Origin of the sequence: Yoonia sp. F2084L (assembly GCF_023015625.1) — a bacterium.
Lineage (GTDB): Bacteria > Pseudomonadota > Alphaproteobacteria > Rhodobacterales > Rhodobacteraceae > Yoonia.
Map to the genome: position 1 here is coordinate 394307 of NZ_JALKAH010000002.1, position 112377 is coordinate 506683.

General features: G+C 57.3%; 109 protein-coding genes and 2 tRNA genes (1 of these 111 running past the window's edge). 59 read left to right on the plus strand and 52 right to left on the minus strand.

Annotation, left to right across the window (positions count from 1 at the left end):
• Window positions 1-148, minus strand: partial view of a DUF6280 family protein gene (locus MWU60_RS07495; protein WP_008230719.1) — the start only. Its footprint begins 176 nt before the window's first position; the window shows 148 of its 324 coding nt (coding positions 1-148); the start codon lies at window positions 146-148; its stop codon lies off the left edge, out of view.
• 227 nt (window positions 149-375) lie between these two features.
• On the opposite strand from MWU60_RS07495, the gene efp reads away from it, so the two are divergent.
• Window positions 376-939 (plus strand): elongation factor P, encoded by a 564-nt coding sequence (gene efp / locus MWU60_RS07500; RefSeq protein WP_008230718.1) that lies wholly within the window; start codon window positions 376-378, stop codon window positions 937-939.
• Window positions 940-941: 2 nt separating this feature from the next.
• Here the strand turns inward: efp and MWU60_RS07505 are convergent, their stop codons facing one another.
• Together MWU60_RS07505 and MWU60_RS07510 are read right to left on the minus strand one after the other, a co-directional pair.
• The gene (locus MWU60_RS07505) at window positions 942-1676 is read right to left on the minus strand and encodes a folate-binding protein (RefSeq protein WP_247226625.1); all 735 of its coding nucleotides are present in this window, start codon (window positions 1674-1676) and stop codon (window positions 942-944) included.
• A complete protein-coding gene (locus MWU60_RS07510) occupies window positions 1669-3459 on the minus strand; it encodes an ABC transporter ATP-binding protein (protein ID WP_247226626.1) in 1791 nt (596 codons plus the stop codon). Before MWU60_RS07510 ends, MWU60_RS07505 begins: the two co-directional genes overlap by 8 nt.
• Window positions 3460-3595: 136 nt before the next feature.
• On the opposite strand from MWU60_RS07510, the gene MWU60_RS07515 reads away from it, so the two are divergent.
• Window positions 3596-4774, plus strand: a complete 1179-nt coding sequence (locus MWU60_RS07515; protein ID WP_247226627.1) for an aminotransferase class V-fold PLP-dependent enzyme — start codon at window positions 3596-3598, stop codon at window positions 4772-4774.
• Here MWU60_RS07515 and MWU60_RS07520 read toward each other — a convergent pair.
• Window positions 4771-4953: a hypothetical protein gene (locus MWU60_RS07520; RefSeq protein ID WP_247226628.1), complete on the minus strand. Its 183-nt coding sequence runs from the start codon at window positions 4951-4953 to the stop codon at window positions 4771-4773. The genes MWU60_RS07515 and MWU60_RS07520 overlap by 4 nt on opposite strands.
• Window positions 4954-5001: 48 nt before the next feature.
• On the minus strand, window positions 5002-6117 hold the full coding sequence (locus tag MWU60_RS07525; protein ID WP_247226629.1) for a pyridoxal phosphate-dependent aminotransferase: 1116 nt from the start codon (window positions 6115-6117) through the stop codon (window positions 5002-5004).
• Window positions 6118-6194: 77 nt separating this feature from the next.
• On the opposite strand from MWU60_RS07525, the gene MWU60_RS07530 reads away from it, so the two are divergent.
• Window positions 6195-6356, plus strand: coding sequence for a Tat pathway signal protein (locus MWU60_RS07530; protein ID WP_247226630.1), 162 nt, complete (start codon window positions 6195-6197; stop codon window positions 6354-6356).
• A 70-nt stretch (window positions 6357-6426) separates the two neighbouring features.
• Here the strand turns inward: MWU60_RS07530 and MWU60_RS07535 are convergent, their stop codons facing one another.
• Entirely contained in the window at window positions 6427-9492 is a 3066-nt protein-coding gene (locus MWU60_RS07535) for a valine--tRNA ligase (protein WP_247226631.1), read from the minus strand.
• A 116-nt stretch (window positions 9493-9608) separates the two neighbouring features.
• Here MWU60_RS07535 and MWU60_RS07540 point away from each other — a divergent pair, with 116 nt between their 5' ends.
• Complete coding sequence (locus MWU60_RS07540; protein ID WP_247226632.1) at window positions 9609-10370, plus strand: DUF3592 domain-containing protein; 762 nt, start codon at window positions 9609-9611, stop codon at window positions 10368-10370.
• Window positions 10371-10443: 73 nt separating this feature from the next.
• Here MWU60_RS07540 and MWU60_RS07545 read toward each other — a convergent pair whose 3' ends face one another.
• Window positions 10444-10821, minus strand: a complete 378-nt coding sequence (locus tag MWU60_RS07545) for a hypothetical protein (protein WP_247226633.1) — start codon at window positions 10819-10821, stop codon at window positions 10444-10446.
• A 263-nt stretch (window positions 10822-11084) separates the two neighbouring features.
• On the opposite strand from MWU60_RS07545, the gene MWU60_RS07550 reads away from it, so the two are divergent.
• Both MWU60_RS07550 and MWU60_RS07555 read left to right on the plus strand, forming a co-directional pair.
• Window positions 11085-13385, plus strand: coding sequence for a xanthine dehydrogenase family protein molybdopterin-binding subunit (locus MWU60_RS07550; protein WP_247226634.1), 2301 nt, complete (start codon window positions 11085-11087; stop codon window positions 13383-13385).
• Window positions 13372-14439, plus strand: a complete 1068-nt coding sequence (locus MWU60_RS07555) for a DUF2235 domain-containing protein (protein WP_247226635.1) — start codon at window positions 13372-13374, stop codon at window positions 14437-14439. The genes MWU60_RS07550 and MWU60_RS07555 overlap by 14 nt, the downstream gene beginning before the upstream one ends.
• On the opposite strand, the gene MWU60_RS07560 is transcribed toward MWU60_RS07555, so the two are convergent.
• The gene (locus MWU60_RS07560) at window positions 14401-14886 is read right to left on the minus strand and encodes a PaaI family thioesterase (RefSeq protein ID WP_247226636.1); all 486 of its coding nucleotides are present in this window, start codon (window positions 14884-14886) and stop codon (window positions 14401-14403) included. The genes MWU60_RS07555 and MWU60_RS07560 overlap by 39 nt on opposite strands.
• Window positions 14887-14921: 35 nt before the next feature.
• A complete protein-coding gene (metF, locus tag MWU60_RS07565) occupies window positions 14922-15788 on the minus strand; it encodes a methylenetetrahydrofolate reductase [NAD(P)H] (protein ID WP_247226637.1) in 867 nt (288 codons plus the stop codon).
• A gap of 93 nt (window positions 15789-15881) precedes the next feature.
• Between metF and MWU60_RS07570 the strand changes: the two genes are divergently transcribed.
• Window positions 15882-16802 carry a LysR family transcriptional regulator gene (locus tag MWU60_RS07570; RefSeq protein WP_247226638.1) on the plus strand — a complete coding sequence of 307 codons (921 nt, stop codon included), beginning with the start codon at window positions 15882-15884 and terminating at the stop codon, window positions 16800-16802.
• Here MWU60_RS07570 and MWU60_RS07575 read toward each other — a convergent pair.
• A complete protein-coding gene (locus MWU60_RS07575) occupies window positions 16768-18738 on the minus strand; it encodes an EAL domain-containing protein (RefSeq protein WP_247226639.1) in 1971 nt (656 codons plus the stop codon). The two genes, MWU60_RS07570 and MWU60_RS07575, sit on opposite strands and share 35 nt — an antisense overlap.
• Window positions 18739-18896: 158 nt before the next feature.
• Between MWU60_RS07575 and MWU60_RS07580 the strand changes: the two genes are divergently transcribed.
• Complete coding sequence (locus tag MWU60_RS07580; RefSeq protein ID WP_247226640.1) at window positions 18897-19685, plus strand: inositol monophosphatase family protein; 789 nt, start codon at window positions 18897-18899, stop codon at window positions 19683-19685.
• Here the strand turns inward: MWU60_RS07580 and MWU60_RS07585 are convergent.
• Window positions 19682-20416, minus strand: a complete 735-nt coding sequence (locus MWU60_RS07585; RefSeq protein WP_247226641.1) for a rhomboid family intramembrane serine protease — start codon at window positions 20414-20416, stop codon at window positions 19682-19684. The two genes, MWU60_RS07580 and MWU60_RS07585, sit on opposite strands and share 4 nt — an antisense overlap.
• 31 nt (window positions 20417-20447) lie before the next feature.
• Window positions 20448-23921 (minus strand): bifunctional proline dehydrogenase/L-glutamate gamma-semialdehyde dehydrogenase PutA, encoded by a 3474-nt coding sequence (gene putA, locus MWU60_RS07590; protein WP_247226642.1) that lies wholly within the window; start codon window positions 23919-23921, stop codon window positions 20448-20450.
• Between the two features lie 105 nt (window positions 23922-24026).
• Between putA and MWU60_RS07595 the strand changes: the two genes are divergently transcribed.
• From MWU60_RS07595 to MWU60_RS07610, 4 genes are all read left to right on the plus strand, one after another.
• A complete protein-coding gene (locus tag MWU60_RS07595) occupies window positions 24027-24518 on the plus strand; it encodes an Lrp/AsnC family transcriptional regulator (RefSeq protein ID WP_247226871.1) in 492 nt (163 codons plus the stop codon).
• A gap of 37 nt (window positions 24519-24555) precedes the next feature.
• On the plus strand, window positions 24556-25095 hold the full coding sequence (locus MWU60_RS07600) for a tetratricopeptide repeat protein (protein ID WP_247226643.1): 540 nt from the start codon (window positions 24556-24558) through the stop codon (window positions 25093-25095).
• Window positions 25096-25140: 45 nt separating this feature from the next.
• Window positions 25141-25226, plus strand: a tRNA-Leu gene (locus MWU60_RS07605).
• A 396-nt stretch (window positions 25227-25622) separates the two neighbouring features.
• Window positions 25623-25949: a hypothetical protein gene (locus MWU60_RS07610; protein WP_247226644.1), complete on the plus strand. Its 327-nt coding sequence runs from the start codon at window positions 25623-25625 to the stop codon at window positions 25947-25949.
• A gap of 138 nt (window positions 25950-26087) precedes the next feature.
• Here MWU60_RS07610 and MWU60_RS07615 read toward each other — a convergent pair whose 3' ends face one another.
• Window positions 26088-26999 (minus strand): LysR substrate-binding domain-containing protein, encoded by a 912-nt coding sequence (locus MWU60_RS07615; RefSeq protein ID WP_247226645.1) that lies wholly within the window; start codon window positions 26997-26999, stop codon window positions 26088-26090.
• Window positions 27000-27357: 358 nt separating this feature from the next.
• Here MWU60_RS07615 and MWU60_RS07620 point away from each other — a divergent pair, with 358 nt between their 5' ends.
• The 5 genes from MWU60_RS07620 to MWU60_RS07640 all read left to right on the plus strand — a co-directional run bounded on the left by MWU60_RS07620 (window position 27358) and on the right by MWU60_RS07640 (window position 33168).
• Window positions 27358-28407 (plus strand): TRAP transporter substrate-binding protein, encoded by a 1050-nt coding sequence (locus tag MWU60_RS07620; protein WP_247226646.1) that lies wholly within the window; start codon window positions 27358-27360, stop codon window positions 28405-28407.
• Between the two features lie 90 nt (window positions 28408-28497).
• On the plus strand, window positions 28498-29301 hold the full coding sequence (locus tag MWU60_RS07625) for a TRAP transporter small permease subunit (RefSeq protein WP_247226647.1): 804 nt from the start codon (window positions 28498-28500) through the stop codon (window positions 29299-29301).
• 3 nt (window positions 29302-29304) lie between these two features.
• On the plus strand, window positions 29305-30753 hold the full coding sequence (locus tag MWU60_RS07630) for a TRAP transporter large permease subunit (RefSeq protein ID WP_247226648.1): 1449 nt from the start codon (window positions 29305-29307) through the stop codon (window positions 30751-30753).
• 9 nt (window positions 30754-30762) lie between these two features.
• Window positions 30763-32217 carry an aldehyde dehydrogenase family protein gene (locus tag MWU60_RS07635; RefSeq protein ID WP_247226649.1) on the plus strand — a complete coding sequence of 485 codons (1455 nt, stop codon included), beginning with the start codon at window positions 30763-30765 and terminating at the stop codon, window positions 32215-32217.
• Between the two features lie 468 nt (window positions 32218-32685).
• Window positions 32686-33168 (plus strand): hypothetical protein, encoded by a 483-nt coding sequence (locus MWU60_RS07640; RefSeq protein ID WP_247226650.1) that lies wholly within the window; start codon window positions 32686-32688, stop codon window positions 33166-33168.
• Between the two features lie 684 nt (window positions 33169-33852).
• On the opposite strand, the gene MWU60_RS07645 is transcribed toward MWU60_RS07640, so the two are convergent.
• A tRNA-Ser gene (locus tag MWU60_RS07645) sits at window positions 33853-33942 on the minus strand.
• A gap of 174 nt (window positions 33943-34116) precedes the next feature.
• Between MWU60_RS07645 and MWU60_RS07650 the strand changes: the two genes are divergently transcribed.
• The 3 genes from MWU60_RS07650 to MWU60_RS07660 all read left to right on the plus strand — a co-directional run bounded on the left by MWU60_RS07650 (window position 34117) and on the right by MWU60_RS07660 (window position 39616).
• Window positions 34117-34794 (plus strand): hypothetical protein, encoded by a 678-nt coding sequence (locus MWU60_RS07650; RefSeq protein ID WP_247226651.1) that lies wholly within the window; start codon window positions 34117-34119, stop codon window positions 34792-34794.
• A complete protein-coding gene (locus MWU60_RS07655; protein WP_247226872.1) occupies window positions 34763-36229 on the plus strand; it encodes a DNA polymerase Y family protein in 1467 nt (488 codons plus the stop codon). The genes MWU60_RS07650 and MWU60_RS07655 overlap by 32 nt, the downstream gene beginning before the upstream one ends.
• A gap of 81 nt (window positions 36230-36310) precedes the next feature.
• On the plus strand, window positions 36311-39616 hold the full coding sequence (locus MWU60_RS07660) for an error-prone DNA polymerase (protein WP_247226652.1): 3306 nt from the start codon (window positions 36311-36313) through the stop codon (window positions 39614-39616).
• A 10-nt stretch (window positions 39617-39626) separates the two neighbouring features.
• On the opposite strand, the gene MWU60_RS07665 is transcribed toward MWU60_RS07660, so the two are convergent.
• Together MWU60_RS07665 and MWU60_RS07670 are read right to left on the minus strand one after the other, a co-directional pair.
• Window positions 39627-40073, minus strand: coding sequence for a MarR family transcriptional regulator (locus tag MWU60_RS07665; RefSeq protein WP_247226653.1), 447 nt, complete (start codon window positions 40071-40073; stop codon window positions 39627-39629).
• An 8-nt stretch (window positions 40074-40081) separates the two neighbouring features.
• On the minus strand, window positions 40082-41221 hold the full coding sequence (locus tag MWU60_RS07670) for a twin-arginine translocation pathway signal protein (protein ID WP_247226654.1): 1140 nt from the start codon (window positions 41219-41221) through the stop codon (window positions 40082-40084).
• Window positions 41222-41379: 158 nt separating this feature from the next.
• Here MWU60_RS07670 and MWU60_RS07675 point away from each other — a divergent pair, with 158 nt between their 5' ends.
• From MWU60_RS07675 to MWU60_RS07700, 6 genes are all read left to right on the plus strand, one after another.
• A complete protein-coding gene (locus MWU60_RS07675; RefSeq protein WP_247226655.1) occupies window positions 41380-42276 on the plus strand; it encodes a LysR family transcriptional regulator in 897 nt (298 codons plus the stop codon).
• Between the two features lie 79 nt (window positions 42277-42355).
• Window positions 42356-44431 carry a hydantoinase/oxoprolinase family protein gene (locus MWU60_RS07680; RefSeq protein ID WP_247226656.1) on the plus strand — a complete coding sequence of 692 codons (2076 nt, stop codon included), beginning with the start codon at window positions 42356-42358 and terminating at the stop codon, window positions 44429-44431.
• Window positions 44428-46113, plus strand: coding sequence for a hydantoinase B/oxoprolinase family protein (locus MWU60_RS07685; RefSeq protein WP_247226657.1), 1686 nt, complete (start codon window positions 44428-44430; stop codon window positions 46111-46113). The genes MWU60_RS07680 and MWU60_RS07685 overlap by 4 nt, the downstream gene beginning before the upstream one ends.
• Window positions 46110-47315: an FAD-binding oxidoreductase gene (locus tag MWU60_RS07690; protein WP_247226658.1), complete on the plus strand. Its 1206-nt coding sequence runs from the start codon at window positions 46110-46112 to the stop codon at window positions 47313-47315. The genes MWU60_RS07685 and MWU60_RS07690 overlap by 4 nt, the downstream gene beginning before the upstream one ends.
• Window positions 47312-48097 carry an aldolase/citrate lyase family protein gene (locus MWU60_RS07695; protein ID WP_247226659.1) on the plus strand — a complete coding sequence of 262 codons (786 nt, stop codon included), beginning with the start codon at window positions 47312-47314 and terminating at the stop codon, window positions 48095-48097. Before MWU60_RS07690 ends, MWU60_RS07695 begins: the two co-directional genes overlap by 4 nt.
• Window positions 48094-48930, plus strand: a complete 837-nt coding sequence (locus MWU60_RS07700; protein WP_247226660.1) for an NAD(P)-dependent oxidoreductase — start codon at window positions 48094-48096, stop codon at window positions 48928-48930. The genes MWU60_RS07695 and MWU60_RS07700 overlap by 4 nt, the downstream gene beginning before the upstream one ends.
• Here the strand turns inward: MWU60_RS07700 and MWU60_RS07705 are convergent.
• From MWU60_RS07705 to MWU60_RS07715, 3 genes are read right to left on the minus strand one after another with little or no spacing between them, the layout of a single operon-like run.
• A complete protein-coding gene (locus MWU60_RS07705) occupies window positions 48927-49358 on the minus strand; it encodes a DMT family transporter (protein ID WP_247226661.1) in 432 nt (143 codons plus the stop codon). The two genes, MWU60_RS07700 and MWU60_RS07705, sit on opposite strands and share 4 nt — an antisense overlap.
• Complete coding sequence (locus tag MWU60_RS07710; RefSeq protein ID WP_247226662.1) at window positions 49355-49822, minus strand: DMT family transporter; 468 nt, start codon at window positions 49820-49822, stop codon at window positions 49355-49357. Before MWU60_RS07710 ends, MWU60_RS07705 begins: the two co-directional genes overlap by 4 nt.
• Before the next feature lie 12 nt (window positions 49823-49834).
• Window positions 49835-50200, minus strand: coding sequence for a hypothetical protein (locus tag MWU60_RS07715; RefSeq protein WP_247226663.1), 366 nt, complete (start codon window positions 50198-50200; stop codon window positions 49835-49837).
• Window positions 50201-50535: 335 nt separating this feature from the next.
• On the opposite strand from MWU60_RS07715, the gene rpsD reads away from it, so the two are divergent.
• Window positions 50536-51156 (plus strand): 30S ribosomal protein S4, encoded by a 621-nt coding sequence (gene rpsD, locus MWU60_RS07720; protein ID WP_247226664.1) that lies wholly within the window; start codon window positions 50536-50538, stop codon window positions 51154-51156.
• Between the two features lie 51 nt (window positions 51157-51207).
• On the opposite strand, the gene MWU60_RS07725 is transcribed toward rpsD, so the two are convergent.
• The 3 genes from MWU60_RS07725 to MWU60_RS07735 are packed head-to-tail and all read right to left on the minus strand — an operon-like array spanning window position 51208 to window position 52886.
• Window positions 51208-51957 carry a helix-turn-helix transcriptional regulator gene (locus MWU60_RS07725; protein WP_247226665.1) on the minus strand — a complete coding sequence of 250 codons (750 nt, stop codon included), beginning with the start codon at window positions 51955-51957 and terminating at the stop codon, window positions 51208-51210.
• Between the two features lie 9 nt (window positions 51958-51966).
• Complete coding sequence (locus MWU60_RS07730) at window positions 51967-52260, minus strand: antibiotic biosynthesis monooxygenase family protein (protein ID WP_247226666.1); 294 nt, start codon at window positions 52258-52260, stop codon at window positions 51967-51969.
• Complete coding sequence (locus MWU60_RS07735; protein WP_247226667.1) at window positions 52257-52886, minus strand: class I SAM-dependent methyltransferase; 630 nt, start codon at window positions 52884-52886, stop codon at window positions 52257-52259. Before MWU60_RS07735 ends, MWU60_RS07730 begins: the two co-directional genes overlap by 4 nt.
• Window positions 52887-53035: 149 nt before the next feature.
• On the opposite strand from MWU60_RS07735, the gene hisC reads away from it, so the two are divergent.
• The 3 genes from hisC to MWU60_RS07750 are packed head-to-tail and all read left to right on the plus strand — an operon-like array spanning window position 53036 to window position 55925.
• Complete coding sequence (gene hisC / locus MWU60_RS07740) at window positions 53036-54121, plus strand: histidinol-phosphate transaminase (protein ID WP_247226668.1); 1086 nt, start codon at window positions 53036-53038, stop codon at window positions 54119-54121.
• Complete coding sequence (locus MWU60_RS07745; protein WP_247226669.1) at window positions 54121-55044, plus strand: prephenate/arogenate dehydrogenase family protein; 924 nt, start codon at window positions 54121-54123, stop codon at window positions 55042-55044. The genes hisC and MWU60_RS07745 overlap by 1 nt, the downstream gene beginning before the upstream one ends.
• Window positions 55041-55925, plus strand: a complete 885-nt coding sequence (locus tag MWU60_RS07750; RefSeq protein WP_247226670.1) for an extensin family protein — start codon at window positions 55041-55043, stop codon at window positions 55923-55925. Before MWU60_RS07745 ends, MWU60_RS07750 begins: the two co-directional genes overlap by 4 nt.
• Here MWU60_RS07750 and MWU60_RS07755 read toward each other — a convergent pair.
• Window positions 55922-57103 (minus strand): NAD(P)/FAD-dependent oxidoreductase, encoded by a 1182-nt coding sequence (locus MWU60_RS07755; RefSeq protein WP_247226671.1) that lies wholly within the window; start codon window positions 57101-57103, stop codon window positions 55922-55924. The two genes, MWU60_RS07750 and MWU60_RS07755, sit on opposite strands and share 4 nt — an antisense overlap.
• A gap of 126 nt (window positions 57104-57229) precedes the next feature.
• Here MWU60_RS07755 and MWU60_RS07760 point away from each other — a divergent pair, with 126 nt between their 5' ends.
• From MWU60_RS07760 to MWU60_RS07775, 4 genes are all read left to right on the plus strand, one after another.
• Window positions 57230-58852, plus strand: coding sequence for a cyclic nucleotide-binding domain-containing thioredoxin-disulfide reductase (locus MWU60_RS07760; RefSeq protein WP_247226672.1), 1623 nt, complete (start codon window positions 57230-57232; stop codon window positions 58850-58852).
• Between the two features lie 184 nt (window positions 58853-59036).
• Window positions 59037-61934 (plus strand): isoleucine--tRNA ligase, encoded by a 2898-nt coding sequence (gene ileS, locus MWU60_RS07765; RefSeq protein WP_247226673.1) that lies wholly within the window; start codon window positions 59037-59039, stop codon window positions 61932-61934.
• Window positions 61934-62371 (plus strand): PaaI family thioesterase, encoded by a 438-nt coding sequence (locus MWU60_RS07770; RefSeq protein WP_247226674.1) that lies wholly within the window; start codon window positions 61934-61936, stop codon window positions 62369-62371. The genes ileS and MWU60_RS07770 overlap by 1 nt, the downstream gene beginning before the upstream one ends.
• Window positions 62368-62817, plus strand: coding sequence for a methylated-DNA--[protein]-cysteine S-methyltransferase (locus tag MWU60_RS07775; RefSeq protein ID WP_247226675.1), 450 nt, complete (start codon window positions 62368-62370; stop codon window positions 62815-62817). The genes MWU60_RS07770 and MWU60_RS07775 overlap by 4 nt, the downstream gene beginning before the upstream one ends.
• Here MWU60_RS07775 and MWU60_RS07780 read toward each other — a convergent pair.
• Genes MWU60_RS07780 through MWU60_RS07790 form a run of 3 tightly spaced genes read right to left on the minus strand, consistent with a single transcriptional unit; the run spans window position 62814 to window position 65163 of the window.
• Window positions 62814-63512, minus strand: coding sequence for a CDP-alcohol phosphatidyltransferase family protein (locus tag MWU60_RS07780; RefSeq protein ID WP_247226676.1), 699 nt, complete (start codon window positions 63510-63512; stop codon window positions 62814-62816). The genes MWU60_RS07775 and MWU60_RS07780 overlap by 4 nt on opposite strands.
• Before the next feature lie 42 nt (window positions 63513-63554).
• Window positions 63555-64469, minus strand: coding sequence for a tyrosine recombinase XerC (locus MWU60_RS07785; protein WP_247226677.1), 915 nt, complete (start codon window positions 64467-64469; stop codon window positions 63555-63557).
• 1 nt (window position 64470) lies between these two features.
• Entirely contained in the window at window positions 64471-65163 is a 693-nt protein-coding gene (locus tag MWU60_RS07790) for a DUF484 family protein (protein WP_247226678.1), read from the minus strand.
• A gap of 189 nt (window positions 65164-65352) precedes the next feature.
• Between MWU60_RS07790 and MWU60_RS07795 the strand changes: the two genes are divergently transcribed.
• Entirely contained in the window at window positions 65353-65949 is a 597-nt protein-coding gene (locus MWU60_RS07795; RefSeq protein ID WP_247226679.1) for a LysE family translocator, read from the plus strand.
• Here the strand turns inward: MWU60_RS07795 and fsa are convergent.
• The gene (gene fsa / locus MWU60_RS07800; protein ID WP_247226680.1) at window positions 65946-66599 is read right to left on the minus strand and encodes a fructose-6-phosphate aldolase; all 654 of its coding nucleotides are present in this window, start codon (window positions 66597-66599) and stop codon (window positions 65946-65948) included. The two genes, MWU60_RS07795 and fsa, sit on opposite strands and share 4 nt — an antisense overlap.
• Window positions 66600-66682: 83 nt before the next feature.
• Between fsa and MWU60_RS07805 the strand changes: the two genes are divergently transcribed.
• Entirely contained in the window at window positions 66683-68875 is a 2193-nt protein-coding gene (locus MWU60_RS07805) for a primosomal protein N' (RefSeq protein WP_247226681.1), read from the plus strand.
• A gap of 47 nt (window positions 68876-68922) precedes the next feature.
• On the opposite strand, the gene MWU60_RS07810 is transcribed toward MWU60_RS07805, so the two are convergent.
• Window positions 68923-69522: a thymidine kinase gene (locus MWU60_RS07810; RefSeq protein ID WP_247226682.1), complete on the minus strand. Its 600-nt coding sequence runs from the start codon at window positions 69520-69522 to the stop codon at window positions 68923-68925.
• Window positions 69523-69788: 266 nt separating this feature from the next.
• On the opposite strand from MWU60_RS07810, the gene MWU60_RS07815 reads away from it, so the two are divergent.
• Window positions 69789-70241 carry a phage regulatory CII family protein gene (locus MWU60_RS07815; protein ID WP_247226683.1) on the plus strand — a complete coding sequence of 151 codons (453 nt, stop codon included), beginning with the start codon at window positions 69789-69791 and terminating at the stop codon, window positions 70239-70241.
• Window positions 70238-70951 (plus strand): arsenical resistance protein ArsH, encoded by a 714-nt coding sequence (gene arsH / locus MWU60_RS07820; protein ID WP_247226684.1) that lies wholly within the window; start codon window positions 70238-70240, stop codon window positions 70949-70951. The genes MWU60_RS07815 and arsH overlap by 4 nt, the downstream gene beginning before the upstream one ends.
• Window positions 70952-71035: 84 nt before the next feature.
• Here arsH and MWU60_RS07825 read toward each other — a convergent pair whose 3' ends face one another.
• Window positions 71036-72154, minus strand: a complete 1119-nt coding sequence (locus MWU60_RS07825; RefSeq protein ID WP_247226685.1) for a beta-ketoacyl-ACP synthase III — start codon at window positions 72152-72154, stop codon at window positions 71036-71038.
• A 198-nt stretch (window positions 72155-72352) separates the two neighbouring features.
• Between MWU60_RS07825 and MWU60_RS07830 the strand changes: the two genes are divergently transcribed.
• Together MWU60_RS07830 and MWU60_RS07835 are read left to right on the plus strand one after the other, a co-directional pair.
• Complete coding sequence (locus MWU60_RS07830) at window positions 72353-72790, plus strand: BrnA antitoxin family protein (RefSeq protein WP_247226686.1); 438 nt, start codon at window positions 72353-72355, stop codon at window positions 72788-72790.
• Window positions 72791-73432: 642 nt separating this feature from the next.
• Window positions 73433-74164, plus strand: coding sequence for a hypothetical protein (locus tag MWU60_RS07835; RefSeq protein ID WP_247226687.1), 732 nt, complete (start codon window positions 73433-73435; stop codon window positions 74162-74164).
• Between the two features lie 2 nt (window positions 74165-74166).
• On the opposite strand, the gene carB is transcribed toward MWU60_RS07835, so the two are convergent.
• Window positions 74167-77496 carry a carbamoyl-phosphate synthase large subunit gene (gene carB / locus MWU60_RS07840; protein WP_247226688.1) on the minus strand — a complete coding sequence of 1110 codons (3330 nt, stop codon included), beginning with the start codon at window positions 77494-77496 and terminating at the stop codon, window positions 74167-74169.
• Between the two features lie 171 nt (window positions 77497-77667).
• On the opposite strand from carB, the gene bchE reads away from it, so the two are divergent.
• From bchE to aspS, 3 genes are all read left to right on the plus strand, one after another.
• Entirely contained in the window at window positions 77668-79332 is a 1665-nt protein-coding gene (gene bchE, locus MWU60_RS07845; protein WP_247226689.1) for a magnesium-protoporphyrin IX monomethyl ester anaerobic oxidative cyclase, read from the plus strand.
• Window positions 79325-79924 carry a bacteriochlorophyll 4-vinyl reductase gene (gene bchJ / locus MWU60_RS07850; RefSeq protein ID WP_247226690.1) on the plus strand — a complete coding sequence of 200 codons (600 nt, stop codon included), beginning with the start codon at window positions 79325-79327 and terminating at the stop codon, window positions 79922-79924. Before bchE ends, bchJ begins: the two co-directional genes overlap by 8 nt.
• Window positions 79925-80033: 109 nt before the next feature.
• A complete protein-coding gene (gene aspS, locus MWU60_RS07855) occupies window positions 80034-81887 on the plus strand; it encodes an aspartate--tRNA ligase (RefSeq protein ID WP_247226691.1) in 1854 nt (617 codons plus the stop codon).
• On the opposite strand, the gene MWU60_RS07860 is transcribed toward aspS, so the two are convergent.
• Window positions 81884-82600 (minus strand): response regulator, encoded by a 717-nt coding sequence (locus tag MWU60_RS07860; protein WP_247226692.1) that lies wholly within the window; start codon window positions 82598-82600, stop codon window positions 81884-81886. The genes aspS and MWU60_RS07860 overlap by 4 nt on opposite strands.
• A gap of 125 nt (window positions 82601-82725) precedes the next feature.
• Between MWU60_RS07860 and mce the strand changes: the two genes are divergently transcribed.
• Both mce and MWU60_RS07870 read left to right on the plus strand, forming a co-directional pair.
• On the plus strand, window positions 82726-83130 hold the full coding sequence (mce, locus tag MWU60_RS07865) for a methylmalonyl-CoA epimerase (protein WP_247226693.1): 405 nt from the start codon (window positions 82726-82728) through the stop codon (window positions 83128-83130).
• A 65-nt stretch (window positions 83131-83195) separates the two neighbouring features.
• The gene (locus MWU60_RS07870) at window positions 83196-83483 is read left to right on the plus strand and encodes a DUF1467 family protein (RefSeq protein ID WP_247226694.1); all 288 of its coding nucleotides are present in this window, start codon (window positions 83196-83198) and stop codon (window positions 83481-83483) included.
• On the opposite strand, the gene MWU60_RS07875 is transcribed toward MWU60_RS07870, so the two are convergent.
• The 6 genes from MWU60_RS07875 to MWU60_RS07900 all read right to left on the minus strand — a co-directional run bounded on the left by MWU60_RS07875 (window position 83470) and on the right by MWU60_RS07900 (window position 87627).
• On the minus strand, window positions 83470-84159 hold the full coding sequence (locus MWU60_RS07875) for an EI24 domain-containing protein (protein WP_247226695.1): 690 nt from the start codon (window positions 84157-84159) through the stop codon (window positions 83470-83472). The genes MWU60_RS07870 and MWU60_RS07875 overlap by 14 nt on opposite strands.
• Window positions 84156-84734 (minus strand): nitroreductase, encoded by a 579-nt coding sequence (locus MWU60_RS07880; protein ID WP_247226696.1) that lies wholly within the window; start codon window positions 84732-84734, stop codon window positions 84156-84158. Before MWU60_RS07880 ends, MWU60_RS07875 begins: the two co-directional genes overlap by 4 nt.
• A gap of 64 nt (window positions 84735-84798) precedes the next feature.
• Window positions 84799-85458, minus strand: a complete 660-nt coding sequence (locus MWU60_RS07885) for a glutathione S-transferase family protein (protein WP_247226697.1) — start codon at window positions 85456-85458, stop codon at window positions 84799-84801.
• Window positions 85458-86555, minus strand: a complete 1098-nt coding sequence (locus MWU60_RS07890) for a class II histone deacetylase (RefSeq protein WP_247226698.1) — start codon at window positions 86553-86555, stop codon at window positions 85458-85460. The genes MWU60_RS07885 and MWU60_RS07890 overlap by 1 nt, the downstream gene beginning before the upstream one ends.
• The gene (locus tag MWU60_RS07895; RefSeq protein ID WP_247226699.1) at window positions 86552-87391 is read right to left on the minus strand and encodes an alpha/beta hydrolase; all 840 of its coding nucleotides are present in this window, start codon (window positions 87389-87391) and stop codon (window positions 86552-86554) included. The genes MWU60_RS07890 and MWU60_RS07895 overlap by 4 nt, the downstream gene beginning before the upstream one ends.
• A 2-nt stretch (window positions 87392-87393) precedes the next feature.
• Window positions 87394-87627 carry a hypothetical protein gene (locus MWU60_RS07900; RefSeq protein WP_247226700.1) on the minus strand — a complete coding sequence of 78 codons (234 nt, stop codon included), beginning with the start codon at window positions 87625-87627 and terminating at the stop codon, window positions 87394-87396.
• Window positions 87628-87731: 104 nt separating this feature from the next.
• Between MWU60_RS07900 and MWU60_RS07905 the strand changes: the two genes are divergently transcribed.
• Window positions 87732-88442: a M48 family metallopeptidase gene (locus MWU60_RS07905; protein ID WP_247226701.1), complete on the plus strand. Its 711-nt coding sequence runs from the start codon at window positions 87732-87734 to the stop codon at window positions 88440-88442.
• Here MWU60_RS07905 and MWU60_RS07910 read toward each other — a convergent pair.
• Window positions 88439-88732 carry a hypothetical protein gene (locus MWU60_RS07910; RefSeq protein WP_247226702.1) on the minus strand — a complete coding sequence of 98 codons (294 nt, stop codon included), beginning with the start codon at window positions 88730-88732 and terminating at the stop codon, window positions 88439-88441. The two genes, MWU60_RS07905 and MWU60_RS07910, sit on opposite strands and share 4 nt — an antisense overlap.
• Before the next feature lie 149 nt (window positions 88733-88881).
• Here MWU60_RS07910 and MWU60_RS07915 point away from each other — a divergent pair, with 149 nt between their 5' ends.
• On the plus strand, window positions 88882-89235 hold the full coding sequence (locus MWU60_RS07915) for a GFA family protein (RefSeq protein WP_247226703.1): 354 nt from the start codon (window positions 88882-88884) through the stop codon (window positions 89233-89235).
• Here the strand turns inward: MWU60_RS07915 and MWU60_RS07920 are convergent.
• On the minus strand, window positions 89232-89870 hold the full coding sequence (locus MWU60_RS07920) for a hemolysin III family protein (RefSeq protein WP_247226704.1): 639 nt from the start codon (window positions 89868-89870) through the stop codon (window positions 89232-89234). The two genes, MWU60_RS07915 and MWU60_RS07920, sit on opposite strands and share 4 nt — an antisense overlap.
• A gap of 134 nt (window positions 89871-90004) precedes the next feature.
• Between MWU60_RS07920 and MWU60_RS07925 the strand changes: the two genes are divergently transcribed.
• The gene (locus tag MWU60_RS07925) at window positions 90005-90364 is read left to right on the plus strand and encodes a diacylglycerol kinase (protein WP_247226705.1); all 360 of its coding nucleotides are present in this window, start codon (window positions 90005-90007) and stop codon (window positions 90362-90364) included.
• A gap of 64 nt (window positions 90365-90428) precedes the next feature.
• Here the strand turns inward: MWU60_RS07925 and MWU60_RS07930 are convergent, their stop codons facing one another.
• A complete protein-coding gene (locus MWU60_RS07930) occupies window positions 90429-90647 on the minus strand; it encodes a DUF6500 family protein (RefSeq protein WP_247226706.1) in 219 nt (72 codons plus the stop codon).
• A gap of 195 nt (window positions 90648-90842) precedes the next feature.
• On the opposite strand from MWU60_RS07930, the gene MWU60_RS07935 reads away from it, so the two are divergent.
• A complete protein-coding gene (locus MWU60_RS07935; protein ID WP_247226707.1) occupies window positions 90843-91373 on the plus strand; it encodes a tetratricopeptide repeat protein in 531 nt (176 codons plus the stop codon).
• A 72-nt stretch (window positions 91374-91445) separates the two neighbouring features.
• Window positions 91446-91700, plus strand: coding sequence for a DUF6455 family protein (locus tag MWU60_RS07940; RefSeq protein ID WP_247226708.1), 255 nt, complete (start codon window positions 91446-91448; stop codon window positions 91698-91700).
• Between the two features lie 36 nt (window positions 91701-91736).
• Here the strand turns inward: MWU60_RS07940 and MWU60_RS07945 are convergent, their stop codons facing one another.
• Together MWU60_RS07945 and ppk2 are read right to left on the minus strand one after the other, a co-directional pair.
• Window positions 91737-92969: an MFS transporter gene (locus tag MWU60_RS07945; RefSeq protein WP_247226709.1), complete on the minus strand. Its 1233-nt coding sequence runs from the start codon at window positions 92967-92969 to the stop codon at window positions 91737-91739.
• A 96-nt stretch (window positions 92970-93065) separates the two neighbouring features.
• Entirely contained in the window at window positions 93066-93935 is an 870-nt protein-coding gene (gene ppk2 / locus MWU60_RS07950) for a polyphosphate kinase 2 (protein ID WP_247226710.1), read from the minus strand.
• Between the two features lie 147 nt (window positions 93936-94082).
• Here ppk2 and MWU60_RS07955 point away from each other — a divergent pair, with 147 nt between their 5' ends.
• On the plus strand, window positions 94083-94316 hold the full coding sequence (locus tag MWU60_RS07955; protein ID WP_247226711.1) for a hypothetical protein: 234 nt from the start codon (window positions 94083-94085) through the stop codon (window positions 94314-94316).
• A 15-nt stretch (window positions 94317-94331) separates the two neighbouring features.
• Entirely contained in the window at window positions 94332-94679 is a 348-nt protein-coding gene (locus MWU60_RS07960; RefSeq protein ID WP_247226873.1) for a YigZ family protein, read from the plus strand.
• A 221-nt stretch (window positions 94680-94900) separates the two neighbouring features.
• Here the strand turns inward: MWU60_RS07960 and MWU60_RS07965 are convergent, their stop codons facing one another.
• On the minus strand, window positions 94901-95701 hold the full coding sequence (locus MWU60_RS07965; protein WP_247226712.1) for a hypothetical protein: 801 nt from the start codon (window positions 95699-95701) through the stop codon (window positions 94901-94903).
• An 8-nt stretch (window positions 95702-95709) separates the two neighbouring features.
• Window positions 95710-97107, minus strand: a complete 1398-nt coding sequence (rimO, locus tag MWU60_RS07970; RefSeq protein ID WP_247226713.1) for a 30S ribosomal protein S12 methylthiotransferase RimO — start codon at window positions 97105-97107, stop codon at window positions 95710-95712.
• A gap of 273 nt (window positions 97108-97380) precedes the next feature.
• Here rimO and MWU60_RS07975 point away from each other — a divergent pair, with 273 nt between their 5' ends.
• Both MWU60_RS07975 and MWU60_RS07980 read left to right on the plus strand, forming a co-directional pair.
• Complete coding sequence (locus tag MWU60_RS07975; protein ID WP_247226714.1) at window positions 97381-98040, plus strand: VPLPA-CTERM sorting domain-containing protein; 660 nt, start codon at window positions 97381-97383, stop codon at window positions 98038-98040.
• Window positions 98041-98182: 142 nt separating this feature from the next.
• Window positions 98183-100114, plus strand: a complete 1932-nt coding sequence (locus tag MWU60_RS07980) for an outer membrane beta-barrel protein (protein ID WP_247226715.1) — start codon at window positions 98183-98185, stop codon at window positions 100112-100114.
• A 97-nt stretch (window positions 100115-100211) separates the two neighbouring features.
• Here MWU60_RS07980 and MWU60_RS07985 read toward each other — a convergent pair whose 3' ends face one another.
• Both MWU60_RS07985 and MWU60_RS07990 read right to left on the minus strand, forming a co-directional pair.
• Window positions 100212-100802 carry a GcrA family cell cycle regulator gene (locus MWU60_RS07985; RefSeq protein WP_247226716.1) on the minus strand — a complete coding sequence of 197 codons (591 nt, stop codon included), beginning with the start codon at window positions 100800-100802 and terminating at the stop codon, window positions 100212-100214.
• Window positions 100803-100956: 154 nt separating this feature from the next.
• Window positions 100957-101568: a hypothetical protein gene (locus MWU60_RS07990; protein WP_247226717.1), complete on the minus strand. Its 612-nt coding sequence runs from the start codon at window positions 101566-101568 to the stop codon at window positions 100957-100959.
• A gap of 107 nt (window positions 101569-101675) precedes the next feature.
• Here MWU60_RS07990 and MWU60_RS07995 point away from each other — a divergent pair, with 107 nt between their 5' ends.
• Entirely contained in the window at window positions 101676-102479 is an 804-nt protein-coding gene (locus tag MWU60_RS07995; protein WP_247226874.1) for an ABC transporter permease, read from the plus strand.
• On the opposite strand, the gene MWU60_RS08000 is transcribed toward MWU60_RS07995, so the two are convergent.
• The 3 genes from MWU60_RS08000 to MWU60_RS08010 all read right to left on the minus strand — a co-directional run bounded on the left by MWU60_RS08000 (window position 102476) and on the right by MWU60_RS08010 (window position 105055).
• Window positions 102476-102889 (minus strand): hypothetical protein, encoded by a 414-nt coding sequence (locus MWU60_RS08000; RefSeq protein ID WP_247226718.1) that lies wholly within the window; start codon window positions 102887-102889, stop codon window positions 102476-102478. The genes MWU60_RS07995 and MWU60_RS08000 overlap by 4 nt on opposite strands.
• Window positions 102890-102959: 70 nt before the next feature.
• Complete coding sequence (locus tag MWU60_RS08005) at window positions 102960-103838, minus strand: DMT family transporter (protein ID WP_247226719.1); 879 nt, start codon at window positions 103836-103838, stop codon at window positions 102960-102962.
• A 29-nt stretch (window positions 103839-103867) separates the two neighbouring features.
• A complete protein-coding gene (locus MWU60_RS08010) occupies window positions 103868-105055 on the minus strand; it encodes a sialidase family protein (protein WP_247226720.1) in 1188 nt (395 codons plus the stop codon).
• A 267-nt stretch (window positions 105056-105322) separates the two neighbouring features.
• Between MWU60_RS08010 and MWU60_RS08015 the strand changes: the two genes are divergently transcribed.
• From MWU60_RS08015 to MWU60_RS08030, 4 genes are all read left to right on the plus strand, one after another.
• Complete coding sequence (locus MWU60_RS08015) at window positions 105323-106504, plus strand: aspartate aminotransferase family protein (RefSeq protein ID WP_247226721.1); 1182 nt, start codon at window positions 105323-105325, stop codon at window positions 106502-106504.
• On the plus strand, window positions 106497-106979 hold the full coding sequence (locus MWU60_RS08020; RefSeq protein ID WP_247226722.1) for a GNAT family N-acetyltransferase: 483 nt from the start codon (window positions 106497-106499) through the stop codon (window positions 106977-106979). The genes MWU60_RS08015 and MWU60_RS08020 overlap by 8 nt, the downstream gene beginning before the upstream one ends.
• A gap of 37 nt (window positions 106980-107016) precedes the next feature.
• The gene (argF, locus tag MWU60_RS08025) at window positions 107017-107922 is read left to right on the plus strand and encodes an ornithine carbamoyltransferase (RefSeq protein WP_247226723.1); all 906 of its coding nucleotides are present in this window, start codon (window positions 107017-107019) and stop codon (window positions 107920-107922) included.
• A 97-nt stretch (window positions 107923-108019) separates the two neighbouring features.
• Window positions 108020-108619 (plus strand): short chain dehydrogenase, encoded by a 600-nt coding sequence (locus MWU60_RS08030; RefSeq protein ID WP_247226724.1) that lies wholly within the window; start codon window positions 108020-108022, stop codon window positions 108617-108619.
• Between the two features lie 302 nt (window positions 108620-108921).
• Here MWU60_RS08030 and MWU60_RS08035 read toward each other — a convergent pair whose 3' ends face one another.
• The 3 genes from MWU60_RS08035 to rpmB form a co-directional block, all read right to left on the minus strand.
• On the minus strand, window positions 108922-109380 hold the full coding sequence (locus tag MWU60_RS08035) for an NUDIX hydrolase (protein WP_247226725.1): 459 nt from the start codon (window positions 109378-109380) through the stop codon (window positions 108922-108924).
• A gap of 67 nt (window positions 109381-109447) precedes the next feature.
• Entirely contained in the window at window positions 109448-111853 is a 2406-nt protein-coding gene (gene hrpB / locus MWU60_RS08040) for an ATP-dependent helicase HrpB (protein ID WP_247226726.1), read from the minus strand.
• A gap of 142 nt (window positions 111854-111995) precedes the next feature.
• Window positions 111996-112280, minus strand: coding sequence for a 50S ribosomal protein L28 (gene rpmB / locus MWU60_RS08045; protein WP_247226727.1), 285 nt, complete (start codon window positions 112278-112280; stop codon window positions 111996-111998).
• Window positions 112281-112377: the final 97 nt, after the last annotated feature.

Sequence of the window (112377 nt, forward strand, 5' to 3'; positions counted from 1 at the left end):
AGCGTGCAATCTGCTCTGGGCCGTTGCCATATTTCTTGTCATCCGCAATTGCGTCATCCAATGCAGCCAGGACGACTGCTGCGAAAAGCTTGCGGGCACGGTTACCTTGCTCGTTGTTGAAGGCTGTACCGTCGACGAAATCTCTCATCATGCTTCCCTTTGTTTTTGGTCTTGTAGTTCCCGCGTGCGGGCCTTTATGCCTGTTCTGATCCGATTCGGGGGCTCTCTTTTGGAATGGCAGCCATGCATTTTGCGCATAGCTCGCGCGGACCGAATTGTTGCTCTCTCGATGATCTTGTCAGACTCCCACCACGCAGATATAGGCTGCGGTGCAAACCATTCAACCTTTCTTAATAAATCAAGGTGCTGCGACCCATGCCCAAAATCAACGGTAACGAAATTCGCCCCGGTAACACGTTGGAGCATGAAGGCGGCCTTTGGGCTGCTGTGAAGGTTGATCACGTCAAGCCTGGCAAGGGTGGTGCATTTGCGCAGGTCGAGCTGAAAAACCTGCGTGACGGCCGCAAGTTGAACGAACGGTTCCGCTCTGCCGATAAGGTTGAGCGCGTGCGTCTGGATCAAAAGGATCAGCAGTTCCTGTTTGAGGACGGCGATATGCTGACTTTTATGGATAGCGAAACCTATGAACAGATTGCATTGCCCGCTGACATCCTTGGCGACCGCCGCCCGTTCTTGCAGGATGGCATGACCGTCAAGATCGAATACTACGGCGAAGAGGCTTTGAACGTCAGCTTACCGCAAAAGGTGACATGCAAAGTCGTTGAGACAGAGCCTGTCGTGAAAGGCCAGACCGCCGCGAACAGCTTTAAGCCCGCAACGCTTGATAACGGCGTTCGTGTGATGATCCCGCCGTTTGTGGGTCAGGACGAAGACATCGTGGTGAATACGGAAACGTTTGAATACGCTGAACGCGCCTAAAGCTACTTCAGGCGTGTGAGCGTAGCGTTGCCCGCCTGCATGTCACCATCAGCCCGGTCGAAACGCAGAAAGGCCAGCGCCTTGTCGCCTGACACCGTGTGCAGTGTCCCGGCAGGCTTTCCATTTGCCGTAATCGCATCGCCGGGACTGGCCTCGCCCAAGATGGAAACCTGTGCCAGCCCTTTCTTGAGTGTCGTCTTGTGTTTCATCCGCGCGACGATCTCTTGCCCAACAAAACAGCCTTTTTTGAAATCCACACCGTTCAGCGCCTCAAAACCGGCTTCCAGCACGTAAGTATCGTCACCCAATTCGATGCCGGTCTTTGGGATCATATGCGCGACGCGGAGCGCATCCCAATCGGTGTCGTCGCTGATGTCCGCATCGCCATAAGCGCGCCATCCCATTTCCGGGTGGCGCGGATCTGCGAAGGCACCGTCCGGTATTGCGCCAGTGCCGCGGGATACGATCAGATCGGTTTGTTCAATAGTTATAGCCGCTCGCAGGCGATACATCATCAGCCGTTGGCCAAGCGTCGGCGCATGCGAGGTGGCAACGTCGATCAGCAGGCGATCATCCTCGCCAACGACAAAGAAATCCGCGATGAATTTTCCCTGTGGCGTCAGAAGGGCGGTGTAGATGATCCCGCCATCTGCCTTGGTTACATTATTCGTAACCAGCCCCTGCAAAAACGACACGCGGTCTTCGCCACCAATCGACAGAACGGTCCGGTCAGCCATCATCTTCGCTTTCAGATTGTGAAAATTGCAGGCGGTGCAGATCAGCGTAAATGCCACCGCGCGCCATCAGTGTATCATGGTCACCTTGATCGACCACTCGACCCTGATCCATCACGACGATTGAATCCGCATTGCGGATCGTCGACAGCCGGTGCGCGATCACCAGCGTCGTGCGTCCGGCTGATAGCTTTTCAAGTGCTGTTTGCACAATGGCCTCTGACTTGGTGTCCAGCGCGCTCGTCGCCTCGTCCAGCAGCAGGATCGGCGTGTCGCGCAGCAAAGCGCGTGCAATAGCGACGCGTTGGCGTTGGCCGCCAGACAGGTTTGACCCGCGCGGACCTGCGGGGCTATCAAGACCGTCGGAGAGTGAGGGCAGAAAATCACTGACATGGGCTGCGTCAAGGATCGCTTTCAGGTGAGCCTCATCAACATCATCGCGTCCCAGCAGGATGTTGTCGCGCAGTGTCTCGTCGAAGAGTGCCGCATCTTGGGTCACGACGGAAAAAAGGCCCCGTAGTTCCCCTAGGTCGTAGTCGGTTATGGGGGTGTTGCCAACAATGACTGTTCCATCATTGGGTTCGACCAAACGGGTCAAAACGTTGAATACCGTGCTTTTACCTGCACCCGATGCACCTACAAGAGCCGTTGTTTTGCCTGCCTCAGCCACAAAACTGGCCCCGCGCAGAACCGGCAGTTCACCATAGTTCATATGCACATTGTCAAGCACCACAACTGGAGAGTCCCGTGGAATGCGCTTGGCCTGCGCCGGCGATAAGATCGTGGGGTGCAGGTTCAATACGTATTGTAAGCGCTCGACACTGGCCGCCGCCATCTGCCACTGACCGCTCATCGCGCCAAGGCGGCGCAGCGGATCAAATGCCAGCGACATGGCTGTAAAGAACGCCATGAACTCGCCATTAGTCTTTTCACCAGAGATAATCTCGGATCCGCCATAAAGCATGACGCCCAGAAACCCGATGCCCGTCATGATATCAATCATTGCCGGCACGGCGGCTTGCCCCACAGACGTGCGCATAGAGGCATGTACGCCTTCCTTGATCAGCCTGTCATACCGCTTGGCCTGATAGGTTTCGAGCGCGTTCAACTTGATCGGGTTGATACCATGAAACACCTCATCCAGACGGGTCGAGACGCGGCCTGCAATCTCGCGGGTGTCGCGCGAGCGGCGCCGGATATAGGCCTGTACCATTAGTGACGGCAGGATGAGCAGCGGAACGCCGACAATGGCAATCAGCGTCCAGCGCCAATCGATCCAAAGAGCAACGGCCAGAAGACCGATGAGCGACACCAGATCGCGGGCTACGGCTGTTAGCAGGCTGCTCCAGACGCCGTTGATCACGCCGACATCACCCTGAACACGCTCAATCAGCTGGCCGGGTGGGTGGATTTGGAAAAATCCGCTATCAAGCGTCATGAGGTGACGCAGCATGTGTTTGCGCATACCCGCTGCCGCCAATTGTTTGATCAGCGCCATCAGAATGCGTTGTCCCGATGATGTAACGGCCCGGACAAAGAAAATGCCCATGATTGCAAAGCCCACAAAATAAAGGGCGTCGCGGTCACCTTCGGCGAAGACATCGTCAAACATCGGCTGAATCATGCGGCTGATCAAAGCCAGCATTGATCCTTCGATGGCCATCAAGATGACGGCGGCGATCAACAACAGCTTGTGCTGGCGCAGATAATCCCGCCATAGCCAAGCAAATAGCTTAAAGGCTGACTGTTGTTTTTCAGAACCGGATTCTGGCGTGGGAGGGGGCATCAATGGCCTTTTGCGATATGTGCTTAAGCACCGTCTACGCGTAAATGGGGTGGCCGTGCAAGTTGGGCAAGGTTGACCTTGCATTGCCCGGCGTTAGTGTCCGTTTCAAACCACACATCCATGAAAGCCCACTTACATGTCATTGTCCCAAGGTCGCCCTTATCTGGCCATCCCCGGTCCCTCGGTCATGCCGGATGCCGTTTTGCAATCCATGCACCGGGCGTCGCCGAACATTTATGAAGGTGAGTTGCATGATTTGACTGACAGTCTTGTTCCCGACCTGAAGCACGTTGCGATGACAGATAGCAATGTCGCGATCTATATCGGCAATGGGCACGCCGCTTGGGAGGCCGCTTTGGCCAACGTACTTAGCGCGGGTGATACGGTTCTGGTCCTTGCCACGGGGCGGTTCTGCATCGGTTGGGGCGAAATGGCGGAAGGTTTGGGCGCAAAGGTCGAAACGATTGACTATGGCGCACAATCGTCCATCGCCTTGGCCCAAGTCGAAGAGGTTTTGGCGAGCGACAAGGAGGGTCGGATCAAGGCCGTCTTGGCCGTGCATGTTGATACATCAACCAGCGTCAAAAATGACATTGCGGGCCTGCGCGACGTAATGGACCGCACAGGCCATTCCGCATTGCTGATGGCCGATTGCATAGCCTCATTGGGCTGTGACCGGTTTGAAATGGACGCTTGGGGCGTGGATGTCATGGTGTCCGGCTGTCAGAAGGGGCTGATGACACCGGCGGGTGTGAGCTTTGTCTGGTACAACGCCAAGGCGGATGCCGCACGGGGCGACCGGGTGACGGCCTATTGGGATTGGCGGCCGCGGGTGAACCCGGACTACTACTTCAAATACTTTGATGGCACAGCACCTACCCATCATTTGTATGGACTGCGTACAGCGCTTGATCTGATCAAAGCCGAAGGGCTCGATCAGGTCTTTGCACGACATGAAAAGCTGGCGCAGATCATCTGGGCCGCGTTTGATCAGTGGTCAACCACAGGGCCGATGCATTTGAATATCGCAGATCCGGCACATCGCTCGCATGCGGTGACTTCGGTTGCAATTGGATCACCCAATGGTGATGCCTTGCGCAAATGGTGCGAGCAAAACTGTGGGCTGACGCTTGGCATCGGGCTGGGCCGCGAACCCGCAGATGGGTTTTTTCGGATTGGTCACATGGGGCATGTGAATGCGCATATGATCATGGGGGTGCTGGGGACGATTGATGCAGGGCTGAAGGCGCTGAACATCGCGCATGGTGACGGGGCGTTGGCCGCTGCGGCGTCCGCTTTGGCCGCAAGAGCCTAGCTGTTTTTGACCCTACCGATCCATTTGAAGAACATATTCAGGCCATAGGCCGTCACGGCGACCCAAATGTATCCAACGGCAGCGGCGATGACCCAGAAGCCCATAAAGAGAAAAATAAACAGCGTGCCAAGAAACGCATCGGTATAGTCTTCTACGGCTTGGATCGGTTGTTGTGACATCGCGCTTCCTTGGATTTATCACATAAATTAGCCAGAACCGCGTGAAAATCACCCTAATTTTTCGTGCGCCTGCGTGAGCGCGCGGGGAAGTGCCGTCTCAAACGCATCAATCTGAGCCTCTGTGCCGCAACTGACCCGGATGCAGCGGTCTTGTGGCGCGACGAAGGGCATCCGGACAAAGATGCCGTCGGCGACAAGGGCCGCGAGCACTGCGCGTGCGAAGTTGCCGTCGCGTCCGCAGTCAATCGTGACGAAGTTGGTGGCTGAGGGCAGTGGGGCGAGATCATTGTGTTTTGCGATGGCCGCAATCCTCTGCCGCGCCTTTTCCACCTCGTTTTGGATGTGTTCCAGCCAAGCAATGTCCCGCAACGCCGCCAAAGCACCGGCCTGACTGATCCGGGACATGCCGAAGTGGTTGCGGACCTTGTTGAAGCCGTTGATGACGTCTGGCGCACCAATGGCATAGCCCACACGTGCCCCTGCCATGCCGTGCGCCTTGGAAAAGGTGCGCATACGGATGACATTCTCTGCTTGCGGATCAAGGGCGGGCACGGTGCCCGAGGGTGCAAGATCCACATAGGCTTCGTCCAAAACCAACATGCACCCCGCAGGCAAGCGGGCGATCATGTTTTGCATGACGTCTGCGGTGTGCCAACTGCCCATGGGGTTATCGGGGTTGGCGATATAGATCAGCTTGGCTGAAACCTCACCCGCTTTGGCGATCAGCGCATCGGGGTCTTCATGGTCGCCCTTGTAGGGGACCGTGTGCAGCGCGCCGCCAAACCCGGCCACATGGTAATTGAAGGTCGGATATGCGCCTGCGGAGGTTACGACTGCGTCGCCCGCGCCGACATAGAGCCGGACTAGAAGCCCCAGAAGCGCATCAATGCCTTCGCCGACCATGATGTTCTCTGGTGTGATACCGTAATGCGCGGCAAGAGCTTGGCGCAAATCGTGGCTTTCTGGGTCACCATACATCCATGCTTCGCCCGCAGCCTTTTGCATCGCGGCAATGGCTTCGGGCGACGGGCCAAAGGCGCTTTCGTTGGCGCCAAGCCGCGCTGTGAAGGGGCGGCCCATTTGCCGTTCCTGTGCCTCTGGTCCCACGAAAGGGACGGAGGCAGGCAGGCTTTGGGCGAGGGGGGTGAGGGATGGTTTTGTCATGGCGCCAGATAACCGGGTGCTTGAATTCTGCGCAACCGTTCATATATGAGAATCGTTCGCAACAAGGAGCGACCCCGATGAAGATGAGTAGACGCGGATTTTTGGCCAGTTCCGGGGCCGCCTTTGCGGTGCGCTCGGTTCCACAGGTGGCTGGAAAGACCGGCGGACGACGGATTTTGACGCTGGTCTATGATAAGGCGTTGGGAATGATGCGCGCGGTTGAGCGTGTGGTGCCCTGAGGATGCCTCCGGCGGAAGTTTGATTGGACGAAGAAAGTCAGGGGGCAGTTGGTGACCGCCCCCTTTGTTCTTAACCGATCTCTTGCAGACGCGCGATTGCGGCCTTGAGTTGGGCTTCCTCGTTTTCGCGTAAGGCTAGGTTGGCTTTCGCTTCGGCCACAACCTCATCCGGGGCGGAGGCCACGAATTTGGGGTTGTTGAGGCGGCCACGCAGACCGCCGAGTTCTTTGCCCAGCTTCTGCATCGTCTTTTCAAGTCGTGCGACTTCTTCGCCCACGTCGATCAGATCAGCCAGCGGAATGCCAAAGGTGCCGCCCGCCATTGGGATCGTGACGCAGCCTTTGGGGAAGTCATCGACATGGCTTAGGCTCTCGATGCGGGCGAGGCGCTGGATCAGCACATGGTTGTTGTCCCATGCGGATTGGCCCTTGGCGTCCAACCCCGTCACCAGCAACGGCACCTTTGCCCCCGCAGGCACATGCACCTGCGCGCGGGCGGAGCGGACGTTGTCGATCAGAGAGGTCACCCAGTTCATTTCCCGGTCTGCATCGGCATCCACCAGTTCAGCGGCGGTGTAGGTCGGCCAGTCGGCATGCACCAGCATTTTGGCGCGGCTGTCGGCCTGCTGCCATAGCTCTTCTGTGATGAACGGCATGATCGGGTGCAGCAGGATCAGGCATTGGTCCAGCACCCAGCGCAGGGTTTGTTCGGTCTCTGCCTTGGCACTCGCATCATCGCCTTGCAGGATGGGTTTGGAGAATTCCAGATACCAGTCGCAGACCTTGCCCCATGTGAAGGCATAAAGCGCATCGGCGGCGTCGTTGAAACGGTATGCCTCCATCGCCGCGTCGACCGTTTCGCGCACCTTGCCGGTTTCGCCGATGATCCATTTGTTCAGCGTCTGAGTCGCCGCAGGCCGCGCCGCATCGCCGGGATAGGCGATTTGATAGTGTTCGGCAAAGCTGAAGGCGTTCCACAGTTTGGTGCCAAAGTTGCGGTAGCCTTTGATCCGGTCCTCGCTGATTTTCAGCACGCCCCCCAAGGCCGCCATCTGCGCGTTGGAAAAGCGCAGGGCGTCGGCACCGTAAGCGTCGATCATGTCGAGCGGGTCGATCACGTTGCCCTTGGTCTTGGACATCTTTTCGCCTTTGGCGTCGCGGACCAGCTGGTGCAGATAGACCGTGTGGAACGGTTCCTGGCCCATGATCGCCTCGGACATCATCATCATGCGGGCGACCCAGAAGAACAGGATGTCCTGGCCTGTGACAAGGACGTCGCCGGGGAAGTATTTCATCGCCTCGTCTTCCGCAGGCCAGCCGAGGGTGCCGAAGGGCCAAAGGCCGGAGGAGAACCATGTGTCGAGGACGTCGGGGTCGCGGTAGACAGCTATCTTGCCCCGATTGTCTGGATCATTCTGGTGTTTTCGCATTTCCTCAAGATCGGTGAGTTCAACGACTTCTTCGCCGTAGTATTCAAAGGCCATCGCTTTTGCTTCTTCAAAGGAAGTTGCACAAAATTCACATACACCGTGTTTATTGTTCGGAAATGGTCCTCCAGGACGCCGATACAGCTTGTCCATTTCGCGTTGCCGCTCGGTGTAAGCAGGACGCGAAGTTACCGGCAGCCCATACCAAACCGGGATCTGATGTCCCCACCACAGTTGGCGCGAGATGCACCAAGGTTCGATGTTCTCAAGCCAATGATAATAAACCTTCTCGCCGCTTTCCGGCATGATCTTGGTGCGGCCTTCGCGGACTGCATCCAGCGCCGGACCGACGATTTGGGCGGTATCCACGAACCATTGGTCGGTCAACATCGGTTCGATGACCGTGCCGCCGCGCTCGGCCTGCGGCTGCATGATCTTTTTGGCTTCGACGTAAGGCACGGTTATTTCAACCTCTTCGCCGTCGTCGTTCTTGATGATCTGTGTGGTCATGACCGCGTTGCCTTCGGCGGTGATGTCGGCCACCACGCGCTCGCGTGCTTCAAACCGGTCCAACCCACGGTATTCTTCGGGCACCATGTTCATCGCGGCGATCATCGCCTCGTCGAACTCTTGGTCGCCGTTTGCAATCGCTTGGGCCGTCGCAGCCTCTTCAACATATGGCTTTCCATCGGCGCGCATCGCGCCCTTGGTGTCCATCAGGTTGTACATCGGGATACCGCCGCGCTTGGCGACTTCATAGTCGTTGAAATCGTGCGCGCCGGTGATTTTCACCGCACCTGACCCGAAGTTCATATCAGGGTAGGGATCTGTGATGATCGGGATCAGGCGGCGTTGTTCTTTTGGCCCAACCGGAATTTCGCACAGCTTGCCGACGATGGGCGCATAGCGTTCATCGTCCTTGTGCACGGCCACGGCACCATCGCCGAGCATCGTTTCGGGGCGGGTCGTGGCGATGGAAATGTAATCCCGCGTTTCGCGCAGGGTCACGTTGCCGTCTTCGTCTTTTTCGACGTATTCATAGGTCTCGCCGCCCGCCAGCGGGTATTTGAAGTGCCACATGTGGCCGTCGACCTCGATGTTCTCGACTTCGAGGTCAGAGATCGCGGTTTCAAAATGCGGGTCCCAGTTGACCAACCGCTTGCCGCGATAGATCAGGCCTTTGTTGTACATCTCGACAAAGACCTTGAGCACGGCATCATGGAAGTTGCCGGGTTTTTCAGTCGCAGGGGCGCTTTCGGCACCCGACATGGTAAAGGCCGAACGGGACCAATCCATGCTGTCGCCCAAACGGCGGGCCTGTTGTTCGATCATACCGCCGTTGGCGGCTTTCCATTCCCAGACCTTCTCAAGAAACTTCTCGCGGCCCAACTCAACCCGCTTGGGCTGCTGGGTTTCGGCAAGGTCTTTTTCCACCATCAACTGCGTTGCAATACCCGCGTGATCCAGTCCTGGCTGCCAGAGGGTGTCATAGCCCTGCATCCGTTTCCAACGGGTCAGCATATCCATGATCGTGTGGTTGAATGCGTGGCCGACGTGCAAGTGCCCCGTCACATTGGGGGGGGGCAACATGATGCAAAAGGTCTCGTCCCGGCTGGCGTTCGCGCCCGCTTTGAAGGCGCCTGCCTGTTCCCACATCTCGTAGATGCGGGGTTCAGCCTCGGCGGCGTTGAATGTCTTTTCCATCGGCATATCTGCAACTCTCCTGCGCTTGAATGTGCAGATAGCGGAGGGGGGCAAGAAGGAAAAGGGTTTGCGGCGTCTTCTGTCATGCTTATGCATTAAGAATATCGTTTGGATCTGCTGGGTTGAAAGAAGTACCGCCGAAACATGACCTGACCGAGCCACGCGCGTGGTTCTCCGTGTTTCGTGGGCACGGTGGGTGGATTCCAATTGTCGCGGCGGTGATCTGCATCGCCGTCACGTTCGGGAGTGTTGTAGGGTATCAGTCCGCCGCCCGGTATGAACGGGTTGGTGTCGAAACGCAGGCTGAAGCAGTCAGCCGTCGCATCAGACGCGATAGTGAGGGATCCGACGACTATTACGTCACTTATCGCTTCACAGTCGATCAACAGACGGTGCAGCGCGAACGCAAAGTGTCTCGCGCCCAACACAGAAGCGCGCCTGCAGGATCATCCCACACCATCCGCTACCTTCCGGACAATCCCCGAAAGTTCGAGACCTATGTTGGTCAAGCCCATGATGGTGCGGTTATCATGCAATGGATTGCGGGTTTTGCCGGTGTCGGCAGCCTGATCGCGCTGTGGCGGGTCGGCGGGCGTGCCAACCGCTCTGTCCTGACCCGGCGCTTTGGGTATCGTGCAGTTGCCAAGATAGAGCGGATCGTTGAAACTCGGAACTCCGGTCGTCCCTCCGGCAAGGGCTATCTGATTTGGAGAACCCCCGACGATACGCGCGGCGAAAGCATGATGCATCCGATTCACAAGCTGAATGCCATCGGCACCGGGGCTGAGATCAACATCTATGTCCGTAAAGGCCACAGCGTGTGGGAAGGCGATGTCGGTCCGCAGGAAACCGATGACAGCCGCATACCAAAGGTGCGGCGCTAAAGGGCGCAGCAAAAAGGCCTGCCCCGGGGAAGCGGGACAGGCCGATACTCACTAAACCAAGGGGAACCTGTTATCAGGGGCGGGCGAGGTGCCAGTTGCCGCCAACGCCGTCGCCGGTTGTGTCGCCGGGCCGACGGTCATTGACCCACAGATAGAGTGGCTGGCCGTCATAGGCCCACTGCTTGCTGCCGTCCTGGCGTGTGATTGCGGTTAACTTGCCGGCCTCATCGGCATCCGCAGGTGCGGCAAGTGGTGGCCAGTTGACAGCGCAGCCGCCGTTGCAGGCCGATGAGGTCGCGGTGTCAGGGTCGAACGTGTAAAGGCTCATGCCGTTTGCATCGACAAGGATACCGTTGGTCTGGGCAACCGGGGCTGTTGCGTGTCCTGCGGCGTATGCGTCACATGCGGACAGGCCGACAACGAGGGAAAGTGCGATCATTGGGAGTTTCATGGGTTTATTCCTTTGGTCTGATGGACGAGAGTTTTTCAATATCGGTTCGTGTTCATGTGCGGATTGTTCATCCGCCTCTGTGAAGGTTACGCGCCACCTGTGTCGTCTATTCTTGGATTGGTCGATTATTTTTGCAGAAATCGCACAACAATCTGATAAATATAGAAAATAAACCTGAAATAACGGTTCCCGCTGCCCAGTTGCGCTGGACATAGGGCCTGCGACCGCTAGGGTCTGATGTGAAAAATCGTGCGAGGGCCACCATGGAAAAATTCGGCAAAAGCCAGTCGGTGACGCGGGTTGAGGATGTGCGTTTTCTGACCGGTCAGGGCCGCTACGTCGATGACATTGCGCCCGTCGGCGCGCTTCACGCCTACTTCCTGCGGGCCACCGTCGCGCATGGCGAAATCACAGCCCTTGATTTGGACGATGCGCGCGCGATGCCCGACGTGCATTTGATCGTCTCGGCGGATGATCTTGTTGCGGCGGGGGTTGAACTGGGGCTGGCCGGATCAACGGTGAAGAACCGCGATGGGTCGCGCAGTGCTGCCCCGTTACGCCCTTTGCTGGCACAGGGCCGTGTGCGCCATGTGGGAGAAGCGATTGCGATGATTGTGGCGGACACGATGGTTGCTGCGAAAGATGCAGCCGAAGCGATCGGGCTAGAGATTGATGATCTGCCAGTGCATGTCGATTTGGCCATCGGTGGTGATACGATCCACCCAGAGGCGCCCCGCAACCTTGCGTTTGACTGGGGCATGGGGGATGAGACGGCGGTGCAGGCCGCCATCGCAAAGGCTGCCCATGTCGTTACCGTTGATGTAGGCGATAACCGCATCATCTGTAATTCGATGGAGCCGCGTGGGTGCTACGCCGAGGTTGTCGATGGCCGCTTGCATGTAGCAACGAACGGCCAAGGTGTTTGGGTGCCGAAGGGCGACCTTGTGCGCCACTTCGGGCTTGATCCTGATGAGGTCCGTGTGACCAACCCGGATACGGGTGGCGGTTTCGGGATGAAGGCGATGCGCTATCCTGAACCCTTCTGTGCTGCTCATGCTGCCCGCGTCTTGGGCCGTCCGGTTCGCTGGATGTCAGACCGGACCGAGGCGATGTTATCGGATAATGCGGGTCGCGACCTGACCACAACAGCAACACTTGCCTTTGATGCTAACTATCAGATCACAGCGTACCACGTTGATACGATTGCGAATATGGGTGCCTATAACTCGCAGTTTGCCCAAGGCATTCAGACTGACCTGTTCTCAAAGGTACTGATGGGCACCTATGATGTGCAGACTGCCTATATGCGGACCCGCGGGATCTATACCAACACAACGCCTGTGGATGCCTATCGCGGTGCCGGACGGCCAGAGGCGATTTTTGTGTTGGAGCGCGCGATAGACGAGGCCGCGCGCCAGTTGGGTGTTGATCCTTGGGCGTTGCGGGAAAAGAACTTTATCGTCCCTGCTAAGTTTCCTTACACAACCGCAACCGGCGTAACTTACGACGTTGGCGATTTCGCTATGGTGCTGGCCAGTGCCGGGCGCGAAGCCGACCGGGATGGGTTTGCCGCGCGCAAGGCGGCATCAGTAGCCAAGGGCAAACTGCGCGGGCAGGGGCTTTGCTACTATATCGAAAGCATTCTCGGTAATCCGGCCGAAACGACCGCCGTTGAATTCACCACCGATGGAGCCACCATCTTTGTCGGCACCCAGTCAAACGGGCAGGGACACGAAACGGTCTATGCCCAATACCTGTCCGATCAAACCGGTATTCCGGCAGGTCAGATCACCGTGGTACAAGGCGACAGCGACCAGATCGCCACAGGTGGAGGCACGGGCGGGTCGCGGTCTGTCACGGTGCAGAACACGGCCACATTGGCCGCTGTTGATGTGATGCTTGAGGCTTTCACGGCGTTTCTGGCGGATGCCGAAGGCGTCGATGCCAGTGCCGTCAGCTTTGATGATGAACGGTTCCGCATCGCAGGATCGAACCTGACCCCAACCATGCTAGAGGTTGCCGATATGGCCCGCGATGCCGGGCGCGATGATCTTTTGCGCCACTCCGCCAGCATCAAACTCGACAATCGCAGCTTTCCGAACGGGGCGCATGTTACAGAGGTTGAGATTGATCCAGACACCGGCGTGGTCACCGTGGATCGCTATACCGTTGTTGATGATTTCGGTAATCTTATCAATCCTATGCTTGCCGAAGGGCAAGTGCACGGCGGTGTTGCCCAAGGTGTCGGGCAGGCCCTGACCGAACATGTTGTGTTTGACGAAGAGGGCCAATTGCTCACGGCGAGTTTTATGGACTATGGGATGCCGCGTGCAGATGATCTGCCCATGATCAAGTTCAGAACGGAATGCGTTCCATCAACGTACAACCCATTGGGCATGAAGGGGTGTGGCGAAGCTGGCACTGTTGGTGCCCTCGCCGCCGTGACCAACGCCGTGCTTGACGCACTATGGGATGTTGGGGTGCGCGAGGTCGAGATGCCTTTCACCCCGCACCGTGTCTGGCAAATGATCAAGAAAGCGAAGGGCGACAGTGCCGCTGCGTGATTGGTTCTTTGGCCTTTTCGGGCGACGGGCGCGCACGGAAGAGGGCGGGATACGCAGGCGCGGGCCCGCGACCCATGTGGTCATTCTGGATGGGACGATGTCATCGCTGGAGCCCGGATGCGAAACGAACGCAGGGCTGACCTTCAAGCTTTTGAAAGAGGTCAGCCGGACCGCGAACCTGACCGTCTATTACGAGGCCGGTATCCAATGGCGCGACTGGCGGGGCACCTGGGATGTGATGACGGGAAAAGGCATTAACCGACAAATCAAACGGGCCTACGGTGTGGTGGCTTCACGCTACCGCGAGGGCGATCAGATCATTTTGGTGGGGTACTCGCGTGGTGCCTTTGCCGCCCGGTCACTCGCCGGGGTGATCGACATGGTGGGGCTGGTAAAATCAGACTGCGCGACGGTCAGGATGATCCGCCAAGCCTATCGGCACTACAGAATTGGAGCCAGCAGCCCGGCAGCACAAGCGTTTCGGGATCATTACTGCCATCCCAATGTTGAGGTGGAGGCGGTGGCCGTCTGGGACACGGTAAAGGCACTGGGATTGCGCCTGCCGATTGTTTGGCGGTGGTCAACGCCGCAGCATGAGTTTCACAATCACGCCTTGGGCAATCACATCCGCAATGGCTTTCATGCTCTGGCCATGGACGAACGACGGCGGGCCTATACGCCTGTGATCTGGCACTGTCCAACCGACTGGACCGGTCACATGGAACAGGTTTGGTTTCGGGGCAATCATGGCGATGTTGGCGGGCAGGTTTGGCAGCACCCGGAAGCGCGGCCATTGGCAAACATCCCGCTCGTCTGGATGTTGGAACGGTTATCCGCCTGCGGCGTGCCGTTGCCGGATGGCTGGCAAGGCCGCTTTCCCCAAGACATCACAGCGCCATCGACCGGCAACTGGCGCGGATGGGCCAAGATTTTCTTGTCTCGCCGCAAGAGGGTGATCGGCAAAGACGTATCAGAGCGCATTCATGAAAGTGTCGGCGGTGACGAACCAGAAGTGTCAGCTGTCCCGGAGCTTCATAATCAAACAAGTGGCTGAACCCGTCGCATAAAGCTTGCCCGAGGCAGCGTCGCGAATTTCACCGCGCGCCACCCCCGTGGATCGGCCCGCATGTTCAATCATACCCGTGGCCAGAATTTCGCAGCCCACAGGGATCGCGCCCACAAGGCTGACCTTATATTCCAGCGTGGTATAGACCGACCCTTTAGGTGTCTTGGTCATCACCGCGCAGGACATGCAACTGTCCAGCAAAGTCCCATACCAACCACCATGTACGCCACCGGCGGGGTTGGTGTGTTCGAATGTCGGGGTACCGCGAAACACCACTTTGCCTGCGGTGACCTCGTCCAGCGTGTAATTCATTAGCGCCGATATTGGCGGACGCGACAGGGTCCCGTCGCGCATGGCTTGCATGAATTCCAACCCTGACATGGACAGCGTCGTATCGAGGTCAGGCATTTGGTCTTGGGTGGTCGCTGTGAACATGGGCGCTCCGGGGTTGTCTGCCCAAAGCTGGCGGCTCAGGCCACGTTTTGCAACCGGACTTTTGGCGTCACGCCAAGAGCATGGCAGATGTCGCGGGTTAGTTCTGGCCGGTTCAGCGTGTAGAAATGCAAATGGTCAACGCCGCCTTGCAGCAGCTCATCGCACAACTCTGTTGCGACAGCGGTCGCCAGCAGTTCCGTGGTGCCGTCACGCGTTGCGTTTTGAAAGGCATCATGGACAACCTGAGGAATTTGCGTTCCGCATTGATGGGCAAAGCGTTGTGTCCCGTTCCAGTTTTCGATGGGCAAGATACCTGGGATGATTGGCGCGTTAATCCCAGCTTTCACGCAGGCATCCCGGAAGCGGAAAAACGTGTCTGCCTCAAAAAAGAACTGTGTAATGGCGGATGTGGCACCTGCGTCGACTTTGCGCTTGAGGAAAGCAATATCGGCGGCTTGATCAACGGCATCGGGGTGCTTTTCGGGGTAGGCACCGACGCGGATGTTGAAATCACCGGTATCTGCAAGGGCTTCGATTAATGCGACAGAGCTTTCAAACCCCTGCGGATGTGGCGCAAAGCCAGCGGTTCCTTTGGGTGCATCTCCGCGCAAGGCCACGACATCGCGCACGCCCGCGTCTGCATAGCCGCGTGCGATCTCCATCGTTTCGGCCTTTGTTGCATCCACGCAGGTCAAGTGTGCCGCCACATTCAACCCGCTGGTTTTGTGGATCGTCGTGACGGCCTCATGCGTCAATTTGCGGGTTGTGCCACCCGCGCCGTAGGTCACGGAAACAAAAGACGGATCAAGCGGCGAGAGCGTGCTCACGCAGTCCCAAAGGCGAAATGAACCTTCGAGCGATTTCGGCGGGAAGAATTCGAATGAGACTGACGGAATGGACATGGACACACCTCTTGCTTGCTTCCTGCTTGTCCCACCTTTATGAACTTGAAGCAATTTCATAAACCTCACCAAGGTAATGAGGATGGCTCACATATGCATATCGAGTTTCGGCATCTGCGCACGATCAAGGCGATCCACGATACCGGCGGTCTGGCGCGCGCGGCTGACCAGTTGAACATCACGCAATCGGCATTGTCACATCAGATCAAAGGGATTGAGGATCAAGCCGGGGTTGAGCTGTTCGTCAGGCGGTCCAAGCCGCTGAAACTGTCTGCGGCAGGCATGAAAATGCTGGCAGCGGCCGAACGGATTTTGCCACAGGTCGCTGCCCTTGAAGCAGAATTTTCAGGGCTCATCGCGGGCAGTGCAGGGCGGCTGCACATCGCTATCGAATGCCATGCGTGCTTTGAATGGCTCTTTCCGGTGTTGGAACAATTCCGCAAGGCATGGCCAGAGGTTGACGTCGATATCCGGCCCGGGTTGGCCTTTGATGCGCTGCCTGCATTGCGCAAGGAAGAGGTTGATCTGGTTGTGTCCTCTGATCCAGAGGAACTGCCGGAGACAGATTTTACACCGCTCTTTGACTACGAGCCAGTGTTCGTGGCTGCGGCCAATCATCCACTGGCGCAAAAGGATGTGATTGAGGCTGAAGATTTTCGCGGCGAAACTCTGATCACCTATCCTGTTGATCGCGCGCGCCTCGATGTCTTTTCCCAACTTCTGACGCCGGCCAAGGTTGCACCGGCGGCGGTGCGTCAGGTCGAGTTGACAGCTGTCATACTGCTTTTGGTGGCGTCAAACAGGGGTGTCGCAGTGCTGCCGGATTGGGTGGTTCGGCAGGTCAGTTACAATTCCGATTATGTGACGCGACCCCTGACGAAAAATGGAATTACCCGGCGGCTCTATGCGGCGACCCGGGAAGAAGACACCAGCAGGCCCTATATGGCGCATCTTATCAGGCTTGCCCGGCAAGAGGCGGTCAAACTGCAGCGCGCTGATCCTGTGGCTGGCTAAAATCATCGATGCCGGACAAGCGGCGCCCTTCCGCAGTGAGTCTCAGATAAGCCTCTTCAAACGGTACGGCACCGCCGTAATAGTAACCCTGCACATGTAAGCAGCCCATGTCCCTGAGCATGTCACGTTGTTTCAGGTTTTCGACGCCTTCTGCGATCAAGTCGACATTCAGCCCTTTGCTGATCGTCACCAGACCTTCGATCAGAACCTTTGCTGTTGGATCAATGCCCAAATCACGCACAAACCCTGTGTCGAGCTTAAGCTCATCAAACTCCAGCTCTTTGAGGTGTTGAAGCGATGCATAACCGGTTCCGAAATCGTCAAGCGAAATACGCACGCCTGCCTGCCGAAACAGCGCAATGGAACGGCGAATAACATCGCTGGAGCGAGCGATAAAAATGTCTTCGGTGATCTCAAATGTAAGATAGCGGCGCAACGCTGGATACCTTTCAATCACCGCAAACAGTTCCTTACGGCCGACCAGCGTCGCGAGCGTCACCTCTGACATGTTGATCGACACCTGTCCGGGATCGAGCCCATCATCAACCATTTGGGCAAGGTCATCCATGACATGTCTGGCCGTATGGGTCATGAACGCGCCTTGCAGCGCCAATTCATTAATCATCGGCAGAAATTGCGAAGGCGGCAGGATGCCACGGGTCGGGTGATGCCAGCGCGACAATGCCTCAAACCCGACAAGCTGCCCGGTGTCGATCCGGACTTTCGGCTGATAATGCGGGACGATCTGTCCGGTTTCCATCGCGCGGATCAGCATCTCGCGATCCTTCAGCGTTGGACGTACCGGGAACGCATTCTTGTCATAGATTTTGACATGCACATCGGGGTCCTGTTTGGCCAGATACATCGCCTGATCCGCACCCGACAACAGTTCTGGTGGCGTGTTGGCGTCCGGTCCCTGCCGGGCGATGCCGATGCTGATGCCCACATCCAGCTGTTTTTGTTCGAACGGGACTGCAGCGCTGAGTGTTGCGATGATTTGTTCGGCCAACTTTTGCGCTGCTTTCACCGACGTAATGCTGCTGGACAAAACTGCAAATTCATCACCGCCCACGCGGGCGACCCGATCGCCACGATCGGTGAGTTTTTCAAGGCGTTCCGCGATAGCGCAAAGCACCGCGTCACCTGCCACATGTCCGTAGCTGTCGTTGATCGGTTTGAACCCGTCAAGGTCGATCAGGAACACGGTAACGCCTTGTTTGTTGGCGTGTTGGTGCATCATGCTTTGCACAACTTCATCAAAGGCGCGCCGGTTCATCAGGCCCGTCAAGCTATCGCTGCGCGACAGGCGCTCAAGATCCGCAAGGCGCGCATTGGCTTCCTGACGCGCCCGTTCAAGCGCCTGATGCGTGTCCTTTTGCAGGTTCATCGTGTCGAAAGTGTTGACGATGTAGACCGCCGTCAGAATTGCTGTGAGCATCCAATAGTGTGATTGACCCTCAAACGCCGGGTTTTGCGACACATTCCATAGCATCAAGAAGATCGTGCCGAAGGCGACGGTCATTTGGCTCCAGTTATAAACCGGGAGTAGGCCGAAGGTGTTGCTGACATGGACGTAGATACCGAAAGCCCACAGGTAAGATATTAGCACGAAGGGGACCGTATCGCTGTACGACAAAACAACAGCGAAACCCAAAAACGGAAACATTGCGGCCCAATTCACCCCAAACACCGCAATTGCCATTGGCAAGCTCAGCCGTTTTTTGAACTGCGATGCGCGGGCATTCAGCGGGTACGCAATGATTTCCAGCACAATCACGCAAAAGCCTAGAATCACACCCTCCAGCCCAAAGCCTGCGATGTGACAAATCCCCACCATCAGCAAGGCAGATGCCACACGTTTGGGCACATCACGGCCCGAGATATGGCCCGCAATCTGTGTCTGGTGCAGAAAATGGTCGATCTGGGTTTGCCGCATGCCGTCCTTCGCCTCTGCCCCCACATATGGGTGAAGTCCGCAAACAACCCGTTAAGCGCCATCAGAATTTGGGTTCTTGGTTAAGGTGGCGTTGCCTCTTGTTCCGCGCATCGCTTGAGCCTATACGCCGCGCTGAACCCCAACCAAGGACCCGCAATATGGCCGGCAGCGCAAATCTGAACGTGATGATGAAAACCGCCCGCAAGGCAGGCCGTGGTTTGCTGAAGGACTTTGGAGAAGTCGAAAACCTGCAGGTCAGCACCAAGGGCCCGGGCGATTTTGTCAGTCGCGCGGACAAGGCAGCCGAGGCGATGATCAAAGAAGAATTGATGCATGCGCGTCCGACCTATGGTTTTCTTGGCGAAGAGGGCAAAGAGATCGAAGGCGATGATCCAACCCGCCGTTGGATCGTCGACCCGCTGGATGGCACGACAAATTTTCTGCATGGTTTGCCGCATTGGGCTGTTTCAATCGCATTGGAACATAAAGGCCAGATCGTTGCTGGAGTGATCTATGACCCCGTGAAAGATGAGATGTTCTATGCTGAAAAAGGCAGTGGTGCATGGATGAACGAAAGCCGCATGCGCGTGTCGGGCCGGCACCGCTTGATCGAAAGTATTTTTGCGACTGGCCTGCCTTTTGCTGGTCGCGCTGAACTACCTGAAACACTGCAAACGCTTGCGCGACTGCTACCGGCCTGTGCAGGGGTCCGTCGGTTTGGGGCCGCGGCGCTTGATTTGGCCTATGTCGCCGCTGGCCGCTATGACGGTTTTTGGGAACGCGGGCTGCATGCCTGGGATATCGCCGCCGGCATTCTGATCGTCCGCGAGGCGGGCGGGATCATCGAGCCGCTGGATAGGGATGGCGATATCCTGAACGATGGTGCGTTGATCTGCGCCAATGAGCCGATTTTTGAGACCTTCGCTAAGGTTATCCGCCCGAGTTAACGCCGCACGGTTGGGACACTGCTGCGTCCGTATGTGGCCTCGGGATGTGGGGGGTGTCCATGTGTCTGGCGCCAAAAAAGCCCCGCGCCCAATTTGAACCAAAGCGGCAAGGTCAGGATCAACCCGATCACAAAGCCCCCGGCATGCGCCCAATAGGCCACGCCGCCGCCTGAAGTATCGATGCTGAACCCGTTGAACAGTTGCAGCGCAAACCAAAGCCCCAGCATGATCCATGCGGGGATCGGGAAGATGCGGAAAAACACAATGAAGAAGATAAAGATGTCGACCCGCGCCTTGGGATAAAGCAGCAGATAGCCCCCCATCACCCCGGCAATGGCACCTGATGCGCCGACCGTTGGGATTGACGACAGTGGCTCGGCTGCGAATTGTGCCAATGATGCGCCTATCCCGCACGCCAGATAGAAGATCAGAAAAGGGATATGTCCCATTTCATCTTCAAGGTTGTCGCCAAAGATCCACAAAAACAGCATGTTGCCTGCCAGATGCATGAAGCCGCCATGTAGGAAGGTTGAGGTCACCAAAGCCGCGTAGTTTTCACCATTCGAGATACGGATCGGGAGCAACGCGTAGTCATAGTAAAGCTGCGACAGGGCACGCTGGTCCGAAAACAGGACCAACCCCGCGAGGAAGATCGCCACGTTGATGGCGATCAGGCTTAGCGTGACGTAAGGCGTGCGTTCAGACGGGTTGTGGTCGCGAATAGGAAACATGGCGCGACCGTCCCTGAACCCGTTGCCGGGGTCAAGTCAAAGCTGGCCCGGCGACTTCTGCCAGAAGTGCGGCGTTGCCACCTGCTGCTGTCGTGTCAATGCAGACATGGCGTTCATGCAGTACATGAGCTGTGTCCGGCATACCTGTGACTAGCGCGGTGATGGGGCCTTTGCGTTCACTCAAAGCCACCTCGATCGCACGGCCCGTGTCGGTGTCGCCCCACCAGATGACACCACCCAATGGTGCGATGTCCCGTAGCGCGGTGACAGGCAGATCACCTTCCGTGCTGATGCCAATCCCGCCTAAAGCGCTGACAGCCGCGACCTGATCTTGGGCCGCCTTCGCACCTGGTCCCATGCACAGGATCGGCCCGCGCGGGTGTGTGCTGTGACGGTTGGACTCGCCAGTTGGTCCGGGCAGCTCTGTTGGCGTTGTCAAAGCAGGTTGGGACGCTTGTTCCATACGCCTTTGCAATGCTTTCATATCTGCTGCACCCGCCCAAAAGCCTGTTTCCTGCGGAGCGGCGTTGGCGGTAAACCGTGGTAGATAGTGCGGCCCACCCGCCTTTGGCCCTGTCCCGGATAACCCTTCACCGCCGAAAGGCTGACTGCCCACAACCGCACCGATCTGGTCGCGGTTGACGTAGATATTGCCAGCCTGAACCTTTTCCACAATCGTTTGAACCCGGTCATCAATCCGGGTGTGCAAGCCGAAGGTCAGGCCAAACCCGGTCGCGTTGATCGCATCAATGACGGCGTTCAGTTCAGACGCCTTGAAGGTGGCAACATGCAACACGGGGCCGAAAATCTCTTTCGTCATATCCGCGATGCCCGTCACCCGAATGGCTGTCGGGGCGATGAAATGCCCGGTTTTTGGAGCGTCTACCTGATGAATGATCCGGCCTTCTTGTTGGGCCTGAGCGATGTGATCAGCGATACTATTATGGGCCATGGTATCAATCACCGGACCTACATCCGTGGACAGATGCCACGGGTCGCCGACATGCAATTCGTCCATTGCGCCTTTGAGCATCGTCAGCAGATTGTCAGCGATGTCCTCTTGCACATAAAGACAGCGCAAGGCCGAGCAGCGTTGGCCTGCGGATTGAAACGCCCCGTTGATGATGTCGCGCACCGCATGTTCAGGCAAGGCGGTGCTGTCCACGATCATCGCGTTCAATCCGCCGGTTTCGGCAATCAAAGGAGTTCCGGGCGTGCAGTTCGCTGTCATATTGCTGCGGATTTTGAGTGCTGTCGCGGTAGATCCGGTGAAAGCCACGCCGTTGATCCTTGTATCTGCGGTGAGCGCTGCACCCACGTCGCCGCCACCCGGCAGCAGTTGCAATGCGTGGCGTGGCACGCCTGCTTCATGCAGCAGCGCGATAGCCCGTGTGGCGATCAGTGGCGTTTGTTCTGCGGGTTTTGCCAGCACTGCGTTGCCAGCGGCCAATGCGGCGGCAATCTGACCGGTAAAGATCGCCAGCGGGAAATTCCACGGGCTGATACAGGTCCAAATGCCGCGGGCCTGCTGGCCTTCCTGCGCCTGTGCGGCGTAGTAGCGCAAGAAATCCACGGCTTCGCGGAGTTCAGCAACCGCGTCAGGCAAGGCTTTGCCAGCCTCACGACACAGGATCGCGAAAATCTCATCTGCATGAGCCTCATAGGCATCGGCAGCGGCATTCAGCGCCTGCGCGCGTGCTTTCACGTCAACCGCCCAAGGTGCGGCGTGTTCAAGTGCGCTGGCAATGTCTTCAGCGTCCGCGTTTTGCACGTGTCCAACAGTATCACCCGGTTTTGCCGGGTTGGTGATTGGGGTCCGATCTTGAAGCCTCCGGCCGGAGTTTTCGGGGCAAGATGATAGTGCGGGTGTGGCATCCCATTGCGCGGTTTGATGGGGTCCGCGCCCTTTTGATACCTCTTCGAGCGTGGGGGCATGTGTCAGATCCCAGCCTTGGGAGTTTACGCGTTCTGGCTGGTAGAGGTTCGGTCCGGTTCGCAGGTCGGGGCCATGCCCGATGCTATCGAACGGGCAGGCGGCGACAACCTGCGGTGGGACATCCTCATCAACGATCTGGTTCACAAAGCTTGAGTTTGCGCCATTTTCCAGCAGCCTGCGCACCAGATAGGCCAACAAATCCTCATGTGCGCCAACGGGCGCATAAATGCGGCAGCGCGTTTTTTCTGCTTGTAAGACGATGGTATGCAATGTCTCGCCCATGCCATGCAGGCGCTGGAATTCATAATCATCGCTGTTGCGTCCCAATTGCTGCGCGATATCCAGAACGGCGGCAACTGTGTGGGCGTTATGTGTGGCGAATTGCGGGTAAATCCGGTCCGTCATTTCCAGCAGCTTGCGGGCGTTGCTGATATAGCTGATGTCCGTGTGCTGCTTTGCTGTGAAGACAGGAAAGCCGTCGATCCCTTCGACTTGCGCACGTTTGATCTCGGCGTCCCAATATGCGCCTTTCACAAGGCGGATCATGATCTTGCGATCCATGCGCGTTGCCATGTCATGCAGGCAGTCGATGACCAATGGCGCGCGCTGGCCGTAGGCTTGTACGACAATGCCAAAACCGTTCCAACCGGCTAACGCCGGCTCCGACAGAACGGCCGCGATCACATCAAGCGACAGGGAAAGTCGGTCCGCTTCTTCAGCGTCGATATTGAACCCCATGCCCGCCGATTTGGCGAGCATGGCCAGTGCACGCACGCGCGGTACCAGCTCTTCCATTACGCGGGCTTCTTGCGCAACTTCGTAGCGGGGGTGCAATGCAGAGAGTTTAACGGAAATACCGGGGTTTTCAGCCACGCTATCATGCGTGCAATGTTCTGCAATCGCGCTGATCGCGCGGGAGTAGGCGAGGTGATAGCCTTTTGCATCGGCGTCGGTGCGGGCCGCTTCGCCAAGCATATCATAGCTGTATGTAAAGCCCTTGGCTTGCATACCTTCGGCACGCTTCATGGCTTTGCTGATGTCTTCGCCCAGCACAAACTGGCGACCCATCTCGCGCATGGCGCGGGCGACAGCGGTGCGAATTACAGGCTCGCCCAGACGTTTGACTGCGCTGCGCAGATGCCGGGTCAGTCCGGGTTGTTCATCATCAAGGACGCGGCCCGTCAACATCAGAGCCCAGGTGGACGCGTTGACCAGCGATGACGCGGAATGGCCCAGATGCTTGCCCCAGTCAGAAGGTGCAATTTTGTCTTCGATCAGCTCGTCCATCGTTTCGGCGTCCGGGACGCGCAAAAGCGCCTCGGCCAGACACATCAATGCGATTCCTTCATCGGTTGATAACCCGTATTCGGCCAAAAACACTTCCATCAGGCCGGGGTCGGCGCTGGTGCGGATTTGTGTGACCAGATCAGCGGCGCGATGTGAAATCCGGGCGCGGTCCGCATCAGACAGGTTTGCTGACGCCACAAGGGCCGCAACGGTGGCTTCTTCATCCTTATACATGGACAGATCAATCTGGTGGCGCAAATCGGTGCTGTGATCGCGAGGCATGGCAGGCTCCTGAATGGGTTAGCCTATTATAGGTGATTCAGAATAGCCAATCTGCCTGCAATATGTCAGATTGGCAGGTAACCTGACTTATTGAGGGGCTATATTGTGGCCGAAAAGCTTTCTGATCTCGACGTCTTTGATCGTAAGATTCTTGATATCCTCACCGTCGAAGGGCGCATCAGCGTGACCGAGCTTGCCCGCCGTATCGGGTTGTCAAAATCACCCACGCAGGCACGGTTGAAACGGCTGGAGGATCAAGGCGTCATTCGCGGATACCGCGCGATCTATGACCCCATTCGGTTGAATCGCGACCACGTTGCTTTTGTTGAGGTCAAGCTGTCAGATACGCGAGAAACCGCGCTGGCTGCGTTCAATAATGCGGTGCTGCTGGTGCCTGAAGTTGAACAGTGTCACTTGATCGCAGGGGCGTTTGACTATCTGTTGAAGGTGCGCACGGCGGGCATGACGGGTTATCGCGCTGTCCTGGCTGAGAAAATATCAACCTTGCCGCATGTGGCGAACACCTCAACCTATGTCGCAATGCAGGCCGTGAAAGAAGAAGGGTTGTCCCCGTTGGCGCCGGGAACAGGGACGTGACTTGACGGCATGAGGCTGCGGCGCAAATACTCAAGTCATGAAATGGATATTCTCGCTCTGCCTGATGGCATCGCCCGCTTTTGCCCAAACATGCCCAGCTGTGACGGATCACAGCCAGAGGCTTGCTGAGATTGTGGAAGAGTTGGGCGCTTCGCGCGGCGAGGGCGACGCACGGGTGCTGACCCAAGAACTGTGGTCGCTTTGGACGGATGCGCCAGATGAACTTGCGCAGGCGATGCTGGACGAAGGTATGTCGCGGCGGTCCAGCTTCGATTTTCTAGGTGCACGCGACGTGTTGGGCCGTTTGATTGAGTACTGTCCTGACTATGCCGAAGGCTACAATCAGCGCGCTTTTGCAAGTTACCTTGCGCAAGACTTTGATGCAGCTCTAACTGATCTTGACCGCGCGCTTGAGATCACGCCCAACCATATCGCAGCACTGTCTGGCAAAGGGCTGACGTTGATGGGGTTGGGACGCAATGATGAGGCGCAAGACGTTCTGCGGTCTGCTGTCGAAATGAACCCTTGGCTGCAAGAACGGGTCCTGCTGGTCGAACCAATCGGCCGCGACCTCTGATCACTGCTTGCTCACGCTGGCGGGTGCGCATAGGAATAGCACCGTGCCCGCGTGGTGGAATGGTAGACACTGGAGACTTAAAATCTCTTGGCCGTAAGGCCGTGCCGGTTCGAGTCCGGCCGCGGGCACCACCTATCAAATACGACTGATATGATCAGCGCCATTTGCCGCCACGCGATAGCATGTCGTCGTCGCCAAAAATGGGGCTGGCTTGCCACATTTTGTCGGATCACCGCAGGTTTGCTGCGCTGTTGACGGTCCGGCGCGCACGCGGAGGAGGTGTGCATCCCTTACGATTGCTGCATAACGTGTCGCGGAATGGCGGCGGACGTATCAAATCAGGCGAATGCCGAGAACAATGCCTCCAATCTCTGGCGCTTTGTTTGGAAACTGCGATCAGTCATGAATTGAACGATCCCTTGCCCCATTGTTCCCGCAAATCTGAATCAAGGATTACGCATTGATCGTGCGATGCGGCCCCCCGTGCGTCGGCCCGATCAAGTGATTTAATTGGTAAGGAGATAACAATGATCAAGCCCATCACATTCGCCGCAGCTGCAGCCATCTGTGCAGTCAGCACCGCAGCAACCGCGGGTAGCGAAAACCAGCAGCCCGCTTATGTCAACGACATGCCTTTTCCGGCTGAAATGGCGACTTACACGCCGCGCGTCATCTTTGGTGATCTGCCGTTTCAGGACCTATCAAACGGCTTTCAGATCGCCGTGTTTGACGACATGCCATTTCCTACAGACATGAAAGCCTATGTGCCCATCCGCAACTACGCCGACATGCCGACACGCGCGGATGTCCTTGCCAACAACTCTGATCAGGCAATGCTGCTCATCAGCAATTAAGCAGATTCCAGACCGATAGCTTATCGGATTGAAATCAGCGGACATATGTAGGGCTGGCAGTCAAATGCCGGCCCTTCGTTTATTCAGGTGCAAGAAGCTCGCGGTAACTGCGTCGTCCGATTTACGCTAGGTCCATAGTCATAAGGCCTTTGCGACCGGCATTTCGGCAAAAGCTGCACGGATCAAGCGCATAAGCTGTTCAGAATAATTATGCTGCACATACCCTTTTTCTGCAATGATCCCGATTGATCGCGCGGCTTCCGGTTCGGCAAAAGGGACGACACGAAAACCGTCGAATGTGGCCATTTCGATGGCAATGGACGGCAGTAAGGCAATCCCGAGCCCTGCGTTGGCTAAGCTAAGGGCTGTGAACGCATTTTGTAGCTCGTAGGCGATATTCAGCGTCAGGTCCTTGCGGTACAGGATGTCATCGATCAGTGCTCGGATGGCGGTTGATTGATCCAACACGATAATGGGTACGTCCAAGAGGTCGTGAAAACTGATCACGGCCTTCCCGTTATCGTACTCGGGCGGGACGCAGGCCAAAAGCGGTTCAGTGGCCAGCTTTTCAAAGGTGAATGTTTTCAGGTCCGACACGGTGGGCCCCACATAAAACTCTGCGACTTGCCGTTCCAGAATTTCCAATGCGGTCGCAGGTGGTGCTTCGATCAAGCGTACGCTGCTGTCGGGAAAACGCCTGCGAAACATGGTCAGCACGCTGCCAACCCGTTTGGGTGCCAGAGTGGCTGCGCATGCGATGGTGACGGTTGATTGTCGCATCGCTGCGATATCTGACAACGACCGGAACCCATCGTCAATATCCCGCATGGCCCGTTCCGTTTTTTCAAACAGCATCTGTCCGTTGGGTGTCAGTGTTACGTTCTTTGACCGGCGCACGAAAAGCCGCATACCAACCTGATCTTCAAGTTCCTTGATCTGCATGCTGATGGCCGCGCTTGAACGGCGGGCAGCTTCGGCCGCACGCCGAAAGCTTCCCAGCTTGGCGACTAACAGGAACGACTGGAGCAACTTGAGGTTGATATCGGACATTGTCTTCTTCGCTTTTGGTTCGGAATAGTATCATCCTTTGTATTTTCTTAAGGAGCAATAAGATTTTCTGAACGAAATGATGTGAAATCGGGCTTACAGAATGAAAAAAGTCGTCAATAGTGGTGGTCCATAACGTGAGGGGAGAGCGTTCGCAGGTTTGAAGGGCGACGATGTTGGGAGGCACGTCAGCGCTTTTGTGCAAACCTTTGATGCAGATCAAGAAATTGCTGTCCTGTTTCACATAGCCAGAGGTTCAGTACCTTGGGCAAAGATAAGTCGGCGTAGTGGTCATACGCCGATGATTGTAAAAATTGACCAAAAGGTCCCATTGAAGGGACGATATTCTGGGAGGAATACGATGAAGACTAAAGTAATCGCAGCTGGCGTTGCCGCCGTTATGGCAACAGGCGGTACCGCACAGGCGCAAGAAGTGTTAGAAATGACATCTGCGTTCTCGCGCAATTTGCCGATCCTCGGCACGGCTGGTGTCGACTTTGTCGAAAAGATCAACAGCATCTCGACCGAAGTTGAGTTTGAGCATTTTGATCCTGGCGAACTGGTACCAACACTAGAAGCGCTTGATGCGGTTTCTAGCGGTTCTGTGGATGCGGCCTACACGACATCTGGTTACTGGCAGGGTAAGATCACGTCCGCGTCGCTCTTTGCTGCTGTGCCATTTGGTCCCGAAGCGGGCGAATTCCTTGCATGGATGCTGTATGACGACGGCGCCGAGCTTTTCCAGCGCATGTATGACGAGAACGGCTATAACGTGAAGGTCATGCCTTGCGGCATTATTGCACCAGAAACATCCGGTTGGTTTAAAGAGCCTATCGAAAGCGTCGCTGACCTTGAGGGTCTGAACATGCGCTTCTTTGGTCTGGGTGCCGAAGTCATGCAGCGTTTGGGCGTATCAACATCGCTTCTGGCGGCTGGCGACATCTTCCCGGCACTTGAGCGTGGCGCGATTGATGCGACAGAATTCTCTATGCCGCTGATCGACCAGCGTCTGGGTTTCTACAACATCGCATCCAACAACTACTTCCCCGGCTGGCACCAGCCTGCGACGATGTTTGAGCTTTTGATCAACAAAGATCGTTGGGACGATCTGGACGAGTTGTCGCAAAACCAAATTGAAATCGCGTGCTTGGCCAATATCACGACCAACTATGCCGAAGGTGAAGCCAAGAACTTTGCGGCAATGATCGCAAACGTTGAAGAGAACGGCGTGACGATCCGTCAATGGCCAGATGAAATGCTGACCACATTCGAATCCACATGGAATGAGGTTGCAGCTGAGCTGGCCGCTGAAGACGAGTACTTCAAGCTGGTATGGGACGACCTTCAGGAGTTCCGCGCAGGCTATAAGACATGGGTCAACAACATCTACCTGCCACGTCCACGGCAGTAAGCGCTGTGTTGAATTGAAACGTGCAAAGGGGCGGGCAACGGTCCGCCCCTTTGTTTGCAAGACACACGCCATCGGAAGGGACCCCGTGTTATGGAATCACCAGAAGAAATTGTCGCTGTATCTGACCCCGGCGAGGTGGGACGCGCCGAACACAATCGTGGAGATCGCTTTGTTGTGCAGATGTCCAATATCGCGGCATGGCTGTTTCCGATCCTGATGCTGGCGATTACCGCGCAAGTGATCTTGCGCAACTCTGGCATGAACCAAGCATGGCTCGATGACCTCCAGTGGTGGCTTTATGGCGCTGCCGTTTTGATGGGCGTCGGGTATGCGGTCACGACAGACAGCCACGTCCGCGTTGATATCTTGTACGATGGCTTTCCCATCGAGAAGAAAACCCGCATCAATATCTTTGCCATCGGCTGGCTTTTCTTGCCCTTCATCGTTTTGTCATGGGACGTGACTTTTGACTATGCGCTGGGATCTTTGCGTGCCGACGAAGGTTCGAGCAGCCCCAACGGCCTTCATAATCTTTGGATCATCAAAGTCTTCATGAACATGTCGTTCGTATTCGTGGCAATCGCGTGTTGGTCCGCAGTTGTACGCAACCTGGCCCGACTGCATCCGCCCAAACTTTGGCGACAGCTTTGGGCGACCTTCCCAGGAACCTTTTTGATGATCAACTTGGCGATCTACTATGGCCTGTATGGGGTCATGTCGGTGTTCGCGGAAGACGGTGCGACATCGCGGGATATCAGCCGTGGTCCCGGCTTTGGATCACTTGAATTCGGCAATTATGAATTGACCTACACCGTCATCGCGGCACTGATTGTGACGCCAGTTCTTGTCTTTGTCCTGCGCGCTATGGACCCCACACGCAAGAGCGGAGCGTAATCCATGCTTTCATTTGTTGGACAATACCTCACCCTGAACGAAGTGGCGGTTATCGCCATGTTCATCACGTTTATCTGGATGCTGTTCCGCGGCATCCCGGTTGCGATGGCGCTGGTCGGTGTCAGCCTTGTCTTTGTCTTGGTTGCCGAAACATTCCTTGATCCGAACCGCAGCTATTTTCGTGATATCATCGAGTTTGATCGCACCGGCATCGACTACCAGCGCTTAGGCGCACTTTCGAGCCGGATATTCGGCAGTACGGTCAACAACCCTGTTTTGGTCGCCTTGCCGATGTTTATCTTCATGGGGCTGATGCTGGACCAATCCGGTGTGGCGCAGCGCATGATGCATTCGATGCAAAAGCTGTTTGGCAGCTTGCGCGGCGGTCTGTCGCTGACGGTTCTTCTGATCGGTATCATCCTTGCCGCGTCAACGGGCGTGATCGGTGCGTCGGTTACACTGCTTGGCGTGATGGCTTTGCCGGCGATGATGGAGCAAAAATACTCCAAACCCATTGCCACTGGCACAATCGCCTCTGCTGGGACATTGGGGATTCTGATCCCGCCGTCCATCATGTTGGTAATTATGTCCGATCAATTGGCAATCAGCCTTGGTGATCTGTTCATGGGCGCGCTGATCCCCGGTTTGATCCTTGGTGCGCTCTACATCACATTCATCGTGGTCTACGGTTTGATCAAGCCTGGCGCGATGCCTGTGCCGGAAAAGACAGAAGAGGTCGGCTGGCCCGTCATCAAAGAAGTGCTGTTGGCCGTCATCCCCCCAATGATCCTGATTTTGCTTGTGCTGGGCTCTATCTTTGCCGGTATCGCGACACCGACCGAAGCCTCTGGTCTTGGTGCATTGGGTGCGACGGGCCTTGCGCTGTTCAATGGTCGCCTGAACATGAAAGTTCTGCGTGAGGTCAGCCGGTCTACCTTGAATACCTCGGGCTACATCGTGGGTATCTTCCTTGCGGCGAACTTCTTTGCCTTCATCCTGCGCCGTTATGGCGGGGATGAGATTATCGAAGGGCTGGTTCTGTCGGTCTTTGATGACCCTTATATGATCATCCTGTTTATCTTGTTTATCGTGTTCCTGCTGGGCTTCCTGCTGGACTGGATCGAGATCACGATCATCATCATGCCACTGATGCTGCCGATCATTCAGGGGCTTGGGATCGAAGCAGATATTCCTGATTATGGGCAGGTCGCAGCACCGGTCATTACATGGTTCGCGATCCTTGTGGCGGTGACGTTACAAACCTCGTTCCTGACCCCTCCGGTGGGCTTTGCGCTGTTCTACCTCAAAGGCGTTTGCCCACCCGGTGTAACCATTGGTGACATCTATAAAGGCGTGATCCCGTTTGTGATGTTGCAACTCTTGGGTCTCTTCATTGTGTTCGAGTTCCCTTGGCTGGTCACATGGCTGCCTTCGGTGGCTTACGGCAACTGACGCAAAAAGATGTCAGTCAGGCCGCTTAACATCGACCCAAGCAACTGCTTCATCGCAGGGGCTTGGGGCGCTCCGCTTTCAGGGGAAACACTTCCGCTGATTAACCCCTCAGACGGCAGCACCCTTTGCGAAATTGCGCGCGGGCAGGCGGCAGATATCAACGCCGCGGTCGCCGCAGCGGATGCTGCTTTGTCGGGCAAATGGGGCAAGGCGACTGCGGCTGAGCGTGGCCGTCTGTTGGCCAAGATTGGTCGTGCTGTGTTGGACCATGTCGATGAACTTGCCCGATTGGAAGCAATGGATGTTGGCAAGCCGCTGAAACAAGCGCGAGCTGATGTGCTGGCATTGGCCCGTTACATGGAATTCTATGGCGGTGCCGCCGATAAGGTGCATGGTGAAACGATCCCCTATCTGGATGGTTACACCGTCTACACGCTTCGCGAACCACATGGGGTCACCGGGCACATCATCCCGTGGAACTATCCCATGCAAATCATCGGACGATCCGTGGGGGCCGCTTTGGCGATGGGCAATGCCTCTGTGTTAAAGCCTGCGGAAGAAGCCTGCCTGACGGCACTGGCATTCGCCGAGATCGCGCATAAGGCAGGGTTGCCTGACGGGGCTTTGAACGTTGTGCCGGGGCTGGGGGCTGAAGCGGGTGCTGCGCTTTCTGCCCACAAGGGCGTGAACCATATCTCATTCACCGGATCGGTCGGGGTCGGCAAACTGATCCAGCAATCAGCCGGTACAAATGTCGTGCCTGTGACGCTTGAGTTGGGCGGCAAATCGCCCCAGGTGGTGTTCAATGATGCTGATATCAATGCAGCGCTGCCGTTTCTTGTGAACGCAGGCATTCAGAACGCGGGGCAAACCTGTTCCGCGTCGTCGCGCATCCTGGTTCAACACGGCGTTTACGATCAGGTTGTGACTGCAATGGCGGAACGCTACGGGCAACTGCGCACGGGCCCAGCGATGGCTGATCTTGATGTCGGGCCTCTGGTGTCCAACCGGCAGAAAGAAATTGTCGAAGGATTCCTGTCGCAAGGCGAGGACCTTGAAGTGGTCGGGCGGGGGCAGATCGTCACAGATGCGCCAACAGGCGGGGCTTATGTCGCGCCAACGCTTTTCACCGATGTCGCCCCCGATCATGCACTGGCCCAGAAAGAGATTTTTGGCCCCGTCCAAGTGATCATCCCGTTCGCGGATGAAGCCGAAGCCGTCGCTATCGCGAATGGCACCGATTTCGGGTTGGTCGCATCCTGCTGGTCCGAAAACGGCGCACGGCAAATGCGGATGGCACGGGCACTGCGGGCCGGGCAGGTGTTTATCAACAATTACGGTGCAGGCGGAGGGGTCGAGTTACCATTTGGCGGAACAGGCCTGTCGGGCCATGGCCGTGAAAAGGGGTTCGAAGCGCTCTATGGCTTTTCCGTACTCAAGACGATCGCGGCGCGGCACGGCTGATTGCGGTCACTTTCCCTATGTGACTTTTCCTACAGACCACGTGCGTCAATCGGGCGATAGCTACGATGTCGATAATTGGTGCTGGGTTGGGAAGTGGTTATGAAGCCGGCCGCATATGAAGCTGATGTCATTGCTAAGGTGGCGGACAGGTTTGATTTGCAGAAGTGGATTAACGTTATGACCTTGTTTAGAAAGTTCCATTACCACGGTCGCAGGTCAATTTGGCGGCTTGAAATCGACCACGTGGCGTGTGGACGTCTGCGTTTGTGAAAGATGAAGGTGGTAGTGATGCGGCGGCGGCAGTGCAAAGCGCAAAGATATTCGTTACGGGCATTGAGCATGCCAGACGATGCTTTTGATTTGTGGCAAAGGCGAACAAATTCTTTGCACATTTTCGCCACATTTGCTAAAAAGCACGTATTGATTTTCTAGATTTGGTAAAAATGCATGTTGCGTTATGATTTTAAAATGTTTTCTGCTGACTGCTCGCAGGACGCCCTTGAAAACACAGCAGATAGGTCGGTCACCAATCAGGGTGAGGTCAGGTCAAATGCCGTGGTGGCGGTGTTTCGCGATCAAGAAACGGCTGACGCTGTAACCTCATCACCTCCTATCGTACGGTTGTTTCTGGAAGAGGCTGGTTTTGGACTGACCCCCGCCACTATTGAGAATGCTGAAGATTATGTTCCACCTGCGGATATGAGCATGCGGCGTACATTGGTTGAGCAGGTGACTCTTGCGCTGTCTAACCGTGCGCTGAAGAAGGCGCTCGCGCGGGCTGCCAAAGACAGTGAATTTGATGTTGCTGCGTTTATTGCAGCGGTGGTGTCAAAAGAACCATCTGACGCGGCCAGCAAAAGCGAAGAATTCAAGCGCAAAAGCCCGGTCATGCCCCGCCGACCTTACCAGCTGCGCGGCAAAGGCATCAAAAGCAGGATGCGCCCCTGCTAAATTGTCGGTCTTGGCTGGATAACAAAGTTGAGACAGTATCGCCCAATCATAGGCGCAACGTGTGTCTACAAGTGACGTTACTTAGCTTGTGTTAAAGCGGTCAGCGTCCGCAGACCATATGGTCTGCGTTGTTGAATGTCACTGAGAACGGACCCGGTGTTGTTACCGAGATTTGATCCGCTTTTGACGATTATCAGCAGTTATGTTTTGGTCAATGTGGCGTTTGCCTTCGTTGTTTTCTTTGCAGCGTCTGAACTAGCCTTGAAGCGTGCTTTCTCCAGGTATTTCAAGACAGCACTCGTAGTCTGGAATCTGTATTTATCTTGTTCTGTTAGATCGGGGATGGAGTCTGGGACATGGCTCCAAGCATCAAGCCTACAGTCACGGCTTTCTTGGCGCCGCTTCGCTTGGTCTTCCCGATGTTCTTTGGTGCCTTCGCAATGCCGCCGCGTTCTTGGATGAGACGCAGCAATCGCTCTCAAGTCTTGTTTGACATTGGAGATTCTGCTGTCAGATCGCGGACGTCACTTGCCCTGATTAGAGCATTCATCTCAGAAGCAGTGGTTTCCGGCGGGAACCCACACTGTAACACGCACAATCCACCTTTTCGCGCCAGATTGATCAACAAAAATAGTCCCATAAGGGGTTGAATGAGTCCCAACAGAACTGAATGAAAGTGGTGGGTGGCGGAGACGAAGGGATTCGAACCCTCGAACGAGTTTCCCCGTTACTCCCTTAGCAGGGGAGCGCCTTCGACCACTCGGCCACGTCTCCGCTGACGCGTCTAGCAGGAACAAACTTAGGATCACAAGTGTAAACTGATCTGTATGCTGTTTTGTCAGCGCCCTGATCGTGCAGTTATACTCCACCGTGTCCCGGGCATTGCGAAAAACGGAAAGATGAAATAGAACAAATAGTGAACATTAAAATGGATTCGGTGTGTCGTGTATGGGTTTGCTTCGTATGCACAAAGGTTTGGCGGGGCAGGGCGATCACCCTGCTGCAATGACCCACACCCTGTCAGAAGCGTTTCCTTGCACACCCAACGATGCCGGTGCGCTTGGGTTCATCCTGTCCCGTTTACCCTGCACAACCGCACCTATCCTCTGGGTGCAGGACCGGCTGTCGCGCAAGGAGGCCGGGCGTCCTGCGCTGGCCGGGATGCCGGCCAACCGCCCTGTGATCATGGTCGATCTTTCGCGCGCTTCAGACGTGCTTTGGGCGATGGAAGATGGGTTGCGCTGCCGCGCTCTGGGGGCCGTTATTGGCGAGATTTGGGGCGATCCACCGGCACTCGATTTTACCGCCACCAAGCGATTGGCCATGCGCGCCGAGGCCGCAGATGTGTCTTGCTGGCTGATCCGCCGCGCCGCCAGCCCCGATCTGAGTGCCGCGCGCGACCGTTGGCGTATCGCCAGTTTGCCGTCGGCCCCACATCCGCACGACGCACAGGCGCCGGGGCATCCGCGCTGGGCGCTCGATCTGTTCCGTTCGCGCCGGTCCAAACCCGGCCAATGGGTGGCCACCTATGACCGGGCGTCGGATCGTGTCGATCTGTCTGCCCCAGTTCGCGATCGAACGGTGGACCCGCGTGATGGAACGGTGCGGGAACGCGCCGCCGGATGATGTTCCTGTGGTGCTGGCCCGCGAAGGACAGCATGGGCCGGTTATTCATGCGGCCAACCGCACCGCCCGGATTGAGGGCATTCTGCCGGGGTCCCGTGTGGTGGATATGCGCGCGATTTGTCCCGAATTGCAGGTCGAATATGCCGATGTGGCGGGGGATCATGCGGCCCTTGATCGGCTGGTGCTTTGGGCGCGGCGCTGGTGCCCTTGGACGGTGCGTGATGGCGATGATGGGCTGATTTTGGATACCACCGGGGCGGATCACCTGTGGGGCGGTGAAGCTGCGATGCTGGTTGAGATGGAAACGCAGCTGTCCTTGCTGGGGCTGACGGCGCAGTTGGCGGTCGCGCCGACTTGGGCGGCGGCTTGGGCTTTGGCCCGGTTCGGCCCTGTGCGGTCTATCTGCGGCCCGGATGAGGCATATTTCAAGTTAGGGCCTTTGCCCGTGACGGGGCTGCGCTTGGATGATCCAACGGTTCTTTTGCTGCGTCGTTTGGGGTTGAAAACGATTGGTGCGGTCATGGATGTCCCGCGCCTGTCGCTGACCCGCCGTTTTGTGAAAGCGGGGTTGCAGGCCAATCCGCTGATGCGGCTGGATCAGATGATGGGAAAACTGGCTGAACCCGTCTCAAGCGTGGATGCAAAGCCGGTCATTCGGGTGCAGGCGCGTTTGGCAGAACCAATCTTTGATCCGACGCCCTATCTTCCTGATCTGTGCGAAGATCTATGCGCCCAGCTCAAACAGGCTGGCATGGGGTGTCGCCGCCTACATCTGACCGTCTATAAAACCGATGGCGATGTCAGCCATGTGGATGTGGCCACCTCGGCGACCACCCGCGATGCGGCCCATCTGCATAGTTTGTTCCGTGATAAGGTTGAGCGGATCAATCCCGGTTTTGGCTTTGATTTGATCACGCTTGCCGCCGGTGCTGTGGAAGAAATGCAAGAGCGGCAGAACCGTCTGGATGGTGGGTCTGATGATGATCTGCACCTGACCCGGTTGATTGATCGCCTCAGCGCAAAGTTTGGCCCGCATGCTGTAACCCGGCCAATTCTGCGCCAAAGCCATGTGCCAGAACGGGCTGAGGCGCAGATTGCGGCCCTCGCGGATCAGCCTGAAGAGGGGGGCGTTCTCACCAAGGAACGCCCGTTGCGTTTGCTGGATCATCCCGAAGAGGTGCGCGTGCTTTATGCGGTCCCCGAAGGTCCGCCTGCGCAGTTTGTCTGGCGCAGGCAAACCCACCGTGTTGCCCGTTATGCCGGGCCAGAGCGGATCGCGCCGGAATGGTGGAAAGACCGCCCGGGGACGCGTTTGCGCGATTACTTCAAGGTTGAGGATCAGACGGGGCTGCGGCTCTGGCTTTACCGCGAAGGCTTGCATGAGGATGGCCGCGGCGGTGATCCGCGTTGGTTTGTGCATGGGATGTTTGCCTGATGCTGTGGCGCGATCACAAAACACGCCAGTGGCGTGTTTTCGCGTCGCACGGGCGGAGCCCTGACAGGCATGGAGGTGTCCATGCCTGAAATGGACAATCAACGCCCAAGGCGCACGATTGAAGACGATGGCTTCACCCCAAACCCGTGCGCGGCCTTTGTAGAACTTGGCGTGACCACATGCTTTTCCTTCCTGCGCGGGGCGTCAGATGCGGTTGACCTTGCGACGACGGCCAATGTGCTGGGATACGATAAACTGGGCTGTGCCGACCTCAACACGATGGCGGGGGTCGTGCGGTTGCATGCCGAAGCATTGAAGGCGCAGATCACGCCGGTCATCGGCTGCCGCTTGCAGCTGACGACGGGCGAAGAATTCCTTGCCTACCCACGCGACCGCGCGGCTTATGGGCGGCTGTGTACGCTGCTTTCAAAAGGAAAGATGCAGGATGTTGATGGCGCATGGCAGGCCAAGGGCCAATGCGACATTACGCTGGATGATCTGGCCAAGCATAGCGCAGGCGTGCAGTTGATTGCCTTGCCGGGTCCCGACCTTGATCATTTCAGCGCCGGGTTCAGCCGCCTCAAACGCGCGCTGCCAACGCTGCAACATATCGCGGCCAGCTACCTTTATCGCGGCGATGACAGGGCGCGGATCAACCGGCTTGATACGCTGGCCCGCGCCAACGGTATGTCCATTCTGGCGACGAACGATGTGCATTATCACGCCCCGGACCGCCGCCCTTTGCAGGATGTGATGACCTGCATTCTGCACAAAACCACGATCCAGAAAGCAGGCTTCTTGCTGGATGCCAACGCCGAACGGCACCTGAAATCGCCTGCGCAAATGGTGCGGCTCTTTGCGGAATGGCCGCATGCCATTCAAGCCACCCGCACCGTGGCGGATGCCTGCAACTTCGACCTGCGCGAACTGGCCTATGAATACCCGCAGGAAACCGTGCCAGAGGGGCGGACCCCGCAGGAATATCTTGAGGAACTGACGTGGGAAGGGGCCAAATGGCGCTATCCCAATGGTGTGCCCGAGACACTCAAGACCACCTTGCGCAAGGAACTGACCTTGATCGCCAAGCTGGAGATCGCGCAGTATTTCCTGACGATCCATCAGATCGTGAACTACGCCCGCTACGAATGCGATCCACCAATCCTGTGTCAAGGCAGGGGATCAGCGGCAAATTCCGCCGTGTGTTACGTGCTTGGTGTTACCGCCGTAGACCCCGACAAAAACGACCTGCTGTTTGAACGGTTTATCAGCGAAGAACGCAAAGAACCCCCCGATATCGACGTCGACTTCGAACATGAACGGCGCGAGGAGGTGATCCAGCACATCTACGACAAATACGGGCGCGACCGCGCGGCCCTTTGTGCCACCGTGATCCACTACCGCCCCCGTATGGCGGTGCGCGAGGTGGGCAAGGTCATGGGCCTGTCCGAGGATATCACCACGGCATTGTCCAAAACGATCTGGGGGTCATGGGGCCGCGAAGTGGGGGCGAAGGAAGCGGCAGAGGCGGGGATTGATCTGCGTGATCCGCTGATGGCGCGCACCATCAAACTGGCCGATCAGATGATCGGGATGCCGCGTCATCTGGGCCAGCATGTTGGCGGCTTTATCTTGACCGAGAAAAAGCTGACCCAGACGGTGCCCATCGGCAACGGCGCCATGCCGGAGCGCAGTTTCATCGAATGGGACAAGGACGATATTGATGAGCTGCGCATTCTGAAGGTCGATGTGCTGGCGCTGGGGATGCTGACCTGTATCCGCAAAGCCTTTGATCTGATTGATGCGCATTATGGGAAACGGTTCACGCTTGCCAGCATCCCCCAGGAAGACCCCGTCACCTATGACATGCTGTGCAAGGGCGACAGTCTGGGGGTGTTTCAGGTCGAAAGCCGCGCACAGATGAACATGCTGCCCCGGCTGAAACCGCGTGAGTTCTACGATCTGGTCATTCAGGTCGCCATCGTCCGCCCCGGCCCGATTCAAGGGGATATGGTGCATCCGTATCTGCGCAGGCGTAGCGGGATCGAGCCTGAGGACTACCCTTCCCCGGGGCCAGAACATGACCCTGATGAGCTGCGCAAGGTGTTGCAGCGCACCAAAGGTGTCCCGATTTTCCAGGAACAAGCGATGAAGGTCGCGATGGTTGCAGCAGAGTTTTCGCCTGATGAAGCCAATCAGCTACGCAAGGCGATGGCGACCTTCCGGTCGCGCGGTACGATTGGCGAACTGGAAGAGAAAATGGTCGGCCGCATGATCCGGCGCGGCTATGATCCTGAATTTGCACACCGCTGTTTCAACCAGATCAAGGGCTTTGGTGATTACGGCTTTCCCGAAAGCCATGCCGCCAGTTTTGCGCATCTGGTCTATGTCTCTAGCTGGATCAAATGCCACTACCCGGATGTCTTCTGCGCGGCCCTGCTGAATGCGCAACCGATGGGGTTTTACGCCCCCGCCCAGATCGTCCGCGATGCGCGCGAGCACGGTAAAATCGTGCGTGCGCCGGATGTCAATTACAGCGATTGGGACAATACGCTTGAACCCATTGCCCCCGGTCAATTCGCTGTACGTCTGGGTCTGCGTCAGATTGATGGTGTCCGTCAGGATATGGCGCAGCGCATTATGGATGCACGCGTATCTCCGTTTGAAGATCTCAAAGACCTCAAAAAGCGCGCAAAACTGGATGCAGGCACGATGCGCAAGCTGGCGGCGGCGGATGCGGTAAGGTCAATGACATTGGACCGCAGGCAGGCGCTGTGGGATGCGCGGGCCTTGCGTGATGCGCCGGATCTGCCGTTGTTTGCAGAGGAAAAGGATGAAGGGGCCGAGGTCCGGTTCGATCTGCCACAAATGCCTATTTGCGAACATGTGGTTGCCGATTATCAGACGACCCGCCTTTCTTTGAAGGCGCATCCCATGTCATTTTTACGCAAGAGCATGGACAAACAGGGCTACACCCCGACCCGCATGCTGGAGCATTTGCGCAATGGTCAGAAAATCAAACTCGCCGGGATTGTGTTGATCCGCCAACGTCCCGGCAGTGCCAAGGGCGTGTGCTTTATCACGGTTGAGGATGAGACAGGTGTCGCCAATCTGGTGGTCTGGCCCAAAGTGATGGAGGCTTTTCGCAAGGTCATCATGCGCGCCCGTGTGATTGATGTGGCAGGGGTGGTGCAGCGCAGCGAAGACGTGATCCATGTGGTCGCCAATCATCTGACCGACCGGAGTGACGCGCTGGAAAGGCTGTCGCATGATCAGATGGAACCGCCCTTGGCACATGCCGATGAGGTCAGGAAATCCATCCCGCATGATCCCCGTGGAAGGCATCCCCGCGATGTGCGGGTGATCCCGAAGTCGCGGGATTTTCATTGATCAACTGCGTTTACAAACCACGATTTTCGTCCAGATATGTCCGAATTCTCTCAAGCGCGGGCAGTAGCGGTATGATCGCGTCCTCACCCAGATCACCGACCATTTTCGCCAATGGCTCGGCCATCGCATCAATCGCCGTCGCTTGCATTTCGCGCCCTGCATCCGTCAGAAAGACAACCTTGCTGCGTCCGTCCGTTTCGTGGGGTGCCATGCGGATCAGGCCCCGCTTTTCCAACACGGCAAGCGTGTGGGTCATTGTTGTCTTGGGCACCTGAAACGCATTGGCGATGGCAAGGGGTGTTTTGCCATCGCCCAGTCTGACAAGGTGATTGAGCACCGAAAAATGCGAGATATGCAGTCCATCAGGCAAACGGGCCTGAAACACCGCACTGCTGAGCTGGTTGATAATGCCAACTTCGTTAAAGAGTTGAAACAACGCGCGATGATCGTCGCCCATAATATCCCTTACACAAGTTTCGCCTCCAGCGGCCAACGCGGGCTGCGTCCGACTTCAATACCATAGCCTAACCGGCACAGCATTTGCACGGTCTCGCCTTCTGTCGCAAGCATCTGGTGCACTTTGGCATAGTGATCTGCCATTTCAGGGTATTCCTGTAAGGCCTGACTAAGCGGTTGCATACTGACCCCTTGGGACGTAGCCGCAAGGTTCAGGCGCACCCAGTCACGGCCCGCGTTGATTTGATCCACGCGTGTATTGCCTGCGGTGGCCTGCCACAAATGACCCATGGCCGTGTCGGTATTTTCAAGAACTGCCACTTTACCCTGCGCAAACATCGTAGACGACGTATCCAGCGTGCCTTCGCGGGTCATCAGGCCAAAGGCACCGAGCGTTTCAAACATCGGTCCGGAAAAGTCGATCCCGTCGGGGTTCGCCTCAACCTCGGCCTTGCCGATCCGGAAGAGATCAACGCTTTCCTTGAACGTATGCGGCGTGTCGATCTCTATGACCAAGGCCTCATTGGTTAAGGTCCGCAGCGCTGCAATGCTTTGGGCTGAGGCATCACCGGCAACACGGCTGCCATGGACCGCTGCACTGGCGATGGCGGCAATGGTTTCAGGTGCAACGGTGCGTGTCGTGTCAAAAGGTTCTTTGTTGGATCGTCGCTGCATCACGTGTTGGAACAGGGGGTCCTTTGCCTGATTTGGGTCCTGTCGGAAGGTGGCGATTGCAACCGGCCGATCATCCAGCCCGGACAGGTCGGAACCTTGCGGAAAAAGCTCCAGATCGACGGCATAGCCATCTTCGGCGGCCGCCATGACCATCAATTCAAGAAAGCAGCCCAGCCCGATTGTGATCTGGCGGTTCAGCGGATCGGTGTGCGGCAACAACCGTTCGGTATCTACGGTCAAAATCACCTGATCCGGCGTCGACAAATCCACCATCCAAGGTTGGCGGTTGTGGGGGTTTGGGGCAAGGATTGCATAAGACAGTGCCCGTTTGCGCGGTTCACTGTAGATCACGCCTGCCTGATCCCAAGGTGCGATCGCGGCGGATGGTGTGCGGCTGGCAATTGTGCCGACTGTCGCAGTTGCGGCAACGATGATGCCACCACCAGACAGGGCAAGGAACTTACGTCTATTCATCGGTCATCTCCATATAATTCGATATCGCACTATATAGTACGACATCGAATTATAATCAAGCCGTTGATTGTGGCTTTGTCGCGAGCCGTGTGTAAACGGCTGTTCTAACCCGCCTTTTGACCTTATCCATATGGAAAATGTCCGTCAGAAAGCCCCTTATGCGCTTCAACCTTAAACAACTCGAAGCCTTTGTCTGGGTCGCCGATCTGCAAAGTTTTCGGCGCGCAGCAGAACGACTGAATACGACGCAGCCCAACATTTCGGCCCGCATTGCCGGACTTGAACAGGCGCTTGGTACAACATTGATGACACGCGATGCGGGGTCTGTGCGGCTGACGGGCAAAGGGCAAGACCTGCTGACACATGCGCGCCGGGTGCTAGACGCCACTGATGCTTTGGTCGCTGCGGCAGATCAGAAAAGCCTGATTGAGGGCACACTGCGCCTTGGCGTGACCGAGATGATCGTGCACACATGGCTGCGCGCCTATTTGCGTCAGTTAAAGCAGGTCTATCCCCGGTTGTCGGTCGAACTCACGGTCGATTTTTCCGTCAATCTGGAAAAAGGTCTTGCTGAACGTAGCCTTGATCTGGCCTTGCAGAATGAGCCGTTTAGCCGCCTTGCGACGGGTCAGATTGAAATCGGCGCCTATGAATTGATCTGGGTCGCATCGCCTGATGTGGTGCCCGAAGACACACTCACGATTGAGGCGCTGGCCGCGCAGCCGATCCTGACCCACGCCCGCGACACCCGGCTTTATGAAGAGGTTGCGGCGTATTTTGCCGCGCGCCGCGATTTATCCCCATGCCTTGTGCCATCGACCAATCTTGCGGCCTGCCAAACCATGAGCGTCGATGGCATGGGCGTCGCTATCCTACCAGCGGCGATGGTCGCGCAAGACATCCAGACGGGTGCTTTGAAGCAGATTGACCATGCATGGACACCGGAACCCTTGCATTTTTTTGCGCGTTACGATGCCGAGCGCGCGCCGCGGTTGGTAGCTGACGCTGCTGCAATTGCAGTGCAGGTTGCTCAAGACTTCGATCAGCAATCTTGATCTTATAAATCGTATTATTCAATTGGCGGTGATCATCCTCCTGTCCTAACCTTGTTCTCAAATGTCGAGGACGGGATAGATGCAGCATCAGATACGCATGGGTGTCGATATCGGTGGCACCTTTACGGATGTCGTGCTGGAGGTGGGTCAAGACCAGTACTCGACCAAAGTTCTGACCACCTATGCGGCCCCCGAAGATGCCATCATTGATGGGATGCATCAGGTTTGCGCCAAGGCTGGGATCACGCCTGCGCGCATTGCCCAAATCATTCACGGCACCACGCTCGCTACCAACGCCTTGATTGAACGGCGCGGGGCAAAGACCGCGTTGATCACAACGATGGGCTTTCGCGATGTCATCGAAATGCGCACCGAAAGCCGGTTTGAGCAATATGATCTGAACCTGCAACTGCCAGAGCCGCTTTTGCCCCGTCAGCATCGGTTCACGCTGAAAGAACGCATGGATGTACAGGGCAATGTGCTCATCCCACTGGCGCGTGCTGAAGTTGAAGCACTTGCTGATCAGATGAAATCATACGGTTTTGAAAGCATCGCAATTGGCCTGATTCACGCCTATCTGAACGACAGCCATGAACAGATGATCCGCGATGTGTTTGCGCAGAAGCTACCGGATGTGATGATTTCGCTCTCTTCCGAAGTTTCGCCGCAAATGCGCGAATACGAGCGGTTCAATACGACCGTTGCGAACGCTTACATCAAGCCTTTGATGAAATCCTACTTGGGGCGTCTTGAGGGCCGTTTGGCGGATGAGGGTGCTGCCTGCCCGATCTTCCTGATGCATTCAGGCGGTGGCATTATCAGCCTAAAAAGTGCGGCCGATTTTCCGATCCGCTTGGTCGAATCTGGCCCTGCGGGGGGCGCTGTCTTTGCTGCCAATATCGCGGCGCGCTATGGGCTGAATAAAGTGCTGTCCTTCGATATGGGCGGTACAACAGCCAAGATTTGCCTGATTAAGAACCAAACCCCAAAAACAGCGCGTGTGTTTGAGGTCGCCCGCACCTATCGCTTCAAAAAAGGGTCCGGCATGCCCATTTCGATCCCCGTAATCGACATGGTCGAAATAGGGGCAGGCGGCGGCAGCCTTGCCCATGTGGATGGCATGCGCCAAATCCGCGTCGGGCCGGAAAGCGCGGGGTCAGAGCCCGGGCCCGCCTGCTACGGACGCGGTGGCGAACGCCCTGCGGTCACCGATGCGGACCTGACATTGGGTAAGCTTGACCCTGACAATTTCGCCGGTGGCTCCATTAAGCTCGACGGCGATGCGTCCACTAAAGCGCTCAGCACCTTGGGTGCACCCTTGGACATGGACGCGCAGACAGCTGCCTTTGGCCTGGCCGAGGTCGTCGATGAAAACATGGCGAATGCCGCTCGCGTGCATGCGGTTGAGAATGGCGAGGACCTTTCCGACTATACCATGATCGCATTTGGTGGTGCCGCCCCGCTGCACGCGGGGCGCTTGTGTGAAAAGCTGGGCGTGGATCGTTTGCTGGTGCCAACAGGGGCAGGTGTTGGCTCTGCCATTGGCTTTCTGCGCGCGCCATTCAGCTTTGAAGCGACCCGCAGTGTTTACATGAAACTATCCGATTTTGCGCCAGACATCGTGAAGACTTTGCTGAGTGAATTGGAAACCGAAGCGACCGGATTTGTGCGCACCTGTGACGCCACAGCCCCGATCAACGCGGAATACAAGGTCTATATGCGCTACACCGGGCAGGGCTGGGAAATTCCGATCTCGCTGACCGCCGATCAAGCGGCCAACCCCGATGCAGCGACGTTCCAAACCTTGTTCGAGGCCGACTATACGACACTCTTTGGCCGCACTGTTGCTGGCATGGATATCGAAATCACGGTTTGGGCGGTCAACGCCACGACAGAGGCGGCCTTGGCCGAACCGCTTTCTCACACACCGAAAGGGCAGGCGGGGGCGATATCCTCCACCCGCGCATTGTTCGATCCGGCCGCGGGGACAGCAAGCGACGCGGCGGTCGTGTTGCGCAGCACGCTCAACCCCGGCGACACGGTCGCAGGCCCCGCGTTGATCACCGAGGATGAAACCACAATCGTCATTCCCAACAGCCGCACAGCCATCGCACGCCCCGACGGCACCATCGACATCACGGAGAAACGGACATGAGCAATGTTGCCTACCAAGTGATGTGGAACCGCCTGATCTCGGTCGTGGAAGAACAGGCGCAGGCGCTAGTGAGGACGGCTTTCTCCACTTCCGTGCGTGAAGCAGGTGACCTGTCTGCCGGTGTCTACAATGCCGAAGGGCTGATGCTGGCGCAGGCCGTCACCGGCACCCCCGGCCATGTGAATGCGATGGCCGACGCTGTTGCCCATTTCATCCGTCGCATCGGGCGTCAGAACATCAACGAAGGTGACGTCTACATCACCAATGATCCATGGGAAGGCACCGGGCATCTGCATGACGTCACCGTGGTCAGCCCTTCTTTTCATAAGGGCCAGCACGTGGGCTTTTTCGCCTGTACGGCACATGTCGTCGATATTGGCGGGCGCGGTTTTGGTGCAGATGCGGCGAGCGTCTATGAAGAAGGCCTCTATATTCCGATCATGAAGTTTGCGGATCGTGGCACCGTCGATGAAACGCTCATCCGCATCGTCCGTGGCAACGTGCGCGAACCGGATCAACTGGTTGGTGATATGTACGCGCTGGCGACCTGTAATGAGATTGGGCATCGCCGCTTGGTCGAGATGATGGATGAGTTCGACCTCGTTGATCTGGAAGGCATCGGCGACTTCATCCTCGAAAACTCGCGCCGGGCGACATTGGAGCGGATTGCAGCCCTGCCACGCGAGAGCGCGACGGGCGAGATGCGGATTGACGGCTTTGCCACGCCGATTGATCTGAAGGTAAAGCTGACCATCTCAGAAGACCGGATGCATTGCGATTTCACTGGCACCTCTGGATTGGACAAGAAGGGCATCAACGTGCCGCTGGTTTATACCAAGGCCTACGCCTGCTATGCGCTCAAATGTGCGGTAGCCCCGGAAATCCCGAACAATGCCGCATCGCTGGCCCCATTCACGATCTCGGCCCCGGAAAACAGCATCGTCAACGCCGTCCACCCGGCCCCCGTCGCCTTGCGCCACGTGATCGGGCATATGATCCCCGATACGGTCTATGACGCGCTGGACAAGATATTGCCTGCGACCGTGCCTGCCGAAGGGGCTGGGTGCCTGTGCAATTTCCAGGTTTCACTGCGCCCCGCGCCGGGCAAATCGGGGCGACGGTCCGAGGTGCTGACCTTCAATTCTGGCGGCGCGGGTGCGCGCCCGACGGTGGATGGCTTGAACGCGACGGCCTTTCCTTCTGGCGTCATGACCATGCCGATTGAGGCGACGGAACACACCGGACCCGTGATCATCTGGCGTAAGGAGCTGCGCCCCGACAGCGGTGGCGCGGGTGAGTACCGTGGCGGTTTGGGCCAATATATGGAGGTGGGTGCCACCGCAGGGCACGAGTTTGACTTCTCCGCCATGTTCGACCGCGTCGATCATCCCGCGCGCGGACGCCAAGGCGGGCAGGACGGTGCGCCCACAACCATCGCACAGGATGACGGCACGCGCATGCAAGGCAAAGGCAAGCAGGATGTGCCAGAGGGCCGGCGCGTGATGCTCGCGTTTCCCGGCGGTGCAGGATACGGCGATGCGTCGCAACGGGACCCTGCATTGGTCAAACGCGATCTTGCGCGCGGCTATATTTCCGCCGAAGCTGCCCGCGAGGATTATGGGATGAGCGCGGCTGCGGTGGACGCTGTTCTGGCCGCCACAGCGAAGGGAGAAACCGCATGACGCAGGCGCCCGCCAAGACCAGCTATGACGTCGTGATCGTGGGCGGAGCGATGTATGGGTCGTCTGTCGCATGGTTCCTGACGGACAACCCGGATTTTGATGGTTCGATCCTTGTGGTGGAACGTGACCCGACTTATGAGTTCACGTCTACTTCGCACACCAATTCCTGCATGCGTCAGCAATTCAGCGCGGCAATCAACGTGCGCGTGTCACAATTCGCCGCTGATTTCGTGAAGAACTTCCGCGACTATATGGGCGGTGACCCACGCGTGCCGGACGTCGTATTGCAAAGCTATGGCTACATGTATCTGGCCGACAACGAAGACTTCGCCGCGACCTTGCGCGAAAGCCAGAAATTGCAGGCCGCCTGCGGTGCTGGAACCAAACACATGACACGCGATGAGATTGCTGCCGATTATCCATTCTATAACCTCGATGATATTGTCGCGGCGAACCACAATCTGGTGGATGAAGGTTACTTTGATGGCAACACGCTGTTTGATTGGTGGAAAAGGTCCGCCAAGGAGCGTGGTGTAGAATACCTTACCAATGAGGTTATCGCCATGAACCGCAACGCTGCGGGCACCAAAGTTGAAAGCGTTATCCTGAAGTCCGGCGAAGTGATCAGCTGCGGTGCGGTGGTCAACGCATCAGGCCCACGCGCCGTGCTGACATCCCGCATGGCGGGTATCGAAATCCCGGTGGAGCCGCGCAAGCGCTATACCTTCATCTTTGAGGCGGAAAAGCCGCTTGATCGCGATCTGCCACTGACGATTGACCCCTCCGGCGTGCACATGCGCACCGATGGCACCTATTATTTGGCGGGTTGCCCCCCGGATGAGGACCCGGCGGTCGACTATGATGACTTCATGCAGGATCACAGGATCTGGGAAGATAAGGTCTGGCCGATCCTCGCAAGCCGCATTCCGCAGTTCGAGGCGATCAAGCTGCGCAATTCATGGGCGGGGCATTACGCCTACAACACCTTCGACCAGAACGCGATTTTGGGGCCGCATACCGAAGTTGAAAACTTCATCTTCGTGAATGGTTTCTCGGGTCACGGTTTCCAACAATCGCCTGCCATGGGGCGCGGGACGGCGGAACTGATTGCTTACGGTGAATATCGCGCGCTCGACCTCAGCCCGTTCAACTATGACCGGATCGATAAGGGCGAGAAATTTGTTGAAAAGGCCGTGATATGAAGATGACTCCCAACGCGTTCCTTGCCGCTGTCCGCGAGGGTCGCCAGCAAATCGGCCTTTGGGTCAGCATGTCGAGCAACTACGCCGCCGAGGTTGTGGCTGGTGCAGGCTACGACTGGCTGCTGGTCGATATGGAACATGCGCCCAGCGATATGGGCACGGTTTTAGGGCAGCTACAGGCGATTGCGCCGCATGGGTCGACCGCCATCGTGCGCCCGCCATGGAATGACACAGTTATGGTCAAGCGGTTGCTGGACTTGGGCGCGCCGGGGCTGTTGTTCCCGATGGTGCAATCTGTGGCCGAGGCGCAGGCGGCAGTTGCCGCATGTTGCTATCCGCCAAATGGTGTGCGTGGCGTTGCTGGATCCATCCGCGCCAACAACTTTGGCCGGATCACGGATTACTATGCCAAGGCTGATGATCAAACGGCGGTGATCTTGCAGGTCGAAACCCGGTCAGCTGTCGCACAGTCCTTGCAGATTGGCCAAGTGGATGGCGTTGATGGCGTGTTCTTCGGCCCCGCCGATATCGCCGCGGATATGGGACTGTTGGGCAAGCATATGTCAGATGAGGTCTGGAACCTGATCTTGCCTGCCGCGCGCAAGCTGATGGATGCGGGTATTGCGGTTGGTACTTTGGTCACTGATCCTGCATTCGCGCAAAAGCTGCTTGCCGAGGGCTTCACATTTGTGGCCTGCGGCACGGATACGAATTTACTGGCCAAAGGGGCCGATGCCCTGCTTGCGCAAATGCGCGTGGCCACCGGAAAGGAAAATACATGAAGAAACTTGTTTTGACAGGGGCTGCGGGCGCCCTTGGGTCCCGCCTGCGCGGGCCTTTGAAAAAGATGTGCGATGAACTGGTTTCGACCGATATTGCAGACGACATTGGGGAATTGCAGAAAGGTGAGACCTATGTGCAGGCTGATCTGTCAAACCTTGATGCGATGCTAAAGATCATCGACGGGGCCGATATGGTGGTCCACTTCGGCGCAATCGCGGATGAGGCCGCTTGGGATGATATCCTGCAATCCAACATCATCGGGGCCTATAATGTCTGGGAGGCGGCCTATCGCGGCGGCGTCAAACGCGTTGTCTATGCCAGCTCTGTTCACGCCGTGGGTATGCACAAGAAAACCGACACGATCGGGCTGGATGCCCCGCATCGCCCGGATACCTACTATGGGCTTGCCAAATGCTTCAGCGAAGACCTTGCCAGCCTCTATTGGGACAAGCGCGGGATCGAGGCGGTGTGCCTGCGCATCTTCTCTTGTGCGCCAGCGACCAACGCGCGCAGCATCGGGACGTGGTTGTCCTATGACGATCTGATCCATCTGGTTGAACGGTCTGTGGACAGCCCCGTTGTGGGCTTTTCGATTGTCTATGGTATTTCCAACAATGACCGCGCTGTCGTAGATAATGCCAAGGCAGGCCATCTGGGTTACCGGCCGAAAGATAATGCAGAGGTCTTTGCCAAAGAGGTGTTCGCGGGCACGCCACCTTTGGATAACAAGGACCTCGCCAATCTGTGCATTGGTGGGCCATTCGCGACTGTTGAACTTGGCAATTCAGGTGTCGCAGGCATCGCAAAGATGAACGCGGACAGCGACGACTAGGCCGACCGCTTGCCGCCTTGGGCGACCCACATGCCCGCCAGGATCAAACCGACACCCAAGGTGCGCGCCCACAGGTCACCGGGCGCGCCCATGATGATATCAAGGACAACCCCCGAAATCATTTGTCCGGCGATGATCAGCAAGGCGGTTTGCGCGGCACCGATACGCGCAATCAGCCAACTGCCTGCCGCGATAAAGATCACGCCGACCGGGCCACCCAGATAGGCCCACCAAGGCGACGCAGTGGGTTCACCAGCAAAAAGACCGCCAACCAAAAGCGCAACCGCAGTGATAAAAACCAGCCCGACGATATGGTTCCAGAACGAGGACTCCATCGCAGAGGTGGACAGCGCCAACCGTCCGTTAATCTGGCGGCTGAGCGACACCAGTACACCGGCAAGGATCGCAAGAGTGGCAAACCAGATCATGTGCCACTTCCGAAGAAAATCAGGATCAGGCTGCCCGAGATGATCAGAAACAGCGCGATGTAGTCGCGCGGGGTCGGGGTGCGCTGCGGCAGTCCAAACAGGCCACGGATGTCTGCAAATAGGCTAAATACCATCTGTCCCGCGAGCCCCAGTGCAATGGTGCCAGACAAGGCCAAAGCGCTGTTCAGCGCGGCGGATGTCAGCATAACGGTAATCGCGCCTGACACGCCCCCAAGATAGACCCACAGCGGTGGGCGCGCGGCCTCTGCGCGTTTGGGCTTGAGGATCAACAGGAATAGCAATGCCGCAAGCGTCCCGGTCAGATGCGGCACCCATGACGCAAAGAAAAGCGAGCCGTAAGCAGCCAATGTTCCGTTGAAAAGCACCATCAACGACAAAAGCCCGCCTGTCCCAAAGGCGGCGGCAAAGTATAAAAGGTGATTGGTGCGATGCGGCTGCGACATAGCCGCTGGTGTCTAACTTTTCGAGGCGGAACGCAATTGTTGTTGATGCTTGATAGCGCCGAAATGCACCTTTGGCAGGTTCGGGCGCGACGACTTGATATCGCGCAACTGCCCCACCAGCCTGCGATTTTGCGGCGAAAGCCAAAGTGACGCATAGCGTGACATCCAGCCGGGCAGCACGTCGACTGCATGGGCATGCAACACCATTTTCCGCTCGTGCGGGGTCAGCGCCTCGAACGGGAGCGCAGAATGCTGCTTGCGCATCAGGTCAACGCAAAGCGCCATGAGCTGCGGTGCGTCGCCCGAAACGGGTGGAGCAGTAAAGAAGGAACCGTAGCTTTCAGGCAAACGCAGACGCAACGCCGCAAGGCGCTGCATCACGACGCGATGTCCGATTAGCCATACGGTTGCCACACTGGTTAACAAAACGAAGAAAGAAACTGGCACGCTGGATCCTTTTTACCACCCCAAGGAACCGATATTGAATCCATTTGTCGACAATTGGCCGTAATCTGTACATTCGTAAGTCACGTGGATTACACTGAATGAACAGCGCCACCTTCGTCGTTGACACCACCAGAATCCCCTCTATAAGCCGCCCATTCATTGGTGTTGGTGGCCCGCGCAAGCGGAACCCTGTCGCCCCGGCCAAATCCGGGGAAAGGACAACGCCCTTCACGCCCTTCGGGGTTCTTTTAGAAGGAGATCAGCGTATGACTAAACGTACCGCTGCCAAGTACAAAATTGACCGCCGGATGGGCGAAAACATCTGGGGTCGTCCAAAATCCCCCGTCAACCGTCGTGAATATGGCCCCGGCCAGCACGGTCAGCGCCGCAAGGGCAAACTGTCCGACTTCGGCACACAGCTGCGCGCAAAGCAAAAGCTGAAAGGGTACTATGGCGATCTGACAGAAAAGCAGTTCCGCCGCATCTATGGCGAAGCCGAGCGTGTCAAAGGCGATACAGGTGAAAACCTGATCGGTCTGCTGGAGCGCCGTCTGGACGCTGTTGTCTACCGTGCCAAGTTCGTGCCAACCGTCTTTGCCGCACGCCAGTTCGTGAACCACGGCCACGTCACAGTGAACGGCAAGCGCGTGAACATTCCGTCCTACCGCGTGAAAGAAGGCGACGTGATCGAAGTACGTCAGAAGTCCAAGCAGCTTGAGCTGGTCTTGGTCGCATCCCAGCTGCCAGAGCGTGATGTGCCTGACTACATGGACGTCGACCACAACAAGATGACAGCGACGTTCACACGCACACCTGCTCTGGGCGATGTACCTTACCCGGTGACGATGGAACCAAACCTCGTCGTCGAATTCTACGCGAAGAACTAATCTTCGCCTGATCTGAATTTTGAAAGCCGCTCCTATCCGGGGCGGCTTTTTTCATTCCAGATTGCGGAAAGCTGTCGGGGTCTGCCCGGTAAAATCCAGAAATGCGCTGTTGAATGCACTGGACGAGCTATAGCCAACGTCCAATGCGATCTGCGTGATTTGGCGATCTGGATCGGCCAAAGCCTCGACCGCGCGAATAATGCGGAGCCTGCGCACACAATCACGCCATGGCATGCCCAGTTCGTCTTGGAAGCGGCGCGCAAGGGTCCGTTCGGTCATGCCGACCTTTGCGGCAATCTCTCCAAAGCCCATAGGGCGCGCCAATTGCGTTTCGGTGATCTTCAATGCCGCAAAGACGGGTTCAGATTGGGCAACAGGCATCCACATGTCGTTGGGGGCACCAGCCGCCTTGGACACCAGCATGTAAAGCGTATCAAAAAGCTGTTTGCCCTCGGCAGGCAGCGTTTCCAACTCTGGTGCATAGTCTCGACAGGCCAAGACCAACTCGCGTGCCAGCGGGGACATGTCCAATACCCGTAAGGGCGCTTTGGGTGCGTCGTACACGTCTGGTGAAAACAGTGCTGAACAACAGGTGATGGTCGTCGCAATTGAAAGCGTAATGGGCGCACCCGCTGCGATGAGCGCCGCCCGGGCAGGCGCTACGGTCCAGGATCGCCCCTCCGCTTGCAATCGCATCGTCCCCTTGGCGGCATAAAGCAGATAGTGCCGGTCGAATTGGACCGACTTGTCTTCCTCGGGCGGGAAGTCGCGATAAACGCAATAGGCGGGCAGGGATGACATGGCGACAGGTTAGCCGATGGCCGAGGCTTCATAAACCACCGTGCTGGGTGCACCCGTCATCATCGGGCGCAAGACCCCTCCGACCTGTGCAAAAAGCGGGCCAGTGCGATAGGCGTCAAGACTGGCCAGATCGTCCCACTGGTGGAGCAGGGTGACGGCATCATCAGCCACCGGATCAACCAGCACCCGGCATCCCCGATTGCCGGGCAAGCCCTGCATGACGGGTGCCTCTTTTGTCAGGCAATCGACGGCTGCGGTGCGATCTTTTGGGGCGACGCTGAAATTGACTTCGACATAGATCATTGGGGTGTCTTTCGCTGGTGGGTGACAAGATAGGCGTGGCTTGATCGGCTGGGTGGGCCCGCAAGAAAGGGGGCATCCCATTCGCATGACAGACCGGTTTGGGCGAAGTACTCCAACATGCGCGTCGGACGGATCATCCGGTGCCGCCACCGCACCCAGATGATCCAATTGCACCAATGCGGTTTGCTGACGATCAGCAACAGCTTTCCATCTGGCGCAAGCTGGGTTCCCAGCAGCGCAAGTGCGGCGCACGGATCAGAGAAATGTTCGATGACGTGGGCGCAAAGGATAATATCATGGGGGTGTTTGACAGCATCCTCTAGTCCCGCAACCACAGGTTTCAGGTCCGGTGCGATATGCGTCAGTGACCGCGTTGCCGTCGCCACCATTTGCTCTGCCGGGTCAAGCAGCGTGAGGCATTTGGGCGGTCCTGCAACCTCAATCAAGGCGCGGCTGAAGTCACCGGTTCCACAGCCTACATCAATGGCATGGGCATGTTGGGTCCGCAGCCCGCAGGCGGCGATCATCCAGCGATAGGCCGCGGCATAACCAAGTCCCTCGATCTTGGTGCGCCATTGGCTTGCGGCAATGTCATAGGACTGGGTGAGGTGGTCTTGGGATGTCATGTGTCTGATCTAGCAATCGGCAGGGTGGCGCGCTTTCGCGGGATTGCCAAAAACGCGCTGTGGTCAGACAAATCGCCCCAGCCCACCTTGGCACTGGCCTTGCACCGGGCGGGGCGATAGAACGGGCGAAACGACACGGGAACGTAACTATGGCTGACGGCATTCAACCTCAACCGGGCATTTTGGATATCGCGTTGTACCAAGGTGGGGCGTCCCATTTGGATGGGGTCAGCAATGTGCTCAAGCTGTCCTCAAACGAAAACCCTCTCGGCCCAAGCGACGCCGCGAAAGAGGCCGTTGTGCGCGCCACTCACGACCTGCACCGCTATCCGTCCACCGATCATGCCGCCCTACGCGCCGCGATTGCGGACGTTTGGAATGTAGATGCCTCCCGCGTGTTTTGCGGCGTCGGGTCAGGGGATGTGCTAAAACTGCTGGCCGAGGCCTATGCAGGACCAGGCGATGAAGTGGTATTCACCGAACACGGGTTTTCGATGTACCCGATCTACGCACACGCTTGTGGCGCGACCCCGGTTGTGGTCCCCGAGAATGAGCGCGTGGTGGATGTGGATGCGATCCTTGCGGCCTGCACAGGCAAAACCAAACTGGTGTTCATTGCTAACCCTGCAAACCCGACAGGCACAATGATCGGCAGTGCAGAAGTCGCGCGTCTGGCCGAAGGGCTGCCGCCACAAACGCTTTTGGTGCTGGATGGCGCCTATGCTGAGTTTGTCGATGGTTTTGATGCGGGCAAAGCCTTGGTCGAGGCCCGCGACAATGTGATCATGTCGCGCACATTTTCAAAAATCTACGGGCTGGGTGGAATGCGCGTCGGCTGGGGTTACGGGCCGCAGAACGTGATTGATGTGCTCAACCGTATCAGAGGGCCATTCAACCTGTCCGCTGCCGCGCTGGCGGCCGCCGAAGCAGCTGTGCGCGATACTGAACATACCGAGAAATGCCGCGTTGAGAATGCGAAGTGGCGCGATTGGTTAGCCAATGCGCTGGCGGAATTGGGTGTGCCGTCGGACACCTCGACCGCCAACTTCATCCTTGCCCGCTTCACCGATGAGGCCGAGGCCAACGCATGTGATGATCACCTGCGCAGCGCAGGCATCATCGTGCGGCGCGTTGCGGGTTACGGCCTGCCGCACTGCCTGCGGATCACCGTGGGTGACGAAAGCGCATGCCGCCGCGTCGCCCATGCTGTGGCGCAGTTCAAAGGGGCCGCTTGATGGCGCAGATTTACGAACGGGTAGCGCTGATCGGGCTGGGTCTGATTGCGTCGTCGATGTGTCACGCCATGCGGCGCGCTGGGCTTGCGGGTGAAATCGTCGGTTATGCACGATCTGCGGAAACCCGCGATATCGCCCGCGAGATAGGCCTGTGTGATCGCGTTTGTGATACTGCGGCGGAGGCGGTCAAAGATGCTAATTTGGTCGTCCTGTGTGTGCCCGTCGGTGCGATGGAGGCTGTGGCCAAAGAAATCGGTCCCGCCCTTAAACCCGGCACGACCGTTAGCGACGTTGGTTCGGTCAAGCGCACAGTGGTTGATGCCGTTGGGCCTTACATTCCTGAAGGCGTGCATTTTATACCAGCGCACCCGCTGGCAGGCACGGAACACTCTGGTCCGCGATCCGGGTTTGCCGAGCTTTTTGACAACCGTTACACGATCATCGTTCCGGTTGAAGGCAGCGATCCGCAGGCGGTTGACCGGCTGACCAGCCTCTGGACCGGGATCGGTGCTTTGACAGAAACGATGGATGCCGATCACCATGACCTTGTGCTGGCCGTCACCAGCCACACACCGCACCTGATCGCCTACACGATGGTGGGTGTTGCAGATGATCTGCGCCGTGTAACTGATAGCGAAGTGATCAAGTATTCTGCCGCAGGTTTTCGCGATTTCACCCGCATTGCGGCCTCTGATCCAGTGATGTGGCGGGACGTATTCCTGAATAACAAGGAAGCGACGCTGGAAATCCTCGGGCGCTTCACCGAAGAGCTTTTCGCCCTGCAACGCGCCATCCGGCAAGGTGACGGCGACCATCTGCATGACTACTTTACGCGGACGCGGTCCATCCGGCGTGGGATTATTGAAGCAGGACAAGATACCGACGCGCCTGATTTTGGCCGCGTGAAGGCCCGCAAAAAGTGATGCGCTGGGCGGCAGTAGGCGTCGCCTTAATAGCGGCTGGCCCGGTGCTGGCGCAGGATATCGTCCGCCCCATCGCCCGGCCTGTGCCACCTGTCGCTGTTGCAATAGATGTACTGACGCCCGATGAAGACACGATACGCCCCATCGCGCGGGGATCATTGGCTGCATCAGATCTGCGTCCTGTTGCGCGCCCGTTTGAGCGGCCTGATCTGGCGTTTGGCGCGCAAACGCGCCCGCTGTTTCGGGCTGAGATCGGGTTGTTTGCCTTCAGTCCCAATGCCATCGCGACGTCGCCGCGTCCATCGGTGCGGCCAGCCTCTATTGAAACCGCCGCAGAGGCCCGCCGTGTCGCACGTTTGCGCGGGCAGGTCTGCGGTGATCCTGCAATACAAGGCACAACGATTGGCCGCATCAACGGTGCAGGTGCCTGCGGTGTTGAAGGCGCCGTAAAGTTAAGGTCCGTCGCTGGCGTCACCCTCAGTCCGCGGGCCACAATTGATTGTCCGACGGCCCGCGCGCTGAAAACATGGGTGGAACGTGGGGTCCTGCCTGCCGTTGGGGCCGAAGGCGGCGGGGCTTCATCTTTGCGTGTCGTGTCGCATTACGCCTGCCGGACCCGCAACAATCAGCCCGGCGCGCGACTGTCTGAGCATGCATTCGGGCGGGCTATCGACATTGCGGGGATAAGGTTGCGCGATGGCACCGAAATGACATTACTCACCGATTGGGATTCTGCCGAAGATGGCGCGCAGTTGCGGCAGATGTGGCGCGCGGCCTGCGGTCCGTTCGGCACTGTTCTAGGGCCAGAGGCCAACCGCTTTCACCGCGATCACTTCCATTTTGACACAGCACGCTATCGCAGCGGATCATTCTGTCGCTAAACGCGGCCCAAGCCACGCAAAGGCGGCAGCATGTTGCCACAGACAATCGCCGTCAGGGCGCTGGGGCCGGGTGGCACTTGCGACAATGGATAAAGCAATCGGTCCCGCAACACAGGTAACCAGCGACTGTCCGACTGATATTGTGGGGTGAAGGCCGCACTCATCGCCTGGTACGCCATCACATGCCAGCGCCGTGCTTTGGTATAAAGCGCCAAAGCGGCATCTCCGCTTGCCACATCCAGCGCACGGGTCAGGGCCAGCGCATCCAGCAGTGCCATATTCGCCCCTTGGCCCAATTGCGGGCTGGCTTTGTGCGCGGCATCGCCAATATGCACCAGACCTGATGACCACGGTTTGCGTAAAGTCCCATGTGCATAGCGTGCCATTGTCATCTGTTCGGGGCCTTCAACCTGTGCCGCGAACGGGGCAAATGCAGGCCAAAGTGCTGTGGCCTCAGCGCGCCATGCGGCAACACCGGTCTTGACCCACGCATCATGACTGTCGCGGGGCAAGGACCAGAAGATCGCAGCCTTGGGTGTATCATCACCCGGCAGTTTGCCAATCGGTAAGGCACCGATCATCCTGTCAGCACGGCGGTAACACTGGCTTAGGTTGGTCATCGGCAGATCGGTATCGGGCCAATCAACCGTTCCCCAGATCGCGCCATAAGGCAGCGGCGTCGATTTAAGCGGTGAGAGGGGTGATCCCGCACCGGCACTGTCCACGATCAGATCAAAGGGCCCATGCGCCTTGCCATCGGCCAAATGGATCATGCCCGAGCGGGCATCGGTCACGCGGGCTTTGGTATGAGTGGTGATGTCGCGTTGTTGCACTGCCTGATAAATCGCCTCGAACAGGCTGGCGCGGTGAATGGCGAGGCCGAACTGGCCACCCGCGCGTTTGTCGTACCAGACATTCAGAACATTGCGCCCGTTATCGGCCTCATGCCCCAACATACGTTGAATGGGATTGCCCAGAGTACGGGCTGTCTCACCGGCACCGATATGATCCAGAACGGCTTGGCCGATGGGTTGTATAACAAGCCCTGATCCCACAGGTTGCGGGGTGTCGAATTGGTCAAAAACGCTCACACGGTGACCGCGATCTGCCAATAGCGCAGCAGCGGTCAAACCACCGACCCCGGCCCCCACAATTGCAATTGAACAGAGTTTTGTCATAAGGGCGTTGTGGCCATGAAATGCGATCGGCGCAATGCGCAGTTTTGGCCAAAATCACCATTTGGATTTTTCAGTGGTGACAGTCGTTTCGTGCTCTAACTTATTGTTCACCACAAGGAGACACCGATGGAAGCGCTTGCCCAAGACCTTGCCACGATGGTGCGAACACCGCTGCATGATAGCCATGTGGAAGAGATGCGCAAAATCGGAACCGTCCGCACTTTCGATGAAGGTGCCACGCTGGTCGATGCAGGCAGCGACCTGAATGCGTTTCACTATGTGATTGACGGTGCCGTTGTTGCAATTGATCCACGGACTGGGGGGCAGTACGGGGAAGGCCATCTTGGGCCAACGCAGTTCTTTGGCGAAATCAGTTTTTTGTCAGGTGGCAGCGCCATGATGGGTGCGCGCTGTCTGGAGCGGTCGACCATTCTGACGGTCGATCGCGCCGATATGCTGGCGCTGATGAGCCGTATTCCGGAAATGTCGGATATCATCATCACGGTTTTCGCTGCGCGCCGCAGGCGTCTGCTGGAAAGCGGCGAGGCAAGTCTGACACTGATCGGCGCCGAAGAAGACCGTACTATCCGCCAGATCGCCGCCTTTGCCGGGCGCAACCGCATTCCTTTCCGCAGTCTCACGCTGGGCGAGCATGAGGCCGAAGCGGTGGCGCATTCGTGCAATATTGGGGCGGCGAAGCCTGCGGTTATTTTCGGCAAGCATTTGGTTGTGGATGACCCAACGCCTGCCAAAATCGCGGCCATTCTTGGTTTGGATATGGCGGTGCATGAAGATCGCATATTTGATGTGTTGATCGTTGGCGGCGGACCCGCTGGTGTAGCCGCCGGGGTCTATGCCGGGGCCGAAGGGCTCAAGGCGTTGGTGGTTGAAGACCTGACCATCGGCGGACAGGCGGGCACCTCATCACGGATTGAGAACTATATGGGCTTTCCGACGGGTATCTCCGGGGCGGACCTTGTCTGGCGCGGCGAAGTGCAGGCGATGAAGTTTGGCACACAATTTGCCGTACCGCGCCGGGTTTCCAGCCTGTCCCGACGCGATGACGGTGTGTTTTGCGCGATCATGGACGACGGGACCGAGGTGTGTGCCAAGGCCGTGGTCGTCGCAACGGGCGTACAATATCGGCGTTTGCCGATCCCACGATTGGAAGACTTTGAAGGCATCGGTATCTATTACGCCGCCACTGACGTCGAAGCGCGCTATTGCCGCGAAACCGAAGCAATTGTTGTCGGCGGCGGTAACTCTGCGGGGCAGGCCGCGATGTATCTGTCGCGCACAGCAAGCCATGTGCATGTGCTGGTGCGTGGGCCCAGTTTGGCGGCCTCAATGTCCGACTATTTGTTGTCCAGACTGGAAGCGGACCCTGCCATCACGATCCACTATCAATCCGAAATTACCAACCTGCACGGCGATCGGCATTTAGAGCAGGTGACAGTACGTCACAAAGCAGATGGCAGCGAACGCACCATCGACGCGCGTGCGGCCTTCATCATGGTGGGTGCGGCCCCTAACACAGGCTGGCTGTCCGGCTTGGTTGATCTGGATGACAAAGGGTTCGTCCTGACGGGCCCGGATGTGGGCATGGCAACACCTTACGAGACATCCCATCCCGGCATCTTCGCCGTGGGCGATGTGCGGGCCGGGTCCGTGAAACGCGTAGCCTCTGCTGTTGGTGAAGGGTCGGTGACGATTTCCAAGGTTTGGGACTTTGTGCGCGGGTCTGAGTAAGCGCAAACTGGTGCCTTTACCCTTTTGCAGCCGCGCCCTATAAGCCACTCCATGTTGCGGCAGATGATCATAAGCATTATTTGCCCGGCGGTTTGAAACAGCTCAAGCCTGCCGGGAAAAGGTGTCTGCGTATGCGCACCGATCCTTCGCGAATTCCCAAATGACTGCTTAAAGGACGCCACCCATGTGCGCCGAAACGACTGACTACAAATCCACCTTGAACCTTCCCCGCACTGACTTTCCGATGCGTGCCGGATTGCCCAAGCGCGAGCCTGAATGGCTGGAGCGGTGGGAAAAAATCGGGGTCTACGACCGCCTGCGCGACAAGGCCAAAGGCCGCAAGCCATTCACCTTGCATGACGGTCCGCCATATGCGAACGGCCATCTGCACATCGGCCATGCGCTGAACAAGATCCTGAAAGATATGGTCGTACGCAGCCAGCAGATGATGGGCCGCGATGCCCGGTATGTGCCCGGCTGGGACTGCCACGGTCTGCCGATCGAATGGAAGATCGAAGAGAAATACCGCGCCAAGGGCCGGGACAAGGACGATGTGAACGTCGTCGACTTCCGGCAGGAATGCCGCAAGTTCGCCGAGGGCTGGGTTGATATCCAGCGCGAGGAATTCAAGCGTCTGGGCATCACCGGTAACTGGGCTGACCCGTATCTGACAATGAATTTCCACTCAGAGCGCGTGATTGCTGAGGAATTCCAGAAGTTCCTGATGAACGGCACGCTGTATCAAGGGTCCAAGCCGGTGATGTGGTCGCCGGTTGAAAAGACCGCACTGGCCGAGGCTGAGGTCGAGTATCACGACCGGCAGACCGATGCGATCTGGGTGAAGTTCCCTTGTGTCAAAGGCCCCGAAGGCTTTGAGCGCGCCAAGGTGATGATCTGGACGACGACACCATGGACTATCCCGCAGAACCGCGCGATCTGTTTTGGTCCGTCGATCAGCTATGGCCTTTATGAGGTTATCGCCCGTCCAGAGGAATGCTGGGCCACCATCGGCGAACGTCTGGTCATGGCAGATAATCTGGCCGACGATACCTTTGCGGCCGCCCGTTTGGACGGTGATATGTACCGCCGCCTGCGCGATGTGACGCCTGACGAATTGGCGCAACTGACCTGTGCACACCCGCTGCGTGGCGCGACAGGTGCAAACGGCGAATGGGACTTCGATGTGCCACTGCTGCCCGGTGATCACGTGACTGATGATGCCGGTACGGGCTTTGTGCATACGGCCCCCAGCCATGGTGACGATGACTATGCAATCGGGGTCAAGCATGGCCTGCCGATGACCTATAACATCCTTGATGACAGCTCCTACCGCGATGATCTGCCGTTCTTTGCCGGTGAATGCATCCTGAAACCCAACGGGAAACCCGGTGGGGCGAATAAGGTTGTGATCGAGAAACTGGTCGAGGTCGGCGCGCTTTTGGCCCGCAAGCGCATCACGATCTCTGACGCGCATAGCTGGCGGTCCAAAGCGCCCGTCATCCGCCTGAACCGCCCACAGTGGTTTGCCGCTATCGACAAGGCTGTCGACGACGGGCAAGACACCTACGGCACAACCATTCGCGAACGCGCGCTGCGCTCAATCGACGAGTTGGTGACGTGGACCCCGCAGACAGGTCGCAACCGCCTATACTCCATGATCGAGGCGCGGCCTGACTGGGTGTTGTCGCGCCAGCGTGCTTGGGGTGTGCCTTTAACGTGTTTCGTGAAGAAAGATGCGCAGCCCACCGACCCCGATTACCTGTTGCGCAATGAGGCCGTGAACGCCCGCGTGCTGCAAGCGTTCGAGGAAGAGGGCGCTGACGCATGGTACAAGGAAGGCGCGAAAGAGCGATTCCTGGGCAATGAAGTCAATCACGAAGACTATACCCAAGTCTTCGATATTCTCGACGTCTGGTTCGACAGTGGTTCAACCCACGCCTTCGTACTGCGCGACCGCGAAGACGGGTCCGAAGATGGGATGGCTGACCTCTACCTCGAAGGCACTGATCAGCACCGTGGCTGGTTCCATTCGTCGATGTTGCAGGCCTGCGGGACCATGGGACATGCGCCCTATCGTGGGGTTCTGACGCATGGGTTCACGCTGGATCAGAAGGGTATGAAGATGTCCAAATCCATCGGGAACACCATCGCGCCCGAACAGGTGGTCAATCAATATGGCGCGGATATCCTGCGGCTTTGGGTGGCTCAGTCGGACTATACGGCTGACCTGCGGATCGGGGATGAGATCCTCAAAGGGGTCGCCGACAGCTATCGCCGCCTGCGGAACACTGTGCGCTTTATGCTGGGATCGCTGTCAGATTTCAGCGAAGCGGATCGTATCACGCCAAGCGAAATGCCGGAACTGGAACGCTGGGTGCTACACCGTTTGGCCGAGTTGGATGAGCAGGTGCGGGCAGGCTATGCGAAATATGACTTCCAAGGCGTCTTTCAGGCGGTCTTTACTTTTGCCACGGTTGAACTGTCGGCCTTCTACTTCGATATCCGCAAAGACGCGCTGTACTGCGATGGCGACACGACCCGGCGTCGCGCCGCGCGTACGGTTCTGGACATTCTGTTCCACCGCCTGACGAAATGGTTAGCGCCAATGCTGACCTTCACGATGGAAGAGGTCTGGTTGGAGCGCTTTGGCGCGGACGACAGCTCAATCCACCTTGAGGATTTTGCGGAAACCCCTACCGAGTGGCGCGACGATGCGTTGGCCGCGAAATGGACGGAAGTGCGTAAAGTGCGCCGGGTCGTGACCGGCGCGCTTGAGGTCGAGCGCACGGCCAAAGTCATCGGCGCGTCGCTCGAAGCGGCACCAACCGTCTATGTTGGTGTGGAGACAGCCAAGTTGTTGGAGACGGTCAGCTTTGACGATCTCTGCATCACCTCTGGCATCGTCGTGTCGACCGATGTGGCCCCGGAAGGCGCGTTCCGTCTGGATGAAGTGGCGGACGTCGCGGTGATATTTGCCAAGGCCGAAGGCGAGAAATGCCAGCGTTGCTGGAAGATTCTGCCGGATGTCGGCACGCACGCACATGCGGGTGTTTGCGGACGCTGCAACGAAGCGCTTGGCTAATGGAATACGGTGATCCCCAATCTGTTGCACGCATGCGGGCGGATTTTGACCGTCAGGGTGCAATGCAAACGATGGGGATCACTGTTGCGGATGTGGCACCGGGGCGTGTTGTTTTGGAGATGCCGTTCAATCCCGACTTCACACAGCATCATGGGTTCATCCATGCGGCGGCGATTACAGCGGGCATGGACAGCGCCTGCGGTTTTGCGGCGCTCACGCTGATGGATGCGGAAAGCGAAGTGCTAACGGTCGAGTTCAAATGCAGCTTCATGGCACCCGCGCGTGGGCAGTCGTTTCGGTTCGAAGGCGACGTGCTGAAATCCGGGCGCACCCTGACCTTTACCGAAGGACGGGCGATAGCAATTGACGGGACGCAGGAAACTACGGTCGCGACCATCACCGCAACAATGATGGCTGTGCGCGGGCTGAAGACGTGATTTGCCCAAACTCTCCGGTCGGTGCTTTGGGCGCTGATGCGGCTGATGGTGCAGTCACAGCCCTACATTGGGGGCGAGATGGGACGCTGACCGATGGGCCGTTGTATCAAAAGATGGCAGATGAACTGGCCGCCTATTTCGCCGGCGATTTGCAGCAATTCGAAACGCCGGTCGCACCGCGCGGGAACGCGTTTCAACAAAGGTTCTACGCGGCACTCTGCGCTATTCCTTACGGTGAAACGCGGACCTACGGCGATTTGGCGAAGGAATTGGACGTTTCGGCGCAAGCGATCGGTCAGGCTTGCGGGGCTAACCCCATTGCAATCCTCATACCGTGCCACCGTGTTCTGGCGGCGAATGGTTTAGGCGGCTATTCCGGGGCAGGCGGGATCGAAGCGAAGGTTGCGCTGCTAAAGCTTGAAGGCGCGGCCGGGCTGCTGATCTAAGCCGTCTTGCGTTCTGGAATAATCTGCTGCGCCACACCTGCAAAGAGCAGATAGACCGACGTGATAATCAAACCCCAATGCGCCCAGCTGTTGGGGTAGAAATCGACCCAAGCGGCCCAGCCAGCAAAGAATGTCCAGCCCAACGCCATCGGCAACGTGACCATGCGCCAGCGTTCGGTCCGCACCGGGTGGACGAATTTCAGCGGAACGAACATGGTGATGGCAAGGCTGCCCACAAGAACCAGCGAGACCCAGAAGTTTGGCTGTAAGGCAAAGATCACCAAGACCAGCATGTTCCAGCACCCCGGAAACCCTGAAAAGGAGTTATCCTTTGTTTTCATGCGTGTATCTGCAAAATACATGGCCGATGCAAAGGTGATGATGATGATCGCAAACCACCCCGTCCAACCCGGCAGCAGGCCAGACTTGAACAGCGCATAAGCGGGCACAAAGACATAGGTCAGATAGTCGATAATCAGATCCAGCAAGACACCATCAAAGGCCGGCGCATTGGTCTTCACATCGTATTTGCGCGCCAAAGGTCCATCAATGCCATCGACGAAAAAAGCGACCACGAGCCAAAGAAACATCAGGCTCCACTCTTCCTCAACCGCAGCAAGCATCGCCAGCATGGCAAAAACAGCGCCGGTCGCGGTGAGCAGGTGAACAAGAAGGGCTTTGGCGCGAAGTGTCATCACAGTGTCATGGTCGAAAAACCTATCAGGGGCAACCGATTGTCAGGCTTTTGGATGCGCCTTTTCATAGACGGACATCAGGTGTGCTGCATCGACCGCAGTATAGGCTTGGGTGGTGGATAGGGACGCATGACCCAAAAGTTCTTGGATCGTGCGCAGATCACCGCCAGCGGCCAATAGATGCGTAGCAAAGGAATGGCGCATCGCATGCGGCGTTGCGGTGGCGGGCAGGCCCAGTTGAAGGCGCGCCTGTTCCATCACTTTCTGGATTGCGCGCGGCGACAGGACCCCACCACGGACGGCACGAAAGATCGGCGCATCCGCGGCAACCCCATAAGGGCAAAGATCAACATAGGCATCAACAGCATCACGCGCGGCATCAAGCACCGGCACGATACGTTCCTTGCCGCCTTTGCCGATGATACGCAGGACCTCTGGCAGCGGCACGTCTGATCCGGTCAGCCCCAAGGCCTCGGATATCCGCAAGCCACAACCGTAAAGCAGGGTCACGACCGCCATGTCGCGGGCGGCGACCCAAGGTTCGCTTGCCTGCAACTCGACGGTGTCGATCATCGCCGACGCGGCATCGACTTCTAGCGGACGGGGCAGCTTGCGTTGAAACTTTGGCGCTCGGGTGGACAGGACGGCGGTCGGTTCAAACCCTTCACGCTCTGCCAACCAGCGATAGAAGGATTTTACGGCTGACAAGGATCGCGCCAAAGACCGGGCCCCCACACCGCGCCCGCGTTCATGCGCCATCCAGGCGCGCATGTCGCGCACGGTGACGCGGGCAATCGGGGCAAGCCCCTGACTGTCGCCGTTGTACTGGGTCATGAAAGCCAGAAAGCCCAACACATCCGTTTGATAGGCTTTCAGCGTATTCTCTGCCGCACCCGCAAGGGCGCGTTGGCCTGCCAGCCAAGCGCCCAACGCGTCTGACAGGGCAGGGGCGATCATGTTATGCCAACCAGCGGCGCACGACCCGTTCGAACACGCCAGCAAAGAAGGTCAGCAAATCGGTGCCTTGTTGCGGTGTGAACAGTTGCGGGTCTTCGCTGCCCATGACCAACATCGCGGGCAGTTGATCTGGGCCGAGGTCTATCTTCAAGCAAGCCTCAGATTTAATATATTCGGCGCGCGCGCCGTAAAGGCTGCCGCCCACTTTATGAAATTCGCGCAGAGTGATCTGACGGGCGGGCATATTGCGACCCAGCGTGATGTACCCTTCAACATAGTTTTCGGGCATGATTGCGACGGTCGCACCGGCGTTGCTTTGGGCTTCGGGCAGGTTGCTTTCCAGCACCAGCCGGATCGCATCAACGCGCAGGATATCAGCCACTTCGCCGCTCAGATCCGCCAGAAACTGTTCAAATGTTGTGGCATCCATCATCCGCAAAATGGCGCGATGCACCTGATTGGTGCCTGCCAGATTATCATAGGCAGCAGCAATAACGTTGCGGTGGGTATCCTCAAGCCGGTCAAAACGGGCCTCAAGCCGCTCCATCGCGACCGAGCGCAGATCAACGACATTGCCGTTTTGACCATCATTGCTGCCCACAAGGGCGCGCATGACGTCTGGGTCTTCCAATAGGACATCGGGGTTTGCGATGATCTTCTCACGAAGATCATCGGCCATAACTGTTTGATTCATGTGCCTGCTCTTTAGTTTGTTTTTTTAGCAAGCTAGCAGAGGGTTACGTGCGTTTCTTCAACTTTTTTCAGTCACGCCAAAGGTGGTGGCATTTGGGTGTCACCCAAGTCTATGCGCAAGAAGCGGGTCGCCCAACGACTCGGACCCGACCATGCTGGGGTAAGCTTCGCCAATAGAAAGCCCGTCAGAATGCTAGAAACAGCCATAGCGCTTGTCGTTTTTCTTTTTCCGCTGGCCTACAGTCCGGGGCCCGGAAACCTGTTCTTTGCGGCCAACGGCGCCCGATTCGGATTTCGTGCGACGGTGCCTGCAAATTTGGGCTATCACATTTCGACGTGGATCGTAACGCTGGCCATTGGGTTGGGTTTCATCGCGTTACTCAACAAGTTTCCGCAGCTTTTTGTCATACTGAAGGTGGCAGGGTCGCTTTACGTACTTTGGTTGGCTTGGAAAATGATCCGCTCAAGCACGTTGCAAGGGTCACACAACGCGAAGCCTGCGAATTTCGTTGATGGTGCGCTGCTATTGCTTCTAAATCCGAAGGCCTACGTGATCATGGCCTTGATGTTCACGCAGTTCTTGGATCAGTCGCAACCCGGTCAGTTTTTCACGGTGGTCATGATTTCGACAGTGTTCACTGTTAACAACATGCTGGCGTTTTCGCTGTGGACACTGATGGGTGATGCGTTGGCATCTGGCTTTCGCAGTGAAGACAGCGCGCAGAAACTGAACGCTGTCTTTGGGATTATACTGGCAGCTGTCGCTGTTTGGATGCTGCTTTCCTAGACGATCTTGATACCCGCCTTCTCAGCATCCGCCATAAACGCGGCCAGTCCCTTATCCGTCAGCACATGGTTCGCCATCGCTTTGATCACATTCGGCGGCGCTGTGCAGACGTCGGCGCCGATTTTCGCACAATCGCTCATGTGGTTGGCGGTGCGGATGGATGCGGCAAGGATGTTCGTCTCAAACCCGTAGTTGTCATAGATCGTGCGGATATCTTCGATCAGTTCCAGCCCGTCCATGTTCAGATCATCCAGACGCCCGATGAAGGGGCTGATGAAGGTTGCCCCGGCCTTGGCCGCCAGCAAGGCTTGGTTGGCAGAAAAGCACAGCGTCACGTTCACCATGATGCCGTCGTCTGTCAGTGTCTTACAGGTCTTGAGGCCCGCCCATGTCAGCGGCACTTTCACCGCGATGTTGTCAGCGATCTTTGCCAGCTTGCGGCCTTCGGCCAGCATATCGTCAGCTTCCAGTGCGACCACTTCGGCGGATACGGGGCCAGAGACGATGGAACAGATCTCTTTGGTGACTTCCAGAATATCGCGCCCGGATTTGGCGATCAGGGACGGGTTCGTCGTGACCCCATCGACCATGCCAAGGTCATTGAGTTCTTTGATCTGGTCGATCTCTGCTGTGTCTACGAAAAACTTCATCTTTTCACTCCGCGCATGGGTTGGTGTTTGTTGCGTCAGCGTTTACCTGATTGGGGAACGGGCGGAAACCCACAAAGGCGGATATGACAGATAGCTTTTTCCATGAAGGCGATTTGGTGGGGGTTTTGACGACCCAACCACTGGATCGGCTGTTGGACTACAAGGCGCCGGAGGGCGGCTGTCATCTGGGTGCCTTTGTTGAGGCCCCACTTGGCCCGCGCAAAGTGCTGGGCGTGGTCTGGGGACCGGGCAAGGGCGACTATGACCGTGCCAAGATACGGTCAGTTATCCGCGTGCTGGATGTGGCGCCGATGCGCGATGAGATGCGCAGCTTTCTGACCCGTGCCGCCGAATACACGCTGACCCCGATGCCAGCGATGTTGCGGCTTGGGACCCGTGCGCCCGGTTTGGGTGATGCGCAATCAATGCGCAAGGTTTACCGCTTGGGTGACAAAACCCCTGATCGCATGACCGGTGCGCGCGAGAAGGTGTTGGGCGTGTTGCGGGATTACGGTGGTCTCTCCTTCACCTTGAGCGAAGTCGCTGAAATGGCGGGCGTGGGGACTTCTGTGGTCAAAGGCATGGTCAAATTGGGTGCAGTGTCCGAAGAAGAAGCGCCGCGCGATACGCCCTATCCGCGGCTTGATCCCGATTATGGCGGAAAAGAACTGAGCGTCGATCAAGCTGCGGGAGCAGAGGCTTTGCGAAGTGCGCTGCGCAGCGATGGCTATGGGACGACCCTGCTCAAAGGGGTCACTGGGTCAGGCAAGACGGAAGTCTACCTCGAAGCGGTCGCCGAGTGCCTGCGCATGGGAAGGCAGGCTTTGGTCCTTTTGCCAGAGATCGCGCTGTCGGGTGAATTCATCAACCGGGTCGAAGCCCGCTTTGGGATGAAGCCCGCCGAGTGGCACTCGGGTGTCACAATGACCGAGCGCCGCCGCTGTTGGCGCATGGTTGGGCAGGGGGATGCGCAGTTGGTTGTCGGTGCGCGTTCCGCGCTGTTTTTGCCGTATCAGGACCTTGGCCTGATCGTTGTCGATGAAGAACACGACACCTCCTACAAACAAGAGGATGGTGTGCTTTATAATGCACGCGACATGGCCGTGTTGCGTGCGGCGATCAATGGGGCGCAGGTGGTCTTGGCGTCTGCAACGCCAAGTTTGGAAAGCTGGGCGAATGTCGAAGCAGGCAAATACACCCGGCTTGAACTGACGTCCCGGTTTGGCGCTGCTGTCATGCCGACGATGGCAGCCATTGATATGCGTGTGGAAGATTTGCCGAGCGGGCGGTGGGTTTCACCCACCTTACGCGGGGCAATGCAGCAGCGATTGGAAAAAGGCGAGCAATCGCTGATTTTCCTTAACCGCCGTGGCTATGCGCCGATCACGCTGTGCCGGGCCTGTGGGCATCAGATCGGCTGCGACCATTGCGATGCGCGGATGGTGGAACACCGGTTCCTCAAACGGCTCATGTGCCACCAATGTGGCGAGACGAAACCGATGCCCACAGTCTGCCCCAGTTGCGAAGCTGAGGATCGGTTGAGTGCCGTCGGCCCCGGCGTGGAACGCATGGGCGAAGAGGTCGCAGAGCTGTTTCCTGAGGCGCGGATCGCGGTGCTATCATCGGACCTCTATGGCTCCGCCCGCGCGATGAAAGCGCATATCGAAGAGATTGCCGAAGGTGGCACGGACATCATCATTGGTACACAGTTGGTCGCGAAGGGACATAACTTTCCATTGCTAACCTTGGTCGGTGTGATTGATGCGGACCTTGGTTTGCAAGGCTCTGACCTGCGCGCGGCCGAACGGACCTTTCAATTGATGCGGCAAGTGGCGGGCCGGGCGGGGCGGGCGGAAACACCCGGTGAGGCGCTGTTGCAGACCTACCAGCCAGAGCATGGTGTGATCCGCGCCATTCTGGCGGGAGACGAGGAAAGCTTTTGGAAAGCCGAAGCCGAAGAACGCAAAGCCGCAGGTGTGCCGCCCTACGGGCGCATGGCAGGAATTATTCTGAGCAGTCCAAACGTGCAGGAGGTCTTTGATCTGGGATCAGAGATGGCAAGGATGGATGGGCCGTTGCGCCAGATCGGCGCGCAGGTGTTTGGGCCCGCACCCGCACCTATCGCGCGGGTGCGCGGGCGGCATCGGGTCAGGTTGCTGGTGAAGGCGGAAAAGACAGCGCCACTACAGCAGGCGCTGGCCAAATGGACAGGGCAGTTTCGATTGCCGACGAACCTGCGCATGGCGATCGACATCGACCCGCAGAGTTTTTATTAGCGCATCGGAGCCTCTGGCGGGAGGTTGCGGGGCAAGATGGTAGTGCTTTAGTTGCGATTGGGGTCTGCGTACTCGCCCATTTCCTCGCGCCAGTGGCGGCGGCATAGCGATACATAGCGCTCATTTCCGCCAACGACGATCTGATCGCCTGCGGCCAGCACATTGCCGTCTTCGTCTTTGCGCACAACCATCGTGGCCTTTTTGCCGCAATGGCAGATTGTCCGGACTTCACGCATTTCGTCGGCCAAGGCGAGCAGTGATGCAGAGGCCGGGAACAACCGTCCGCGGAAATCAACGCGCAGGCCGTAGGTCATTACCGGAACATTCAGATCATCAACCACGCAGGCCAGTTGCCAGACGTGTTCGGCTGTCATGAAGTGGGCTTCATCAAGGAAAACGCAAGCGCATGGTCCGGCCTTTAGCCGGGCTGAGATCATCGCAAACAGGTCATCGTCAGCGCCAAATGTATCGGCATCAGCGCCAATCCCGATCCGGCTGCCAATGCGGCCGACACCCGCGCGATCATCAAAGCGCGCGATCATCAAATAGGTTTGCATCCCCCGCTCAATGTAATTGTGCGACGCCTGCAAGAGCACGGTCGATTTGCCCGCGTTCATGGTGGAATAGTTAAAATACAGTTTTGCCATAAAGGGTGATTAGCGTTGGCTTTGCTTGTTTGGCAAGCCCGTTGCGCAATGCAAATCGGCATCGTTGTCACATCAGTGTGTAACCTCTGCACAAGAGGCGGATCGCGATCCAAACACATCGTACCACTCAGCACGACAACTCGTGAACGCGCCTCCGGAACGCGAGGCTGAATAATTTATACCGCAGAAGGCATTGCCATTTTATGGGAATAAGGGAATGATTTTCCCCTGCCGTAAGGGCAGCAGGATGAAGATGGAGCACACGTATGGCGGGTTATGGCGGGTATTTGAAAAAGCACACAGAAGCTTTGGTCAAAGACGTGGGTATAGAAGCCGCTTGTGAGTTGACGGGCAAATCCAAGGCAACACTCGGTCGGTACTACTCAGATAGTGATGAGCATACAGACCGTTTCATGCCGGTCGATGCGGTTGCAGCCCTAGAGGCTGCGGCGTCTTATCCGCATGTCACATCGGCCTTGGCCGAACTGAAGGGTGTGACGATGTCGTATGATACCGCCCGCGCCAATAGCCAGGGTGAGATCAATACCGATGTCATCAAACTTAGTCAGCGGTTCGCCATGTTGATGGCCGAGTACAACCAGTCCATCGCCGACGGTGTGATCACGATCAATGAGGCCAAACGGATGCTGCGCGAAACGACGTCGCTGCAACAAGTGCTGATCGACATGAAACTGCACCTCGATGAGACCGCTGAATGACAATCGACACGACCGACATGCCAAATCTGGTGCCTGCCGCGCTGCAGCCGCTGGACATCGCGGGGCTGGCGGGGCCGGATGCGCCGCAACACGCACCGCGCATTCTGCTGCTCTATGGGTCGTTGCGCAAAACCAGCTATTCGCGCCTTTGCGCGGAAGAGGGCGCGCGGGTGTTGCGTGCGCTTGGGTGCGAGACGAAGTTCTTCAATCCCTCCGGTCTGCCACTACCCGATGATGCGGATGCCGATCATCCCAAGGTGGCCGAACTGCGCGATCTGGCGCTTTGGTCCGAAGGCATGGTCTGGTCCAGTCCTGAGCGGCACGGTGCCATGACGGGGATCATGAAGACGCAGATTGACTGGCTGCCGCTGTCGCCCATCGGGGGCATTCGGCCCACACAAGGCAAGACGCTTGCAGTGATGCAGGTGAGCGGTGGGTCGCAATCCTTCAACACAGTCAATCAGTTACGGATATTGGGGCGCTGGATGCGACTGATCACGATTCCGAACCAATCGTCGGTTCCGATGGCATGGAAAGAATTTGAGAACGGGCGGATGAAACCCTCATCCCTCTACAACCGGATCGTCGATGTGATGGAAGAATTGGCGCGCTTCACGATCATGACGCGTCGGCGCAGTGCGATGTTGACGGACCGCTATTCAGAGCGGGTCGAGACGCTGGACGACGTGCACAAACGGGTCAGTTGCTAGACCAGCGGCACGAAGGGCACTCCACAGGCGGCAAGTGTCAAAAGCAATACTGCTGCAATGGTGATCTTCATATCTTTCAAGCCCTTACGCGCGTTCAACAATCACTGATCCGACAGAGTAACCGGCCCCGAACGAACAGATCAATCCTTTGTCGCCGGGTGCCATATCATCGGAATTCTGCGAAAACGCAATGATCGACCCGGCGGATGAGGTATTGGCGTAGTCCTGCAAAATGTTGGGCTGCTCGCCGGGTTCTGGGGTGCGCCCGAGGACCTTTTTGCCGATGTAGTCGTTCATCGTCTTGTTGGCCTGATGCAGCCAAAGGCGGCGCAGGTCGGCGGCGGCAATGTTTTCCTCGGCCATGTGATCAGCGATATGCTTGCTGACCAGCGGAAGGACCTCTTTGAAAACCTTGCGGCCATTTTGCATGAACTGCATATCCCGGCGGTCGTCCATCTGGTCGTGGGTGCGGCGTAAGTAGCCGTTGTTATTGCGGATATTGTTGCTGAATTGCGTGGCACAGCGGGTAGAGCGCACTTTGAAGTGCGAGCCCTGCAAATCCTCATCCCGTTCCAACAAGGTCGCCGTCGCCACATCGCCAAAGATGAAATGACAGTCGCGGTCGCGCCATTCCAGATGGGCGGAACAAATCTCGGGGTTGATGACCAGCGCGCGGCGGATGGAGCCTGCGCGGATCATGTCGGCGGCGGTCTGGATGCCGAAAGTCGCACTGGAACAGGCGACGTTCATATCGAAGGCAAAGCCGCCAGCGCCCAGAAGCTGTTGAATTTCCACGCCAATCGCGGGGTAGGCGCGCTCCATGTTAGAGGCGGCACAGATCACCAGATCAATGTCAGCGGCTTTCACGCCTGCGGCTGACAGCGCCTTTTGCGCGGCGTCCACACCGATTTCAGCCATGTAACCCGGTTGATCATCGCTGCGTGGTGCGAGCCGTGGAAACAGGCGTGACGGGTCCAGAATGCCCTCTTTGTCCAGGACATAGCGTTGCTCGATGCCCGAGGCTGCCATGATGAATTCGCTTGAGGAATGGGATTTCGCCTCAACCCTGCCAGCGGCAATCGCGGCGGCATTTTCGGCGTTCCAAAGGTCAGCATAGCTGTTGAATGCGGCGACCAATTCGTCATTGGTGATCACCTCTGAGGGCGTGAAAACCCCGGTTCCTGTAATGGCGACGCTGTGCATTCATACCCCCCGATTTGCCCAAAGCACCCTATGGCGCAAGGGGTAGGCGTGTCTACAGCCCAAGCGTGCAGGGACGGGTGACGTTGGGGTAACTTCGCCGTATGTTTGCCGTACAGATGATGTACAGACCCTGTACGTACGCTGTGTCATCGCCACATTTACCTTTGCCCGTCAGATTAGCGGGAAAGGAGACCGGCAATGAGCAATCCCAAAGACATGACCAAGACGCAACGCATCCATTGGCACTATGCGACAGATGCGCTGCGGATGGTGGAATATGACCTGCATTCGGTGGCGATGAAGCTGCGCTGCCTGCCGCGCGAATGGGACGAGATCTGGGAGGACAAAGACCGGCGCGATCCCAAAAAGGTGCCGGTGACGATCCGGCTGGATGCGGATGTCGTGAAATTCTTCAAGGCGATGGGGGAAGGGTACCAACCCCGGATGAACCGGGTGTTGCGGACGTTCATGCACTACCGGCTGGCGGGGATCATCGAGGGGCCGGACACGACGGATTACGTGCTGCATCCAGAGCGGTTGGATCAGACACGGGTGGAGCGGCCCGGCTGGGGGAGTTTGCAGAAGATGGAGGCGGACATAGATGAGCGGATGGCGCGGCATTTGAAGGGGGAGTGAGGGTGGTAGCATGAATATCACGCCCACGGTCAAATTACCTACTCTCAAACTCAATTAGCTATGCTTAAAAAGAGAATTCTATCATACTTTTCGCAACCACAGGGTTAACGGTGCTGATTGTATGGTAATTTCTAACGCAGATATCGAGGCTACGACCCGCTACATTGCCGATCAGACCAAAGAGCCTGAAGGTCGGCAACCAGACTGGATGAAGACAGATAGAGGTGACTTTCAAGCTGTTTGGCTGATCGTAGAAACCGATGGCAGAATTAGAGGCCAGTTAAGATTTCGAGTTCATCCTCACGCCCTAGAGTTCCCATCAATCAGTCTAATATTTCGTGGCAATAATGTTATGCGCATAGACTTGGTTCCACCAGACGAGTGTGAACCCAACCCCATTCAAGCCGCCCGACTGGGACTGCCAGCAACGGTCTGTGGACCGCATGTGCATAGATGGGAGGATAATCGCTCACTGGTTAAGTCTAGCGGAGTATGGGAGCTTCCTGTACGAGCGCCAGTAACCAGTCCAATTCGATCCATCGAACAGATGTTTCTTTGGTTTTGCGGAGAAGTAGGAATACAGTTGAGACCAGAACACCGGAGGTTCGTTGAACCGCCCAAGGATCTATTGAGTGGAATCGAATGAAATGTGATCTTATTATCAAGGCTTTGCATTTGGCAGATGAGTGCCAAGAGACGAGCCGGGGTTCAAAAGTGAGGACCCATTGCCTGTACCCTTCTTTCGAGGCGGTGTTTGTCTATGTTCAATCTCATCCTCACGGTTTCATGGTAACCGACGCCGGCGATGCGCTCAATCGCGCTTGGCTACACGGTAGAGATGAATCCTTTGGAAAAAGGCACCTTAAGCAATCTGCAAGACATTTTGGATGCGAGTTCAAGCACGGCCAGCTATCAATCTTGGCACCATCGGATGAGTGGCTTGCGCAAGCCATTGCTGCTGTCGCAAACGCTGCTGCCGAAGGTGTGAACGCCTCCATTCGCCATACTGGTCAGTCAAATGAGCGCAAGCTGATTTCCAGAGTTTATGACGTGGTGAAGGGTAGTCCCTATGGCTTTGATGCTACGTTAGACTATTCTGCTGTTGGCAAGAGTGGAAAAACACATCACTACGACATGCTTCTTTCTCATAATAACGATCAAATCCTAATAAATGTCGTGGTGCCGCACGCTAATTCGATAGCTGCAAAGTATCTTGCTTTGTCTGATGCAACGGATGTTCGGTCTCGCCTTAAGTACGCTGTTTACGACAAAGAACTCACTAGAGAGGACAAGGTTTTGCTCTCAAATGTTGCTGACGTCTTGCCGTACAAAGCAATTGTGGAAACGTCAGGGAAAGCTTTGTTGGTTCACTAACATCACCCCTGCAACGACCTCACCCCAACATCCCCCTCAACCCGCGCTTGCATCGCCAGCACCGCCGCATGTGATGCTGCCGCTGTCGTGAAATACGGGATTTTGTCGTAGAGTGCGACGGCGCGGATGTCGCGGCTGTCTTCGACCGCTTGTGACCCTTCCGTCGTGTTGAAGACCAGTGCGATGTGTCCGTCTTTCAGCCGGTCTACGATGGTCAGCCCGCCTTCGTAGACCTTGTTGACCACTTCGCAGGCGATCTCGTTCTCGCTCAGCCAGGCCGCGGTGCCCCGAGTTGCGACGATGTCGAACCCCAGTTTCAGCAGCATTTGCCCCGCTTCCAGCATGGCGGCTGTTTTGTCGGCGTCCTTGATCGAAATAAAGACGGTGCCCGCCTCTGGCAAGTCGGTGCCTGCGCCCATTTGCGCCTTGAGGAACGCGCGCGGGAAGGACCGGTCCCAGCCCATGACCTCTCCGGTCGATCGCATTTCCGGCCCGAGGATCGTATCGACGCCGGGGAAGCGGGCAAAAGGCAGGACGGCCTCTTTCACGCTGAACCACGGGGTGTGCGGGTCGGCCAATGTGAAGGCGTCGCCCAAGGGCAGCACGTCCATCGGGTTTTCGGTTTCGGGGTAGGGTTCGCGCAGGGGGAAGTTCGACAGCGGCTCGCCCGCCATCAGCCGGGCCGCGATAGAGGCGATCGCTGAATCGGTCGCTTTGGCCACGAAAGGCACGGTGCGCGACGCGCGGGGGTTCACCTCGATCAAATAGACGGTTTCGTCTTTCACCGCGAACTGGATGTTCATCAGGCCCACGACGTTCAGCGCTTTGGCCAGCTTTTCCGTTTGCTCGCGAATTTCCGCGATCATGGCGTCGGAAAGCGAGTAGGGGGGCAATGAGCAGGCGCTGTCGCCCGAATGCACGCCCGCTTCTTCGATGTGCTGCATGATGCCGGCGACATGGGTGGCGTTGCCGTCTGACAGGCAATCCACGTCAACTTCGACCGCGCCTGACAGGTAGCTGTCAAGCAGGACGGGGCTTTTGCCGGAAACGACAACCGCCTCCGAGATATAGCGCCGCAACTGATCCATATCGCGCACGATTTCCATCGCGCGCCCGCCCAGAACGAATGACGGGCGGATGACGAGGGGGAAGCCGATGCCTTCGGCAATATCCAGTGCCTCTTGGTCGGTGGAGGCGATGCCATTGACCGGTTGGCGCAGCCCAAGGTCTTGGACAAGCTTCTGAAAACGCTCACGATCTTCGGCCAGATCAATAGCGTCGGGTGTGGTGCCAAGGATCGGGATGCCTTCGTCATGCAACGCATTGGCGAGTTTCAGCGGGGTTTGCCCGCCGAATTGCACGATGACACCGTGAAGCGTGCCGTTGTCCTGTTCAACCCGCAGGATTTCCATAACGTGCTCAAACGTCAGCGGTTCGAAATAGAGGCGGTCAGAGGTGTCGTAGTCGGTGGAAACCGTTTCGGGGTTGCAGTTGATCATGATGGTTTCGTAGCCCTGATCGGTCAGGGCGAAACAGGCGTGACAGCAGCAATAATCAAACTCGATTCCCTGCCCAATCCGGTTCGGGCCACCGCCAAGGATCACCACCTTCTTGCGATCCGAAGGCCGTGCTTCGCATTCCGCATCGCCCATCACGGGGGTTTCGTAGGTGGAATACATGTAGGGTGTTTGCGCCTCGAACTCTGCCGCGCAGGTGTCGATCCGTTTGAAAACAGCGTTGACGCCAAGATTGCGGCGGGCGCGGCGCACCTGATCTTCGGTCCGTCCGGTGAGGGTTGCGAGCCGCGCATCGGTGAAACCATACATCTTGACCTTGCGCAGGTCATCTTCGGTGACGGGCAGACCGTTTGATTTGATCTCGGCCTCCATGTCGATGATCTCGCGGATACGGGCAAGGAACCATGGGTCGAATTTGGTGACGGCAAAGATGTCGTCGTCAGATAAACCGTGCCGCATGGCTTGCGCGATGACGCGGATACGGTCTGGCGTTTGCTTGGCGAGTGCCTTGGTAATGGCGGCGGCGTCGGGTGCGCCGGGTATGTTGATGTCGTCGAACCCGGTCAGGCCGGTTTCCATGGACGCCAGCGCCTTTTGCATGGACTCGTGGAAGGTGCGGCCAATGGCCATGGCCTCGCCCACGGATTTCATTGCTGTGGTCAGATGCGGTTCAGAGCCTGCGAATTTCTCGAATGCGAAGCGTGGAATTTTGGTGACCACATAGTCGATTGTCGGCTCGAACGACGCGGGCGTGACGCCGGTGATGTCATTGTCCAACTCGTCCAGCGTGTAACCCACGGCCAGTTTTGCCGCGATTTTTGCGATGGGGAAACCTGTGGCCTTTGACGCCAGCGCAGAGGAGCGTGATACACGCGGGTTCATTTCGATCACCACCATGCGCCCGTCATCGGGGTTCACGGCCCATTGCACGTTGGATCCGCCGGTTTCGACCCCGATTTCGCGCAGCACGTTGATGCTGTGCGTCCGCATGATCTGGTATTCCTTGTCGGTCAGGGTCAGGGCAGGGGCGACGGTGATCGAATCGCCGGTATGCACACCCATGGGGTCGACGTTTTCGATGGCGCAGACGATGATGGCGTTATCGGCGCGGTCGCGCACGACCTCCATCTCGAACTCTTTCCAGCCAAGCAGGGATTCGTCGACAAGGATTTGCCCAACCGGAGATGCCTCCATCCCCGTCCGGCAATAGTATTCGTAGTCTTCGCGGTTGTAGGCGACGCCGCCGCCTGTGCCGCCAAGCGTAAAGGCGGGGCGGATGATGGCGGGCAGGCCGACATATTCGATGGCGTCGATGGCCAGTTGCAGGCCCGCCTTGATGTCGCGTTTGCCCTCTACTTCAGGGGCGGTGATGATGGTCGCCTTGGGGTTTTCGATCCCTAAACGGTCCATCGCTTCGCGGAACAGTTTGCGATCTTCTGCCATTTCAATGGCTTCGCGCTTGGCCCCGATCATTTCGACGTTGAATTTTTCCAGAACACCCATGTCGGCCAGCGCAAGCGAGGTGTTCAGCCCGGTCTGCCCGCCCATGGTGGGCAGCAACGCGTCAGGGCGCTCTTTTTCGATGATCTTGGCGACGACTTCAGGGGTGATCGGTTCAATATAGGTGGCGTCTGCCAGCCCCGGATCTGTCATGATTGTCGCGGGGTTAGAGTTGACGAGGATGACGCGATACCCTTCTTCGCGCAGCGCTTTGCAGGCTTGAGCGCCGGAGTAGTCGAACTCGCAGGCTTGGCCAATAATAATGGGGCCCGCGCCGATAATCATGATCGACTGGATGTCGGTACGTTTTGGCATGGCAGGCCCCCAGAATATGCAAATTGTCGTGGGTTATAGGGATGGGACGGTCAGGTGCAAGGGGGGATGTACGTTGTGGAGGAAATCATCGGAAAGGCCCCATTTGATCTGTGTCAATAAAAATAGACAGTCAAATATGTAAATTAAAGTGGACATATAAGGGAGTCAGCCATGCGCATTCTGTTTGTTCACCCAAATTACCGCTCTGGTGGGGCGGAGATTGCAGGCAGCTGGCCCCCGGCCTGGGTTGCCTATCTGACGGGGTCGCTGCGTCGTGTCGGGTTTGACGATATCCACTTTATCGACGCGATGACGAATGATCTATCCGACGCGGTGCTGGCTGAAAAGATCAGCGCGCTGCAACCCGATGTAGTGGGTGTGACAGCGATTACGCCGTCGATCTACAAAGCTGAGGAAGTCTTGCGGATCGCCCAAGAGCGCGTGCCTGATGCCTTGCGCATGATGGGCGGGGTCCATGCGACGTTCATGTATAAGCAGGTGCTGTCAGAGGCACCGTGGATTGATGTGATCGTACGCGGTGAAGGCGAAGAGATTTTGACCGAGTTGATGTGTGCGGTTCGCGATGGCCGCTGGCCTGCGGAGAAACGCAAAATCAAGGGCCTCGCCTTCATTGATGAAGGCGAGATTGTTGCGACACCTGCGGCAAGCACAGTGAAAGACCTTGATGGCATTGACCCCGATTGGACGATTTTGGAATGGGAGAAGTATATTTATATCCCGCTGAATACCCGTGTGGCGATACCGAATATGGCGCGCGGCTGTCCCTTTACCTGTTCGTTCTGTAGCCAGTGGAAATTCTGGCGCGACTACCGTGTGCGCGACCCCAGGAAGGTTGTCGATGAGATTGAGCGTTTGGTGAATGAGCAGGATGTTGGCTTCTTTATTCTGGCCGATGAGGAACCGACGATTAACCGCAAGAAGTTCATCCAATTCTGCGAAGAGCTGATCGCCCGTGGCCTGCCGGACCGCGTGAAATGGGGGATCAACACGCGGGTGACGGATATCTACCGCGACCGCGAATTGCTGAAGTTTTACCGCGAGGCTGGGCTGGTGCATGTGAGCCTTGGTACTGAGGCGGCAGCGCAGATGAAGCTGGACCAGTTCAACAAAGAGACCAAGGTTGAAGAGAATAAAGAGGCCATTCGCCTGCTGCGCGAGGCCGATATTCTGGTAGAGGCGCAGTTTATTGTGGGGCTCGATAACGAAACCCCCGAGACCTTGAACGAGACCTATAAGATGGCGTGGGATTGGCAGCCTGATCTGGCGAATTGGGCGATGTATACGCCTTGGCCGTTCACGCCGCTGTTTCAGGAGCTCAAGGATAAGGTCGAGGTGTTCGACTTTAGCCGCTATAATTTCGTGACCCCAATCATGAAGCCAAAGGCGATGGAGCGGGGCGAGTTGCTGGACGGTGTGATGAACAACTACCGTCGCTTTTACATGAAGAAAGCGTTGTTTCACTATCCGTGGCGGGGCACCGGGTTTCGGCGACGGTATCTGCTGGGCTGCCTCAAGGCCTTTATGAAAGCGGGCTTTGCACGGACATTCTATGATCTGGGCAAGGTGGGCTATACCGGGCCCCAGTCGAAGAATAACCTTGATTTCCAGTTTGATGAGAGCCGCACCATCGCCGAAGCGCAGATGGAAGACTGGGAAGCCAGCGCCGATAAGGCCGCAAAAGCGGCCGAGCGTCGCGCGGCTGTCAGGGCGCAAGGTAAGGCGCGCGCGGCTGAACGGACGGCGAGTTTCAAGATGCCGAATGGGGCGCAGGTGAAGGCCTGCGGTGGCGGCTCTGAGCAAATGGAGGATGCTTGAGGATGCAAATCGCGGAACCGGACTGATTGGCCCGAACGCGATTTTGCAATTGCTGCCAGTGTTGGAACGGGCGGGGGGCGCTCAATTTCGCGATCAGGTCATGGCTGCGGCGGGTGTCTTTGAAGCACCCGGTGATGATGCGATGATGTCCGAGGCACCTGCGGCCCGGATGCATCAGGCCTTGCGTGTGATTGAGCCTGAGATGGCACCATCGCTGGCTTGGGCAGCGGGGGAACGGACGGCGCGGTATATTCTGGCGCATCGTATTCCGAAGGCGGCGCAGGTGGTGTTGCGGATTTTGCCTGCGACACTGGCCGCGCCGATCCTTTCGAAAGCAATAGCCAAACATGCCTGGACCTTTGCGGGGTCGGGCGCCTTTGAGGTGACGGGGCCTTTGACGTTTGAGATCAAGGACAACCCCATCGTGCGGGGTGAGGTCAGTGAAACGCCGCTATGTCATTGGCATTGTGCTGTGTTTGAGACGCTGTTTCGCACGCTCGTTGATCCAGCACTACGCTGCGAGGAAGAGGCCTGTTGCGCGATGGGCGCGCCGGCCTGCCGGTTTGTGCTGACGCGCCGTTCAAAATTCTAGAATTTTGATGGCTCCGGCGGGAGTTTTTCGGGCAAGATGATGAGGAATGGTTGACTTCATGCAGGCAAACAGGTGTATCGGGCCGACAATCGCCTGAAGGACCTGACCCATGCACGCCTACCGCAGCCATACCTGTGCCGAATTGACCGCCGCCGATGTGGGGCAAACAGTACGCTTGTCGGGTTGGGTGAACCGGGTGCGCGATCATGGGGGCATCCTCTTTATCGACCTGCGCGATCACTATGGCATCACACAAGTGCTCTGTGATCCTGACTCGGCGGCCTTTGCCGATGTTGAAAAGGTCCGGTCGGAATGGTGTATCCGCATTGATGGTGAGGTGAAGGCGCGTGACCCCGAACTGGTGAATGCCAAACTGCCCACTGGCGAGGTTGAGGTGTTCGTGCGCGCGATTGAAGTGCTGGGTGCGTCCAAAGAATTGCCGCTGATGGTGTTTGGTGATCAGGAATATCCTGAAGAAACACGTCTGAAGTATCGCTATCTGGACCTGCGCCGCGAGGCGATGCAGGACAATATGAAGCTGCGTTCCGACGTTGTGGCTTCCATGCGCCGCCGCATGTGGGACAGCGGGTTCCGTGAATTCCAGACGCCGATTATTACCGCGTCGTCACCAGAAGGTGCGCGCGATTTTCTGGTGCCATCACGTTTGCATCCCGGCAAGTTCTACGCCCTGCCGCAGGCCCCGCAGCAATTCAAGCAGCTGATCATGGTGTCGGGCTATGACAAGTATTTCCAGATTGCCCCCTGTTTCCGCGACGAAGACCCGCGCGCGGATCGGTCGCCCACGGATTTCTATCAGCTGGATCTGGAGATGTCCTTTGTCGAACAGCAGGATGTTTTTGATACGATCCAGCCAGTGATCACGGGGATTTTTGAGGAATTCGGTGGCGGTCGCAAGGTGGACCAGACGTGGGAGCAGATCAGCTATCGCGATGCTGCGTTGTGGTATGGCAGTGATAAGCCTGACCTGCGCAACCCGATCAAGATGCAGGTTGTGTCAGAGCATTTTGCAGGGTCGGGCTTTGCGATTTTTGCGAAGTTGCTGGAGCAAGAGGGCACCGAAGTGCGGGCTGTTCCGGCCCCAACCGGCGGGTCACGCAAGTTCTGTGACCGCATGAATGCCTTTGCCCAGAAAGAAGGGTTGCCCGGCATGGGCTATATCTTCTGGCGCGAAAAGACGGCTGATGCCGTAGCCCAAGAGCTGGGCATTTCAGTGAAAGAGGCGCAGGCCAAGCTGAAATCAGGCGAAGTTGAAGGCGGCATGGAAGCCGCTGGTCCATTGGCCAAAAACATCGGTCCAGAGCGGACCGAAGCGATCCGCCAGCAGTTGGGTCTAGGCTTAGGTGATGCGGCGTTCTTCCTTGGTGGTAGGCCGAAGGCATTTGAAGGCGTTGCAGGCAAGGCCCGCAATGTCATTGGGGAAGAGCTGGGTCTGACCGATCTCAACCGCTTTGCCTTTGCATGGATCGTGGATTTCCCGATTTACGAGCAGGACGAAGAGACCGGCAGGATCGACTTTGAACACAACCCGTTTTCGATGCCGCAAGGCGGGATGGAGGCGCTGCAAGGCGATCCATTGGATGTGCTGGGTTATCAGTATGATCTGGCCTGTAACGGGTACGAGCTGGTATCTGGTGCGATCCGTAACCACCGCCCCGAGATCATGTTCAAGGCGTTTGAATTGGCCGGTTATGGCAAGGACGAGGTTGAAAAGCGCTTTGGCGGAATGGTCAATGCCTTCCAGTATGGCGCACCACCCCACGGTGGTTGTGCTGCGGGGATAGACCGGATTGTGATGCTGCTGGCGAATGCGTCAAACATCCGCGAGGTCATCATGTTCCCGATGAACCAACGCGCCGAAGACCTGATGATGGACGCACCCAGCGAACCGCAGAACGAGCAATTGCGCGAATTGCGCCTGCGCGTGCTGCCGTCTGAAAGCTAGATCGGCCCGCCTGCTGCAATCCGGGATTCCACGATCTGCGAAAGTGCAGCGACCCCTTGGTCGGGGTTGCTGCCAGCATCACGCAATTGCACAAGGTTCGATACAGCCGCGTCCAGATCGTGATCTTGCGCGCTACGCGCCACACCGCTCAGGAATTGTGTGACGTAATCCAGTGTCCCGTCTTCATCCTTGTCCTTCAAAATCTGGGCGACATGGCTGAGGTCATCGCGAAAGGCGATTGGGTCGGGCAGGATCGTTTCATTCGACATTAACCGTGGGCTTGGCGGTTGCCGTTCTGCTGGCAAATGTTCCAAGATCGCAGATTGAAACGCGAACAGGTTTTTGACAGGTTTGGCAAGGAAACCATCGGCACCCGCATCTATCACCTCATCATGGGCACCATCATCGCCGCTGACCCCCAGAATAACGTCAATGCGGGGTGTTGCTTTTGCTGATGTGCGTATCAGTTCAAGACCGGATCCATCCGGCAGTCCCACATCAACCAAAAGTACCGTGGGTTGGTAAATCGCCAAATGGCGCCGCGCGTTTTCAAGGCTATCGGCCCGCCTGATCCGCGCGCCCGAACGCAAGCACAACAGGCGCACGGCCTCGCTTGCAAAGCGGCTGTCTTCGACCATCAGCACGGTCAGGCCCAAAAGCGGGCGGCGTGCGGTTGGCGCACGGGTGAACATCAGGTCGTCAAGCGTTTCCATCGTGATTCTTCCCTTCGTTGCAGCTGGCTCTATTCAAAGCAGCACAAGGTAAAGAGGGTCTTAACTCCATCATCCGTTGCGCCGGGCCAGAGCACGCGCCATAAAGCCAAAAAAGGAGACGTTTCATGATTGGTCGCTTGAACCACGTTGCCATTGCCGTCCCAGATCTTGAGGCCGCGAGCGCGCAATATCGCACCATGCTGGGCGCTGATGTGGGTGCGCCACAGGATGAACCGGATCACGGCGTGACGGTTGTCTTTATCAATCTGCCCAACACCATGATTGAATTGCTTTATCCGCTGGGCGAAAGCTCACCCATTCAGGGTTTTCTGGATAAAAACCCCTCTGGTGGCATTCATCATGTCTGTTACGAGGTTGATGATATTCTGGCCGCCCGTGATCACCTGCTTGCCGAAGGTGCGCGCGTCCTGGGCGGAGGCGAGCCAAAGATCGGCGCACATGGCAAGCCGGTGCTTTTCCTGCATCCCAAGGATTTCAACGGGTGTCTGGTCGAACTTGAACAGGTCTAGCCTCTTGCCCTGACGCCCGATCGGCGTACTTACTCACAGTAACCCCTCATGTAAGGATTGCCGCTTTGGGTCCCGTCTCTGGTCTTGTACTTTTCGCTGTCATCTGGACGCTTGTGTTCTTCGTCGTTCTGCCGCTGCGTTTGCAAACGCAAGGCGAGGCGGGCGAGATTGTGCCCGGAACTCACGCCTCATCTCCTGCGAATTTTGATATCAAGCGCAAGGCAAAGGTTACCACGCTTTGGGCGCTGCCGATCTGGGCGGTGATTGCGGGCACGATCCTGTCAGGTGCCGTCACCGTGCGCGACATTGACTGGTTTGACCGGATGTCAACGCCTGAGGTCAGTCGCGACTAACAGCGTGATAAAGGTGCGTGAAGGTTGCCGCACCCAAAATCGGGATCACCAGATTGATCAGAGGAAACGTCAGTGGCACAGCCATCAGACAGCCTGCCAGCCAGATCGTTGCGCTGTGTTGCTTGCGCAAGGCCTTGGCCTTGACCCGTCCGATCCGGCGCATCGCGGCCAGTTGAAAGTATTCCCGCCCCAGTAAGTACCCGTTGAGCGCGTAAAAGATGAAAATCGCGGCAAATGGGAAGATCACGTAGAGGATCAGGGCAAAGATGTTGGCCGCAATCAGCACGCCGAGGAAGTTCACCGTGTCGCGCAGCCCGTCCCAGAAACTGATGCGGGGGACCTCCGGCAGGCCAGTGAAGTGTTTGTCTTCGACCGCTTGGGCGACCTCATCAAGGAAAAGTGATGTGATCGCCGATGCCACCGGCACCATCAGGAAAATCGACATCACGAGCACCAGCCCCAGTGATCCCCAGCCCAGCAGATCGCCGAGCCATGTCACTTCGCCCACTCCGGGCATGACGATGGGGTCTGCGGTCAGCCATTCGATCAGCATGAGCAAAAGCGCATAGATTGCGACAAGTAGCGCGATGGTCAGGCCAATGCCGCGCCAAAGTACACTACGAAAGCGCGGATCGGGCAATTGCGACAGCGCTTTGAAGAAGGAGGCAAGGATCATGCGTCAACCCATGTGGTGATTGCCGCCAGATCAGGGCGGGGGCGTTCGGGTGGCGTGCTGGTTTCGGTGCCAAGGTGGATGAAGCCTGCGACGGTTTCATGCGTGGCAAGGCCTAGCCCTTCGCGCACGAACGTCGGGTCATGGCTGGCCCAACCGGAAAGCCAATTGGCTCCCCATCCGGCGGCAAGCCCTGCATTGACCAGCGCCAGACAAACAGCCCCGGCAGAATACACTTGTTCGATATGCGGTATCTTTTCGGAGGGCTTTGGACTGCTAATCACCGCAACAGCCAAATCGGCATTGCCGAACTGATCCTGTGCTTTGGTGATCTTGTCAGGATCAATTCCAAGGGCTGCACCACGCGCAGGCACCATTGCAGCAAGCCGGGCCAGGGCAGGTTTGGTCAACACAATAAACCGCCATGGTTCCAGCTTGCCATGATCGGGGGTGCGGGCGGCGGCGGTCAGTAGCTTTTCGATCGTTGCCCGATCCGGTACGGGTGTCGTCAGCGTTTTTGCAGGGCGCGACCGGCGGGTCAGCAGAAAATCAAGAGCGGCAGGATTGGGCGTTGGCATGGGGCGTCCTTTTTCGTTTCGCATCAGATATGTATCTGTGCGAGTGGCCGCAACAGGCAGATGGTCAAATGTCGGGTGTTGAAGCCCCATTGGGCAGACCGGGATCTGTGTCGATCAGACTTTGTCGTGTGGCGATACTGGTCCACCAGTCATAGAGCGCATTATGCTGTTCCAGCGCACTGTAACCTTCAGGGGCCATGGCGAAATAGGCCAGCACGGGTGCCAAGTGACAGTCAGCCAAGGTGATGCTGCCCGGGTTCAGCACGTCACCTTGGCCCGCGATCTTGTTCAATGCACCAAGCACCGGCTCTGCCGCTGTTATCCCTTCGGTGATCAGGTCTTCGTCGCAAGCCAATCCCTCGGCAGGGCGAAAGACCCGGTGGGCAAAGACCTGTCGGATCATCGGGACGTAGCCATAGTTGTCGATAATCGCGATCACCTGCATGAGACGCGCCTGCGCAATGGCAGATTTCGGCGTCAGCGCAGGCCCGTCAAACGCAGCATCGACATATCGCGTAATTGCTGCGGTCTCGTAGATATCGGTAGCGCCATGGCTCAGAACCGGAACCCGACCAAAGGGGTGGCGCTTTTGATAGTCTGAGGGAAGCGGCGGGGTAAAGGGATCCACTTCTTCAATGTCGTATCCCACGCCTTTCTCACGCAAAACCATGGCGGCAATGCGCGTGTAGACGCTGTAGCGAAAGCCGCGCAAAATCACGGACACTAAATTACCGCTTCCATCTCGGCCAACCAGCCATCAAGAAAAGCATCGAACCGCGCATCCGGTTGACGCAGCGGAAACACTTCGGCGAACGGGTCGGGGGCTGTGATTGCGCTGCCGGACATCTCTTGCAGCACGTTATGCCCGCAGAACGGCACATAGGTTTCTGAATAGCCGCCTTCATGCACCATCAACAGCTTGCCGCCGCAGACATCCTGCGCCAGTGCCATGACTTGCCGGGTCATCAGCGTAAACGTCTCAGCCATTGCCAGCATACGGCCCAAAGGATCGTTGGCCGCCGCATCAAACCCGCAGGCGATGATCAGCACGTCAGGCGCAAAATCGCGGATGGCGGGCAGGGCGAGCCGGTCCATGGCGGCCAGATACCCGGTATGCCCGGTTCCGGGGGGCAGCGGGATGTTGAGGTTGAAGCCCTCACCATTACCCGTCCCGCGATCTGCAAAAGCGCCGGTATCCATCGGATAGTTGCGGTCCTGATGCAGCGACACCGTCAGCACATCGGCGCGATCATAGAACACCGCCTCAGTGCCGTTGCCGTGATGGACATCCCAGTCGAGCACGGCAAAACGCTGGGCCAAGCCTGCGGCCTTGGCGGCCTCAATCGCGATGCCGATATTATTGAGCAGGCAAAACCCGTTGGGGTAATCAGGCAGGCAGTGATGCCCCGGCGGGCGGGACAGGGCATAGGCGTTGCTCACGTCACCGCGCAGCACCGCCGCAAGAGCCGCCTTGGCCAGTCCGGCGGATTGTGCTGCCAGTTCATAGCCGCCGGGCCCAAAGGGTGTTCGGCGGCCCAGTTCGCCGCCGCCTGCGTCAGACAGCGCCTTGAACTGATCAAGATAGGTTGCGGGGTGGACGCGCAGCAAATCCTCGCGCGTGGCTGGGGCAGCGCCCAGCATCGACAATTCAGCGGCCAGCCCGGTTACCTCGATCAGGTTCTTTAGCCGCCGCTTGGTTTCAGGGTTTTCGGGCAGGCCGCCGTCCAGTGGCTGTACCAACCCGCCCACCGGCAACATCCCTGCGTAGTTCCCGCCTCCGTGCCAAAAACACTTTTCGTCCCAGAAAAAGCCTGTCGTCATTGTTTATCCTGTTCGTGATCGGAGTGAAGGAAGGTCTGAACGGCCTCCAGTACCTGCGCGGGGCCTTCGAGTTGCGGCAAATGCCCAAGACCGGACAGGGTGGTGAACCCGGCGTGCGGGATCATATCATGCAGTGTCTGGCCACGGGCGAGGGGGATCCACGGGTCATCGGCCCCCCAGATGATCTGGGTCGGGCAGCGGATATCGCTAAACAGTGGCTCAATCTCGGCGGTAAACCGTTCATCAGCCTGAGCAAACTGACGGTAGAACGATCCCGCTTCGGCCTCGGTCAGCCAAGGGGCGATCAATGCGTCCAAATCCGAAGCCGCAATATCATGGGCAAGTGCGCCTTTGATGTAGGCGGTCACCAGCCCTTTGTGGATATGCGGCGGAAGCCCCATGAAAGCATCCACATGCCGTCCGACATGATCAAAGAAATCGGACCCCCAGGGCCGAACCGCCACCACATTCATCAAAAGCAGACGCGCATAGTCGCAGCCATGCAGCAGATGGGCGCGCAGGGTGACGGCGCCGCCAAAGTCGTGCGCCAGAACCGCCGGTCGCTCCAACCCCCAATGGGCCAGCATCTCGGCAAAGACAGCCCCCTGCACATCCAACCCCGTTGGTTGGTCCGGGTCCATACCCGAACGGCCATAGCCGGGCATGTCATACCAATGAACCGTACGGGTCTGCGCCAGTGTTGGGATCAGCCGGTGCCAGCTGAAGGATGACCACGGCCACCCATGTGCAAGCACCAGCGGCGGGCCCGTGCCTGCCGACCCGGCGGCAACAGGCCCAGCGCTTGTCATGACGGCATCAGGAAGCGACCATGCCATGCCTAACCCTTGCGCAATTGGTAGATGCCTTCAGGCAGATCCAAGGCCGCCTCTAAGTCCCGCAACTGAGTGAGCGACAGCGTGATGCGCACCACTTCATCGCTGCGCGGATCAACTTGTGTGATCGTGATGCAATCATCAAAGGCATTGATGATCACATCCTCCTTTAGCGGGGCTTTGCCTTCGTCGACAAGGGTAACGACGGTGGCGTCATAGTCGTGTTCGATTGTAAACATGGATATAGCCTAGCCCTCGATATGGTGCGGCGCAATCGACACTGGTTGTCAGTACAAGAGATGCTAAGCTATCCTCCAACAACTGAGATTTCGCGGAGGCTTTTATGCGTCTATTGCCGATTGTTTTGATGCTGGGCTTGGGGGCCTGCACGCCGGTTGCGGTGCAAAACGTGCCAAGCACCCCTGCCGTTCAAGCTAACCCAACGCCGCCGCAACTGTCGCAGCGGCAGGCAGTGAATAATTTCGAGTTCGTCGTGCGCCGGGTCGAGCCTGTGGCCGAACAATTCTGTCGCGCGCGGACCCGCGGCGTGAACTGCGATTTTCGGATCGTGGTCGACGACCGACCCGGTCAAGGCGTGAATGCGTTTCAAACGCTGGATCGCAGCGGGCGGCCCATCATTGGCTTTACGGTGCCGCTGATCGCCGAGGCGCGCAACCGCGATGAACTGGCCTTTGTCATGGCCCATGAGGCGGCACATCACATCGAAGGGCATATTGCGCAACAGAGGCAGAATGCGGCCTTGGGGGGCATGTTGATCGGCACTCTGGCGGGGGCGCTGGGAGCCACGGATGCAAGCGCGATCGAGAGCGCACAAAGGATCGGCGCTACGGTCGGTGCGCGGACGTATTCCAAGGACTTTGAACTGGAAGCGGATGCGCTGGGCACGCAGATTGCGGCGGCGGCTGGGTTTGACCCGCTCAACGGCGCGCAGTTCTTTTTCCGTATCCCTGATCCGGGTGACAAGTTTTTGGGAACACACCCGCCGAACGCGGACCGGTTGAGGACAGTGCAGCGGGTTGCGGCCGGTCTTTAGTACTGCAACTGCGACTTGGCTGCATGCCGTTCGCGCAGGCGTATCAAGATCCCAACGCCGGAAATGCAGATAAAGAAAATCTGGATCATCGCGGAAGCGAGGTTGAACGCGTTGGTCAGGCCGATCAGCACCATGCAGGCGGCGGCACCATTGACGACAAAGTACGAAATGCTTTCCGATTTGACGCGCTGAAACGTCAGCATGGTGTAGTTCAGGACATAAAGCCCAAAGCCGGCGATCCCGATGGCGTCAAAAAACGTTGGACCATAAAAAACAATAAAACTGGTCATCGGGACCGCCTAAATTCTGAAATAACTCTTTAACCCAAGGCGAAAATTGCCTCGCAGGGCGCAACATCGCGCCTTAAGATAACCTTAGGTGAGGTATGCACCTATTGTCAGGTCAGGCATTCCTTACCCTAGGGAAAGGACGTGCTCTTATGATTACGGGATCCTGCCACTGCGAAGCAGTGCACTATGAATACAATCACACACCGCGTTGGACCACTTCGTGTAACTGCTCGATCTGCCGCAGGCTGGGGGCATTGTGGATTTATGCCAAGGTGCCCCTGATCAAGGTGACTGGTCCGACAATCAGCTATGCCTGGGGTGAAAAGTCTTTGGCGTTTCACAGTTGTAATATCTGCGGCTGCACGCCTCATTGGGAAAATCTGAAACCGACAGAGCCGGATGCCCGGATGGCCGTCAATTTGCGGTTGGCTGATCCTGAGGTCATCACGACCGTGCGTGTACGCCATTTCGACGGCGCAGATACATGGGCGTTTCTGGACTAGATCATTGCTGCCGTTGCAATCGCGATAGCGGCAAAGAAACAGGCAGAGGCCGTCACGACAAATCCGTGCCAAATGGCAATGGAAAACTTCATCGTTTCACTGGCGTAGAAAGGCACCCCCGCCGTATAAAGCAGGCCACCCACCGCCATCAGCACCATTGCCGAAACAGGCACAATCGGCCAAAGCGACCAGATCAGCGCAAGGCTGAGCCAGCCCATGATCAGGTAAAGCGCCGGCCCAAACCGCCCCGGTGTGCGCCAGAAAAATATCTTGAGCACCATGCCAATGACCGCCAATCCCCAAACGACCGCGAGCACAGCATAGGCAAACCAAGTGCCGATCATGACGACCAGCGGTGTGTAGGTGCCTGCGATCTTAAGGTAGATTGCTGCGTGATCAAAGCGGCGCAGCAGCGGTCTGATGCCCTCCCAAGGGGTCATGTGATAAAAGGCTGATGCAACAAAGGTCGCAATCAACGTGGCCCCGTAGACTGAAATCGCCGCGATCTGGGCGGCACTTGCGGCCTCGGCAGTCCAGACGATCAGTACGATTGCCCCCGATATCGCCCCCAACACGCCCACGGCATGCATGGTCCCATCGGCAATGCGTTCAGAGCGGGCATAGGTCGGATACATGCGTTTTCCTCATTGGGATGTGTAAAGGGTAGCCAGAACACAGGGTTCGTCAAATGTTTCGTTAGGTCAGTGTCAGGCTTGGCAGGACACGACAGATCGCCCAAAGTCAGGCCGGAACCAAAGGGATAACAGTGATGTGGCAGCAAATTCTGCGGGTGAGGCAAAGGGCGATCTGGTCATGGGACGGTTTTGCACATGTCTACAAAACCGAAGGGTCGTTGATGCAATGGTTGGTCGCGAATGCCGTCTTTGCGATCTTGGCCTTTGCCTTGCCGCTCAGCGCGGGTGAGCGTGGGATGCTTTTGATGGGTGGCATCATCGTGCTGGCCGCAGAATGCATGAACACCGCGATTGAGCGGGTGGTCGATGATATCAGCACCGAAAAACGCGATGCAGCCAAACACGCCAAAGACTGCGGATCAGCCGCCGTGGCCGTAACCGCCGTTGGGGTTGGGGTGGCGTGGGTTTGTGTGCTTGTTGGGTTGGTGTGGTGATAGAAGCAGCGCAAAGCTGCGTGCTTTGGTGACATTGGGGCTTTGAGGATAATACTGTTGCGCTTTAAACGCCTGAACTGATCATGTCTCGGATCTTTACGGCTTTCTCAAAGTGATTCAACTCGTGGGTTTTAATCCACCATTCTGCCGCTTCCATCAGCAACTGAGGATTGTCATTTTTATTGGCAAAAAAGGCGTAAAAAGAAAGACCAACCGTTTCGCCCTTTTTTGCAATCTTGTCATTGCAGATCGCAATTGCCTTGGTTCTCAAAGTAGGTCTCATGCTGACTCCATCCATTCCGCCTCGGTAGGTCTATTAGAACGTATAAAGAACAAATGGCCGCAGCAACTAACGATGATTGGCAAATCAGGGATTAAAGCAGACATCCACCCCCCCCCCAACCGCATTTTCACACCCCCCCACTTTCCTCCACGCCCACGAAAGCTATCTATCAATCAACCAACGATGGAGACACCGATGCGCCTGACCACTTTGACCCTTGCTTTGTTCCCAATGGCCGCCTTTGCCGCAGGTGGTGGGGGCGACACTGCTCCGAAGCCGTCCGAAACCACGACGACTTGTGCCGAAGGTCTGGTCTGGGATCTTGCGACGGAAAGTTGCATGGATCCTGCCGAGAGCACAAATGACGATACCGCACGGCTGAATGACGTGCGCGAGTTGGCTTATGCCGGGTACTATCAGGCCGCACTTGATGTGCTTGACACGCTAGAGAACCCGCAAGCGCCGCTTGCCTTGACCTACTACGGTTTTGCGCATCGCAAGGCGGGCCGTGTCGCACTTGGTATGCAGTACTATAACGCCGCGTTAGAGGCTGACCCGGACAATCTGCTGGCCCGATCCTATATGGGGCAGGGGTATGTCGCATCAGGCGATATGGTGCTGGCGCAGGCGCAGTTGACTGAAATCCGCATGCGTGGCGGGCGTGACACTTGGGCTGAGGCGTCGCTGGTGCAGGCGATCAATACTGGCGTGGGGTCCTCTTACTGACTTGATCTAGCGCAAAGCGCACGGTGCGGGTGGGATGCTATGCAATGACCATCCGCAACCGGAGGATCAAAGATGCAAACCTTGGGTGACCCCCGCGAACACTTCTGGCGCGTCATTAAGATGGCCAAAGCCTGCGAGGTCGATTTATCGACCGCACTGGATGATGGACAGATCAACGTGGCCGACTGGGCCGACATGATCACTGGTTGCCGCGGCTGCACGGAAGTTGACAGATGCGATCGGTTGATGCGACAGGAAGAGCATGTTGCACGGGCGCCAGAGTACTGCGTGAACCGCGAGACTTTTGCAGAATTGCGTCAGGCCTAAGAGCGCAGTCTACTAACCGCTTTATCTATGAAGCGTCTATGGTGTGTTCGTATCGTTCACATTCCGCGCTGTCATGTAGACCAGCCCTGAAACCAGTATCAAAGCACCCATCGCACCGAATGCCATGCGATATTGATCCGTGACGGTGAACTCCCAGCGGGCCGTTGCATCCAGGATCTCGCCGAAAGCCAGTTGCATCAGGGGTATGGCGGCCACTGACACCAGCGACAACAGCGTAGATGCGCGCCCCAGCAGATCATCTGGCACGCTTCTGCGCATATGCGCGCCAAGCGGGATGTAGAATTGTTGGCAAAAGACCATGATCACCAGCAAGGCTATGGCCAGACCTGCGGGTGGTTCGTCAATCGCGGCCAGTGCGAACAGGCTGAGTGCCGAGACGCTGAATGCAACACCGATCAACGCCCGACGCGAGGCCGCATTGCGGTCAAGAAGCCCGAAAACATAGCCCGCCACTATCGTTGCGGAGAAAAGCAACAAAAGCACCGCACCTGACTGTTCTGCCGTCAGGCCCGTCACGTCCTGAAGGAACGGTCCGCCCCAAAGGCCCGTGATCGTTGTAATCGGCGCAAATGTGACGGTGCCCAGCACCAGAATCTTCAGAAATTCAGGCTGTCGCAGAAGGGTCAGGTATCCACCGCGCGCTTCTGTAGTCGTCGTATCCGCTGGCGTAGCAGGTCCGGGCGTGATCGCGCGAAAAACACCCCCGGCCAGAAGCATCGTCAGAACCGCAACGGTTCCAAACACGGCCCCCCACGGTAACCGCTCTAACGCGACAGCGAGGGGGTAGGTGCCCAGAAGCCCGCCGATCCCGCCCAAAGTCACCACAAGGCCGCTGATGTAGCCAAAATCTTTGGTTATGAAGTTTCGCGCAATGATCACATGGGTGGCGGCTCCCATCGCGGCGAGGCCGATGCCGATCAGGACACGCGACACCACTGCAACATCAAAGCTGTCAGCAATCGCAAAGCCTCCGGTGCCCAAGGCGATGATCAGGATACAGACACTCAGAACAATCCGTGGACCAATACGGTCAAGGGCAACACCGAAGGGGACCTGCGACACGATGGTCGCAAAGAACATCGCCGAGACAAGCCCACCAACCGTCGCCGCAGAAAGCGCGAAACGGTCCATCAGGATCGGGGTAAAAACACCGCCAGACGCGCGATGGAATTGCCCAAGCGCAAAGATCGCCACACAGACGAAAAGCACAGTGATCTGTTGTCGGGTGAATGACTGCTTCGTGGTCATGGGACGGGTTAAACCCCAAGCGCGGTCAGTCAGCAAGACGCGTAGCTGTCAGGCCACCATGTCGGGCGGGCGCCGCATACGACGGCGCCCGTGTTGCTACGCTTTCGTCCGCCGCGTTTCTGGATGCAACGCTGTGCCCAGAATGTGGTCGGCCCGGTGGATGACCTTTTTGGCACTGCCGACAATCTCGGGCTGTGGCGGTGCCGCGACCGTAAGATCTTTGCCGGGATAGTCCAATGTCGACAGGAAATGGCGCATGCAATTGAGGCGCGCACGCTTCTTGTCGTTGGATTTGACGACCGTCCAGGGCGCGTCGGCAGTGTCAGTATAAAAGAACATCGCTTCCTTGGCTTCGGTGTAGTCGTCCCATTTATCAAGGCTGGCCTTGTCTATAGGCGACAGCTTCCATTGCTTCAGCGGGTCTGTTGCACGCGATTCAAAGCGGAGCTTCTGCTCGTCCTGCGTGACCGAGAACCAATACTTGTAAAGGCGAATGCCCGAGCGGGTCAGCATCCGCTCCAGCTCAGGCGTCTGGCGCATGAATTCGAGGTATTCTTCAGGTTCGCAAAAGCCCATGACCCGTTCAACACCGGCACGGTTGTACCAGCTGCGGTCATAAAGAACCATCTCGCCCGATGTGGGTAAGTGGTTGACGTAGCGCTGAAAATACCACTGACCGCGTTCTTCGTCCGTGGGTTTGTTCAGGGCAACGACACGGGCCGCCCGCGGGTTGAGGTGTTCGGTAAAGCGCTTGATAGTGCCGCCCTTGCCAGCCGCATCACGACCTTCGAACAGTAGAATAAAACGCTGACCGGTCTCCTGCGCCCAAAGTTGGACCTTGAGCAGTTCGGCCTGCAACTCGGCCTTTTCGGCCTCGTAGGGACGGCGGGCGAGCTTGGGCAGCGACGCGGGTTTGCGCCGCGTGCGACGGGGCTTTGGTTTGGTGTCTACAGCGGTGTCTTTCATGTCCCTCTCCTTTATAGCTTGGGACAAGCTTACCGGTGTTTGCAGCGGCTAGCCTTGATGTGGGTCAAGGGCTGCGACAGCGCGACAGTTGAAAAATTGGCCCATTGGGCTAGTTTTGTTGTCAGGAAAGCACCGCAGGAGGACATCATGCGTCTCACAGTACTCGCCTTTACCTTGCTGCCGATGGCGGCAACGGCCCAGAACACCACATTGCCCGCACCAACCGAACCGCTGGCCCAATCACAAAGCTGCCCTGTCGGCATGGCATGGGATGCCGGGTTGAACGCCTGCGCGCAGGTCACTGAAACCGCATCGCCCATGAAGGGATTGGGCGAACACGGCGGCTGCAACTATGGTGCCGCCCGCGAGGTCACGTCCTGATCCGAGGACCAGCGCCTGAAGGTTATTGAAAACGCACTAAGCGACCGCGGCTCAAAATACGCGGTCAGCGGCGGGCCCGTGACGTCAGCAGAGGACGCGCGGGCCTTTGTCAAAGAGTTGTGCCGCCGCAAGAAGTTTGCGAAAGCGACGCATAACACATGGGCGGTTTTGCTGCCCGACGGCCCCCTGAAAAATGACGACGGTGAAAGCGGCGCAGGCATGGTCATCCTGCGGATGCTGGAGCGCGAAGGGCTGGAAGGCCACATCATCGTGGTGACACGGTGGTTCGGCGGGGTGAAGCTGGGCGGGGATCGGTTTCGCAGGGTGCAGGATGCGGTGCGGGTTTATTTGGAGGTGGTGTAGGGTGGGTGAAACCCACGCGAGCTACCGAAGCCAAGGAAAGCAACGGTAGGGCTGCGGCCGACCTGGAGGGCGCTGTGTCAGGGGAGTGTGAGGCGGGGCAAGTGCCACGCATCCGACGCTGCTTTATGTGAATGACTTTGCAAAAGCGGCCTCCGGGGGGAGGTCGGCCGCTGCCCGGCGTGGGCCGGGCGGCATTCTTACCTGAAAATTCCAGCAAGCAGCTAGTCATACTTTTGCTGGATGTCGAGGCCGTTTGATCTCAAGAAATCAATCGCGTTCGTGTACTTAACCTTAAATGGTGGAACTCGGATATCTAGCGGGCTAAACGAAATGGAAATCCTCGGTATGCCTGCTCCGGCTCGATCAGAAGGAAATAGTGGCCGCAATGATTTAAGAATTTTGCCGGCACTTACGTGATGTTTTGCTTCATTTCTGCAGTGACTATTAAGGGCAAACCGGTAAGAACCGAGTATAATGTCGATCAAACTCGGCATATGAGATTGCCCTATCGCAGAGTAGTGTAATCCGACAACTCTATCCAACCGAAACTGCTCAGAATGAGGCAGTCCAGTTAGGCCGATAGAGAATTTTTCAGTAAGATGCCCGTCGATCTTGTTACCAAGGTCATTGAAGCGATCAAGAAGGACCATGCCGCAGGTATCCGCAGCCTTCAACAAATAGGAGAAGTTCAGACAAATCTCATTAATGCCATTGCGGCGACCAAGATCAGCGTCCGTAACAAGATCATGAAGAACGTGGTAAACTAGAAATTGGCAAGCGTGATCGCATGCTGCCTCTATTAATTCGGACTTTAGTCCTATGAATTCCTGATGTAACAGGTGTTTTGGTCCGGGATTGAACTTGAGCTTCTCTGAACGATCTATTTTGTACTTTTCCCGGATTAGCCAAATTTTGTCGTTTAAGCTCTGAAACTTATCATCGTCGACTGTTAGACCGCCATATATAAGGAAGTCGCCGTCTCTTGTTTCCATGTTGGTTTCGTCACAGTAGATAAATTTCAATTGTTTTCCTAGCCGGTAAGCAGTCTACCCCACAAATCATACTCTCCGGCCTCTTCAACCTCAACCTGTATATTGACCCCCACGGTCAACCCCTCAACCCCCTCATCGATAAACAAATTCCCGTCAATCTCCGGCGCGTCCGCCCACGTCCGGCAGGTTGCAATCCCATCTTCATCGATGTCGTCCACGATCACCTCAAGCGTGCGTCCCACCTTCGCCTCTAGCTTGGCCGCCGAAATCGCCTGCGCTTTCGCCATGAACCTGTCCCAGCGGTCTTGTTTGACCTCAGATGCCACATGGTCAGGCAGGGCGTTGCTGCGCGCCCCGGCGACGTTTTCGTATTGAAAGCAGCCAACCCGGTCCAATTGCGCTTCGTCCAGCCAGTCCAGCAGGTGTTGGAACTCGGCCTCCGTTTCGCCCGGGTAGCCGACGATGAAGGTCGAGCGCAGGGTGATATCGGGGCATTGCGCGCGCCATGCCGCGATCTCGTCCAGCGTTTTTGCCCCCGCCGCAGGCCGTGCCATGCGCCGCAGCACGTCGGGGTGGCTGTGTTGGAACGGGATATCGAGGTAGGGCAGCACGCCGTTGGACGGGTCCGCCATGATGGGGATCAGGTCGCGCACATGGGGGTAGGGGTAGACGTAGTGCAGGCGCACCCAAGCGCCAAGTTGCCCCAGCTCGCGCGTCAGATCGGTGATATGGCTGCGCACCTCGCCGTCTTTCCACGGGTTCACGTCGTATTTGCGGTCAAGCCCGTAGGCAGAGGTGTCCTGGCTGATCACCAAGAGTTCTTTCACGCCCGCCTCCACCAGCTTTTCCGCCTCGCGCAGCACCGCGTGGGCTGGGCGGGATGCGAGCCGCCCGCGCATGTCGGGGATGATGCAGAACTTGCACTTGTGGTTACAGCCTTCGGAGATTTTCAGATAGCTGTAGTGGCGCGGTGTAAGGCTGACGCCGCTGGCGGGTAGCAGGTCGATGAATGGGTCAGGGGCGGGCGGCACGTTGGCGTGCACGGCATCCAGCACCTGTTCGTATTGATGCGGGCCAGTAACGGCGAGAATTTGTGGGTGATGTTCGCGGATGTAGTCCGGTTCCGCCCCCAGACAGCCCGTCACGATGACCTTGCCATTTTCGCGCAACGCCTCGCCAATGGCATCGAGGCTTTCGGCCTTTGCGCTGTCCAGAAACCCACAGGTGTTCACGATGACAGCCTCGGCCCCCGCATAGTCGGGGCTGATCGCGTAACCTTCGGCCCGCAACCGCGTGAGGATGCGTTCACTGTCTACAAGCGCTTTGGGGCAGCCTAGGCTGACCATGCCAATGGTGGGCTGGCCGGCGCGCGGCGCATCTGTGATTTTCGCAGCAGGCGCGAGGTCTGGGCGAAGGCTTGGTGGGTTTTGTGTCATATGCGGCGTATAGCGTGAGGTGAGCCCATTGAAAATGGCCGTTCACGCACATGAATCAGGCAATAAGAAGATGGTATAACTGCCGTTTGGTACGGCATTGTTCCGCAATGATGCGAAATAGCGGACCATGGTGCAATTTGTTTCCCATTTTGGGACATCGCTGATCACAATTGAGACCCATGCAGCGTTAACACTTGATTAACACTTTGACGCGCGTATCGTGACGTTATTGAAAGCGATCTTTTTGTGTTTTTAACCGTATGTGGGGTTCATATGAGAACAATTTTATTGGCTGCAGTTGCAGCAACACTTGGCTTCTCCGGGGCCGCAAACGCAGCTACACTGACCTTTGATGAGTTCACGCATGGCGAAAATGTCACCAGCATCAATCTGGGCGGTGGCGTCACGGCAAGCGTCACCGCGAACGGCAACTCTTCCAGCGCGCCGGACGAGGCTTGGGTGTTCAACACCGGGCTGACCGGGACGCAGGATCCAGATCTTGAAGGGCCGTTCACGATGGACGGCAATGTCTACGACATCAACGTCGGCAATGCGCTGATCATTCAAGAGCATGACAACGCGCCCGACGACGATGGCAACGGGGGGTGGATCACATTCACCTTCTCACAAGCCATCAACTTCCTTGGATTTGATTTTCTCGATGATGAGATGGTCTTTGTCAGTGATGATAACGGTAATGGCGTGTCGGTCGGTCAGCCTAGAGGCCGTGCTTTCGACAACTACATCACTAACTCCGGTTTGTTGAACTGGCAGAACGTGACCGCGCTGACATTCGACTTTGGCAGCAATTCCGGCGCGATTGATAACCTAGAGTATGAGATTGCAGCTGTGCCACTGCCTGCATCGGCACTCCTGCTCTTGGCGGGTCTGGGTGCTTTGGGCTTTGCGTCACGGCGGCAGCAAGCCGTCTGAGCCTCTTGGCGTGATGACTGGTCTGGTTTTGTTGACGAGACAAGAAAACCGACTTGAAACGTAGGGTAACTAATGGTTAACGTATGCCTCGGGGGCGCAATTAGGCGTTCTGGGTAATTGCCTATTTTTAATGAGGATTATTATGAAACGGATACTGTTTTCCGCGAGCAGTGTGTTGGCGATGTCAGTCAGCACTGCATATGCCCAAGACACGGGCCACGATTGGAACGGTTGGTACGCTGGTGTACAACTCGGTTCCACTCAGCACAAAACAACTTATGAAGACGTCGATTATGACTGGTTCGGCAGCACGATTGACCTGCGGTCATTGGGCGGTTCAGTTGGTGTAACTGGCGGCTACAACATTGTTAGCGACAACGTTTTGTTAGGTATAGCCGCTGACCTGAGCTACCTGACCAACTCAGAAGAATACATCTATTCAAGCGATGTGCAGATTCAGAATGATGTTGACCTTTTGGCAAGCTTGCGTGGCCGCGTTGGTCATGCTGTTGGTGACACGGTTGTCTATACAACCGCCGGTCTGGCCTATGCCAACTTTGAACGGTCGTGGACTGAATTTAACGATGTGGATGATACATGGCCCGATCTGGGTGATGGAAAGCTTGGTGTCGCACTTGGATTCGGTCTTGAGCAAGCCATCAACGAACGTCTTTCGGTCGCAGGCGCATTCCAGACCAACATCTTTGGTGAAAATTCCAGCACCAATCCGAATGATTTCACCCTGCGCATCAATGACCGCATCCACACGCTCAGCTTGGCTGTGAACTACAAACTTGGCGATGTTGCGGGCAATGGCGCGGCAACAGCGGCGAATGGTACGCCGGCTGATTTCTCGGGCGCCTATGTCGGAGGACAGCTTGGTGGGGCCTTTGCCGACATTTCAACGACAGATGTTAACTTTGAGGAATTTGGTAGTACCTATGATGTCGGAAATTCAGGCGCGCTTGCAGGTATCTCAGGCGGCTACAACTGGCAAATGGGCGCAACAGTTCTTGGTGTCGAAGCCAAAGTGAACGCTGGCGATCTGAGCGAAAGCTATGATTTTAGTCAGGGTTTAGGTGATGTTGTCACCTCAATGGATCAAATTGTCAGCTTGCGTGGTCGTGCCGGTGTCGCCGCAGGTGATACGTTGCTTTACGTCCTTGGCGGCGTGTCAACGGCTGATGTCGAAAACAACTATGAATTCTTCGATGGGGACACCAGCGATACCTATACCGGGATCACAGTCGGTGCAGGCGTCGAACAGTTCATCAACAGCAATCTGTCGTGGACAACCGAAGCATCCTACACCTTGTTTGATGGCAAAGAAGACGCAATCGACGACAATGAAGTGTACAAGGGCACGGCTGACCTTTTGGCGGTATCGGCTGGTGTGAATTATTACATCGGTGCAAGCGATCGCTCTCAGGGTTCAGGTGCACTAGCCGCGTCGCATGATTGGTCTGGTCCCTACGCCGGTATCGACCTTGGTGCCATGGCCAATGAAGCCAGCATCACCGACGTTGACTATGATGAATTCGGTGGCACTTTCGACACCGTTTCATTGGGTGCTGGTCTTGGTGGTCACGCTGGTTACAACTGGCAGAATGGCAGCTTTGTCTACGGTGTTGTTGCTGATGTTGCGGCGTACTCGAACGATGAGTCGATCACCTCGGATGGCTACCGCACGATTGCTTCCAGCATCAGCGCGATGGGCACGCTACGTGGCCGCGCTGGTATCGCAACCGGTGACAGCTTGCTCTATGCAACTGCCGGTTTGGGCGCTGTCCAGTCTGACCTGGTTCACAACGAGCCGGATGCGGACGACCCAGACAGCTTTGACCTGAGCGACACGCGCCTTGGCGCCGTGGTTGGTTTGGGTGTTGAGCATGCGTTGTCTGACAGCATCAGCTTCAAGGTTGAAACCCTGTACTTTACTTCGAACGATGATGAGTACACGCAGGATCCGACGCAGGAATGTGACGGTCCGGATGGGTTCGATGGCGAGGACTGTGCGATGATCGGTGTCGATTCAAACATCACGATCAAAGCTGGCGTGTCGTTCTCGTTCTAAGATACGCCTTTGAAAAGAATTGGCCCGCCCCGTTATTCTGGGCGGGCCTTTTTGTGTTCGCTGCGCAACGGCATGCGCAGACATCGATCGTTGTTTGTTACCGCCGCCTGTCACGCCGTGACGACATTGGCTGGAAGGCCACGCCGACATGGGCCTCGCAGTATGGCTTGCCTTGCTGCACGGCCAGACCGCAGAACCAGAAATCCTCGGTCGCGGGGTCGCCAACAGGCCATTTGCAGGTCTTCTCGGTCAGTTCCATCAGGCTGATGCGCTTGGCCGTCTTTTCGACCTCACTGACCTTGGCCAGCGCCTCTGGGCTGATCTCATTCGCCGAAGGCTGTGGTGGCAATGGCTGACCGGCAGGAATAATCGCACGGCGCGCGGCTGAGATCGGGATCCCGTTCTCATCCAGCTCCGGCTCTTCTTTGGGCGGCATCGACGCTGGGGCCGCCTTTGGCTTGGGTGCCGGTTTAGCTGCTGGTTTCGCGGCCGCTGCAGGTTTTTCCTTTGGTGCGGCTTTGGATGCAGATCCGCCAGAGCCTGCCCGGTTCGATAGCCCCAAACGGTGTACCTTGCCGATGACGGCATTGCGGGTCACACCGCCGAGTTCCTTGGCGATCTGGCTTGCGGATTGGCCTTCGCCCCACATTTTCTTGAGCGTCTCAACGCGCTCGTCTGTCCAGGACATATGAATTCCTTTGGTTTTCCGGCGGGATCTTACGTTACGAAGATCGGGCCCTTCATGATCAAGTCTTCAGCATACTAATCATTGCAGCAGGTGATGTGAACCCGGGCAAGGCGGTTTTCGCCAAGTTCTGGCAATCTGCTGCAATGATTGTCGCCTAGTTCAGGCTGCAACATCCCGTACTTGGCCGCTGATTGTCGACATAGTGCAGCCCGTAAATGCGATCACTCATCCCGTCAGAGCAGCGGCCGGGCAGGATGTGGGCCGTGACATCCTCGCCTTGCGACTGCCAGACGAACCGGTATCCGAATTCAGCAACCGAGACATTCTCGGGAGCGGGCGACATTGATGTGATGGAATGGCGCATGATGCTTCCGGGCGTTGCATAGTCCAGCACGGCACCACCACCAAATGTTATGGACCAAAAGGGTTCAGTTCCAAAACACCTCAGACCCTCGGGAAGGCCCAGCGACATAACGCGCTGGTCCTGCCGATTGAGAAAGCGAAAGGCGGCCCAGCCCGCATTTTCGCTCGCATTGACAAGCGCCCAGCCGCCTTGGCGGCTAAGTGTGATGACCTCGATATCGCGTGCGTCATGTGCCAACGCACCAATCACAGCGGCATCGCCATCTGGTGCGGCCCGGATGTTCAGGGTGTCATTTTCCGCGACGCCGGTGACAGCATATAGAGCAGGAAAAAACGGATCAATTTCATCCGCTGTTGCCGATGCGGTCCAACAGGCCAATACGATGCTCAATAAGATGCGCATGATTTGCTCCTTTTGCGTCAGACCCTATCACAATGACGATCTTCTACCACAGGGCTGGCCATCGCAGCACAATCCGCTATGTCGGCAGTCGCATAAGGATGACCGTGATGATTGAAAATAGCGAAATGGGCGTGCGCCGCTTTGGCAGGGTGAACTGGCTGGGGACATGGACGCTGACGCGCCGGGAAATCCGGCGCTTCATGAACGTTTGGTCACAGACTGTGATGGCACCGCTGATTAATGCAGGGCTATTTTTGCTAATCTTCACGATCGCCATTGGGTCCCAACGGGGCGAGGTGATGGGTGTACCCTTCATGGTGTTTCTGGCGCCGGGCATTCTGACCATGACGGTGATCCAGAACGCTTTTGCCAATACATCCTCCAGCCTTGCGTCGGCCAAGGTGCAGGGCAATATCGTTGATACACTCATGCCGCCACTGTCTGCGGCGGAACTGGTGGCGGGCTATATCGGTGGGGCCGTTGCGCGCGGGGCCTTGGTGGCCATTGTGATCGCGCTTGGATCAGCGCTGTTTCTTGGCGTTGGCATGCAGGCACCGGTGTGGGTTATTGTCTTTGTTCTGCTGGGGTCGATCCTGATGGGTGGGCTGGGCATGATCGCTGGGATCTATGCCAATAAGTTCGATCAGCTTTCAGCGATCTCAAACTTTCTGATCACCCCGTTGGCTTTTCTGTCGGGTACGTTTTATTCCATCGAAGCCCTTCCGCCACTGATGCAGACCCTCAGCCACGCCAACCCGTTCTTTTACATCATCGACGGGGTTCGGTTTGGGATGATCGGGGTCAGCGACAGCAGCCCCTGGGTGGGTTTGCTGGTGGTGAGTGCAGCCTGCATCGTCGTACTGGGCGTGTGCCTGCGCTGGATGCAGACGGGCTATCGGTTGAAGGCTTAGGTCACGTCACGCACAGGAATACCCCGTTCGGCCATCACCGCAATCAGTGTGTCAATGTCTGGCAAATCGCCTGAGAAAATCGCCTCTTCATCACCGTTTCGGTAGACAATCCAGACTTCGGTTTCAAAGCGCACGTCGCTGACACGCAGGTGTGCGATGTCATCCAGGGAAATCGGACGCGGATGACGCCAGGCCGAAAGCACCAGATAATCGGCGTCGATCCGTATGCCGGAAGGCGGCTTGCGCATGAAGAACCAAGTCACTGTCACAGCGGCCAAGATGCCTGTGAAAAGCAGCAGGTTTTCCACCTCATAGCGAACAATAGCAACGACCAAGACGACCAAACCGATCAATGCCAGCCAGATGACACCCTTGCCGGGTGCGCGACGATACTCGTAAACCTCACTCATGGTTTTGCGCGTAACTTAGAAACATGGCCGGATTTTGACCATGATTAATGGGTGATGAACCGCTGCAGAACTATTTGCGTAAATGCCGTTCGCGCCACGCCAAGATACTGGCACCGCTCAGAATAATCATGGCACCAATAATGCTGATCTCGTCGGGCCAAACGTCAAAAATGATCAGGTCATAGAGCGTCGCGAAGATCAGAGTCACATAACTGAACGGTGTGATAAAGCTCGCGTCGGCCCGCGCCATCGCGTTGACGAAACAGGCCTGCGCCGAGGCCATCAGAACGCCTAGTGCGGCCAGCGCCCCCCATTGCGACAGCGTTGGCATGACCCAAACCGGCAAAACCGCCAATGTTGCGATGCACAGGCCAATCGTGTTGTTGATCAGCAGGATTTGCAGCGGCGCTTCGCGATTGGCAAGCTTTTTGATGAAGATCAGCTCCATCCCCATGACGACAGCCGCCCCCAGCGCCAAAAGACCCGCCAGTTGAAAGCTCTCCGGGCCGGGACGCAACAGGATGAGCGCGCCCAGCAGTGCCGTAAAGGCGGCAAACCAACGCCAAGGCCCCACTTTTTCACCCAGCAGCGGGATTGCCAGAAGCATCCCGAACACCGGGTTAAGGAAGCTGATCGCGGTTGCGTCCGACAGCGGGATGAAGGCCACCGCAGCAAACATCAGCGTTACACCACCCCAGCCAAACAGCGTGCGCCCGATATGCAGCCCAAAATGCGGGCGCGATATCTTGGGGCGCAAAACCGCGGCGACCGATGCAATCGCCAGAAAGGCAAACAAGAACCGCCCGTGGCTGATTTGCAAAGGATGCAGGGGTGGGCCAAGCGCATCGGTGCCCAAGGCCTTTGCCATCAGCATTGTTCCCGCGATAAACGCGGTCGCCGTCAGCATGAAAGCTACGGCAACAGGTGGATTGGCCGCGCGCAGGGTCATGACGCATCAGTGAACCCGGAAGCGGGCAGTTACAAGAGCGGCAACGGCTGGTTTTGCGCTGCGTAGTCCACAACTTCGACACTCAGGATCGTGGGCAGATGTCGTGCGATTTCATGCCAGTTGTCGCCCTCATCAAAGCTGCCAAAAACGGACCCACTGTTGGAACCGAAGTAGACGCCCGCAGGGTCTTGTTGGTCTCCGCCCATCGCCTGCCGCAATACGGTAAAGAAGCAGCCCTCTTGCGGTAGCCCGTTGCGGCCGTCTTCCCAACTGGTGCCACCATCGCGTGATCGCCAGACGGCAGCTGCGGCATCAGGGGGGTATCGCCCCGCACTGTCGCCATTCAGGGGCAGGGTCCAGATCGTATCCGGGTCACGCGGATGCACCCGGATCGGAAAACCGAAGGTTGAGGGCAGCCCCGCATTCGCATCGTCCCAGCTGCGGCCACCGTCAGACGATCGCCAAACACCATGGTGGTTTTGCTGATAAAGCAGATCACCATCACCCGGTGCGCGCATCATGTTGTGCACGCAATGTCCAACCTCGCCATCGCTCGGCGCGGCCGGATGGTCGTGCCCTTCGCAGGCGGCGGCGTTGGTCATGCGGTTGCGCCGCTCCCATGTTGCACCCCCATCCTCTGACGCAAAGACGCCCGCAGCAGAGATGCCAACCCAGAGTTTTTTTGCATCATGCGGGTCCGTCACAATCGTATGCAGGACCAATCCGGCGGCGCCGGGGTTCCAGTCCTTGGCCGAAGGGTGTTCGGTCAGAGCATCCACCTTTTCCCACGTTTGCCCAAAATCAGTGCTGCGCAACAAGGTCGCAGGTTTGGCGCCCGCATAAAGCACCCCATGCGCAAAATGCAGCGACCAGATATCGGTGAATGCGTCCTCAAAGGGTAGTGGTTCTCCGGTCCAGCCCATCATCTTGGCGAAATCGGGGTCATTTGCAGCCCAATCGTCCATTTGGCCTTTGGTCAGTCGGGTGAGGTCCCATGTTTGCCCGTGGTCTGTCGACCACCAGATACCGGCGCCGAAGAAATCGCCACCGCCGCCTGCCCAAATACGGCCAGAGGCGGGGTCGGCCACGACGTGCCCAATCGACCAGCCATCGCAGAATGGTCCACGTACAGACCATGTTGCGCGATCGGTTGATCCATCAATCAAGAAGGCCCCTTTGGTCGTGCCAACGAGTGCGGTCAGGTCAGGATGTGTCATGAGATGCTCCATTTTTGAACGCACAGAGTTTAGCACACGCCCAAAGCCGTGCCTAATTGCAGCCATAGGTTGCTTTGCGGATTTACGACTTCCTTTTGCAAATCAACTGGGCTACCACTGCGCTATGATGAATGCTGCGACATATGAAATTCGACGCCGACGCTAATGCGCGCCGTCCTTTTGCCACGTCCATCGTAAACCCCTAACATTATTGACACCTCGCAATTGGTCCTGCACCAATCGAGCTTACGTTTAAGGAAGATCGCTATGATCGCATCTATTCTGCCGACCTATTCACGTGCGCCCCTGACTTTTGTGTCCGGGGAAGGCTCTTGGCTGGTGGAAGCTGACGGGCGACGCTTTCTTGATTTGGGCGCGGGGATCGCGGTCAATGCGCTGGGCCATGCGCACCCCGCATTGGTTGAGGCGCTGTCAGGGCAGGCAAATGCGCTGTGGCATGTCTCCAACCTCTACAATATCCCCGCGCAACAGCAGTTGGCTGATGCGCTGGTTGAAAAGACCTTTGCGGATACAGTGTTCTTCACCAACTCCGGGACGGAAGCCTGTGAACTCGCTGTCAAAATGGCGCGGAAGTATTGGTTTGATAAGGGTGCTCAGGATCGAACCCAGATCATCACCTTCTCTGGTTCCTTCCACGGTCGCTCCAGTGCGGGTATCGCCGCTGCCGGCTCTGAGAAAATGATCAAAGGCTTTGGCCCGCTCTTGCCCGGGTTCACGCATCTGGAGTTCGGTGACCACGATGCCCTGCAAGCGGCAGTCTCGGACAAGATTGCTGCGATCATGGTTGAGCCCGTCCAAGGCGAAGGCGGCATACGCCCCTTGCCGGATGCATGTCTCAAAGGACTGCGCGATCTGTGCGATGAACATGGCATTCTGATGATACTGGACGAGGTACAATGCGGCATGGGCCGGACCGGTAAGCTTTTTGCGCATGAATGGGCCGGGATCACACCCGACATCATGATGGTTGCCAAGGGCATCGGCGGCGGCTTTCCATTGGGTGCGGTCCTGGCCACCGAAAACGCGGCATCGGGCATGACCGCAGGCACGCATGGATCAACCTATGGGGGCAATCCGCTGGCCTGTGCGGTCGGCGCCAAAGTGATGGAGATCGTCGGCGACGATGCGTTTCTGGCCGAGGTTAATCGCAAGGCGGGGCTGCTGCGGCAAAAACTGGAAGGCGTCGTTGCGGCGTATCCTGAGGTTTTTGAAGCCGTGCGCGGGTCCGGCCTGATGCTGGGGCTGAAATGCAAAGCGACGAACACCGATGTGGTGGGTGCAGGCTTTGCTGAGGGTGTGCTGACTGTCCCTGCCGCCGACAATGTCGTGCGGCTATTGCCTGCGTTGAACATTACCGATGAAGACATCGGGCTTGCGGCAGAAAAGCTTGATGCCGTCGCATCCCGCGTGAAGGAGGCCAATGCGTAACTATTCGTTTCGTCCCCTGACCGAGGCTGACCTGCCTTTGATGCGCCGCTGGCTTGACACGGCGCATGTCAAAGTCTGGTGGCCTGATGCGGATAAACAGCTCGCGTTGATGCAACAGGATATGAACAAATCAAGCATTGATATGTGGGTGGTCAGCCTGATCAACCAGCCTTTTGCCTATATCCACGATCACGATGCGCGGGCTTTTGATATGCCGCAATATGCGGACCTGCCGCAGGGCACACGCGTAATGGCGACCTTTGTGGGGGATACGAATTTCATGGGGCAGGGGCATTCGGCGGGATACATCGACGCGCGCGTGCGTGACATGCGGTTGCGGTATCCGATGGTGGCTGTGGGTCCGAATACGACCGACACGCGGGCCATCAGCATTTATCGACAGGCCGGTTTCATGAACCGACGATTGGCATCAACGCGCGACGGACGCCTTGTGCAAGTGATGACACATCTTTGAATTCTCCGGCCCAAGCGGCCCAACAAAAGCGAAACTCATGACCCATTTTCTTGATATTCATACGACCCCGACCAACGCCCTGCGGGGCATCATCGACAACGCGCAAACGATGAAGACAGCGCGCGCAGGCAAACCCAAGGGCACGCCAGATGCCGAGCAACCTCTGGCGGGGCACATGGTGGCGCTGATCTTTGAAAAGCCCTCGACACGGACACGCGTGTCCTTTGATGTCGGCGTGCGCCAGATGGGCGGGCAAACGATGGTGCTGTCCGGGGCCGACATGCAGCTGGGCCATGGTGAAACCATCGCCGATACCGCGCGCGTGCTGTCGCGCTACGTCGATCTGATCATGATCCGCACGTTTGAGGAACAAACTCTGCTGGATATGGCCGAATACGCGACTGTGCCGGTCATCAACGGGCTGACCAACCGCACCCACCCGTGTCAGATCATGGCCGATATCATGACGTTTGAAGAACACAACGGTCCGATCAAAGGCAAAAAGGTCGTCTGGTCAGGCGATGGTAACAACGTCTTTGCCAGCTTCGCGCATGCCGCCAAACAGTTCGAATTTGATCTGGTCTTTACCGGCCCGCCGCCGCTTGACCCCGAACCCGCGCTTGAAGGGCTCTATACAACCGTACGGGATCCAAATGAGGCCGTTCAGGGGGCTGATCTGGTGGTCACGGACACTTGGGTCAGCATGCATGATCCGCAATCAGCACGCGAACGGCGGCACAATCAATTGCGGGGGTATCAGGTGAACGATGCGCTAATGGCCAAGGCCAAGGATGATGCGCTGTTCATGCATTGTCTTCCCGCGCACCGCGATGATGAGGCAACAAGCAGTGTGATGGATGGCCCCCATTCGGTGATCTTTGATGAGGCCGAAAATCGACTGCATGCGCAAAAGGCGATTATGCGGTATTGTCTGGGGGTTTAAGGGGACAGGTCGATAGCGTGAAGCCGTCCCGGTGAATAAGGGCCGCGGGCCATCAACCGCGATGCGAACGGTATGATAAGGCATTGGAGGATCCGGGATGAAAATCATCGTAGTGGGTGCCGCCGGCGATATTGGGCAGGCAGCATGTAAGGACCTTGGCGAGAGGCACGACATTGTCACCGTTGGGCGTTCTGGCGGAGATTACCGCGTGGACGTGACCGATTTAGATGCCGTAAAAGCGTTGTACCAGAAGGTTGGTACTTTCGACGCGGTGGTGTCCTGTGCGGGCGATGCAACCTTTGCGCCGTTGCTTGAGTTTGATCAAGACGCCTTCATGGTCGGTCTTCGGCAAAAGGTGATGGGACAGATCAATCTAGTTCTTGCTGGGTTGGACGTGATTGCGGATTGCGGATCATTCACCCTGACCAGCGGTGTTCTTGATCGCGACCCGATCCGCATGGGGACCAACGCCGCGACGGCCAACGGTGCGTTGGCGGGCTTTGTGACGAGTGCTGCGATCGAAATGCCGCGCAGCCTGCGTGTGAATGTCGTCAGCCCGGGACTGTTGGATGTCTCTGCTCCGCGTTACGGGGAATGGTTTGCAGGCCATAAGCCCGTGCCATCGCGCGATGTCGGGCTCGCATATGCCAAATGTGTAGAGGGCGCTATTACGGGTCAGGTTGTTATCGTTGCTTAGTGGGCAGAGCAAAACGAACAGTGATCAGATATCGGTTTGCCCGCAGAATTCAATCAAACGGCAAAAAAGGATCAATATGGCGGATGCTCTGTTCGTAGTGCACACAGATTAACCATTTGTTAACCGGCGTTACCTTAGCTTGGTGCTTGGCCGTTTGGCTGGGCAGCGCCGCAACCGCCCTCACAGGGGTATGCTTTGCGGTATACACCTCCGGATGGGGCGCTGCCGCTAAAAGATCGCATGATTTGTTTTGCAATTGGTTAAAGGGTGTAGCCAATCGTACCAAAAAGTCGTGCCAGCTGCTACTCTAGCGCCATCAACAGCGCCTTCAGCCCAGTATCATCGACCTTCTTGGCCGCCTTTTTCAGCGGCATCCACTTGCGTTTCCGCAGGTCCGCTTCTGGATAGGTCTTTGTCATCTCTTTGACGTCGATCCGGTAGACGCTGACATGGCAGATCGCGGTGCGGCCGTCGTCAAACCGCTTTTCCGTGACATAACCCCCAATCGGCGCTTTGCTGACTTTGCCTTTGCGCAGACCAGCCTCTTCCCAGGCTTCAACCTTTGCCGCTTCTGCATCGGTGAGCCCATCCATGGGCCATCCTTTGGGCACGATCCAGCGTCCGCGCGAGGATTTGACCAATAACACCTCTTGCCCGGCCTTGCCGTCACGCAGGCAAAGCGCACCAACCTGCGCAATCGCAGTCGGATCAATGATACGGACCTTGCGGCCCGTCCAAAAGGAACGGTCTAGATTGCTCATGTACCCGCCAATAGGCTATTTTTATTACATTTCTTTTAACATAAGCCGAATCGATGCGCAAACAAGCTTAGGTGCCGCGGGGTTTCGCCCGTAGCGTAGGGTCGGCCTGAGTCGGGTCCTCGGGCCAGGGATGACGCGGGTAGCGGCCCCGCATGTCACGCCGGACGTCAGCATAGGATGTGGCCCAAAACCCGACAATGTCCTGTGTCACCTGTACTGGCTTTTGTCCCGGCGATAGCAAGGTCACACGCAGCGGTGTACGCCCGACAACCGGGTGTTTGGTCACGCCAAACATTTCCTGCAGGCGCAGGGTGATTTCTGGTGCCTCGCCCTCATAATCAATTGGGATCTTGCGGCCGAGAGGGGTCACGAAATGCGCAGGGGCCGCGCGATCCAACTGCTGTGATTGGTTCCAATCCAACATCGCGTGCAGGGCCGGCAAGATATCAAACCGTTTCCAATCCTCCGCACTGCGCACGCCCTCCAGATGCGGTGAGAGCCAAGTTTCCAAGTCATCCATGAGGCTTGCGTCATCCATGCGCGGTAAGCCATCAACCAAAGCCACGCGCGCACGAAACCGCTGTGCTGCAGGCGAAGGTCGCAAGCCCAATTGCCGCACGCCCTCCAGCATTGCAGTCGTGACCGCCTCTGCCGGCGCATCAGACCATTGCCGATCGTCCAAGGCCAGTGTTCCAAAGCGTTCCTGCTGCCGGGTCAACACCCGGCGTTCCCGCTTGGACCATTCACAAGTATCGACCCATGCGATCTGATCGGCAAAGATTTCGCGCAATTCCCGTTCGGTAAGAGTTGCCGCCTGCCTGATCCGGGCCTCACGGGGGTCGCCATCCAGGTCGGTCGCCACGATCAACCGCGAACCGGCCATCGGGTCGACGGCATTCATAACTGCCCCTTTGCCGCCTGACAGAACATAGCGTGGATCATCGCCTTTGCGGCGCAGCCCGATGCGATCAGGGTAAGCAAGAGCGGCTTGTTGCCCAAGGCTTAGCAGTGGCCCGTCACTCAGGCCTTTGGCCAGACGGGGCACTTCTGTCTTGATCTGTGCAATGGCCGCATGATGCCTTTCGCCGGGGCCTTCATAGCGACCTCGAAGCGCCGCAATGCGTAAGCTCAAATCAACCGGTGCGCCGCGCAGCGGATCGCGTGCGGACAAGAGTGCGGCCAATGGTGCTGCACTTTTGCCCGCCGTTTGCAACATATGGGCCAGTCGTGGGTGCAAGGGCAGGGCGGCCAAGGCGCGCCCGTGTGATGTGATGTGCCCTTCCGCATCCAATGCTCCCAAACCGTGCAGCAGGGCTCGCGCTTCGACTAATGCGCCAGTCGGGGGTGGTGTCAGAAACGCCAGATCATCGCTGCCCCACGTCGCTAACTCCAATGCAAGACCAGCCAGATCAGCAGCCTCAATTTCGGCGGGGGCAAAGGCGGGTAGCGCACCATGTTCGCCCTTGGTCCACAGGCAAAACGCATCCCCCGGCGCCACGCGACCTGCGCGGCCTGCGCGCTGGGTGGCTTCGGCTTTGCTGACCCTTTCGGTCACCAGCCGGGACATGCCAGAGCCGGGATCGAACCGCGCGCGCCTAGCGCAGCCCGCATCAACGACGACGCGGATGTCCTCGATCGTCAGCGAGGTTTCAGCGATCGAGGTTGAAAGCACAATCTTGCGCCCTGATGCGACCGGGCTGATCGCCTTGCGTTGCTCGGCAAAGGACAAAGCGCCATAAAGGGGGCGGATGGTGCAGCCCTCAGGCAAACGGCCTTCTAGACTTGCCGCAGTCCGGCGAATTTCGCCCTCACCGGGCAGGAAGACCAAGACGCCGCCTGTGGTATTGCCGACAGCCTCCAGCACCAGATCAGCGGTCGCTTGTTCAAGCCGTTGGGTTTTTGGCAATGCGCGATCAAGATAATGAGTTGTAACCGGATAGGATCGCCCCTCTGACGTCACCACCGGCGCGGCGTCCAGCATGGCCGCGACCGGTTCGGCATCAAGCGTTGCGGACATTACCAGCACGATCAGATCGGGGCGCAGGACAGTACGGGCTTCCCATGCCAGCGCCAACCCCAGATCGGCATTGAGAGAACGTTCGTGGAATTCGTCAAAGATCACAGCACCCACGCCGGTCAGTTCAGGGTCTGACTGGATCATGCGGGTCAGAATGCCCTCGGTGACGACCTCAATCCGCTGTCCGGGTTTGTTGTCGCCACGCATGCGGTAGCCGACAGTCTGGCCCGGTTTTTCACCCAAACCTTCGGCCAACCGTTCTGCTGCGGCGCGGGCAGCAAGGCGGCGGGGTTCCAGCATGATGATTTTGCCTGTGGTCAGCCCCGCATCCAGCATAGCAAGCGGGACACGCGTTGTCTTGCCCGCACCCGGCGGGGCCTGCAGAACGGCGCGACGGTGATCGGCCAGGGCAGTCATCAAGGCAGGCAGAATTGGATCAATAGGCAAAGCGGTCATAAGGCAGCTTTGCCATAAGGTGGGTCAAGACACCACCTTACGTAGGCGGCATGTAAGGTGGACATCTGTCCACCCCCCGCCAACAAAAGGCCCGACCGCTTTGAAAGCGACCGGGCCTAAATCTTGCTGAACGGTGGATTGCTTAAGCAGCAGTTGCCTTGGCAATCTCTTTCTTGACCTTCAATGCATCGTCAGAAAGCTCAGCTTCCTTGGCTTTGGCCATGAACGCATCCAGACCACCGCGGTGATCAACAGTGCGTAGGGCAGCATTGGAAATTTTGAATTTGAAAGACCGGCCCAGCACGTCGGACATTAATGTCACGTCCTGCAGGTTTGGCAAAAAGCGGCGGCGGGTGCGGTTTTTGGCGTGGCTGACATTGTTGCCAGACATTGGGCCTTTTCCAGTCAGTTCGCAACGGCGTGACATGGGCGTTTTCCTTGTCTTTTGGACGTCAGCCACCCGGTGATGGCACATCCGTTTGATACGGGGTTAAAACCCCGCATCCGCAGGGTCATGAATAAGA

Excerpts from the sequence above, each read along its gene's own strand:
- efp (WP_008230718.1), top strand. The coding sequence starts at position 376 with ATGCCCAAAATCAACGGTAACGAAATTCGCCCCGGTAACACGTTGGAG.
- MWU60_RS07505 (WP_247226625.1), bottom strand. The coding sequence starts at position 1,676 with ATGGCTGACCGGACCGTTCTGTCGATTGGTGGCGAAGACCGCGTGTCG.
- MWU60_RS07510 (WP_247226626.1), bottom strand. The coding sequence starts at position 3,459 with ATGCCCCCTCCCACGCCAGAATCCGGTTCTGAAAAACAACAGTCAGCC.
- MWU60_RS07515 (WP_247226627.1), top strand. The coding sequence starts at position 3,596 with ATGTCATTGTCCCAAGGTCGCCCTTATCTGGCCATCCCCGGTCCCTCG.
- MWU60_RS07520 (WP_247226628.1), bottom strand. The coding sequence starts at position 4,953 with ATGTCACAACAACCGATCCAAGCCGTAGAAGACTATACCGATGCGTTT.
- MWU60_RS07525 (WP_247226629.1), bottom strand. The coding sequence starts at position 6,117 with ATGACAAAACCATCCCTCACCCCCCTCGCCCAAAGCCTGCCTGCCTCC.
- MWU60_RS07530 (WP_247226630.1), top strand. The coding sequence starts at position 6,195 with ATGAAGATGAGTAGACGCGGATTTTTGGCCAGTTCCGGGGCCGCCTTT.
- MWU60_RS07535 (WP_247226631.1), bottom strand. The coding sequence starts at position 9,492 with ATGCCGATGGAAAAGACATTCAACGCCGCCGAGGCTGAACCCCGCATC.
- MWU60_RS07545 (WP_247226633.1), bottom strand. The coding sequence starts at position 10,821 with ATGAAACTCCCAATGATCGCACTTTCCCTCGTTGTCGGCCTGTCCGCA.
- MWU60_RS07550 (WP_247226634.1), top strand. The coding sequence starts at position 11,085 with ATGGAAAAATTCGGCAAAAGCCAGTCGGTGACGCGGGTTGAGGATGTG.
- MWU60_RS07560 (WP_247226636.1), bottom strand. The coding sequence starts at position 14,886 with ATGTTCACAGCGACCACCCAAGACCAAATGCCTGACCTCGATACGACG.
- metF (WP_247226637.1), bottom strand. The coding sequence starts at position 15,788 with ATGTCCATTCCGTCAGTCTCATTCGAATTCTTCCCGCCGAAATCGCTC.
- MWU60_RS07570 (WP_247226638.1), top strand. The coding sequence starts at position 15,882 with ATGCATATCGAGTTTCGGCATCTGCGCACGATCAAGGCGATCCACGAT.
- MWU60_RS07575 (WP_247226639.1), bottom strand. The coding sequence starts at position 18,738 with ATGCGGCAAACCCAGATCGACCATTTTCTGCACCAGACACAGATTGCG.
- MWU60_RS07580 (WP_247226640.1), top strand. The coding sequence starts at position 18,897 with ATGGCCGGCAGCGCAAATCTGAACGTGATGATGAAAACCGCCCGCAAG.
- MWU60_RS07585 (WP_247226641.1), bottom strand. The coding sequence starts at position 20,416 with ATGTTTCCTATTCGCGACCACAACCCGTCTGAACGCACGCCTTACGTC.
- putA (WP_247226642.1), bottom strand. The coding sequence starts at position 23,921 with ATGCCTCGCGATCACAGCACCGATTTGCGCCACCAGATTGATCTGTCC.
- MWU60_RS07600 (WP_247226643.1), top strand. The coding sequence starts at position 24,556 with ATGAAATGGATATTCTCGCTCTGCCTGATGGCATCGCCCGCTTTTGCC.
- MWU60_RS07610 (WP_247226644.1), top strand. The coding sequence starts at position 25,623 with ATGATCAAGCCCATCACATTCGCCGCAGCTGCAGCCATCTGTGCAGTC.
- MWU60_RS07615 (WP_247226645.1), bottom strand. The coding sequence starts at position 26,999 with ATGTCCGATATCAACCTCAAGTTGCTCCAGTCGTTCCTGTTAGTCGCC.
- MWU60_RS07620 (WP_247226646.1), top strand. The coding sequence starts at position 27,358 with ATGAAGACTAAAGTAATCGCAGCTGGCGTTGCCGCCGTTATGGCAACA.
- MWU60_RS07625 (WP_247226647.1), top strand. The coding sequence starts at position 28,498 with ATGGAATCACCAGAAGAAATTGTCGCTGTATCTGACCCCGGCGAGGTG.
- MWU60_RS07630 (WP_247226648.1), top strand. The coding sequence starts at position 29,305 with ATGCTTTCATTTGTTGGACAATACCTCACCCTGAACGAAGTGGCGGTT.
- MWU60_RS07635 (WP_247226649.1), top strand. The coding sequence starts at position 30,763 with ATGTCAGTCAGGCCGCTTAACATCGACCCAAGCAACTGCTTCATCGCA.
- MWU60_RS07640 (WP_247226650.1), top strand. The coding sequence starts at position 32,686 with ATGTTTTCTGCTGACTGCTCGCAGGACGCCCTTGAAAACACAGCAGAT.
- MWU60_RS07650 (WP_247226651.1), top strand. The coding sequence starts at position 34,117 with ATGGGTTTGCTTCGTATGCACAAAGGTTTGGCGGGGCAGGGCGATCAC.
- MWU60_RS07655 (WP_247226872.1), top strand. The coding sequence starts at position 34,763 with ATGGAACGGTGCGGGAACGCGCCGCCGGATGATGTTCCTGTGGTGCTG.
- MWU60_RS07660 (WP_247226652.1), top strand. The coding sequence starts at position 36,311 with ATGCCTGAAATGGACAATCAACGCCCAAGGCGCACGATTGAAGACGAT.
- MWU60_RS07665 (WP_247226653.1), bottom strand. The coding sequence starts at position 40,073 with ATGGGCGACGATCATCGCGCGTTGTTTCAACTCTTTAACGAAGTTGGC.
- MWU60_RS07670 (WP_247226654.1), bottom strand. The coding sequence starts at position 41,221 with ATGAATAGACGTAAGTTCCTTGCCCTGTCTGGTGGTGGCATCATCGTT.
- MWU60_RS07675 (WP_247226655.1), top strand. The coding sequence starts at position 41,380 with ATGCGCTTCAACCTTAAACAACTCGAAGCCTTTGTCTGGGTCGCCGAT.
- MWU60_RS07680 (WP_247226656.1), top strand. The coding sequence starts at position 42,356 with ATGCAGCATCAGATACGCATGGGTGTCGATATCGGTGGCACCTTTACG.
- MWU60_RS07685 (WP_247226657.1), top strand. The coding sequence starts at position 44,428 with ATGAGCAATGTTGCCTACCAAGTGATGTGGAACCGCCTGATCTCGGTC.
- MWU60_RS07690 (WP_247226658.1), top strand. The coding sequence starts at position 46,110 with ATGACGCAGGCGCCCGCCAAGACCAGCTATGACGTCGTGATCGTGGGC.
- MWU60_RS07695 (WP_247226659.1), top strand. The coding sequence starts at position 47,312 with ATGAAGATGACTCCCAACGCGTTCCTTGCCGCTGTCCGCGAGGGTCGC.
- MWU60_RS07700 (WP_247226660.1), top strand. The coding sequence starts at position 48,094 with ATGAAGAAACTTGTTTTGACAGGGGCTGCGGGCGCCCTTGGGTCCCGC.
- MWU60_RS07705 (WP_247226661.1), bottom strand. The coding sequence starts at position 49,358 with ATGATCTGGTTTGCCACTCTTGCGATCCTTGCCGGTGTACTGGTGTCG.
- MWU60_RS07710 (WP_247226662.1), bottom strand. The coding sequence starts at position 49,822 with ATGTCGCAGCCGCATCGCACCAATCACCTTTTATACTTTGCCGCCGCC.
- MWU60_RS07715 (WP_247226663.1), bottom strand. The coding sequence starts at position 50,200 with ATGCAGCGCCTTGCGGCGTTGCGTCTGCGTTTGCCTGAAAGCTACGGT.
- rpsD (WP_247226664.1), top strand. The coding sequence starts at position 50,536 with ATGACTAAACGTACCGCTGCCAAGTACAAAATTGACCGCCGGATGGGC.
- MWU60_RS07725 (WP_247226665.1), bottom strand. The coding sequence starts at position 51,957 with ATGTCATCCCTGCCCGCCTATTGCGTTTATCGCGACTTCCCGCCCGAG.
- MWU60_RS07730 (WP_247226666.1), bottom strand. The coding sequence starts at position 52,260 with ATGATCTATGTCGAAGTCAATTTCAGCGTCGCCCCAAAAGATCGCACC.
- MWU60_RS07735 (WP_247226667.1), bottom strand. The coding sequence starts at position 52,886 with ATGACATCCCAAGACCACCTCACCCAGTCCTATGACATTGCCGCAAGC.
- hisC (WP_247226668.1), top strand. The coding sequence starts at position 53,036 with ATGGCTGACGGCATTCAACCTCAACCGGGCATTTTGGATATCGCGTTG.
- MWU60_RS07745 (WP_247226669.1), top strand. The coding sequence starts at position 54,121 with ATGGCGCAGATTTACGAACGGGTAGCGCTGATCGGGCTGGGTCTGATT.
- MWU60_RS07755 (WP_247226671.1), bottom strand. The coding sequence starts at position 57,103 with ATGACAAAACTCTGTTCAATTGCAATTGTGGGGGCCGGGGTCGGTGGT.
- MWU60_RS07760 (WP_247226672.1), top strand. The coding sequence starts at position 57,230 with ATGGAAGCGCTTGCCCAAGACCTTGCCACGATGGTGCGAACACCGCTG.
- ileS (WP_247226673.1), top strand. The coding sequence starts at position 59,037 with ATGTGCGCCGAAACGACTGACTACAAATCCACCTTGAACCTTCCCCGC.
- MWU60_RS07770 (WP_247226674.1), top strand. The coding sequence starts at position 61,934 with ATGGAATACGGTGATCCCCAATCTGTTGCACGCATGCGGGCGGATTTT.
- MWU60_RS07780 (WP_247226676.1), bottom strand. The coding sequence starts at position 63,512 with ATGACACTTCGCGCCAAAGCCCTTCTTGTTCACCTGCTCACCGCGACC.
- MWU60_RS07785 (WP_247226677.1), bottom strand. The coding sequence starts at position 64,469 with ATGATCGCCCCTGCCCTGTCAGACGCGTTGGGCGCTTGGCTGGCAGGC.
- MWU60_RS07790 (WP_247226678.1), bottom strand. The coding sequence starts at position 65,163 with ATGAATCAAACAGTTATGGCCGATGATCTTCGTGAGAAGATCATCGCA.
- MWU60_RS07795 (WP_247226679.1), top strand. The coding sequence starts at position 65,353 with ATGCTAGAAACAGCCATAGCGCTTGTCGTTTTTCTTTTTCCGCTGGCC.
- fsa (WP_247226680.1), bottom strand. The coding sequence starts at position 66,599 with ATGAAGTTTTTCGTAGACACAGCAGAGATCGACCAGATCAAAGAACTC.
- MWU60_RS07805 (WP_247226681.1), top strand. The coding sequence starts at position 66,683 with ATGACAGATAGCTTTTTCCATGAAGGCGATTTGGTGGGGGTTTTGACG.
- MWU60_RS07810 (WP_247226682.1), bottom strand. The coding sequence starts at position 69,522 with ATGGCAAAACTGTATTTTAACTATTCCACCATGAACGCGGGCAAATCG.
- MWU60_RS07815 (WP_247226683.1), top strand. The coding sequence starts at position 69,789 with ATGGCGGGTTATGGCGGGTATTTGAAAAAGCACACAGAAGCTTTGGTC.
- arsH (WP_247226684.1), top strand. The coding sequence starts at position 70,238 with ATGACAATCGACACGACCGACATGCCAAATCTGGTGCCTGCCGCGCTG.
- MWU60_RS07825 (WP_247226685.1), bottom strand. The coding sequence starts at position 72,154 with ATGCACAGCGTCGCCATTACAGGAACCGGGGTTTTCACGCCCTCAGAG.
- MWU60_RS07830 (WP_247226686.1), top strand. The coding sequence starts at position 72,353 with ATGAGCAATCCCAAAGACATGACCAAGACGCAACGCATCCATTGGCAC.
- MWU60_RS07835 (WP_247226687.1), top strand. The coding sequence starts at position 73,433 with ATGAAATGTGATCTTATTATCAAGGCTTTGCATTTGGCAGATGAGTGC.
- carB (WP_247226688.1), bottom strand. The coding sequence starts at position 77,496 with ATGCCAAAACGTACCGACATCCAGTCGATCATGATTATCGGCGCGGGC.
- bchE (WP_247226689.1), top strand. The coding sequence starts at position 77,668 with ATGCGCATTCTGTTTGTTCACCCAAATTACCGCTCTGGTGGGGCGGAG.
- bchJ (WP_247226690.1), top strand. The coding sequence starts at position 79,325 with ATGCTTGAGGATGCAAATCGCGGAACCGGACTGATTGGCCCGAACGCG.
- aspS (WP_247226691.1), top strand. The coding sequence starts at position 80,034 with ATGCACGCCTACCGCAGCCATACCTGTGCCGAATTGACCGCCGCCGAT.
- MWU60_RS07860 (WP_247226692.1), bottom strand. The coding sequence starts at position 82,600 with ATGGAAACGCTTGACGACCTGATGTTCACCCGTGCGCCAACCGCACGC.
- mce (WP_247226693.1), top strand. The coding sequence starts at position 82,726 with ATGATTGGTCGCTTGAACCACGTTGCCATTGCCGTCCCAGATCTTGAG.
- MWU60_RS07875 (WP_247226695.1), bottom strand. The coding sequence starts at position 84,159 with ATGATCCTTGCCTCCTTCTTCAAAGCGCTGTCGCAATTGCCCGATCCG.
- MWU60_RS07880 (WP_247226696.1), bottom strand. The coding sequence starts at position 84,734 with ATGCCAACGCCCAATCCTGCCGCTCTTGATTTTCTGCTGACCCGCCGG.
- MWU60_RS07890 (WP_247226698.1), bottom strand. The coding sequence starts at position 86,555 with ATGACGACAGGCTTTTTCTGGGACGAAAAGTGTTTTTGGCACGGAGGC.
- MWU60_RS07895 (WP_247226699.1), bottom strand. The coding sequence starts at position 87,391 with ATGGCATGGTCGCTTCCTGATGCCGTCATGACAAGCGCTGGGCCTGTT.
- MWU60_RS07900 (WP_247226700.1), bottom strand. The coding sequence starts at position 87,627 with ATGTTTACAATCGAACACGACTATGACGCCACCGTCGTTACCCTTGTC.
- MWU60_RS07905 (WP_247226701.1), top strand. The coding sequence starts at position 87,732 with ATGCGTCTATTGCCGATTGTTTTGATGCTGGGCTTGGGGGCCTGCACG.
- MWU60_RS07910 (WP_247226702.1), bottom strand. The coding sequence starts at position 88,732 with ATGACCAGTTTTATTGTTTTTTATGGTCCAACGTTTTTTGACGCCATC.
- MWU60_RS07915 (WP_247226703.1), top strand. The coding sequence starts at position 88,882 with ATGATTACGGGATCCTGCCACTGCGAAGCAGTGCACTATGAATACAAT.
- MWU60_RS07920 (WP_247226704.1), bottom strand. The coding sequence starts at position 89,870 with ATGTATCCGACCTATGCCCGCTCTGAACGCATTGCCGATGGGACCATG.
- MWU60_RS07925 (WP_247226705.1), top strand. The coding sequence starts at position 90,005 with ATGTGGCAGCAAATTCTGCGGGTGAGGCAAAGGGCGATCTGGTCATGG.
- MWU60_RS07930 (WP_247226706.1), bottom strand. The coding sequence starts at position 90,647 with ATGAGACCTACTTTGAGAACCAAGGCAATTGCGATCTGCAATGACAAG.
- MWU60_RS07935 (WP_247226707.1), top strand. The coding sequence starts at position 90,843 with ATGCGCCTGACCACTTTGACCCTTGCTTTGTTCCCAATGGCCGCCTTT.
- MWU60_RS07940 (WP_247226708.1), top strand. The coding sequence starts at position 91,446 with ATGCAAACCTTGGGTGACCCCCGCGAACACTTCTGGCGCGTCATTAAG.
- MWU60_RS07945 (WP_247226709.1), bottom strand. The coding sequence starts at position 92,969 with ATGACCACGAAGCAGTCATTCACCCGACAACAGATCACTGTGCTTTTC.
- ppk2 (WP_247226710.1), bottom strand. The coding sequence starts at position 93,935 with ATGAAAGACACCGCTGTAGACACCAAACCAAAGCCCCGTCGCACGCGG.
- MWU60_RS07955 (WP_247226711.1), top strand. The coding sequence starts at position 94,083 with ATGCGTCTCACAGTACTCGCCTTTACCTTGCTGCCGATGGCGGCAACG.
- rimO (WP_247226713.1), bottom strand. The coding sequence starts at position 97,107 with ATGACACAAAACCCACCAAGCCTTCGCCCAGACCTCGCGCCTGCTGCG.
- MWU60_RS07975 (WP_247226714.1), top strand. The coding sequence starts at position 97,381 with ATGAGAACAATTTTATTGGCTGCAGTTGCAGCAACACTTGGCTTCTCC.
- MWU60_RS07980 (WP_247226715.1), top strand. The coding sequence starts at position 98,183 with ATGAAACGGATACTGTTTTCCGCGAGCAGTGTGTTGGCGATGTCAGTC.
- MWU60_RS07985 (WP_247226716.1), bottom strand. The coding sequence starts at position 100,802 with ATGTCCTGGACAGACGAGCGCGTTGAGACGCTCAAGAAAATGTGGGGC.
- MWU60_RS07990 (WP_247226717.1), bottom strand. The coding sequence starts at position 101,568 with ATGCGCATCTTATTGAGCATCGTATTGGCCTGTTGGACCGCATCGGCA.
- MWU60_RS07995 (WP_247226874.1), top strand. The coding sequence starts at position 101,676 with ATGATTGAAAATAGCGAAATGGGCGTGCGCCGCTTTGGCAGGGTGAAC.
- MWU60_RS08000 (WP_247226718.1), bottom strand. The coding sequence starts at position 102,889 with ATGAGTGAGGTTTACGAGTATCGTCGCGCACCCGGCAAGGGTGTCATC.
- MWU60_RS08005 (WP_247226719.1), bottom strand. The coding sequence starts at position 103,838 with ATGACCCTGCGCGCGGCCAATCCACCTGTTGCCGTAGCTTTCATGCTG.
- MWU60_RS08010 (WP_247226720.1), bottom strand. The coding sequence starts at position 105,055 with ATGACACATCCTGACCTGACCGCACTCGTTGGCACGACCAAAGGGGCC.
- MWU60_RS08015 (WP_247226721.1), top strand. The coding sequence starts at position 105,323 with ATGATCGCATCTATTCTGCCGACCTATTCACGTGCGCCCCTGACTTTT.
- MWU60_RS08020 (WP_247226722.1), top strand. The coding sequence starts at position 106,497 with ATGCGTAACTATTCGTTTCGTCCCCTGACCGAGGCTGACCTGCCTTTG.
- argF (WP_247226723.1), top strand. The coding sequence starts at position 107,017 with ATGACCCATTTTCTTGATATTCATACGACCCCGACCAACGCCCTGCGG.
- MWU60_RS08030 (WP_247226724.1), top strand. The coding sequence starts at position 108,020 with ATGAAAATCATCGTAGTGGGTGCCGCCGGCGATATTGGGCAGGCAGCA.
- MWU60_RS08035 (WP_247226725.1), bottom strand. The coding sequence starts at position 109,380 with ATGAGCAATCTAGACCGTTCCTTTTGGACGGGCCGCAAGGTCCGTATC.
- hrpB (WP_247226726.1), bottom strand. The coding sequence starts at position 111,853 with ATGACCGCTTTGCCTATTGATCCAATTCTGCCTGCCTTGATGACTGCC.
- rpmB (WP_247226727.1), bottom strand. The coding sequence starts at position 112,280 with ATGTCACGCCGTTGCGAACTGACTGGAAAAGGCCCAATGTCTGGCAAC.